The 115,343-nt window shown below is 39.7% G+C and carries 85 protein-coding genes, 5 pseudogenes and 1 other annotated feature (2 of these 91 running past the window's edge); of the genes and pseudogenes, 38 read left to right on the forward strand and 52 right to left on the reverse strand.

Going from position 1 to position 115,343, the window contains the following annotated elements; all coding sequences use genetic code 11:
• From PluTT01m_RS12410 to PluTT01m_RS12440, 7 genes are all read right to left on the reverse strand, one after another.
• On the reverse strand, positions 1 to 235 hold the beginning of the coding sequence (locus tag PluTT01m_RS12410) for a Fe(II)-2OG oxygenase family protein (RefSeq protein WP_011146639.1). The gene continues 530 nt to the left of window position 1, outside the view; the window shows 235 of its 765 coding nt (coding positions 1–235); its start codon is at positions 233 to 235; its stop codon lies beyond the left edge, outside the window.
• A complete protein-coding gene (locus tag PluTT01m_RS12415) occupies positions 228 to 1,298 on the reverse strand; it encodes a nucleotidyltransferase family protein (protein ID WP_011146640.1) in 1,071 nt (356 codons plus the stop codon). Before PluTT01m_RS12415 ends, PluTT01m_RS12410 begins: the two co-directional genes overlap by 8 nt.
• A gap of 300 nt (positions 1,299 to 1,598) precedes the next feature.
• Entirely contained in the window at positions 1,599 to 1,820 is a 222-nt protein-coding gene (locus PluTT01m_RS12420; protein ID WP_041380086.1) for a hypothetical protein, read from the reverse strand.
• The gene (locus PluTT01m_RS12425) at positions 1,799 to 3,184 is read right to left on the reverse strand and encodes an AMP-binding protein (RefSeq protein WP_011146642.1); all 1,386 of its coding nucleotides are present in this window, start codon (positions 3,182 to 3,184) and stop codon (positions 1,799 to 1,801) included. The genes PluTT01m_RS12420 and PluTT01m_RS12425 overlap by 22 nt, the downstream gene beginning before the upstream one ends.
• A complete protein-coding gene (locus PluTT01m_RS12430) occupies positions 3,169 to 4,038 on the reverse strand; it encodes a hypothetical protein (protein WP_125026235.1) in 870 nt (289 codons plus the stop codon). Before PluTT01m_RS12430 ends, PluTT01m_RS12425 begins: the two co-directional genes overlap by 16 nt.
• A 4-nt stretch (positions 4,039 to 4,042) precedes the next feature.
• Complete coding sequence (locus PluTT01m_RS12435; RefSeq protein WP_011146644.1) at positions 4,043 to 5,227, reverse strand: hypothetical protein; 1,185 nt, start codon at positions 5,225 to 5,227, stop codon at positions 4,043 to 4,045.
• 80 nt (positions 5,228 to 5,307) lie between these two features.
• Positions 5,308 to 6,087, reverse strand: a complete 780-nt coding sequence (locus tag PluTT01m_RS12440; protein ID WP_011146645.1) for a glycosyltransferase family 2 protein — start codon at positions 6,085 to 6,087, stop codon at positions 5,308 to 5,310.
• 876 nt (positions 6,088 to 6,963) lie between these two features.
• On the opposite strand from PluTT01m_RS12440, the gene PluTT01m_RS12450 reads away from it, so the two are divergent.
• Positions 6,964 to 8,031, forward strand: a complete 1,068-nt coding sequence (locus PluTT01m_RS12450; RefSeq protein ID WP_011146646.1) for a nucleotidyltransferase domain-containing protein — start codon at positions 6,964 to 6,966, stop codon at positions 8,029 to 8,031.
• Between the two features lie 34 nt (positions 8,032 to 8,065).
• The gene (locus tag PluTT01m_RS28250; protein WP_071824112.1) at positions 8,066 to 8,353 is read left to right on the forward strand and encodes an MATE family efflux transporter; all 288 of its coding nucleotides are present in this window, start codon (positions 8,066 to 8,068) and stop codon (positions 8,351 to 8,353) included.
• 20 nt (positions 8,354 to 8,373) lie between these two features.
• Here PluTT01m_RS28250 and PluTT01m_RS12460 read toward each other — a convergent pair whose 3' ends face one another.
• Positions 8,374 to 9,387 (reverse strand): IS630-like element ISPlu10 family transposase, encoded by a 1,014-nt coding sequence (locus PluTT01m_RS12460; RefSeq protein ID WP_011144774.1) that lies wholly within the window; start codon positions 9,385 to 9,387, stop codon positions 8,374 to 8,376.
• A gap of 87 nt (positions 9,388 to 9,474) precedes the next feature.
• Between PluTT01m_RS12460 and PluTT01m_RS12465 the strand changes: the two genes are divergently transcribed.
• The gene (locus tag PluTT01m_RS12465; RefSeq protein ID WP_071824113.1) at positions 9,475 to 10,542 is read left to right on the forward strand and encodes an MATE family efflux transporter; all 1,068 of its coding nucleotides are present in this window, start codon (positions 9,475 to 9,477) and stop codon (positions 10,540 to 10,542) included.
• On the opposite strand, the gene PluTT01m_RS27115 is transcribed toward PluTT01m_RS12465, so the two are convergent.
• On the reverse strand, positions 10,425 to 10,883 hold the full coding sequence (locus PluTT01m_RS27115) for a hypothetical protein (RefSeq protein WP_049789776.1): 459 nt from the start codon (positions 10,881 to 10,883) through the stop codon (positions 10,425 to 10,427). The genes PluTT01m_RS12465 and PluTT01m_RS27115 overlap by 118 nt on opposite strands.
• On the opposite strand from PluTT01m_RS27115, the pseudogene PluTT01m_RS12470 reads away from it, so the two are divergent.
• Positions 10,823 to 11,089, forward strand: a pseudogene (locus PluTT01m_RS12470) (Tn3 family transposase); the annotation flags it as partial. The gene PluTT01m_RS27115 and the pseudogene PluTT01m_RS12470 sit on opposite strands and share 61 nt — an antisense overlap.
• A 751-nt stretch (positions 11,090 to 11,840) precedes the next feature.
• Here the strand turns inward: PluTT01m_RS12470 and PluTT01m_RS12480 are convergent.
• Entirely contained in the window at positions 11,841 to 12,866 is a 1,026-nt protein-coding gene (locus PluTT01m_RS12480) for an IS630-like element ISPlu19 family transposase (protein ID WP_011144720.1), read from the reverse strand.
• Between the two features lie 275 nt (positions 12,867 to 13,141).
• Between PluTT01m_RS12480 and PluTT01m_RS12485 the strand changes: the two genes are divergently transcribed.
• Positions 13,142 to 18,052: a putative adhesin gene (locus PluTT01m_RS12485; RefSeq protein ID WP_011146648.1), complete on the forward strand. Its 4,911-nt coding sequence runs from the start codon at positions 13,142 to 13,144 to the stop codon at positions 18,050 to 18,052.
• Between the two features lie 87 nt (positions 18,053 to 18,139).
• Here PluTT01m_RS12485 and PluTT01m_RS12490 read toward each other — a convergent pair whose 3' ends face one another.
• On the reverse strand, positions 18,140 to 19,489 hold the full coding sequence (locus PluTT01m_RS12490) for a Fic family protein (protein WP_011146649.1): 1,350 nt from the start codon (positions 19,487 to 19,489) through the stop codon (positions 18,140 to 18,142).
• Between the two features lie 267 nt (positions 19,490 to 19,756).
• Here PluTT01m_RS12490 and PluTT01m_RS12495 point away from each other — a divergent pair, with 267 nt between their 5' ends.
• Positions 19,757 to 20,119, forward strand: a complete 363-nt coding sequence (locus tag PluTT01m_RS12495) for a DNA-binding protein (RefSeq protein ID WP_011146650.1) — start codon at positions 19,757 to 19,759, stop codon at positions 20,117 to 20,119.
• Positions 20,116 to 21,396 carry a type II toxin-antitoxin system HipA family toxin gene (locus PluTT01m_RS12500; RefSeq protein WP_011146651.1) on the forward strand — a complete coding sequence of 427 codons (1,281 nt, stop codon included), beginning with the start codon at positions 20,116 to 20,118 and terminating at the stop codon, positions 21,394 to 21,396. The genes PluTT01m_RS12495 and PluTT01m_RS12500 overlap by 4 nt, the downstream gene beginning before the upstream one ends.
• Before the next feature lie 99 nt (positions 21,397 to 21,495).
• On the opposite strand, the gene PluTT01m_RS12505 is transcribed toward PluTT01m_RS12500, so the two are convergent.
• The 7 genes from PluTT01m_RS12505 to PluTT01m_RS12535 form a co-directional block, all read right to left on the reverse strand.
• Positions 21,496 to 21,975 carry a nuclear transport factor 2 family protein gene (locus PluTT01m_RS12505; RefSeq protein WP_011146652.1) on the reverse strand — a complete coding sequence of 160 codons (480 nt, stop codon included), beginning with the start codon at positions 21,973 to 21,975 and terminating at the stop codon, positions 21,496 to 21,498.
• A 24-nt stretch (positions 21,976 to 21,999) separates the two neighbouring features.
• Positions 22,000 to 22,605, reverse strand: a complete 606-nt coding sequence (locus tag PluTT01m_RS12510) for a TetR/AcrR family transcriptional regulator (RefSeq protein ID WP_011146653.1) — start codon at positions 22,603 to 22,605, stop codon at positions 22,000 to 22,002.
• Between the two features lie 389 nt (positions 22,606 to 22,994).
• Positions 22,995 to 23,321 carry a stress response translation initiation inhibitor YciH gene (yciH, locus tag PluTT01m_RS12515; RefSeq protein WP_011146654.1) on the reverse strand — a complete coding sequence of 109 codons (327 nt, stop codon included), beginning with the start codon at positions 23,319 to 23,321 and terminating at the stop codon, positions 22,995 to 22,997.
• The gene (gene pyrF, locus PluTT01m_RS12520) at positions 23,311 to 24,057 is read right to left on the reverse strand and encodes an orotidine-5'-phosphate decarboxylase (protein ID WP_011146655.1); all 747 of its coding nucleotides are present in this window, start codon (positions 24,055 to 24,057) and stop codon (positions 23,311 to 23,313) included. Before pyrF ends, yciH begins: the two co-directional genes overlap by 11 nt.
• 44 nt (positions 24,058 to 24,101) lie before the next feature.
• A complete protein-coding gene (gene lapB, locus PluTT01m_RS12525; RefSeq protein ID WP_011146656.1) occupies positions 24,102 to 25,271 on the reverse strand; it encodes a lipopolysaccharide assembly protein LapB in 1,170 nt (389 codons plus the stop codon).
• 6 nt (positions 25,272 to 25,277) lie between these two features.
• Positions 25,278 to 25,589 carry a LapA family protein gene (locus PluTT01m_RS12530; protein WP_011146657.1) on the reverse strand — a complete coding sequence of 104 codons (312 nt, stop codon included), beginning with the start codon at positions 25,587 to 25,589 and terminating at the stop codon, positions 25,278 to 25,280.
• 160 nt (positions 25,590 to 25,749) lie between these two features.
• Entirely contained in the window at positions 25,750 to 25,881 is a 132-nt protein-coding gene (locus tag PluTT01m_RS12535; RefSeq protein WP_109791587.1) for a hypothetical protein, read from the reverse strand.
• A 225-nt stretch (positions 25,882 to 26,106) separates the two neighbouring features.
• Between PluTT01m_RS12535 and ribA the strand changes: the two genes are divergently transcribed.
• Positions 26,107 to 26,703, forward strand: a complete 597-nt coding sequence (gene ribA, locus PluTT01m_RS12540; protein ID WP_041380089.1) for a GTP cyclohydrolase II — start codon at positions 26,107 to 26,109, stop codon at positions 26,701 to 26,703.
• A 149-nt stretch (positions 26,704 to 26,852) separates the two neighbouring features.
• Here ribA and acnA read toward each other — a convergent pair whose 3' ends face one another.
• The gene (gene acnA / locus PluTT01m_RS12545) at positions 26,853 to 29,528 is read right to left on the reverse strand and encodes an aconitate hydratase AcnA (RefSeq protein ID WP_011146659.1); all 2,676 of its coding nucleotides are present in this window, start codon (positions 29,526 to 29,528) and stop codon (positions 26,853 to 26,855) included.
• 252 nt (positions 29,529 to 29,780) lie between these two features.
• On the opposite strand from acnA, the gene PluTT01m_RS12550 reads away from it, so the two are divergent.
• Positions 29,781 to 30,608: a hypothetical protein gene (locus PluTT01m_RS12550; protein ID WP_011146660.1), complete on the forward strand. Its 828-nt coding sequence runs from the start codon at positions 29,781 to 29,783 to the stop codon at positions 30,606 to 30,608.
• 175 nt (positions 30,609 to 30,783) lie between these two features.
• On the opposite strand, the gene cysB is transcribed toward PluTT01m_RS12550, so the two are convergent.
• Together cysB and topA are read right to left on the reverse strand one after the other, a co-directional pair.
• Entirely contained in the window at positions 30,784 to 31,758 is a 975-nt protein-coding gene (gene cysB / locus PluTT01m_RS12555; protein ID WP_011146661.1) for an HTH-type transcriptional regulator CysB, read from the reverse strand.
• 304 nt (positions 31,759 to 32,062) lie between these two features.
• The gene (topA, locus tag PluTT01m_RS12560) at positions 32,063 to 34,663 is read right to left on the reverse strand and encodes a type I DNA topoisomerase (RefSeq protein WP_011146662.1); all 2,601 of its coding nucleotides are present in this window, start codon (positions 34,661 to 34,663) and stop codon (positions 32,063 to 32,065) included.
• Between the two features lie 351 nt (positions 34,664 to 35,014).
• Between topA and PluTT01m_RS12565 the strand changes: the two are divergent.
• A pseudogene (locus PluTT01m_RS12565) lies at positions 35,015 to 35,214 on the forward strand (DUF2498 family protein); the annotation flags it as partial.
• 210 nt (positions 35,215 to 35,424) lie between these two features.
• On the opposite strand, the gene PluTT01m_RS12570 reads toward PluTT01m_RS12565, so the two are convergent.
• Positions 35,425 to 36,255, reverse strand: coding sequence for an alpha/beta fold hydrolase (locus PluTT01m_RS12570; RefSeq protein ID WP_011146664.1), 831 nt, complete (start codon positions 36,253 to 36,255; stop codon positions 35,425 to 35,427).
• Between the two features lie 58 nt (positions 36,256 to 36,313).
• On the opposite strand from PluTT01m_RS12570, the gene PluTT01m_RS12575 reads away from it, so the two are divergent.
• Positions 36,314 to 36,493, forward strand: a complete 180-nt coding sequence (locus PluTT01m_RS12575; protein WP_011146665.1) for a hypothetical protein — start codon at positions 36,314 to 36,316, stop codon at positions 36,491 to 36,493.
• Positions 36,494 to 36,783: 290 nt separating this feature from the next.
• On the opposite strand, the gene sohB is transcribed toward PluTT01m_RS12575, so the two are convergent.
• The gene (sohB, locus tag PluTT01m_RS12580) at positions 36,784 to 37,830 is read right to left on the reverse strand and encodes a protease SohB (RefSeq protein WP_011146666.1); all 1,047 of its coding nucleotides are present in this window, start codon (positions 37,828 to 37,830) and stop codon (positions 36,784 to 36,786) included.
• Positions 37,831 to 38,925: 1,095 nt separating this feature from the next.
• On the opposite strand from sohB, the pseudogene PluTT01m_RS12590 reads away from it, so the two are divergent.
• Positions 38,926 to 39,261: pseudogene (locus tag PluTT01m_RS12590) on the forward strand (ISKra4 family transposase); the annotation flags it as partial.
• Positions 39,262 to 39,798: 537 nt separating this feature from the next.
• Here the strand turns inward: PluTT01m_RS12590 and PluTT01m_RS12605 are convergent.
• The 3 genes from PluTT01m_RS12605 to PluTT01m_RS12615 form a co-directional block, all read right to left on the reverse strand.
• A complete protein-coding gene (locus tag PluTT01m_RS12605) occupies positions 39,799 to 45,090 on the reverse strand; it encodes an RHS repeat-associated core domain-containing protein (protein WP_041380092.1) in 5,292 nt (1,763 codons plus the stop codon).
• A 110-nt stretch (positions 45,091 to 45,200) separates the two neighbouring features.
• On the reverse strand, positions 45,201 to 45,728 hold the full coding sequence (locus PluTT01m_RS12610; protein WP_109791590.1) for an AidA/PixA family protein: 528 nt from the start codon (positions 45,726 to 45,728) through the stop codon (positions 45,201 to 45,203).
• A 377-nt stretch (positions 45,729 to 46,105) separates the two neighbouring features.
• Positions 46,106 to 46,711: a hypothetical protein gene (locus PluTT01m_RS12615; RefSeq protein WP_011146671.1), complete on the reverse strand. Its 606-nt coding sequence runs from the start codon at positions 46,709 to 46,711 to the stop codon at positions 46,106 to 46,108.
• A 592-nt stretch (positions 46,712 to 47,303) separates the two neighbouring features.
• On the opposite strand from PluTT01m_RS12615, the pseudogene PluTT01m_RS12620 reads away from it, so the two are divergent.
• Positions 47,304 to 48,313: pseudogene (locus tag PluTT01m_RS12620) on the forward strand (IS110 family RNA-guided transposase).
• Between the two features lie 541 nt (positions 48,314 to 48,854).
• On the opposite strand, the gene PluTT01m_RS12625 reads toward PluTT01m_RS12620, so the two are convergent.
• The 3 genes and pseudogenes from PluTT01m_RS12625 to catA form a co-directional block, all read right to left on the reverse strand.
• Positions 48,855 to 49,859: an IS110-like element ISPlu13 family transposase gene (locus PluTT01m_RS12625; protein WP_011145548.1), complete on the reverse strand. Its 1,005-nt coding sequence runs from the start codon at positions 49,857 to 49,859 to the stop codon at positions 48,855 to 48,857.
• Between the two features lie 84 nt (positions 49,860 to 49,943).
• A pseudogene (locus PluTT01m_RS12630) lies at positions 49,944 to 50,310 on the reverse strand (ISKra4 family transposase); the annotation flags it as partial.
• Between the two features lie 342 nt (positions 50,311 to 50,652).
• Positions 50,653 to 51,291: a type A chloramphenicol O-acetyltransferase gene (gene catA, locus PluTT01m_RS12635; RefSeq protein WP_011146673.1), complete on the reverse strand. Its 639-nt coding sequence runs from the start codon at positions 51,289 to 51,291 to the stop codon at positions 50,653 to 50,655.
• Positions 51,292 to 51,620: 329 nt separating this feature from the next.
• Here catA and PluTT01m_RS12640 point away from each other — a divergent pair, with 329 nt between their 5' ends.
• Together PluTT01m_RS12640 and cobO are read left to right on the forward strand one after the other, a co-directional pair.
• The gene (locus PluTT01m_RS12640; RefSeq protein ID WP_011146674.1) at positions 51,621 to 52,385 is read left to right on the forward strand and encodes a YciK family oxidoreductase; all 765 of its coding nucleotides are present in this window, start codon (positions 51,621 to 51,623) and stop codon (positions 52,383 to 52,385) included.
• Positions 52,385 to 52,981, forward strand: coding sequence for a cob(I)yrinic acid a,c-diamide adenosyltransferase (gene cobO / locus PluTT01m_RS12645; RefSeq protein WP_011146675.1), 597 nt, complete (start codon positions 52,385 to 52,387; stop codon positions 52,979 to 52,981). Before PluTT01m_RS12640 ends, cobO begins: the two co-directional genes overlap by 1 nt.
• 36 nt (positions 52,982 to 53,017) lie before the next feature.
• Here cobO and rluB read toward each other — a convergent pair whose 3' ends face one another.
• On the reverse strand, positions 53,018 to 53,950 hold the full coding sequence (gene rluB, locus PluTT01m_RS12650) for a 23S rRNA pseudouridine(2605) synthase RluB (protein ID WP_011146676.1): 933 nt from the start codon (positions 53,948 to 53,950) through the stop codon (positions 53,018 to 53,020).
• Between the two features lie 518 nt (positions 53,951 to 54,468).
• On the opposite strand from rluB, the gene PluTT01m_RS12655 reads away from it, so the two are divergent.
• Together PluTT01m_RS12655 and PluTT01m_RS12660 are read left to right on the forward strand one after the other, a co-directional pair.
• Positions 54,469 to 59,532 (forward strand): DUF637 domain-containing protein, encoded by a 5,064-nt coding sequence (locus PluTT01m_RS12655; protein ID WP_011146677.1) that lies wholly within the window; start codon positions 54,469 to 54,471, stop codon positions 59,530 to 59,532.
• Positions 59,519 to 59,788, forward strand: a complete 270-nt coding sequence (locus PluTT01m_RS12660) for a hypothetical protein (protein ID WP_011146678.1) — start codon at positions 59,519 to 59,521, stop codon at positions 59,786 to 59,788. Before PluTT01m_RS12655 ends, PluTT01m_RS12660 begins: the two co-directional genes overlap by 14 nt.
• 595 nt (positions 59,789 to 60,383) lie before the next feature.
• On the opposite strand, the gene PluTT01m_RS12665 is transcribed toward PluTT01m_RS12660, so the two are convergent.
• The 7 genes from PluTT01m_RS12665 to PluTT01m_RS12695 all read right to left on the reverse strand — a co-directional run bounded on the left by PluTT01m_RS12665 (position 60,384) and on the right by PluTT01m_RS12695 (position 74,855).
• Positions 60,384 to 61,532 carry a C2 family cysteine protease gene (locus PluTT01m_RS12665; protein WP_109791591.1) on the reverse strand — a complete coding sequence of 383 codons (1,149 nt, stop codon included), beginning with the start codon at positions 61,530 to 61,532 and terminating at the stop codon, positions 60,384 to 60,386.
• Positions 61,533 to 61,851: 319 nt separating this feature from the next.
• Positions 61,852 to 62,472 (reverse strand): L-threonylcarbamoyladenylate synthase, encoded by a 621-nt coding sequence (locus PluTT01m_RS12670; RefSeq protein ID WP_011146680.1) that lies wholly within the window; start codon positions 62,470 to 62,472, stop codon positions 61,852 to 61,854.
• A gap of 27 nt (positions 62,473 to 62,499) precedes the next feature.
• Positions 62,500 to 63,360, reverse strand: a complete 861-nt coding sequence (gene rnm, locus PluTT01m_RS12675) for an RNase RNM (protein WP_049789779.1) — start codon at positions 63,358 to 63,360, stop codon at positions 62,500 to 62,502.
• A 201-nt stretch (positions 63,361 to 63,561) separates the two neighbouring features.
• Positions 63,562 to 65,430: a glycoside hydrolase family 18 protein gene (locus tag PluTT01m_RS12680; protein ID WP_011146682.1), complete on the reverse strand. Its 1,869-nt coding sequence runs from the start codon at positions 65,428 to 65,430 to the stop codon at positions 63,562 to 63,564.
• Between the two features lie 127 nt (positions 65,431 to 65,557).
• A complete protein-coding gene (locus PluTT01m_RS12685; protein WP_011146683.1) occupies positions 65,558 to 69,646 on the reverse strand; it encodes a Tc toxin subunit A-related protein in 4,089 nt (1,362 codons plus the stop codon).
• The gene (locus PluTT01m_RS12690; RefSeq protein ID WP_011146684.1) at positions 69,639 to 73,160 is read right to left on the reverse strand and encodes a Tc toxin subunit A; all 3,522 of its coding nucleotides are present in this window, start codon (positions 73,158 to 73,160) and stop codon (positions 69,639 to 69,641) included. The genes PluTT01m_RS12685 and PluTT01m_RS12690 overlap by 8 nt, the downstream gene beginning before the upstream one ends.
• Before the next feature lie 96 nt (positions 73,161 to 73,256).
• A complete protein-coding gene (locus PluTT01m_RS12695; protein WP_232507857.1) occupies positions 73,257 to 74,855 on the reverse strand; it encodes a glycoside hydrolase family 18 protein in 1,599 nt (532 codons plus the stop codon).
• 763 nt (positions 74,856 to 75,618) lie between these two features.
• Positions 75,619 to 75,719 (forward strand) — a sequence feature (Trp leader region).
• Positions 75,720 to 75,747: 28 nt separating this feature from the next.
• Between PluTT01m_RS12695 and PluTT01m_RS12700 the strand changes: the two genes are divergently transcribed.
• From PluTT01m_RS12700 to PluTT01m_RS12750, 12 genes are all read left to right on the forward strand, one after another.
• A complete protein-coding gene (locus PluTT01m_RS12700) occupies positions 75,748 to 77,322 on the forward strand; it encodes an anthranilate synthase component 1 (protein ID WP_011146686.1) in 1,575 nt (524 codons plus the stop codon).
• Entirely contained in the window at positions 77,322 to 77,900 is a 579-nt protein-coding gene (locus tag PluTT01m_RS12705; protein WP_011146687.1) for a glutamine amidotransferase-related protein, read from the forward strand. The genes PluTT01m_RS12700 and PluTT01m_RS12705 overlap by 1 nt, the downstream gene beginning before the upstream one ends.
• A 13-nt stretch (positions 77,901 to 77,913) precedes the next feature.
• Positions 77,914 to 78,912, forward strand: coding sequence for an anthranilate phosphoribosyltransferase (gene trpD, locus PluTT01m_RS12710; RefSeq protein ID WP_011146688.1), 999 nt, complete (start codon positions 77,914 to 77,916; stop codon positions 78,910 to 78,912).
• Between the two features lie 2 nt (positions 78,913 to 78,914).
• Positions 78,915 to 80,279 (forward strand): bifunctional indole-3-glycerol-phosphate synthase TrpC/phosphoribosylanthranilate isomerase TrpF, encoded by a 1,365-nt coding sequence (gene trpCF, locus PluTT01m_RS12715; protein WP_011146689.1) that lies wholly within the window; start codon positions 78,915 to 78,917, stop codon positions 80,277 to 80,279.
• Positions 80,280 to 80,355: 76 nt separating this feature from the next.
• Positions 80,356 to 81,546, forward strand: coding sequence for a tryptophan synthase subunit beta (gene trpB / locus PluTT01m_RS12720; RefSeq protein ID WP_011146690.1), 1,191 nt, complete (start codon positions 80,356 to 80,358; stop codon positions 81,544 to 81,546).
• On the forward strand, positions 81,546 to 82,352 hold the full coding sequence (gene trpA, locus PluTT01m_RS12725; protein ID WP_011146691.1) for a tryptophan synthase subunit alpha: 807 nt from the start codon (positions 81,546 to 81,548) through the stop codon (positions 82,350 to 82,352). Before trpB ends, trpA begins: the two co-directional genes overlap by 1 nt.
• 706 nt (positions 82,353 to 83,058) lie before the next feature.
• A complete protein-coding gene (locus PluTT01m_RS26910; protein ID WP_157866902.1) occupies positions 83,059 to 83,199 on the forward strand; it encodes a hypothetical protein in 141 nt (46 codons plus the stop codon).
• On the forward strand, positions 83,190 to 84,836 hold the full coding sequence (locus tag PluTT01m_RS12730) for a hypothetical protein (RefSeq protein WP_011146692.1): 1,647 nt from the start codon (positions 83,190 to 83,192) through the stop codon (positions 84,834 to 84,836). Before PluTT01m_RS26910 ends, PluTT01m_RS12730 begins: the two co-directional genes overlap by 10 nt.
• A gap of 1 nt (position 84,837) precedes the next feature.
• Entirely contained in the window at positions 84,838 to 85,602 is a 765-nt protein-coding gene (locus PluTT01m_RS12735; RefSeq protein ID WP_011146693.1) for an ATP-binding cassette domain-containing protein, read from the forward strand.
• A complete protein-coding gene (locus PluTT01m_RS12740) occupies positions 85,592 to 86,344 on the forward strand; it encodes an ABC-2 family transporter protein (RefSeq protein ID WP_011146694.1) in 753 nt (250 codons plus the stop codon). The genes PluTT01m_RS12735 and PluTT01m_RS12740 overlap by 11 nt, the downstream gene beginning before the upstream one ends.
• Positions 86,337 to 87,107, forward strand: a complete 771-nt coding sequence (locus PluTT01m_RS12745) for an ABC-2 family transporter protein (RefSeq protein ID WP_011146695.1) — start codon at positions 86,337 to 86,339, stop codon at positions 87,105 to 87,107. Before PluTT01m_RS12740 ends, PluTT01m_RS12745 begins: the two co-directional genes overlap by 8 nt.
• Positions 87,108 to 87,116: 9 nt before the next feature.
• Positions 87,117 to 87,593: an NAD(P)H-dependent oxidoreductase gene (locus PluTT01m_RS12750; RefSeq protein WP_011146696.1), complete on the forward strand. Its 477-nt coding sequence runs from the start codon at positions 87,117 to 87,119 to the stop codon at positions 87,591 to 87,593.
• 4 nt (positions 87,594 to 87,597) lie between these two features.
• Here PluTT01m_RS12750 and PluTT01m_RS12755 read toward each other — a convergent pair whose 3' ends face one another.
• Positions 87,598 to 88,638, reverse strand: a complete 1,041-nt coding sequence (locus PluTT01m_RS12755; RefSeq protein ID WP_011146697.1) for an IS630-like element ISPlu16 family transposase — start codon at positions 88,636 to 88,638, stop codon at positions 87,598 to 87,600.
• 290 nt (positions 88,639 to 88,928) lie between these two features.
• Here PluTT01m_RS12755 and PluTT01m_RS12765 point away from each other — a divergent pair, with 290 nt between their 5' ends.
• The 3 genes from PluTT01m_RS12765 to PluTT01m_RS12775 are packed head-to-tail and all read left to right on the forward strand — an operon-like array spanning position 88,929 to position 92,244.
• Positions 88,929 to 89,525: a GTP cyclohydrolase II gene (locus PluTT01m_RS12765; RefSeq protein WP_011146698.1), complete on the forward strand. Its 597-nt coding sequence runs from the start codon at positions 88,929 to 88,931 to the stop codon at positions 89,523 to 89,525.
• Positions 89,526 to 89,537: 12 nt separating this feature from the next.
• The gene (locus tag PluTT01m_RS12770; RefSeq protein WP_011146699.1) at positions 89,538 to 91,223 is read left to right on the forward strand and encodes a WD40 repeat domain-containing protein; all 1,686 of its coding nucleotides are present in this window, start codon (positions 89,538 to 89,540) and stop codon (positions 91,221 to 91,223) included.
• Positions 91,216 to 92,244: a formylglycine-generating enzyme family protein gene (locus tag PluTT01m_RS12775; RefSeq protein ID WP_011146700.1), complete on the forward strand. Its 1,029-nt coding sequence runs from the start codon at positions 91,216 to 91,218 to the stop codon at positions 92,242 to 92,244. The genes PluTT01m_RS12770 and PluTT01m_RS12775 overlap by 8 nt, the downstream gene beginning before the upstream one ends.
• Before the next feature lie 544 nt (positions 92,245 to 92,788).
• On the opposite strand, the gene ompW is transcribed toward PluTT01m_RS12775, so the two are convergent.
• A complete protein-coding gene (ompW, locus tag PluTT01m_RS12780) occupies positions 92,789 to 93,430 on the reverse strand; it encodes an outer membrane protein OmpW (RefSeq protein ID WP_011146701.1) in 642 nt (213 codons plus the stop codon).
• A gap of 430 nt (positions 93,431 to 93,860) precedes the next feature.
• Here ompW and PluTT01m_RS12785 point away from each other — a divergent pair, with 430 nt between their 5' ends.
• The gene (locus PluTT01m_RS12785; protein ID WP_011146702.1) at positions 93,861 to 94,631 is read left to right on the forward strand and encodes a YciC family protein; all 771 of its coding nucleotides are present in this window, start codon (positions 93,861 to 93,863) and stop codon (positions 94,629 to 94,631) included.
• Positions 94,632 to 94,798: 167 nt separating this feature from the next.
• On the opposite strand, the gene PluTT01m_RS12790 is transcribed toward PluTT01m_RS12785, so the two are convergent.
• From PluTT01m_RS12790 to PluTT01m_RS12800, 3 genes are all read right to left on the reverse strand, one after another.
• Positions 94,799 to 95,326: an Ail/Lom family outer membrane beta-barrel protein gene (locus tag PluTT01m_RS12790; RefSeq protein ID WP_011146703.1), complete on the reverse strand. Its 528-nt coding sequence runs from the start codon at positions 95,324 to 95,326 to the stop codon at positions 94,799 to 94,801.
• Between the two features lie 516 nt (positions 95,327 to 95,842).
• Positions 95,843 to 96,388: an Ail/Lom family outer membrane beta-barrel protein gene (locus PluTT01m_RS12795; protein WP_011146704.1), complete on the reverse strand. Its 546-nt coding sequence runs from the start codon at positions 96,386 to 96,388 to the stop codon at positions 95,843 to 95,845.
• Positions 96,389 to 96,653: 265 nt separating this feature from the next.
• Positions 96,654 to 98,411 carry a SulP family inorganic anion transporter gene (locus PluTT01m_RS12800; protein ID WP_011146705.1) on the reverse strand — a complete coding sequence of 586 codons (1,758 nt, stop codon included), beginning with the start codon at positions 98,409 to 98,411 and terminating at the stop codon, positions 96,654 to 96,656.
• A gap of 213 nt (positions 98,412 to 98,624) precedes the next feature.
• On the opposite strand from PluTT01m_RS12800, the gene PluTT01m_RS12805 reads away from it, so the two are divergent.
• The gene (locus PluTT01m_RS12805; RefSeq protein ID WP_011146706.1) at positions 98,625 to 99,161 is read left to right on the forward strand and encodes a septation protein A; all 537 of its coding nucleotides are present in this window, start codon (positions 98,625 to 98,627) and stop codon (positions 99,159 to 99,161) included.
• Between the two features lie 77 nt (positions 99,162 to 99,238).
• Positions 99,239 to 99,670 (forward strand): acyl-CoA thioester hydrolase YciA, encoded by a 432-nt coding sequence (yciA, locus tag PluTT01m_RS12810; RefSeq protein ID WP_011146707.1) that lies wholly within the window; start codon positions 99,239 to 99,241, stop codon positions 99,668 to 99,670.
• A gap of 62 nt (positions 99,671 to 99,732) precedes the next feature.
• Here the strand turns inward: yciA and tonB are convergent, their stop codons facing one another.
• Together tonB and PluTT01m_RS12820 are read right to left on the reverse strand one after the other, a co-directional pair.
• The gene (tonB, locus tag PluTT01m_RS12815; protein ID WP_011146708.1) at positions 99,733 to 100,413 is read right to left on the reverse strand and encodes a TonB system transport protein TonB; all 681 of its coding nucleotides are present in this window, start codon (positions 100,411 to 100,413) and stop codon (positions 99,733 to 99,735) included.
• Between the two features lie 101 nt (positions 100,414 to 100,514).
• The gene (locus PluTT01m_RS12820; RefSeq protein ID WP_011146709.1) at positions 100,515 to 100,697 is read right to left on the reverse strand and encodes a YciY family protein; all 183 of its coding nucleotides are present in this window, start codon (positions 100,695 to 100,697) and stop codon (positions 100,515 to 100,517) included.
• Between the two features lie 371 nt (positions 100,698 to 101,068).
• On the opposite strand from PluTT01m_RS12820, the gene cls reads away from it, so the two are divergent.
• Both cls and PluTT01m_RS12830 read left to right on the forward strand, forming a co-directional pair.
• Positions 101,069 to 102,529 (forward strand): cardiolipin synthase, encoded by a 1,461-nt coding sequence (gene cls / locus PluTT01m_RS12825; RefSeq protein ID WP_041380093.1) that lies wholly within the window; start codon positions 101,069 to 101,071, stop codon positions 102,527 to 102,529.
• A 111-nt stretch (positions 102,530 to 102,640) separates the two neighbouring features.
• Positions 102,641 to 102,970, forward strand: a complete 330-nt coding sequence (locus PluTT01m_RS12830) for an HI1450 family dsDNA-mimic protein (RefSeq protein ID WP_011146711.1) — start codon at positions 102,641 to 102,643, stop codon at positions 102,968 to 102,970.
• A 128-nt stretch (positions 102,971 to 103,098) separates the two neighbouring features.
• On the opposite strand, the gene oppF is transcribed toward PluTT01m_RS12830, so the two are convergent.
• The 7 genes from oppF to PluTT01m_RS12865 form a co-directional block, all read right to left on the reverse strand.
• Positions 103,099 to 104,100 carry a murein tripeptide/oligopeptide ABC transporter ATP binding protein OppF gene (gene oppF / locus PluTT01m_RS12835; protein ID WP_011146712.1) on the reverse strand — a complete coding sequence of 334 codons (1,002 nt, stop codon included), beginning with the start codon at positions 104,098 to 104,100 and terminating at the stop codon, positions 103,099 to 103,101.
• The gene (oppD, locus tag PluTT01m_RS12840) at positions 104,097 to 105,095 is read right to left on the reverse strand and encodes an ABC transporter ATP-binding protein (protein WP_011146713.1); all 999 of its coding nucleotides are present in this window, start codon (positions 105,093 to 105,095) and stop codon (positions 104,097 to 104,099) included. Before oppD ends, oppF begins: the two co-directional genes overlap by 4 nt.
• Positions 105,096 to 105,104: 9 nt before the next feature.
• Positions 105,105 to 106,013 (reverse strand): oligopeptide ABC transporter permease OppC, encoded by a 909-nt coding sequence (oppC, locus tag PluTT01m_RS12845; RefSeq protein ID WP_011146714.1) that lies wholly within the window; start codon positions 106,011 to 106,013, stop codon positions 105,105 to 105,107.
• Between the two features lie 14 nt (positions 106,014 to 106,027).
• The gene (gene oppB, locus PluTT01m_RS12850) at positions 106,028 to 106,948 is read right to left on the reverse strand and encodes an oligopeptide ABC transporter permease OppB (protein ID WP_011146715.1); all 921 of its coding nucleotides are present in this window, start codon (positions 106,946 to 106,948) and stop codon (positions 106,028 to 106,030) included.
• Positions 106,949 to 107,032: 84 nt separating this feature from the next.
• Positions 107,033 to 108,673, reverse strand: a complete 1,641-nt coding sequence (gene oppA, locus PluTT01m_RS12855; protein ID WP_011146716.1) for an oligopeptide ABC transporter substrate-binding protein OppA — start codon at positions 108,671 to 108,673, stop codon at positions 107,033 to 107,035.
• Positions 108,674 to 108,811: 138 nt separating this feature from the next.
• Positions 108,812 to 110,449 carry an ABC transporter substrate-binding protein gene (locus tag PluTT01m_RS12860; protein ID WP_011146717.1) on the reverse strand — a complete coding sequence of 546 codons (1,638 nt, stop codon included), beginning with the start codon at positions 110,447 to 110,449 and terminating at the stop codon, positions 108,812 to 108,814.
• A gap of 554 nt (positions 110,450 to 111,003) precedes the next feature.
• A complete protein-coding gene (locus PluTT01m_RS12865; protein WP_011146718.1) occupies positions 111,004 to 111,648 on the reverse strand; it encodes a YchE family NAAT transporter in 645 nt (214 codons plus the stop codon).
• 411 nt (positions 111,649 to 112,059) lie between these two features.
• On the opposite strand from PluTT01m_RS12865, the gene adhE reads away from it, so the two are divergent.
• On the forward strand, positions 112,060 to 114,693 hold the full coding sequence (gene adhE, locus PluTT01m_RS12870) for a bifunctional acetaldehyde-CoA/alcohol dehydrogenase (RefSeq protein ID WP_011146719.1): 2,634 nt from the start codon (positions 112,060 to 112,062) through the stop codon (positions 114,691 to 114,693).
• 242 nt (positions 114,694 to 114,935) lie between these two features.
• Here the strand turns inward: adhE and PluTT01m_RS12875 are convergent, their stop codons facing one another.
• Positions 114,936 to 115,343, reverse strand: the 3' portion of a protein-coding gene (locus PluTT01m_RS12875; RefSeq protein ID WP_011146720.1) for a thymidine kinase. The gene runs 198 nt beyond the window's last position; only the last 408 of its 606 coding nucleotides appear in the window; its start codon lies off the right edge, out of view; its stop codon occupies positions 114,936 to 114,938.

A 115,343-nucleotide genomic window follows, 5' to 3' on the forward strand; every position in this document is an offset into this window, starting at 1 on the left:
AGCTTGCATCAGTGTGACCTCTTAACTTTTTTCTAGATTGAACAATACCTTCTTTAGGGGATAGGATAGACGCGACATCCCCTAGAATCTCAGACCGAAAGCCGAAGGTATGCATGCCTATAGTGTCTCGAATATAATTAGTGAACATATCATCACTGTGGCCAAGGTATGAAGGTGTATCAACACACACCCAACCTTTAGCACTTAATTCTGAGAGTATTTTGGTGTTATTCATAGACAACAAAATCTCCTGTTACTTGCCCGTAAAAACAACCAATATTTGTTTCCATTTTGAAGCTATTACTTTCGTCTACCTTCTCATTTTTAAACAAACGGTAGAATCTTGTAGGAGTGCCCCTATCAAACAGTTCCCGTGATTTGGCGGTTGGATCGTCTGATATTAATGCAACGCACTTTTTATCAAATTGAGGAACGTCCGGAGTACTAAGTTCCCATGAAACCATTTTGACTATGTCCGCACCACTTGGATACTTGCTAACGTCAATTTCATTAGCTTCAATATATTGACGAAGCTTTGCAATAGCAGGACCTAATCCATGCGAACTAATTAGTGTTCTCACTATGTGCTCACATGCTTTAAAATCGCTATTTTCAAGCAGAATGAGAAGATCCACAAAGTCCCTAATTGTTAGATAATCTTTGTTGTAAATTTGAATAAGTATTATCAATATAGAATTAAGATCACTAACTACATTGACATATGTCCCTCTCAAAATAGTGTTGTAGCAGCCAGAATATAACGACTGTAGTAATATTCTCGAACCATTATCATCGATTGGGTAGTGATCAACATGGATTTCAAATCCACGATCATCATCTTTCCCTTTCGTATATCGGAATGATTTATAAACTTTTTCTGTAACAACATCCTTTATCCAAATAGTACTGAAATATATATCGTATCCATGCTTAATCAACAAAGCATCAAGCAATGGTAAGTGATCTTCTAATACTACCAAATCTGCGTCAAAAGCGAATCGCGAGGCACTTTCATGGTAAAAGCGCTCTACAGATAACCCCTTCAAAACTAGAACAGAATTTTTTAGTTCTGAGGATTTAGCGATATCGTTAAGTACGATCGATTTTTCTCTCTTTTCATTTTCAATATGACAATACTCTTCGCTACTCTGGCCGGTTGCATATACAAACATTGATAGAATCTTCTCTTGGAAGGCAGACTCTTTGTTTAAGACCGATATGTACTTCTTACTTGCTTCAGGCAACCAACCATTTAGACAATAATTATAGTATGAATCAATTACTTTAGATTTTTTCATTGTTTCTTCTCCTCGAAGAAAAAGCCAAATAGAATGGAATAAAAACTAATGCAAATTGATACTTTGTTCACCTTCTCTTGTTACATATATTCTATTTCATAGAACCATTGAAATAAACAATATTATTAACGGATGTAATTATTACAATAATTTCATTGCACAATCTAAGCTTATTTACACCTGTTTATGAATTATAAAATCACATACAAAAACATTAACCTCATGCCCATTATATAGAGCTTTCCTTTATCATTAACCTTATCAATTCCTAACCAATTTATGATAAGTTGATAAAACACATTAAATAAGACATTTATTTACTAAGACAATAATTGAATTCATATCAGAAAAATCATCAAACGTAAGATCTTCATCTAGTAGGTTGATATCAAGCTCATTTTCCAAATTAATAATCAAAGAAACAATTTGAAATGAATCCAAGTCATCAAGTGATTTTATTTCATATTTCTTCATAAACTCAATTACTATTATTTCAATATCTAAATTTGATTTTTTGCCCATAATTCCAACTTTTTATAATTTACTTTTCCACTTATTAATGTAGGTACAGATTCGATACAAAAAATTCCTTTCACTTTAACATTCTTAATGAATCCGCAATCAAATATTTCGCCTTCGTTTTTAGGTTGATAAAAAATTGTAATTCCAGTATTGCAATCTATATTTTTGTCATAATAAAGAACAACAAAAACCAAAGGATTATTGTTCTTTACCCTTAATTGTTCTTCAAGACCTTGAAGATCAACTCTATGCCCCATAATCTTAGTCTGCCGATCTATTCTTCCCTCAAAATATACCTCACCATCTAATATAGTTACTAAATCTCCTGTATCGTAATACACTTTACCATCGATTTTCACAAAGCTATTCTTTGAAGTACCTATATATCCATTAAAAATTTGAGGTCCTGACAATAATAATTTGTATAGATTTCCAGATAAATGCTCAGTTTTGTATGACATATCCCCTAAAGCTCGGCCAAGACTAGGTGGGCCTTCAATACCCACATCACTTATCATACATGCGATTGTTGTTTCAGTTGGTCCATATAAATTAAATATCTTCTGGCAATTAGATATTTGTGCCCAAGAGGTTACGACGTGTTTTCTTAATAATTCTCCGCAAAACAAAGAAACTTTTAAACTAGACAGTTGATGTGATTTTGGTTTGAGAGAAATCAGCATCTGAGCGAGTGTAGGAACAGAAAACCAATAAGTGAGTTTATTATTTTCCACCTTATTTAGTAATTGTCCAATTTTTTTGGTTTCTACCGGAGTTATGGAGCTTGCACTCTTCCAACTTAGAAATAGATCATGATAAAAAAGATCAAAAGCTGGAGAAAATGTATTAGTTAATCGTTCGATGCCTTTTTCAATTTCCAATTCTTCATAGATATTATCAATATAATGTTTTAAGGCTAAATGTGTAATCGGAACTCCTTTAGGTAAACCGGTAGATCCTGATGTGAACAATATGTATGCAGTTTTTGCTGGTATAATAACTGAATCGTTTCTATCTACTTTATGTTTTATATGATATACACTAAGATCTTGATTGAGCCTGATATCAGCTTTAACTGCATTAATTATTCGTTCTTTATATTCATCATCCCAATCTGAAATCAAAGGAACTATCGTATTCTTGTTTTTCCACATTGCCGAAAAAACAGAATACATATTTATATCCTTTCTTTCAATATCAATAGCAACTACTTTCTCTATCACTTCAGAGAAGTAATCTGAAAAATAAACAACTTTGGAAAGGAACTCACCATATGTAATTTCAATGGGATGATCTCTATAAAAAATAGACTGAGAAAAATTATTTGATGAATAATACAAATATTCAATTACATTGAATGACATAGTTCCTCCATTACATGATTGAACATGGGATCAATCTCCAAGAATGAGAAGCTTTCAATATAGGAGAAAGCACTTGTTCCTATTTCATCAGTTATAAAGCCACCATTACCTATTACTTCAAATAACTTATATGGGCCAACTAAATGAATAGCTGAGAGAATACCACTTTCGGACACTTCAAAAGGAAACTTCTTTTCATTGTTTATATATTTCACTAAGTTAACCAAATCAAACTTCATACCTATAAGGTTACATAATTTATTAATCCCGCTAGCCCATATGGCATAAATAATAGTGGTCTGTTTATTTGGTTCATATAGATCTTGAAAATTATTAACACCAAGTTTTCCTGTAAAATCACCTTGCCATGTATTATATGATGTACATATGAATGATTCACCTTTAGGACAGTCAAATAGTTCGAATTTATTATTTCCTTTCCATGTATATTCAGGGTGAACAAAATCATAGTAAACCTTATAATTTCTGCCATTTATTTCCATATCTTTAGGGTTGTATACTCCTAAAGAGAACAAAGCAGACTCACCAATCTGTATGCCTACAAACCCCCAAGGATTAATCACTCTAAAACAATTCTTTTCTAGAGAATAATGACTCAAATCATCATAAGTAATATTAACTCCTAAACTATTAAAGTACTGCTCATATGACATGAATGTTAAAACAGGAGCTCCATTAATTGGATTTCTTATTAGTTCTCCGGGCTTCTTAACCAAGAAATACTTGACAGCATCTCTAGAATTAAAGCCTTTTTTATATATATCCAAATAATCAGGATTTATCCCAGATTCTTTGTAAAGAATATTCTTTAATAGATCGTATTTAGTGTTCATCATATTATTTAAAATTTATATTGTGTGAATTATTAAAATTTTCAATCAACAAATAAAATAACCCTCTAATATAATGCTCTTCGTAATCAAGAGAAGAGAAGTCTAGAGTTAAATCACAACATTCAGAGTCAATAATAAGTCCAATACCTATATGCATAATTCGACATGCTCCACGATCATTGACTAAAATTTTATGTTTGTACTGTGTGTTAATTTTTCCTGTAAACCATTTTTTATTTATTACATTTAGGCAAATTGATGGAAATTGTATACCAACCTCTCCATATTCAGTGTTACTAGCAAGCAGAGTATTAGTATCTCCACCATATAGAGTGCTCATTAGCACTCTGGATTTGATATCATTGACACAGTAACCATTTTCGCTCTTTTTTATTATCAACGGCCGTATCTCGTTCAACCATCCTAATGTATATCTAGGATCTATCGAATAAGTAGGTTCTCTTCCATGTTGATTTAACCCTATATATAGGTGTTCTCCTCCAAAGTACTCATCAAATGACGATGCTATGGCTTTAATTAAATGGGCTGTAATCATATTGTCTGATGTAGATCTTAAAACTTTATGACGAAGAACTGAAGTACTGGACTCTAATTTCATATCTCTAATTGGAAATCTTGATTTCTCGGAGTTATTAATTTTTAACTCACAGTATTCTTTTATAAAATCTAAATTATATTTATTATTTCTTGATTTCTTACCCAGTTTAGAAGATACAAAATTTTTAATATGGTTCTTCTCATATAAATCCCAGTTAGTATCCTCTCCAGATAACAGATTTGAAATCATTCCATTGGAAAGTGCATCAGATAAGAAATGATTTACGACAAAGAAAAAACTTAAGCCATTAGTAGTTTCTTTTAAAAATAAAGTAAGTGGTTTTATCAAGTTATAATCAGATAATATTTCATGCTCATAATCTTCATAAGCCATTATCTTTATTTTTACTTCACCTACAGGTTTAACACGCAAGTCAGTTGTTATCGTGTAGTGAATAAATAACTCAGGGCATATTTTTGACAGCCTAAATAAGTTAGAGTTGAGTTTTTCTTTTGCATCATCACCATATATATGAAATTCTGGTGTTGTTGATAGCCATTTGTAAAACTCAGAATTACGGCGGTCTATAAAAGTAACTCGATTTGATAGTCTATTTAAGTAGTAATCCATCACTCACTCCAAACGGGTTTATCATTAATAAATTATTGCACTAGAGTGCGAGTTGGTAATTAATACTTAATTAACTACCGTCAGTAGATAGAATACAACTCATTTTCCAACTTTAATATTTGTCTATTTAGCTGTGCCTTTGCTGTCGGAAATTTATCGAAGAAATCAGACTGTTCACAAAGTAATTTGTAACATTCTTTAATTCTTTTTTCATTGAATTTACTTGATGTTAATTGATTACTAGAATGCTTGTTGACCTCAATGTAAATCTGATTTATAGGTACCGGATGAATATTGTTCTTTAGCAATCGAACAACTAGTTCTGTATCTTCTATATATCTGTATTTTGGATTAAAGTATCCGATATCCTTAAGTACTTCTCTTGCGCAAGTAAGTCCATATCCAGTGCCAATCCTTAAAGCTGTCACTGCCAAATCTGAAAAACTATCATATTCAATAGGAAATTTTATATCGAATTGACTTACACATGATTCGGATACTCGATCTAAAACTTTCACGCTTGACCAATAAAAACAAGATTTATCAACGTTATTTAAAATTTCATCATGTAATCTTTCCAAATAACTAGGTAACATTATATCATCATCATCTAGGAAAGTTATATAATCTCCACTTGCATGTTTACATCCAATACTTCGACAAAAACCTGGGCCTTTACCTAAGTTACTTTCAATAACTGTCACATTAGGTAGATGTAAAAAAATGTTACCAATAGATTTTTCTGCATCATTAACTATTATTATTTCTTTATTCAAGAATTTCTGTGAATTAACGCTGTTAACTGCATTCAGTAGCATTGATGGCCTATTAATTGTTGGAATTATTACTGAAATTTTCATAATTTCTCCCTCATATAATTAAATTGGTGACACATATATGACACTAACTACCATTATATTTTTTACATTTCACTATCAATGCAGAGACACGATTCACAAAGTATGGAAAGTTATAGATTATAGTTATCTAACAATATTAACAATTAGAGATATAGTTAACCTTATAAATTTAATATTCCCATCAATATGAACCACTCCAATTTAACATGATTAACACTATTTTTAGTTTAGCACGACTTATTAAAGTCAAATCATAAGAAATAACAATAATGTGAAACCAGTCACATATATGATTTATTCTCTTTTCAATATCTTGCCCGTCTAAGTAATCTAAGAAACAATCTATTCCCAAGAGAATTGGTTGTGTAGCGCATATGAATTTGGCGACCTATATGCCTATATGATGGAGGTATTCGAATCTACTTCATAGATAAATAGGTGACGTTATGACAAGAGTATACTCGGCGTATTTAAACGTGAAATAAAAAAAGTAGCTCCAGAGGAACTCGGAAACATAAAAATAAGCCAGTACACCTCGGAGGGCAGAACGCCACTCTCTTGATGTTCGACTCACTGAACAATTCTCGATAATCGATAAAATTAGGCAGAGCTCTAAATGTAATAAATTTTTTGTGATTTATTCAGTTATCTATAGAAGAAGTTAAAAATTCTAGCATCGTCGATCTAAGCGGGCCCTACCCTAAGAGATGTCAGATATATATACCCAATAGATTTCAAGATGCATCGCGACGGCAAGGGAGTAAATCCCCGATAGCATAGATAACGATGTAGCCGGGGTGAACGAGCGCAGCCAACAAAGAGGCAACTTGAAAGATGACGGGTATACAGTAATTATTAAATAAAGAGGTATATGATATGAATACTATAGTTACAAATTCAAAAATTTTATACACATTAACTTCCTTATGTAGAACTGATTATGAAAATGTGAATAAAAGTCAATTGATTGATATTATGAATCATACGGAATTTCCTTGGGATCGGTTCCTTTCAGTAGTCAATAGGCAAAAAATTGTAGGCATCGTCTATAAGTCTCTGTCTGAAATGAAATTACTCCATCTAGTACCTTATAGAGTAGCAAGTGCTATAAAATATATTTATTTAGCAACAACCAAGAGAAATCAGGTGCTTATGGATGAATTGATTACTATTTTAACGGCATTTAAGGAGGAAGAAATTGATATAAGGCCTCTAAAAGGCTCTGTTTTGTTGGATTTGATATATACCGACTATGGTACACGAACACTAAACGACTTAGATTTTTTTGTTAGCAAAAATGACTTAAAAAGATTGCCAAAAATTATGAATAATTTAGGTTATATTCAAGGAGAGTATAATGTTAATGACAAAACGTTAACTGAACTTAGTCGTGAAGACAAATTAATGTGGAAAGTAAAGATGTTTAACCTTCCACCATTTTGTAAAATCCACCCAGAGCCCACTGTTGATATTATATCTATAGATTTTACTTTTGGACTGTCATTTTCTGACAATAAAGACATTAATGAAAAAATCCTATCAACTTATTCTATTCTAAATAACAAAAAAACATTATCCAATATTGATTTCTTTATCCATTTATGCACTCATTTATATAAAGAGGCTTCAAACGAAGCATGGGAAAATTTTGCTCAAGATATCAATTTAATAAAATTTTGTGATGTTAGAGAATATTACTATTTCTTGTCCCAAAAAATAGATAATGATGACATTATATCTAGAGTGAATGAGCTTGGTGTTGAAAAAGCATTCTCTTTCTCAATACTCTATTCGTCCATTTTATACAATGACAATAATTTAATTAAACTTCTGGAAAGAATAAATTATTCAAAATATAACTTCCAAGAAGTATACACTCAAAACAATGAGATAAATAAGATAAAGTTAAACTCAGTCAGTGAATCTATTCTACTTGTAAAATAGTGATAGACATACTCTAAGTTTATAGTATAAAACTATGAAGATTAGTGAAATATTAAGACTAGCCATCCCCATTTCAATTCAGAGTTTGGTTTTCTCTTGCTTAGGTTATATCGATATTTTTATGGTATCTAAGCTAGGGGAGGCCAATGTCGCCGCAATTGGAATTGCGGCTAAAGTAACATGGCTAAACATTACATTGCTCATATCGTTAACTGCCACTTTATCTATATTTTTATCGAATTATGTTGGTTCGGGAAATGTAAAAAGCCAAACTTCAATAATACAAATATCTCTATTGTTTTTATTAAATAACTTTTCATAATTATAATACACTCACTCTTTTTATTCTCTGCTATTCCTGTAGGGACATGAATTTAAAAACGTTTTCACTTTCTCAAGCAATTGCCACATATACTGACAGCCATGATTTCGTGTCACCGTTTCATGTAAGGATTGCCACAGACGCTCAATTTTATTCAGCCAGGGTGAATAAACAGGTAAAAACAACAGATTAAATTTAGGATGACAAGCCAGCCAATCTCTGACCCGTCGGCTTTTATGGATACTGTAATTATCCAAAATCAAAGTGAGGGTTTCAGCATGACAATACTGGCGTTCAAGTTCTTCCAATACATTGATAAATAAATGAGAATTCTTATTTAACCCGTCAGCATAAGTCACTTTTCCCGTTTGAACATTCAGGCAACCTGCAAAATAATGTTTTTGGTTTTTTCCTGGTGTCACTATACGTTTCTGTTGCCCTTTTAAATACCAGTCAGCCCCGATTTTTGGATTCAGCTCGATGTCGACTTCATCTTCATAAAAAACGGGATGTTTTTCTGAACACGTTGACAATGCCTCGGTAATTTTCGCCATTTTTTCATGGTACTCGGGATCGGGTAATTTAAGCGTCGGGGCTGCCCTTCGCCACACGATACCCATTTTATGTAAGTAACGATAGAAGGTACTGATGGATAATTTTATGTTTAATAATTCATTGATTTTAATTATAAAAAACTCAAGACTCCAGCGAGAACGCAGGCAGCCCAATTGCTGGGGAGAATATTGCAATAAAAAAGACAGTAAAGGATAAAGCGGGATTAAATTCCAGACAGCGGGTCTGCCCACAGGCAGGCTTTTGAGTCCTTCCAGACCATATAAAGTCAACCAGTTTATCCAGCGATAGACAGAAGAACGACTGGCGCAAAGGGTTTTGGCGACCAGAGAGACAGACTCGCCTCGATGCAGCATCAATATGGCCATGAGCCTGCGAGCATAATCTTTATCTCGGGTGTTCTGGATAATTTTTTTCATCTGGCGTCGTTCATTGCGGGGTATAGGTGCTATGATAGGCATAACTCAGTCCGTTTAGTGGTTTGGGATTATCTACAATTGATCAGATTGCAAAAATTGGACTGAGTTCCCTCCAAGTGTTCTACTATTTTGAAAAGTTATTTAACAGTATCTACAATACAGTCTATTATTCAGGCATTGTTTTCTTATCATGTATCTTCTATTTTTACCGATAATTTAGAAGTCTCGCTTCTTTGTTCAACTTATTTAAAATACACTTCACCTTTATATTTATTTAGTTCACTATCACTAATTATTGACACAATCAATAGGTGTCATAAAAAACCATCCATATCAACAAAAATAACCATTCTAGAGGTCATAATTGCGGTTTTCTTAAACTGGGTTATGATATATGGAAATTTATCATTCCCTGAGATGGGTATCATAGGTGCAGCTTTATCAACAACAATAGCTAGAATAATCAGAACAATTGTTGGTTCTTATATATTAGTAAAAATTTACACCTATAAGTATTTTATAAGCACAATATATTTAAATTCTTTTAAGCCACTAGTTGTTGATTATTTTTCAAAGTTTCTACCTATTTTATTAACCAATATAATATGGTCGCTTGGAATCGCTACGTATCAGTTTCTCATTGGAAAACTAGGAGTTGATTATATAGCTCTACACTCTGTTATTTCCTCCATAGAATCCGCATTCTTAGCAATATCTTGGGGAGTAGCCACTTCATCTGGGATATTAGTTGCCAGAAGACTAGGATATGGATATAGCATAGCTGAGCTAGATAGATATTTAAAAAAGCAGAAGTTATCAGTTTACTTATATTCATTGGTAACTAGCGTGACTTTCTTTATAGTGCTTTATTATTTTTCAATATATTATAATGTAAGATATGATTTTACATATCTATTGTTTTTCCCATTGATTTTTTTGCTAAAATGCATATCTGTATATTATCTAACTATACTTCAAAATTGCGGTGATACGAAAAATAACCTAAAATTGAATTTTATTTGCCAATGGTTAGTATCCATACCAATTTCAACTGTTCTTATAATACATCTAAACTGTACTTATATTTCAATTTTGGCTATGCTAACTGTTGAAGAATTACTCAAAGTTGTCTTTTTGCATGTTAGGTTGAAAAATTTGTCATGGATTGATGATGTTAAATTGGCTAGGGGCTGTTGACGTTTTGGCAGGGGATTTAAACAGCATGATGGCCTGGTATCATTATCGTTCTGGTCTGATCCCGGTAAAAAATCAATATTCATTAACGCATCAAGTCGTAACGGTGCTAAATAGGCTTCTTCAAGATCATCGGCGTACATCACCATGCCAAACTCATTTTCATCCATCGTCGCAAATCGGCGGCTACGCGTATTAAATAATACATAACCAACCACATCTGGATCTTTTTCAATGAGTCCTAGTTCTTTCTGTTGCTTATTAGAGAGTTTTGGCTGTTTACAAATGTATTCCCTACCAGGTCTTGAATGAGGTCTATGCGCAATATCTGCGTCTGTCTTCACTAAAAGCCCCCACCGATTGTATCAGTAACGCCATCAAAGAGTTATCTGTGTTTCCTTATTACTCTCTGGAGCTGGGCATATTGTATGCCGCCGTTGATGGACAAAAGTTCAGCGTTGAATACCCGATGATAAAGGCCCACGGTTCAAAAAAATATCTTGGTCGCGGAAAAGGCGTAGTAGCTTATACCTTGTTGTGTAACCATATAGACAGCATGAGCACAACACAGGCTCTGCCATGGAACGTGGGAACCTGTCGTCCCGATGTGAAGGGAGCGGCGTCAAGCAGAAAACCTGCAAGCGCCTGAGTACCGATGCGGGGCACAAGGGCAGATGGCTCCGTAGTAGTGATGAAACGTCTGAAATGAACGTGGAGCGAAGGGGCCAGTCGTTGGGGCTGTATTACAGGTCAACTGCACAAGTGGGAGGAACCGGTGAACCAGCCCAAACCGTTTGCGTTATCCAAACTGGCAGTATGGAGAGCGTACAAGAAGGTAAAAGCCAACAAAGGTAGCGCAGGAATCGATGGTCAATCGATTGAGGAATTTGAGAAGAGCCTCGTAGGAAACTTGTACAAACTCTGGAATCGAATGGCCTCGGGCAGCTATATGCCGCCGGTGGTTCGGCGTGTCGAGATACCAAAAACGACGGGTGGAGCGAGGCCACTGGGGATACCCACGGTAGCGGATCGCATCGCGCAGGGGGAAAGTCTCCTTGCCCGACCCGATAACCCCCGTATTAGCCACAGAGACCTTATCAGCCCACTCCTCAGCAGATACATTGTCCTAACCATAATTATAAAAAGCTATAAATAAATATTTATACCCGTCATCTTTCAAGTTGCTTCTTTGTTGGCTGCACTCTCTCACCCCGGTCACATAGTTATCTATGCTCCCGGGGATTCGTTCCCTTGCCGCCGCGATCCATCTTGAAATCCATTGGGTATATACCCAAGAAACTTCAAGATGCAGTTTTTAGCACCTGAAAATGGTCGTTAATTCTAGACATCAGCGAGTCCGCTATATCCGGTAGCGTTGTGGTGAAAAATTTGAAGACGTTGTCTCGAAATTCATGTTTATCCGCAAAATAACGGTTATTTCGAACCTGTTCATTCATGACCTTCCATAATCGCTCTATTGGGTTTAAATTTGGGCTATAGGGAGGAAGGTAATGTAACTCAATATTGCTAACATAAGCCCACTCCTTAACAAGATGAGCTTTGTTGTAACCCGCCCCATCCACAATAAGATGAATTTTTTGATGATAGTCAGGATAAGACTTTCTTATTTCATTGAAAAAACAGCAAATGTTGTAGTCATTGATGGTTTGATATTCCTGGAACACCGTACGACCAATGGCATTCAGGTTGAGCGCGCCCAATATATTCAGGCGAGTCCGGCTTCCTGTTGTTTTTACTGTTTTTTTCTCGCCTTTTCGCATCCAGCCATAACCGAGTTTGGTGCCTTGAGTCGGGTGAACAGCATCAAGAAAAAGGATGGGTTCGTCTTTCGCTGTGACTTTAAGATTCTCATAATATTCAATAAATTGTCGCTGTTTTTCTGCGTCGAATTTATGAGGGACGCCACAAGGTTTTTTATAAGAAAAACCCTGACGGTGTAGCCATTTATTCATGCCGGGAATGCTAAAGGTAATATTCCAGAGCTGAGCAACATAGGCCACGATTTCATGGGTGTGATGGAAAAGATGTTGAGATAAGTGATTGATTAAAAAATCAGTTTGTTCTTGAGAAAGCAAACTATCAGACCCCCCATTATCAGATTTAAGTTTACCTTGATTAAGGTAATCGCTGATATGACGGTTAACGGTCATTTCATGAAGACGCAGGGCCTGAGCGATCATCACTGAACTCCAGCCTTCAGAGGCCAGCAGGACCGCTTTGATGCGATCACACTCCCTCTTATCACGGCAGGTGTGATGGAGATGTTCAAGTTCGGCTTTTTGTTCATCGGTAATGAATATTTTCATAGCGAGGATAATGATCTCCATTTCGGATAAAATCAAGCATCTTCAATGATTACGGGTATATATAGTTATATATAGTTATACTAATTAATAATTTTACAATGTTATTAATTGATATTTTATATTAATTGAGATTAACTATAATCACCCTACCTTATGATTGTGACTTTAAAATCAAAAAATAATATTTTTATATGAACAATCATTTCTATAAATCAAATGGATATAGTAGCTATATAGCTAAATAAATAATAAATTTAATCAACTTGGAGGATTATATGTCACATTTTGAATATGATATCGAAAATAAAAACGACACCTATCAATTAAAAGAAAATGAATATACTGCGGTCAATGGAAAATATTGGGAGTATAAGCGAGATGAAAATGAAAATAAGCCATTTATTCACCTACTGAAAGGCAATCAAGACTATCCAACTTGGATAACCTCTGATATTAAAGAAATGGCTCTATATATTATAGAAAATTTACTTTCTTATAATAAATACTCAACTACATTACAACAGACTTTGAAACAAGCTGTGGACGCCGTTTTCAATGAATATTCCGAAATAAAATATTCTGAGCTACTGAATAACATTAATAATATATTTAACCTTTTCTTTATAAAAAATTATAACAGCTCTGATATCGATACAGCAATCAATATCTTAATATCAAAGATAGAAATTCATGAAAAATTAGCAAGCATAAATAAGGATAAAGTCGATTCAGATCAAACTAAAGTCGATATATGGCAGGATCTGGAGATTAACGCAGAAGAACCTTTGCTGAAAATATATCGTCAGGCATTCTCTACCGGAGATATCGATGATGAGGTCTATTCAGATGCATTGCTAACTTTTATGTCAGATGGCAATGTAGCATTAAATGATAAAGAAAAATCAGATTATAACCAACGAATCAAAGATAAAGAAGATCTTTTCAAATCCTATAAAGAAGGTATTGAAAAGGTGAATAGTTTAATTTCTGCTAATAATATTAATCCAGGCATTCCCATTATTCATCCAGAAATAAACCAAAGTATCAGCATTGGAGATGACATACTATTAGCTCTACTAGCCAAAGAAGAGGTAGCATTAAAAAAACAACATCGTACCGAGTATAGCCAGAAAGATATTCTTGACCTGCAAACTCTACAAGCTGCTAAGTATCATTTATTAGTCTTATCTTCATTAGGTGCCCTATTATATCAGATTGCTCCTAAAATCGGAAAAATGACTCAAGGTCATGGTGATTATCGCGATATAATTTTTGCCCAAGATCAAGCTGAATTATTATTTAAAAAAAATAATATTCACTATGATACGGATCATGTTCTTTATCAAGAATCAAAACATATTGAAATGGAAGGCTGTATTATTTTAACAGCCGCAATCATTTATCGAATGAGAAAAGAGAATGCCAATGTGGAACAAGCACTTAAGTATTCTACATTAGAAACAATAAAATTATTTGAAAATGACAAGCAAAAACTTAATCCTTTCAATAAAAACAACGTAAAGCCAGCAGGATACTTTTCTTTTATCGATTTTAAAAAGAGAGATAAATTTGATTCACAATATAATTTTAATGAGCAATTTAATGTTTATAAAAACAAATACAGTGATTATGAATCCATTTTACTTAGTAAATTAATACTTTCATCTCCGGCTGCGCAATTAACTACCGAAGAGATTGTTAATCCACCAGAAGAAGCTTTTCTCTATTCAGTCGAACAGGGTATGGGAAATGTCGCCATGATAAAAATGTATCAGGGTAATTGGTTGGTTGTCTCAACAATACAAGGAGGAGTGAAGGCAAGAAAATATTCCCAACAACAAGTTGATAGCCAGCCCACCTTACGTGCTATGTCTAGACCCAATGCACTATTTTTAATTGAGCAAAAAATAGAGATAGGCATGGGGATATTAATGGCAAATAGAATGGTTCGTACAGGAAAAAGACTTTTCCCGATTGGCTATGAACGGGCCAAAACCTTAAGCGGCTTCTCAGAAACAAGCCGATATAAATATTCTTATGACGCATTTTGGAATGATTATTATGGTATAACCTCAGGAATGAATGTCGGAATTAGTTTCACAGGCTCACCTAAATTTAATTTTTATAAAGAAGATAACTTACTTTCTGTTACCACAACGATAGTGCAGAAAGGCTTAAACGATATTGCAATAAAAAGTAAACAAGCTCTGGATATTACCTCTGGTTGGCATATCGCGGCAACCATTCTGATTCCTTTCTATAATGTTATCTATAAAGCAACAACCGATAGTGAATATACATTAACGGGAGAGGATGTCGGTTCAATTATCTTTGATACCGCGAATGTGCTGTTAGTTGTTGCTACCCTAGGTATGTCATTGACTGAATCAATGGCCGCTAAAGTCACACAAACTACATTACGCCTCAGACAAGCCGGTCTGACCGGAAGAGCTCTAATTACAGCGGTTATCCGAACATTACCAGAGCATGGCGTAATCACTTTACGCCAATCTTCCCGCATTCTGCTCGGTGGATTAATCGATTTAATCGAACCTTTGCCCATTAGATCAACATTGACCTTAACTTACCGAGGAGTCGTAAGCGCAGTAGGTGTGATAAAAAATAGCATTAAACTTGAGAAAAGTTTCGCCGATATTTTTAGCAAAAGCACCAGAGGGCTTGGTAAACTGAAAAATGAATGGCAAGTCAGCAATATTTCACTCAACCGAATGGTAGCTCATGCAAATGAGGGAATATATAAAGGGATCTATTCAATACGCCCTGCTAATGTGGAAACCGCAATTAAACAGAACTACTATATAAAGGAATCTGGTGCTAATTACCAAGTCAAATGGGATGAAACAAACCACACCTGGCGCGTAGCCAATCCAGCTTATCCGCAACAATTTAGTTACTGGCCTGCGGTGAAATTAGATAAAAATGGACATTGGATTACTCATACCGATGTATCTAATAAATTTCTTATCCTGGAGCAAAGTAAAAAAATAGATCAGGAACTTGAAGCAGCACGCAGTAATATTAATAACGATAAAATATTGGATGCATTTATTCATATCAATACCGCATTCAAAAATCATGAAAAGTATGATATCGATAAACTATCAGATATTACTGATACATTAACCCATTTCTTGGAAAAATCTTTAAAACTTGGAGATAAACAAGCCCTACTCAACACAGAGATAGTGAATATCCAACAAGCTTGGATACGTGAAGTCAACTTACCATTACAAAACAATCTATTACCAAAAAACCTAAGTATTTCGGCTGAAAAAATTAATGCCATCAAAACCGAACTACCTTATCTATTGAGGGAAATCTATCCTGTTGGAAATCAATTACCTAATGCATCGGCAATCAATAAAATGGCCCTAGCTATTGAAGAAATACCTAACACACCGATGCCAAAATACTCTTCGGGTAATATCCAAAAAACGATACAATACACATCCATAGAGAGTAACCGCGTAAATATTCCCCCTATCGGGATCACAATAACAGGTAATGATCTCTTTATTAATCAAGTCACTCACGTACTAGATGAAATAAGTGAAATCCCTTCCGGAAATATCGTTATTCAAGAGCTTGAAAAACAGGGTTTAAATATACAACCACCAACGATGGATGCCATTGTACGCGAGAAAAATGGTCAATTTTATGCCCATAATAGCGCCGGTAGCAGTATTGCCTTTGACCCAGAGAATCACTTGATTGGCACAGAAGAAAAACTTGTCGAGGAGCCTTGGCGTTCCCGTGAGCCTGCTATCGCTTTATATCATGAGATGCTACATATCTATTATAATCGTTACCCAACATGGTTTACTTCTATCGATAATAAAATAATTGATCAAAAAGTCAGTGGCGGTTTTTCTTTGCTGGAAGAATCACGCATTGTGGGAACAAAATATTACGCCAATGATAAAAATACGTTATTTGATTTCAGTAATTCTGGCTATTTATTAGAAAACAATTCGGCTTTATTGACTGAAAATAGATTCAGAGCAGAATATGCCATATTCAAAGGTGAAAGCGAGTATGTTATTCAACCTTATTATGGTAAAGGAGATAGTCAAATCCCATTAACAAGTACTAGAATAAGCACAAATGAATCATCCCGCAATGTCATGGGTGTGGGTAGTGGAAAACCTGAAAAAATGCCCGATGAATCAGCTACTGATTACCGTAACAGAGTGAAGGAATGGCGAAAAGCGAATAAAAAACCAGGGGCGGATATAGATATTGGATCAGGTGATATGAGAAAAAGAAAAGCACAATTCAGAATTGAGATTTTACAAAAAGAATATCCTCAACTTGAACCACAAAAAATTGAGCTTGGTGGTGCATTCGAATTATGGACAGTACCTAATGAACCGGCGAATAGATTAATGCTGAGTTCACATGGATATTTTTTCTCTGATAGTGCAATGACGCAAGTCCCTGCGGGAAAAACGATTCAATTTCTTGGTCCCCACGGTCAGACATTATTGGAATCACCGGAAAATCCATTAAATTCTCCCTTTGATGTTACATTAGGTAATAGCGGCTTGACTGTACAACCTTATGCAACAATTAAAGCAGGCAACACAGCAAGTCTGGCTAATGTAAGAATAGGTGATAAGACGTTTACCGTGAACGATATTCAGAATATGGCTACCAATGATATTGAAAATTATCTGCTAGCCACTGGAGTAGAAGCCAATACAGTTAATCATGGTAGGGTAAGAAATTACGGTATCAAATATTATGAGAAAATGCCTGATGAGGAAGTGAAAGCGGCAGTATGGAAAAATAGGACAGACAGTACGAATATCAATAAATATGACGCACTATTAGTCAGCCCGGAAGCGGGGAATCGTAAAAAATTGTCCGATATTTTTACGCTGCTGAAAACCAACGAAAGGATGGCAAAATATGATGAAATAACCTTTGTTGCCTGTCGTGAAGAATTGAACAGAATAAATATGAAATCAGTACATGATACCGGCCTTGGCGGTGGTTATGAACCCAAACTACAACCAACGGTGGTTCTTTCTCGTTCAAAACGTTCGGCGACTCTCACGCCCGACGGAGCAATAATTTATTCTGTTATTGCAGTAAATCTGCATTATAATCTCATAACAGAAAAAATTGTTGGTATCGCCCCTTTCCTACTTATGGATAATTAAAAGTTCTCTTTGTATTACTTGAAACACTAATAAATAAGGCGAGAAATATTTTCTCGCCTTATTTATTTTAAACTGCACTAATTCTGCCTACGATTTTGATATCTTATTTAGCCTACTACGTAGATCTGCGGGGGCAATATAATAAGTTGTTCGTCTTATTTTTATAGGAAAAAATATATTCATTGCCTCAAGCTCTCTAAGTAATTTTCTAGCTGTATTTTCACTAACATCATATACATTTTGAACCGATTTAACTTTAAACAATCTTCCAGGTTCTTTTACACCTTTTTTAATTAAATCTTTCTGAATGAAGGTTAGCTTACTTTTATACTTTGAATTTTCCAACACATCGACAATTTCATAAAATTCTTTTGTCTTTACTTTTAAATACTCTTGTAATTCATCAAATGCGTTTAGAATAATATTAACGTTAAAATCGATAAAATAAGTTAAATCTCCATAATCCTTCTGAACATAAAGATATGACATACCATACTCTTTAGCCTGCTCTTTGATAACCTTGCTTATTGAAATATATTCAAAAATATCATATCCATTCTTTAGCATATACCAATAAAATATTGCCCTTGCAGTTCTGCCATTCCCGTCTTTAAATGCGTGTTCATATCCCATCATAAAGTGAAGAATAATCGCTTTTATTACTGGTGGTATAAACCTCCTGCCATCCTCTCCATTATGATTTTCGTTAGCAAAAGTACATAATTCTTCTAACCTATTTTCTAACTCCTCATAGTTTGGCGGGTAAAATAATGGATTGTCATCATTTCCAATGTAGATATCATTACTGCATCTAAATTCCTCCGGTATATTTTCATTTTCAGATACACCATTAGTCGCTATTCTGTGAAATTCAAGCATTAGATCCCTTGTAAGGGGTTCTTGTTTTCTTTTATCCGCTAGCTTTAATAGCATATAATTATTCAGAATCATTCTCTCATCAGGAGTGCTGGGCGCTAATTCTTCCTCTAGCATTTTTTTTGCATCAGCTCGGGTAGTTGCTGCACCTTCCAATTGAGCGCTGGTGATGGCTTCTTCCATCAGTAAAGATGATACTAAGTAATTCTGTTGAATATTATCTGATGCTTGAGATCCTGCAAGTGCGGCGACTTTACCGGCACCAAGTTGTACAATTTTGTGCAACTTTGGTTCTAGTGAATCATGTATACAAAAACTAAATTCATTCCCACTTTTATCAAATAAGCCCGTACTTTTTTTCAACTGATCTCTACAGAACTTTACCGCATACCAGATGTGTTCAGCTTCTTTACCAGGAACTCGCCACTTAAGCTGGCTCCAATGAAGGTATCTTCCTTGTTTATCAACAATATTATATTCACTGAGGTATTCCCCGAATTTAACAAAATCTAAATTTGAGAAATCAAGTTTAGGTGATTGTTCTACCGGATGTTTTTCCATGTTACCTCACATTTTAAAATTTGATGTATAGGTAAGTATGACAGTAAATCCTTAAAGAAACCAACACGAATAAACCAGATTCATGAACTGTTTGAAACGGAAGATTTATTTTATAAAAGACTTATATAAAACTTTAAAGTATCTTAAATACCATTATAAGCTTCAAATAGAGCTCTTAAACTCTTCTACTTTCATATCAGATTTTGGTAAAATAAGAGGTATAATAAAGACTCTTAACTATAAAATTTAAACTTAATAGGTGTATTCATGGCTCTAATACTTTATACCGAATCGGAATTGCTAGCAGAACTTGGGCACCGCCTCCGTGAGCACCGGTTACGGCGTAACATGCTCCAAACAGAGCTAGCGCTCAGGAGCGGTATTTCCGTCTCTGCGCTCAAAAAACTTGAAGGCAGCGGGCGGGGCACGCTTGAGAATTTCATGAAGGTCGTCTTTGCTCTGCGGCTGGAGAACGCAATTAAGTCCCTGTTTATGCTACAACCGACTAGCATTGCACAGCTTGAAGCCATGAAAGCACCAGTTCGCCAGCGCGCCCGACGAACCCAACGTTCGTCTCGGAAACCCTCAGGCAATGGCCGCGCTCATCAATCAGGAGACGCAAAAAAATGACGACCCAAAACTTTCAATACCGGTCACTGGGCCGACTACAAGTGATCTACCGCGGGCGAGGAGAACAGTGGGTGTTAGGTCATCTGGCCGAAAGTACTGTGAGTGGCCGCTATTTATTTGAGTACACCCATGAAGCTCTTGATAATGGTATCGAATTCTCGCCCCTACAACTGCCACTTTCTACAGAGACTTACGCGAATTTTGAGCACTTTCAGGACTGGCTTCCTGGTTTCATCGCAGATTCCCTGCCGGATGGCTGGGGACGGCTGCTTATGGACCGGTTCCTGCGCCGTAATCATGTCGATCCCGGCCGGATTTCCGTCCTGGAACGCCTGGCATTGCTGAGCGATAACACGATGGGGGCTCTGACCTACCAACCTGTTCTGCCTTTACCGGAGGATCAGGAAGACAAATACAGTATTCTGAACTTGACTGGACTGGCTCAGCAGATCCGTCAGGAAGTCACCGGTCAGGATTCGGAGGCACTGCGTGAACTTTTCCTGCTTGGCGGCTCGCCTCACGGAGCCAGACCCAAAGCACAGGTAGAATACAATCCATCCACCGGCCAGATGAAAACAACTGCATTCCCAGAAAGTGAACCTTGGTTGGTCAAATTCCCCGCAGCAGAGGAGAATCCTTGGGTCTGTGCCCTTGAAGAAGCATATGCCTGTACTGCCAGAATAGCGGGCATTGATTTCCCCACAAGTCGCTATTTCCGCCTTGGAGGGGAGCTTGCTGCTTTCGGTGTCCAGCGTTTCGATCGTGAGAATGGAATGCGGGTGCCGGTACTGAGTATGGCCGGCGCCCTACATGCCGACTTTCGATTACCCTGTATGGATTACATAGATATCTTACGGGCGACGGGCTCCATCACGCGCTCTGTTGTTGCGCGAGAAACCCAGGTCCGGCGTATGGTGTTCAACGTGTTGATGCATAATCGTGATGATCATGTGAAGAATTTCTCCTTCATTTTGAATAAGAGCAATGAGTGGGTAGTGTCCCCCGCCTATGATCTAACCTTTGCGGATGGCCCCGGCGGACAGCATCAGACTTCGGTGACCGGCTACGGAACCGATATCACCCGCACCATGTTGTTGAAAGTTGCCAAAGATGCAGGCATCGCGCCGGCCAGAATGAACAATATCATTGATGAAGTAGCGGATGTCGCCGCCAACTTCGCTCATACTGCACGGGATGTCACTGATGATATTCCCACTAACGAACTTCATCAGGTCACGGACTGCATTAACCGAAATCTGTCCTACCTCAAACGATAAATTCAAAGTATGAGCCTTCTGAACTCTTCTGTTAATCAGAAGGCCCTCGGCAGGGAGTACAAGCGCATTGGCCGCGTCTCGACCAGCGCCTGAAAAGGATTACAACCCTAACTCAGATAATCCTGGATGATCATCAGGGCGGCGACCTAAAGGCCAATGAAATTTGCGCTCAGATTCTTTTATCGGAAGATCATTAATGCAGGCATAACGGTTGTACATCAAGCCATCTTCGTTAAATTCCCAATTCTCATTACCATATGAGCGAAACCAGTTACCGGAATCATCATGCCATTCATAAGCATAACGAACCGCTATTCTATTATCAGTAAACGCCCAAAGTTCTTTAATTAAGCGATATTCATGCTCTTTTGCCCATTTTCTGGTTAATAAATCCTGTGCTGCTTTACGGCTATGCACAAATTCAGCACGATTACGCCAATGGGTATCCAACGAATAGGCCAATGAAACCTTCTCAGGATCACGGCTATTCCATCCATCTTCCGCTAAACGGACTTTCTGAATAGCAGTTTCGCGGGTAAATGGTGGCACCGGCTGGCGAATTTCTTTTGTATTAGACATATTGTCTCCTAATTAAATTTTCCATTAATTCACATCGTATTTACTCAGCAATGCCTCGGCAATATTCATCGCCTCTAAAGCATAATGTGTATCATTCATCACATGCGCAGTTGTAATAGCGCCTTCTATTAAGAGCAGGAGCTTCCTCGCTAAATCCACTGATGAATCCGGCGATATTTCTTTACAAATAGACAGCACGTAAGTAAAAACTTTCTCTTTATGTTCCTTAGCAATTATTCTTACCGGATCATCAGGATTAGGGCGCTCACCGGATGTATTGATAAATGCACATCCTCTAAAATCATCACTCGCGAACCATCTTTGTAATACCAAAAAAATATTCAGCAATTTCTCTTTAGGTGTTTTATATTCAGCTATTGATGAGGTAAACCCCCGCATCCATCGTTCATCTCGCCGACGAAGAACTTCTTCAATCAACCCCTCTTTCGTACCAAAATAACGATAAATTGTCTTACGTGAAGAACCTGTCGTGCGCGTTATCAGATCGATACCCGTCGCCGCAATCCCCCTTGTGTAAATTAATTCCTCTACAACATCCAACATGTTTTCCCTGATGTTGGGCGCCTGCTCACCTTCCATGTTTTTCATGGTAGAACGATCATTCTCCATAGTCAACCTCTTTACTGAAAAAATAGATTTAAATTGTTATCTCTATGATTTAAAAAGTAATTATTAATGTTCATCGCCTTTATCATCAAAGTTGCTCATTCCCATACGAAAATGCCTTTTAATAATGATCTTATCAGAGAAATGAAGAAATAATATTAATTATATTACTATCCTTAAGAGGAAAAAATAATATCAAAATATTATTTTCATAGAATATTAACAATAATATATTTTATCTCTTTATTGTGAGTTATTTCTAATTAAAATGATTAAGAATATTATTAACAAATACCTTAAAATACTACCAATAATTAGACTCTGGAGTAAAATGAATGAAGGGCGAATATCCGCCCTTCTATACCCTATGGACTTGAAAGATAACGGGTATATCAACCACCAGCTAATTTAACTGTCATACCCTTGGCTTCGAGTAACTGTTTCAATAATTCTCTTTTATCGCCCTGAATTTCGATCTCACCCTCTTTCACTGAACCACCACAGCCACATTTTTTCTTCAACTCAGCCGCCAGCTTAGCTAACGTCTGATCATCAGCATCAATCCCGGTAATCACGCAAACCCCTTTTCCTTTACGGCCACTGGTTTGACGCTGAATACGAACAATGCCATCCCCTTTTGGACGCTGAGATTCAACCGTTTCTTCCTGAATACGCCCTCTGTCTGTGGAATAGACCAACCGCGAATTATTATCTTGCATTAATCACTCCCGCAATAGATTGATTAATTTGACGCAATGCGGCCGCAGGATCGGCGGCACGGGTAATCGGACGGCCAATGACCATATAATCAACGCCAGCCAATACCGCCTGTTCTGGCGTCATGATACGGCGCTGATCACCCACATCACTGCCCGTCGGGCGAATTCCGGGAGTAACTAATTGAAAATGCTGACCACAAACCTTTTTCAGTTGCTGAGCTTCATGTGCAGAACAAACCACACCATCCAGCCCACATGCCTGAGTCAGTTTTGCCAACCTTTCAGCCTGTTGCGCTGGTGTCATATCAATCCCAATACCTTGCAGATCCGATTGTTCCATGCTGGTTAATACCGTGACAGCAATTAACAATGGAGCATCATGACCATAAGGCAGCAGCGCCTCTTTCGCCGCTGTCATCATTCTGGTGCCGCCACTAGCATGTACGTTTACCATCCAAACCCCCATCTCAGCAGCGGCAGCTACCGCTCTGGCGGTGGTATTAGGAATATCATGGAATTTCAAATCTAGAAATACTTCAAAACCACGTTGGTGCAGCAACTTAACAAACTGCGGACCATGTAAGGTAAACATCTCTTTACCTACTTTCAGACGGCAATCCTGTGGATCAATTTTATCGGCAAAAGCCAGCGCCGTATCCTGATTGTCGTAATCTAAAGCAACAATGACAGGCGAGCTAATCTGTCTACCGAACGATGTTAAGGTATGAGATGTCATTTTTTAACCTTTTTGACTAACAAAGCAATATTATGGTGACACTGTCACTGACCATCTAATCCACGGATCGGTTTAATAGAATCCCACGAACGGCATGATGGACAGTGCCAGTAAAGCGAATGAGAAGTAAAGCCGCACTTATGGCAGCGATAATTAGGCTTGGTGCGAATTTGCTCACCAACCATGTCCCGTAGCAAGATAATACTTTCTTTCGCCCGACCCTCTTCTGCTTCGGCCAGGTGGTAATCCATCAAGCGATAAAATAGGCGCATGGTCGGATGACGCTCTAATCGATGATTGATGTAAGTTTGCGCGACTTCATGCCCTTTTTGCTGCTCGATAATATCAGCCAGCAAAAGCTCGGCCGTGGCTCCACAATCTTCCTCGACACAACGTTTCAGGAAATTTTCCCATTCATCAATCTGATTTTGATGCTGGTAACACTCTTGGAGAATAGGTAGCACCTCACTCACCAACTGTTTATCCTGCTCAAGAACAGATTTTAAAGCATCCGCCGCTTTATTGTACTCTTGCCGGGCCATAAACAAGCGCCCCAACATGATAGAAACTCTGGCGCAGTTTTTATCTGCCTGAACCGCTTTATTGAGATAACCGATAGCTTCATCAAGATCATCACCGCTCATCTCCTGTAAAGCGAGTTCACAATAAAAATGCGCAATTTTTTCCCGTAAATCATGCTTGCCGGATTTAACTAATTTCTCAGCAATATCAATGGCTTTTTTCCAATCACTGGTTGATTGATAAATAGTCAGCAGCGACTGAAACGCATTTTCCTGAAAATCTTTTTCATTCACCAATTGAGCAAACATATTTTCAGCACGATCATACAGACCCGCAGACATATAATCGCGGCCCAATTGTTGCGTCGCAAGCAAACGCTGATCAAATGTCAGAGAAGCGCTTTCCATGAGAGATTGATGAATGCGGATAGCCCGCTCTACTTCTCCTCTGGAACGGAATAGATTCCCCAAAGTCAAATGTGCTTCAAAAGCAGAACTGTCCTCTTTGAGCATTTCAAGAAACAGATCCACGGCTTTATCTTGCTGGTTTGAAAGGAGAAAGTTAACCCCGGCAACATATTCTCGTGATAAGCGATCAGCATTTTGTTGCTTATCCTGTTGAGCACTTCTGCGCCCCATATACCAGCCATAAGCAGCGGCCACAGGAAGCAACAGAAACAACAGCTCTAACATAGGAGTTTATTCCTTGCTAAGTGCAAGCGATGAATCAGTAACCGAAGGTTCAGCAGGTTGCTCCAGTTGCACTTCAAGTCGCTTAATCTTGCGTTCAGCTCTTCCTAATGACAAACGAACACGAAGATAAAATAATCCACAGATAACCCAACCTAACACGAAACCGCTAGCAAATAATACAGCTAAAAGTGTAGATATAGAGTAATTCCCTTTAGCAATCAGATAGTTAAATGTAACGACCTGATCGTTATTTGATCCAAGAGTCATCGAGATGACAAAGATCACCAATATCAGTAATAAAATCAGAAAATATTTCACATTTTTTCCTGTTATCTATTGTTGCTTGGACATTATGCTGGATAACGGCTCATTAAATTAGCATTTCCAGTCTGGATAAAGGAAGCAATTTATCATGATAAATGCGTCTTTCAGCTCTTTTACGATATCTTCCCATCGATTAAGTGTAAATAAGAAGCAATTACACCACCAAATCCTTTTTGTCGTTAATCAACCGCCATTTTTCTGTGAGATAACAGATAGCCATCACTAATACTGCACTAATTAACGTTGATGTGATAATGTCCTGCGACCAGTGCATACCTAATGCCATTCTGCTAATCAGACCATACCATCATACCATCACAATTGTAGATATAATTATTTGAAAGTTTTTGACAGATAATTTGCGGTAAATATGGCAAAATATAGCCACATTATAATCAGAGAAAATCTTTTACGCAGTGTCCGCTGATTTCCCAGACCGGTATTGTTTTTCACATCTATGCTTTGTAACGAATGTCTTGTAACGAGTCTGAATCAACATATGAACAATAAAATGCAATTAAAACGAGTCGCTGAGGCCAAGTTACCCACTCCTTGGGGTGATTTTTTAATGGTCGGCTTTGAAGAAATCGCCACAGGTCAAGATCATGTCGCATTAGTATACGGTACTATTTCTGGCAATGAACCTGTGCTTTCCAGGATCCATTCAGAATGTCTGACCGGTGACGCCCTGTTTAGTCTGCGTTGTGATTGCGGTTTTCAACTTGAAGCCGCCCTTGCTCAAATTGCTAAAGAAGGGCGAGGTGTATTACTTTACCATCGGCAAGAAGGTCGTAATATTGGCTTAATCAACAAAATTCGTGCTTACGCGTTACAGGATAACGGTATCGATACTGTAGAAGCTAACCATCAGTTAGGTTTTGCCGCCGATGAGCGTGATTTCACCTTATGTGCAGATATGTATAAATTACTCGGTATTCAAGCTATTCGTCTGCTGACAAATAATCCCAAAAAAGTGGAAATTATGACCGAAGCAGGGATTAATATCGTAGAACGTGTTCCATTAATTACCGGCCGAAATCCTAAGAATGCTTATTATTTGGATACTAAAGCCAGAAAAATGGGTCATTTGTTATCTGAGCAAAATTAGTTTTTCAGTAAGCTAGCTGAAAAGACGGCGCTCAAATAAATCAGCGCCGTCTTTAGTATGATGTATACCCTATGGATTTCAAGCTGCATCGCGACGGCAAGGGAGTGCAGCCAACAAAGAGACAACTTGAAAGATAACGGGGATAAAAATTATTTCAACATGTGACGAATAACATAGTGCAAGATACCACCGTGGTGGAAATAATCTAATTCAGTTTTGGTATCAATACGACACTGAGCATTAATGATCTCCTGATGCCCATCCGAATAAGTCATTTTCACCGGTACAATTTGTCCCGGCTTGAGGTTATTCATCCCTTCAATATCAATTGTCTCATCACCTTGCAGATTTAATGTCTTACGATTTACGCCTTGAGGAAATTCCAATGGTAATACGCCCATACCAATCAGGTTCGAACGGTGAATACGCTCAAATGATTCCGCAATCACCACTCTAACGCCCAATAACCGAGTCCCCTTCGCTGCCCAGTCGCGGCTCGAACCGGAACCATATTCTTTGCCCGCAATGATAGCCAATGGGGTTTTTTCTTCCTGATAACGCATAGCCGCATCATAAATCGCTAATTGTGTCTGTGACGGAATATGGCGGGTATATCCTCCTTCCACACCAGCAATCATCTCATTACGGATACGGATATTGGCAAACGTTCCACGCATCATGACTTCATGATTACCGCGCCTTGAACCGTAGGAGTTAAAATCTTTAGGTTCAACGCCATGTTCTTGAAGATAACGCCCTGCCGGACTGTCAGCTTTGATATTCCCCGCCGGAGAAATATGGTCTGTGGTGACAGAATCCCCAAGAATAGCCAATATATTCGCGCCGTGAATATCCGTTATCGCTTCTGGTTCTGCGGTCATCTCACTAAAGAATGGCGGGTGGCGAATATAAGTAGAATCAAGCTGGAAGTGATAAGTTGCAGAACTCGCAACATCCAGCGATTGCCATGTTTCATCACCATCAAAGACTTCCGCATACTCTTTGTGAAACATATCCGCCTTAATTTGCTCAACAGCTTTAGCAATTTCTTTGCTATCAGGCCATATATCCTTCAAATAGACATCATTGCCTTGTTGATCCTGACCAAGAGGATCTTTAGTCAAATCCTTTTTCATGTTGCCGGATAAAGCATATGCCACAACTAACGGCGGCGACGCTAGCCAGTTAGTTTTTATCAGAGGATGGATACGGCCTTCAAAGTTTCGGTTGCCAGAAAGGACGGCACCGACGGTAAGATCAGCTTGCTTAATCGCCGTTTCAATAGATTCAGGTAATGGCCCAGAGTTACCAATGCAAGTTGTGCAACCGTAACCCACCAGATTGAAGCCCAGTTCCTCCAGATAAGGCATCAAGCCCGCCAATTCAAGGTAATCTGTCACCACTTTCGAGCCGGGCGCCAGTGAGGTTTTCACCCACGGTTGGCGTTTAAGCCCCTTCTCAACCGCTTTTTTCGCCAACAACCCCGCAGCCATTAGTACGCTGGGATTAGATGTGTTGGTACAAGAAGTAATTGCAGCAATGACAACAGCCCCCTCTTCTAACTCATACTTCTGGTTATCCAGATTAACTGGCGCTGAGATGGCTTTCCCCTGGGATTTATTCATTTCTAGATCAACGGATGATTGAAATACTTGAGGTACTCGCGCTAAAGCCACCCTGTCTTGTGGACGTTTCGGTCCAGCGAGGCTCGCTTCCACCGTCGACATGTCCAGTTCAAGACTACTGGTAAATACCGGTTCATCACCGGGATTTCGCCATAATCCTTGGATCTTACAATAAGCTTCTACCAGCTCAATCTGCTGTTCTGTACGCCCTGTCAATCGCATATAGCTCAGGGTAATACCATCTGCCGGGAAGAAACCGCAAGTTGCACCATATTCCGGTGACATATTGGCAATGGTTGCCCTGTCTGCCAGCGGCAAATCAGCTAACCCATCTCCATAAAATTCAACAAATTTCCCGACCACACCATGGGCACGCAGCATCTGAGTCACTGTCAATACAAGGTCTGTTGCAGTAATTCCTTCGCGTAATTTACCGGTAAGTTTAAAACCCACCACATCAGGAATAAGCATGGAAACAGGTTGTCCTAACATGGCCGCTTCAGCTTCAATACCGCCCACACCCCATCCTAGAACACCGAGACCATTGATCATGGTGGTATGAGAATCGGTACCAACCAAGGTATCAGGATAAGCCAACTCTCGTCCGTTATGCATTTCATGCCAAACCGTTTTACCCAGGTATTCCAGGTTTACCTGATGGCAAATCCCGGTTCCGGGCGGGACAACACGAAAACGGTTAAAAGCTTTTTGCCCCCAACGCAGAAAGAGATAACGCTCGTAATTACGTTCCATTTCTAATTGAACATTTTGTTCAAAGGCTTTTTCCGTGCCAAATTTATCCACCATAACTGAATGGTCAATAACCAAATCAACGGGTGATAGTGGATTAACTTGTTCAACATTACCACCAAGGCGCTGAACCGCTTCTCTCATGGCCGCTAAATCAACAACGGCAGGCACCCCGGTGAAATCCTGCATTAATACACGTGCTGGCCGGTAAGCAATTTCTCTGTCTGCATGACCAGTATTTTGCCAATCAACAATTGCTTTCAAATCATCAACAACAACAGAATTGCCATCGATATTGCGAAGAAGATTTTCCAGAAGAACTTTCAGTGATTTGGGCAAACGGGAAATATCACCCAAATGTTTAGCAACCAGTGGTAAGCTGTAATAATCATATTGTTTACTTGCAGCGGAAAGTGTTGAAACACAAACTTTTTTTAAATCAAACGACATAACTCCTCCTTCTTCTTATACTGGCATAACTCAAAACCACCTTAATGATAATGGCACAAATTAAACATAACATATAAGCAAATATTTTTTTCTCATCACCGCACAATGCGTCAATTCAGTGTATCTATCAGAATTTCAGTAATAAATTTTGATAATTTAGCCGGGTAAACAATCGAATGATAATCAGCTAGAATTAACTCGCTAACAATTCAATTGGATTCAAATTATCAATAAAAAAACAAGGACAAAATAATGGATATAAAAAACACAATTACGAATAATCAGAAACATATCGCAAAAATCAATGAAGCTAATACGTTCTTTCACATCGACGATGCTTATTTTAGTATAGAAAATACCAATAAATACAATGAAAAAGATGGTTTAGTTCAGTTCATTATAGCCAAACAATTATCTGATAAACCAGAAGTTATAGACAAAACTAATAGCTTAAGTCAAACATTAATTGCACTCTCCTCCATCGCAACCAATTATGTCAATAAATACGCGGAAAAGTATGGAGAGCAATATAAAACAGATATGGACTTTTGGACTAAAGTCGTTAACAAACTACCTCTAATGGGTACTAGCAAAGTTGAATCTAAAAATTACACCGATTCATTAAATGGTTTAAGCATTTCAAAAAGTTTCCTTAATTTCATTATGAATGTGGTTGTATTCGAAAATACAGATATGCTGCCAGATTTCGCTAAGTTTCTGACCAAGCAAGGGGAAACGATTCGTTTAGGTATTCGGAAAAATAAAGGCTTCTATTCTACTGTGACACTAACGATTGCTATCGATACCTTGATTGTAGGAGAGAAGACCGTATATATTCCAAAACTAAAACTCTATCGAGTTAACTTTGATAGCACTAATTCAAACTTTTTATCAAGCTGTGCTTCTAATGAAAATATCAATATTGATTTTGAGTATTCATCCTTAATATCGGTTTTAGACTATGAGGCGCTCGAAAATCCTGAGATTAAAGCCAGTTTTGATAATTTCATCAACAAACAAAGAAAAACATCAATAGAAGAGTCTGATGATTTCTTCAGTGGTGAATTTGACCCCATCTGATAAGCAAAATTAGGGAGCCAATGGCAATCATTAGCTCCCTAATTATATCCGTTATCTTTCAAGTTGCCTCTTTGTTGGCGGCACTCGCTCACCCCGGTCACAGAGTTACCTATGCTCCCGGGGATTCACTCCCTTGCCGTCGCGATCCATCTTGAAATCCATTGGGTATATTTCATTATACGATTGGTAATTTGATATCTTTGAACATGACTTCGATATCTTCATTTGAGCGTAAAGCAACTGCCTGATCAATAACATCACGCGTCAGGTGAGGCGCAAAACGCCACATAAAATCATACATGTAGCTGCGCAAGAAACTACTGCGACGAAAACCAATCTTAGTTGTGCTGTAGCTAAATTTATCACGCATATCAATGCAAACCAGGTCGTTATCCTGCACCGGATCAACCGCCATGTTGGCAATAACCCCTACACCTAATCCTAACCGGACATAAGTTTTAATAACATCAGCATCCGTCGCAGTGAAAACAATTTTAGGCTTTAAGCCCACTTTATCGAATGCGACATCTAACTCAGAACGACCGGTAAAGCCAAACGTATAAGTGACCAGTTGATATTCAGCCAATTCTTCAATTGAAACACTCTCTTTACCTGCCAGCGGGTGATCCGACGTCACCACCAGCGTCCTGTTCCAATGGTAACAAGGCAACATTATCAAATCTTCATATAAATGCAGTGCCTCAGTTGCAATAGCAAAATCAGCACTACCTTTACTCACAGCTTCAGCAATTTGCGTTGGCGACCCCTGATGCATGTGTAAAGAGACCTGCGGATAACGTTCAATAAAACCTTTAATCACAGGAGGTAATGCATAACGGGCCTGTGTGTGGGTAGTAGCAATATATAGCGAACCACGATTCGGATAAGTATGTTCACTAGCAACTGACCGTATTGCATCAACCTTAGATAATACTTCACGAGAAATTCGGACAACCTCTTCACCTGCGGGAGTAACATGCGTCAGGTGTTTACCACTACGGGAAAAAATCTGAATGCCTAATTCATCTTCAAGCATTCTAACCTGCTTACTGATCCCGGGTTGAGATGTATACAGTCCTTCTGCCGTAGATGAAACATTAAGGTTGTGGTTTACCACCTCCACGATGTAACGAAGCTGTTGCAATTTCATATAAACACCATCCCAAAATAAACGCTGTGAACAATTATGGCTTAGAAACCTGGACTGATATTGCTGTTTGCTATTTATTATAACGAATAGAAATAATATTGTTGTCGCATATAACCACTATAACACGATTACATATTTATATAACGAATAATTAAAAATTCATAATGAATGTTTAACCGGATTCTAATTCATATATTTTAAGATAATGCCAATAGGCGAAAAAAGCCAACCTATAAGGTTGGCTTAATAGAAGAAAATAATCCCTTTTCTGAGAAAAAGAGAGTGTTGATTCTGTCAGAAATTGTTACTTTTTGTCTTTCTCAACCCATTTTCCATCAACATAAAACACACTCCACCCCGTTGCTTTGCCATTTTTCTCTGAAGAAGCATATTGCTGTTTAGTCTTACGGCTAAAACGAATAACTGTTTTATTACCTTCAGCATCCACCACAGGCGCATCAGCCAGATAGCGTAATTTCTCCGGCAAACGCTCTTTAAAACGAGCTAACTCTTCTACCAACGGCGCTCTGGTTTCTCTTGATTTAGGGAAAGTGTTTGCTGCTAAAAATACACCGGCTGCACCATCACGCAATACAAAATAGGCATCAGATTTTTCACAAGGAAGCTCTGGTAGCGGAACCGGATCCTCTTTTGGCGGCGCGACTTCCCCACTACGCAAGATTTTGCGGGTATTTTTACAAGTTTCATTGGTGCAGCCCATGTATTTACCGAAACGCCCCATTTTCAGGTGCATTTCAGCGCCACATTTATCACATTCGATAACTGGGCCGTCATATCCCTTAATGCGAAATTCGCCCTCTTCCACTTCGTAGCTATCACAAGCCGGGTTATTACCACAAACATGTAACTTACGTTGGCTATCAATAAGGTAACTGTCCATCGCTGTACCACATTTTTTACAGCGACGACGGGCGCGCAATGCATTTGTTTCCGCCTCATCCCCTTCCAAGACATTAAGAATTTCATTTTCAGGAATAAGGTTTATCGTCTGCTTACAACGCTCTTTAGGTGATAACGCATAACCAGAACAACCCAAGAAAACGCCGGTGGTTGCCGTTCGAATGCCCATAGAGCGCTGACATGTCGGGCACTCAATAGAGGTAATAACCATCGGATTAGGCCGCATGCCGCCCTCTTCCGGCTCTTTATTGGCGACGTCTAGCTGTTCACTAAAATCCGTGAAAAACTCATCCAGAACCCCTTTCCATTCGACTTTGTTACTTGCAACCTGATCAAGCTGATCTTCCATTCGCGCAGTAAAATCATAACTCATCAGCTCGTTGAAATTTTCTTCCAGACGATCAGTAACAATCTCTCCCATTTTCTCCGAGTAGAAACGGCGGCTCTCTACGCGAACATAACCACGCTCCTGAATCGTGGAGATAATGGAAGCATAAGTGGATGGGCGACCAATACTGCGTTTCTCCAGCTCCTTAACCAAGGATGCCTCACTGTAACGTGCCGGTGGTTTGGTGAAGTGCTGGCTTGGGATCAGTTGTTGCAAATCAAGTTCTGTACCAATTTCAACAACCGGCAACGTGTGGTCTTCATCACCTTTGCGCAACACAGGCATCACTTTTGTCCAGCCATCAAAACGCAATGTACGACCTTTGGCCCGCAACTCAAAATCACCCGCCTGTACCGTCAATGTTGTGGAATCGTATTTCGCCGGTGTCATCTGACAAGCCACAAACTGACGCCAGATTAGCTGATACAGCTTCTGTGCATCCACATCCATATCTTTCAGTTGCTCTGCCACGATATCAACACTGGAAGGACGAATCGCTTCATGCGCTTCCTGTGAATTCTCTTTGCTGCTGTAAGTATTGGCTGCTTCTGGCAGGTATTTATCGCCAAAATTATCACTGATATAATCACGAACCATATCCAGCGCATCCTGACTCAAGTTAGTTGAATCAGTACGCATATAAGTAATATATCCAGCCTCATACAAACGCTGAGCCATCATCATGGTCTTTTTAACACCAAACCCTAAACGCGTGCTGGCTGCCTGTTGCAATGTAGATGTGATAAACGGCGCACTCGGTTTACTGGATGTTGGGCGATCTTCACGATCAAGCACTTTGTAACGGGCTTTTTCCAGTAAAGAGACGGCGGCTTGAGTTTGTTCACTATTAACCGGCTTAAATGGTTTACCCTGCTGATGGGTCACTTCCATATGCAGCGAGATTTCGCCTTTCGCCAGCAAATCAGCATGTAATTGCCAATATTCTACCGGTACAAACGCTTTAATTTCACGCTCTCTTTCTACCACAAGGCGTACCGCCACTGATTGCACACGGCCGGCAGAGAGCCCTCTGGCAACCTTTTTCCACAGTAGCGGAGAAACCATATACCCCACAACTCGATCCATAAAACGGCGAGCTTGTTGAGCATTTATCCGGTGAATATTTAATTCACCCGGATTATCAAATGCCTGTTTGATGGCATTTTTAGTGATTTCATTAAAAACAACCCGGCTAAAACGATCGCCATCACCACCAATCACTTCCCGCAAGTGCCATGCAATGGCTTCTCCCTCGCGGTCAAGATCCGTTGCGAGATAAACATGATCAACTTTTTCAGCCAGTGATTTCAGCTCTGCCACGACCTTCTCTTTGCCCGGCAAAATCTGATAATTCGCTTCCCAACCACGGTATGGATCAACCCCCATGCGGTTGACTAATACAGCTTTCTCATCTTTTTTAACCTTCTTCTTAGACTTATCGGTAGATGAGCTCGAACTCTTTTGGCTGGCTGAGCCACTGGTCGGCAAATCACGGATATGACCAACGCTGGATTTCACCACGTAGTCACTTCCCAAATACTTGTTGATTGTTTTGGCCTTTGCCGGGGACTCCACTATTACAAGAGCTTTACCCATAGTTATCTTTACCTAATTATCTTTTCAGATGGTGGAATTCACTGCGCCATATCACGGTATTTAAAACCTCTTTTTATATTGCGATAGATTCTCAATATATCAACTTATTTTTATTCAGTTGATTCCGCCAAACTCGAAACATATTGAATTATCTAAGGTATTTTAGATACCGCCCATGATCTACGCAAATGAATGAAGTGATCACCGTAAACAAAATCTTCCATCTGCATGATGAAAAGTTCACACTCTACCTGATAAAAAATGATGCGCAACAAATTATTTTTGATTAAGGATAGAAATAGTAGAAACAGAACAACACTGATTAAAGGTGAACAATGACTAAAAAGAGCTAGTGATATTATCCGCCAACGTGAAAGTTTTATTCATGGCATGTATATAAGTAGCGTAGAACAAAAAGGAGATGTATTAGTATTAATGGTGAATTTTCTCTAAGGGAAAATGATTTACCCACAGTAAAAAGTACGGCTATTTTCAATATGTTCAAACACCTGACGCCTATCCTACCGAAACAATATTATCTCGAAAATTAATAACAAAAATTTATTGAGCAACGAATAGGCAGATATATGAAAACAATATATACCTTCATAGATTTCAAGATGCATCGCGACGGCAAGGGAGTGAATCCCCGGGAGCATAGATAACTATGTGACCGGGGTGAGCGAGCGCAGCCAACAAAGAGGCAACTTGAAAGATGACGGGTATAAAAATATATCTGCCGGTATAACTACAAGTATTAATTACACTTCTAAGGTGAGATCAGAGAAAAAACCCGCCATCAAACGGTTAAACAGCTCTGGCGCTTCCCAGAATGGCCCATGTCCCAAGTTGAGCAAGTTATACACCTGACCAGTCCAGAGATTTTTGTAGGTTATCCCGTTAATATAATCAATATTAACGAATAAATCTTCTACACCATTGACGATAGCCAGTGGTGTTGGGTTTGTTTCAACCAATAACCGTTGGTCCATAACGTCTGGTGAAACCGATGCTTCAGACATATATTGCCGGGCCAAACCATCGGTCCGCGCCACTGCGGCTCTCAAAAATGGCTCACAAAGCGCGTTTTCACCATACAACGCCAAGGTATAATCCGTAATCTCCTCTTCTGTCAGCGAAGCCTTACCCGATATTGCCATAAACCGGCTTGGTTTAAATCCAAGGCTGACATTTTCTGCACCTGGGCTAACCGGCGGCGTGCCACAAATCATTAGCCCAACAATCCCTGGGAATCTTGGGATCAGCTCTAAACCGATATGTCCCCCCAGTGACCATCCGAAAACAGCAACTTTATCGATGGCTAATTTTTCCAGTACTTCGATGATGCAAAGGGCATAGCCAGATATCGAATAGGTCCGGCGAGGATCCACTGCATTTGATGAAGCACCGTGTCCGGGTAAATCAATAGCTAAAATCCGATATTCGTCACCAAAACAGTTAATTTGATGGCGAAAAACTTCTTTACAACTTGAATTACCGTGTATAAGGAGGACCGGTAACCCATCACCTCCCGTATCAGCAACAGAGATAACAGCATGACTGGTATGAATATCGTATTGTGAAATAGCCATAATACTTTATTTCCTTATGAATATTATTGTAAGTTGCCGTTCTTCGAGGATTTGCATAATGCGTTTAAAAACGCCAATAGCGCTGTGCAAAAGTGACTTGGATTTGTTTGAAGATCAGCTAAGCAGAACAGATAAACGCAAAGCCAGAGTATCAACTATTGGTGTAGAAAAGCCTGCGGCTCATCACAAGCAGGAAGAGGGATGTAAAGCAAATTATGTAACACCTGTAATATTTTAACAGGGCCAAAATAGCAGGTTTTTCAGTGGAATAACATCATGAGAATAAGCGTTGCTCTGTTCAATTAGCACATCACAATTAAGCAATATATCGAGGCGTCCCTGAGCGTCGAAATAGAACGCCTTAGGATATACCCGTCATCTTTCAAGTTGCCTCTTTGTTGGCTGCACTCCCTCACCCCGGTCACATAGTTATCTATGCTCCCGGGGATTCGCTCCCTTGCCGCCGCGAAGCATCTTGAAATCAATAGGGTATACGCCAAGATAATTGATCCAAAATAGCGGATTTAATTAAAGCAGAGGCTTCTCCCCTCTTTGCCACCAGCGCAATAACAGTTTATCAATACTTTCCATTGCATTGCCGGTGAAACGCTCTACCATGCGTTTACGGCGTGTATAACTGACACCAATAACTTCACAGTTATCTATTTGAGCAATCAACAGATCATCGCTGACACCAATTTCGTCAATCAATCCCTTCTCTTTCGCCTGTGAGCCGTACCAATATTCGCCCGTCGCCACACTTTCCACGTCAAGTGATGGGCGATGTGTATGAATAAACGATTTGAATAGTTCGTGAGTCTGATTCAGATCTTCCTGAAACTTTTTCCGGCCCTGCTCTGTATTTTCTCCCAACACAGTCAGTGTACGTTTATATTCACCAGCCGTATGGAGTTCCACATCAATATCATTTTTCTTCAATAGCTTATGAATGTTCGGAATCTGAGCGACCACGCCAATAGAACCAATAATGGCAAAAGGTGCAGCAACTACACGATCAGCAACACAAGCCATCATATAGCCCCCACTGGCAGCAACTTTATCTACGACGATAGTCAAGCGAATACCTTTCTGACGCAAACGGGCAAGCTGAGAGGCCGCCAATCCATAGCCATGCACCATGCCACCTGGACTTTCCAGACGTAACAACACTTCATCTTTTGCATCTGCCACGGCCAGAATCGCGCTAATCTCTTCACGTAATGAATCGACTTCGTGTGCATCCATACTCCCTTTAAAATCCAGTACATAAAGACAAGGTTTCTGTAACCCTTTATGACCTGTCTTAGCGTCACTCTTCTTCTGCTTGGATTCGAGCTTTTGTTGCTTATTAAACTCTTTCTGCCAGATTTTCCCTTCCGCTTCTGTCATGCGCGCCCGCTGCATTTGACGCTGTTTATCCCGATATGACTCACCGAGATCGACGAGTTTCAATTCTCCTTTTAGCGAAGATTTCCGCATTCCTATGCCGATACCCAATATTGCCAGAGCAATAATCGCCAACACCAGCGTAACTACTTTGGCTAAAAACAACCCGTAAAGAGATAAGTATTCCACAAAATCCACCTTTTGTTTCTTAAACATTTACCAAATAAATGTATTTGATTTTTTTCACTTAAAAACAATATATTATAATTAATTCGTATTCAATAAATACGAATATGTACAAATAAAAACGTCCAGTATATCGGTCTCAGTAGCTAATTCTACACCATTAAGATGGAGAAATGGGGGACTAGTTCAAAAATGAGCAATTAGATTGCAGAATCACAAAAACCCGGCGTTTCAACCAAGCATTCTGACTGTTATAACTGCCTGATCGCTACCACTATCTGAAAGAAAAGAGAGAAATTATTGAACAATGGAAAAGTAAACTGCTATCGCTGTGAGTAAAGAATAAGGGCCAAACAGTCCCCATCATTATGCTGCCCTTACAATACAGTTAGATCGCTATCCCTATTATATAATAATTTAATGGGTAGTCGTTATTTTGTAATTATCAATGAAAATTTTAACAACAGACTCAATGTGTTTCATAATGAAGCTAATATTATCGCCAAATTCTGGATATTGATTTTCAGGAGAAACAAGGTATTTCACTCTTTCCCTTCTGACAACCCATTCAGCAAATGGCACAATATATACCCTATGGATTTCAAGATGCATCGCGACGGCAAGGGAGTGAATCCCCGGGAGCATAGGTAACTATGTGACCGAGGTGAGCGAGTGCAGCCAACAAAGAGGCAACTTGAAGGATAACGGGTATAGAAATCATCACTCTTGTTATCATCTTTAAGAGTTACAATAAACAATTGCCTGTTAGCATCCCGCCTTTCACTAAGACAAGACGAAGAACGCAAAAAAATTTATCTGTGCTCTTATCTTTGAAGGAGTCAATAACTTCTGTTGAGTGGCTAATGGTCTGTATAGACCTAGTATGGAGACCATAAAAATCTGTGGGGCACTTATGCGGCCAAACAGTTAAAGAAGTTTCACCTGGCAGCCTAAAGCGTCGCCAAACCAGAGGGTTGACTGGAGGAGAGCCACTTAACGGTATAAGTATTCATAGGTCATAATCCGGTTGAATTATCTATTTTACAGCCAAACAACTCAAGTGCCCCACACATTTTTATGCTCTCTGAGGACATCTCGCATTATGATAATAAGAAATCCTTGTCAAAACATGTCGATGAGATGTACACCTATATCGAAAATAACAGCATGATGATCCCGAATTACGGTGAAATGTACTGCTATGGTGAACCCATTTCCACTTCATTTGTTGAATCGACGATCAATGAAGTGATTGCTAAACGGATGGTGAAAAAGCAGCAGATGCAATGGAGTCAGCAAAGTGCGCATTATTTAATCCAGACCCGTACAGCCGTACTGAATGATGATTTGAAAACCCAATTTGAGCATTGGTACCCGGGCATAAAATTAGGTGACGAAACGGAGCATTCTTGGACAGAAAAGATTGCTGCATAAATGTCCCACGGTTTTTTATGCTCTCAGCAAAATTTTTATTGATAGATTTATGTCATTCTATAGCAAAAAAACTGAAGAGAAGAATATAATGAAAGCTATGGATATGTTTAGAGTAATAAATAAAAAGAATTTAGAGTTCGGTGAATTAATAAAGCGTAGCAATGTTCCTGCATTGAAAAAACTATGAATAATAAAGAGGAATGATTATGACTACCGAAAGATATTCAGTTTCACAAGCATCTCTACATGCTGAAAATTGGTGTAAAAAGCATCCTGCATGGATTAGTATTTGTGATATGCCTGATGGTTATTGCGATACACTTTACGTTCAATGGAACTCATTGGGGCGCAGGCATCCTTGCCTATAGTGACGCCGGATAGATTTAAGCAAGCCAACCATACATCAAAATGAGTGTTGCAAAAACGAGGGCGACCATAGATTTTTATGGTCTCCTTCCGCATCACTCAACTTAGGTGGAAGTCCCCGGCTTCTGAATCGCATGCCTTGCTGCAACTCTGCTAAAATCGCGTTACAAGTTAATTGTGTATATAACTCGTAACCGACAGTAAATTTCTATGATATCTTAATGCTTGGTCATTTCGTCCATAACAGTACCCCAAAATAATATGACTATTTCCATTATTTAATAAAGTACCAAAATCAATTTCACTCATTGTCGCAAGATTTCTTACATGAACCGTTCGTCCCTTCCACGATCCTCCATACACCGTCATATCCGATTTAAAGAATGGAAAATGAAGTAAACTACCTCTACGTGATCCATTGATGAGCCAATTATCTCCATTTTGCACACCATGGCTACCCGACAAAAGAACTATATCACCATTACTCGGTCTTCTTGATATTTGTTCTAAAGGATATTTTATATCCAATCCTCGTATCTTCGTATCAGACCCCCAAATAGTTCTGCCATTGAGACCGACCTCTGAGTGCCAATTTTCGCCAGAGTTTAAACTTCTACGTGCGTTTACCCAATCAGAACTCTTTCTAGACAGATTTACTTCTCCTAAACTTGTGGGATAATGATAAGGTGTCCTAAAACTGTTTGTTAACCTAACATTAACCCATTGTGCTAAAGAATAACCCCCTATCACCATACTAGGTAGTCCCAATCCTAGCGACATCCATCCTAGTCTTCTCGATGTTTCTGGATTTTTATTTTCCAACGCTCCTGAAGCAATTGCAGTTACACCACTAGCTGCGTCTAATGCAGTTAACCCCCGTGCTGCATTAACTCCCAGCCCTAATTCTAATGATCCTCCATATGTGAACGGAGCCAACAAGAGACCAATCCCACCAGTAATAATATTTGCCCATCCCCACCCGCTAATATGTCCACTTGGGTCATTCAGATTAACCGGATCGCCCCCGCAATAGGCGTAGGCATTGATTCCCCCGGCCCCAAAGGGACTCCAGCTATCTGGGGCGGTAAACCGCATGAGGTCGGGGCGGTAGGCCCGGTAGCCGTTGCCCAGCAAGTAACTGGCGCTGGCGGTATCCCACTGTTCACCGTTAAATCGAGGCTCTTCGATCGCCGTGTTGTGCGGCGGCTGTTGACCAGCCGTAACCATTGCCTGCTCGGTTGTCACCCCCCAAGGCGAATAGGCAATATGCTGTACGTCTTCGCCCTGAAACGTCGCGATGACGCTGCCCTTGCCGTCCGTGGCAGTTTCTGTATAGCGACTAGCAACGGAGGTTGGGGTTTGATGGCAGGGGGTTTGTGAAAACCCTAAACAAATCCCACCTACTTTATTGTATTTGCGGTCTGCTGCATTGTCTCTTTTTTCACCATAGAAATAATTATCGTGTACCAAGCTATTTGAACAATAACTCAAATCATGATGATAAGGTGTACCATTTTTTTCAGATCTTTTGATAATGAGTCTATTCGTAGCATCAAATAAATAGCGGGTTTCAACCTTATGAAGGGCATCAACCGTAGTGTCGATACGCCCAAGGCTGTCATAAGTCCATGTGCGGATCTTCGTGTTATTTTCGTCATTTTCGCACACTAACGCCCCCCTTTGGTTATATGTAAACCGCAAGGAAGAACTTGAATTGTTACCGGTACAGGTGCTGACGTCTATTAACTGACAGGGATCTTGGATATTGCCATTTCCGTATGTATAGGTCGAAGTGATGGTCTTGCCCTCCGTGGTTATGGAGTGTTGTGTTATATTTCCAAGGTGATCATATTTATAATCAGAGCATTGCGTTATCTCTCTTTCTCCCACCAGCTCCATCAAGGTATACGTTTCCAGTCCGCCCCGTTTGTGGTATGTATAGACTTCCTTACTGATTTGTTTTGTACCGTGCAATAGTTCTTTGTTTGTAATTTTGTCCTGTTCATTGAATGTCTGACTTATGTGAATATCCGTTATTCCTTTATTATTTTTTAAACCATTATGTCTTCTTATAGTCCGTTTTGTTTCCCGACCAAAATCATCTAATGTCAGAGATGTCGTGATTTTGTTATTGATAGTATCAAATAGGTACTCTGTTGACTGACAAACATGGCGACTCAGTTTATCGTACTTAAGATTGATCTCTATGTCATTATTGCGTACCGTTTCCAGCCTGCCCTGATTATCATAGGAGTATTTATTTATGATATATCGTGGACCATTAATTGTTGATTTTATCGCGGTTGGTCTATTGGCAAAAGAAAAGGAATAGCATGTTTTAAAATGCATATACGCTCTATTATTTTTGTTATAACTAACCAGCTTCTCGCTGGCTAATTGTCCCGACAGTGTATAGTCAAAAATGAGCTTGGAGCTAATCATTTCATCGTTTTTATTTTTGTATTCTTCAATGGCTTCTGTCAACAAACCCGTTTTGGGATCATACTTAAAGGTTTGGTCCACATCGTCCTGTCCTGCGGTGATTTTGGTGACGGCATTATTCAATTTTGGCTCGTATTCATAATGAAGGACGATATCTTTATCACCAGAGGTTGGTCCCTTAACATAAGTGACTGTATCAGGAACCGGAGAAGCGCCCTCATAATCTAGCTTTATTTTACGACCGCCACTCTCCATATCAATGACCCGTCCCAAACCATCAAGGATCTGTGTTCCGAGGATTACTGGTGTTTGATTGATTCCCAGCGGGGTGGCGGACATTCTGACTGACACCCCATTTTCGTATGCCATACTGATTGTCGTGCCATCGGCGAACGTCTGTTTAATCACACGATCAAATGCGTCGTACGCTAATAATGTGGTATTCCCGTTTGCGTTGATGGAAACCAGTCGCCCCAGTTCGTCTCTTAAATAGTGCCAACACCCTTGTTGAATCCTGCTTGTTGTCAATCGCTCCGTCGCTGTTATCTGGCCAAACTGGTTGTATGTCGTGCGGATGATACCGGAAGATTGGCTTTCATCGTTCGACACCCGCTGATGCTCACTGGTCATCTTTATCGGATCAAACGTATTTTTTACTGACGTGCCATCACTGTACCGCAGGCGACTGTTATGCCCCCAATCATCGTATTCTAGTGATACCGTCATGCTGCTACATTTTTTCTCGGACTTATTTTCAAAAAGCATGTGATCGCAGGAAATGGCCTGGCATAATTGTCCCAGCGGATTGTATTGGTATCTTTCCATATCAAACTGTTTACCCTGGTATCCTGCGGGGGAATAACTTTTCTTCAGGGGACGACCCAGGCCGTCCATCTCGGTGATATACCGGTTCTCATGGATATCCGTCTGCGTCACCGTAACCCTTTTATTTGAATAGGACCAAGCGTATTTCACGGTCTTTTCGTAGGCAGTGTCCGCATTAATGGTGCTTGAGATGAGATGGCCGATGGTATCGTATTGAAATACCGTATTGTTGTCCTGAGCATCTTTTTGGAAAATCAGGCGACCGGTGGACCTGCTCCAGTATTGTTCGTGGGATACCGGGGGGGTACCGCATTTCCCTGAGCCTGTTGTTTTACACTTAATACAAGATGCTCCATTCTTATTCTCATTGCTCCAGCTATAATCTTCTGTATAACTACGGGTCTGGTTACCGTTTTCAAACAGGTAGCTGTTTCTTTGTTCCACCCTGCCGTTTAAAAATGCGTTTTGAGTATTTTCATAAAAGGAAACGGTATTAATTTTTACTTTTTCGAGATGGTCGGCGCAACAATCCCTGCGACTATAATGAGTTTCTGATAGCGGCAAGACCATTGATTTGACAACCGAGGCTTGGTTGTTTTTTGGGGGGGAATATGTATCATACGATTTATAGTTATATGTTACCTTTCTTAGTATGGTTATTTTAGTTTTCGTTAGTGGCGACGGGGCTTCCACTGCTATTTCTTTTATAAACCTCTCAAAACCGTTTGGCTCGGCAGGGCAATGAGTATCTGTTGTCTCCTCTCCATCGGGCGCATAATAGGTAGTTTTTGTCGTGGTATTATCTGGTAAAGTCATTGAGATTAAATTACACTGTGCGTTATATTCCCATTGGGTTGTTTCTTTTCTGCGTTGTGTTGTAGATGCCGATGACTCAGGATTGTGCCATATCGTCTCAACTGTGTTTGGCATCAGGAATTGAGGGGGTTGCTTATTATCATCAAATGACTTACCCACATCTGCATAATATTTTATAATTGTTTCTTTTAACTTTTGAGGTCTTGAGGGTGTTACTTCGACCGTTTCCGTTTCGGATACCAGCAGATGAAATTTATTGTATTCTCTGTGGATGCAATAGCGCTTTTCGTTGTACTCTCGCACCTCTGTTGATGTATATTTATACTCACTGTTAGCCAGATAGGCATTGTCTTGCTGGGGAAGGGGGATCGGGTCTTTCATGTTCTTATTCTTCTGTCCTAGGAAATTCTCCGGTGAAAATACATAGCGAATGACCTGATCGGGGGAGCCGCTGCCCGCGATGATATGATGTTGGGTAACATAAGGGAAATGTTCAACTGTAGCAGTCGTAGAGGACTTAGGATCTTGCCGAATAATGCCGGGCCCCCAAGCATTAGGGTAGTACTGAATGCACTTAGGGGTGGGCAGTGTGTGGCCCGTTTCATGATACACCACCTTTTCGATTAATCCGGACGGTGTGGTAACTTTGGTCAGAATGTTCTTATGTGCCCCCTCTGTTTCATATTCCAGGTGCCAAGTTAACTCTGATGCGCTGATGACGGTTTGAAGCAGATCATTAGTCATGTTCAGCGTCACGGTGTAGCTTTCAGGTGACCCTGGCCATACAGTAAACTCAATCTTTTCCGTTGTCGCTAAGTCTGCTTTTAGCAAGGTCTCCATGGCGTCACAGACTTCCATCAATTGCCAGTAGTTGTAGTTGTGGTTGACAAAACTATTCCATTTTACGCACAGTTTGTGGCCTGAAGGCGCATAGATTTCACTGACCACGGCCACTGGGTTTGCCCTATCTAGCTGGGTTAACTTTTCCCGGCTACCCGTTTTATACAGTACCCAGAAAGCGTCTTTCTCTTTTTTAACCTTGAAGTGTGCGGGTTTGGCATGGTGAAAGGTCCATGCCTGCCCGTCGACGACTTCGTTTGCCTTTTCCACTCGATGATAGATCTCGCCGGTCGCCAGGGTTAACACTTGAGTTTGAGTATCATAACGGGTGAAATTGTCGGAAAAGCCCAGCCCGTACCCTGTGTTGAGATAAGTTAAGGGATTGTACGTCAGGGTGATGGCCAGGTCGGGACCCCAAAGATCGTTGCCACCTAGCTGGGTAATCGGGATCTGGGGAGTAAACAGGCCAGTGCGCGGATCGACTCCGCCCATCATGGCTCCGGTAAAATTCGTGGCCTGAGAGTGATGTAATAATTCCATTGAGGACCTCCGCCGTGGTAATAATATGAAAATCATGATGAGAGAAAGTCGCGCGGCTTGAGCGTTAGGTTATTCCGGGTCACCACACGCGATGACCCGACACCGTAAACCTAGTCGGTGGTTGTGATGAACAGAGAAAACTTATAGTACGACATAAGTTGCTCTTTATCATATAAGGCAAACATAATTATATAATCCGTATTTTCCGTCTCATGTAGTGTCGAGACCCATTGGTATTCCGGTATTAAAGTTGGGGTAAATTCCGCAGGGCAGATTTCTTTGTCAGAACTAGAGTCAGAAGTGCTTTTGTTGAGCGTCGGTCTTTTATTGTCGTATCTATGAGCATAAACATTTTTCATAGGCTCTTTAGGCCCGTGTTTTTGAAACCCACACATGACCACCGAATAGTGTGATTCAGGGCCGGCCAATGATATTGTAACCCAGTTTAAAATTTCTCCCTTACTTTTACTAAAAGTCAGGGTTTCTTTATTTCCTTCAATAAAAGTATCATCATTCCTTAACAATATGTGTATATGATCTTTATCTAAGGAAGCTGGTTCATTTTTCTTTTTACTGTATTTTCTCTCTTTTTTTATTTTATCAACATCTAATAATAAGAATATATCAATAGTGCTCATGGTTATTTCCTCATTGTTGAATAATATTAATTATCGGTGTCATGCCATGACGATATTCTGCACCCACATGTCGCATCTTATTAAAATGTGTCAGGTGGTTATCGTTACTCATCTGTTTATCCTATACCCGCTTAACTTGAAGATGCAGGATTCATAACCTGGAAGTTGTCATTAATACGGCACGACAGGTTCTCGGCAAGTTGTTTCGCTGTCTATAATGCCCTTAAGATCCAGGAAAAAGAAAATATTTACAGTCATGGTGGTGTCCTCATTGTGGGATGGCATTTCTCATCCGGGTGATGTCCGGCCGTGGCCTTCCTCACCAGGACGAATTCGGGTTGATTACGATATATTGCCGGGCGTCCAGTCGTCACGGCTCAGGGAAGCAGCTGACGGCGGATATCATCAAATAGGCTCCATCCGATGGCATCAAAATTGGGATCGAATTTGTGGTTAGGGAGGCTGGCCCCCAGCAAGGGTAACAATTCTTTAATTTTGTAGTGCATGAGCACGAACGTTCCCGCCAGGGCTTTATAGCGTGCGAGTATCCATGCACTGTCTCCGGGATATCGCTCCCCCAACTCTTTCAGGGTGAGGGCCAGACCAGCCAATTGATCTGCTGCATGCTCCCGGAGTTGAAGGGTGAGCGTCTCAGCCTCGCGGTCCCACGTATCCAGCGTGTCGTCACGGTGAAGATGGTCGTGGTGGCGGTGATAAAATGTTTCTGCCCAGGCGGTGAGCGCTTTCTGGGCATGCCAGGCATGATCGTGCTGCCCCGCTCTGACGGCCACGGTGACGTGCTCAATCACCTTGGCCCGTTCTGCCGAGAGTTTCTGCTTATCGTGATAAACGTCAAAAAAGGCCGTCGCGACATAATGTGCTAGCTGCCGCGGGTACTCCACGTCAATCAAGGCCAGGTTTCTTAATCCGTCGGTTTCCGCCTGAATTAATTTATCGATGACCTCTTTAAACTGCTTGTCCATGCTGTGCTCCTGTTATAGATGGCATTACATTAGTTGGAAGCTATCGGCCTCGTTCCTGAACTGCCGGGTTACCCCCGAAAAATAGAACTGATGGGTACGTGTAATCTTAATCCAGCCGCAGTATCCCAGTGGTTACTTATGCGAAAACTTGATCGCGCCACTGTTTTGTCACGCTTTCAAACGCCAGAGTGACCCCGTTGAACCGTTTATCCCGCGTTTCATTCAAATACGTCATGGCGTTATTTTCGTTCATCCGTGGTACCGGTAAAATTGCGTATTAAATTAATCATTATCCTAACCATAGATCCTAGATTTCCGGTTGGCAAGGAATAAACATAAAATAAATTTGCTGGGATTTGTATCTATTGAATGGGTATTTATCCCACTAAAACTAGTTCGCATGATATTAAATTATTTGTATTAATCTATTGCTGGTATCTGTATTAGGAGAATGTAATGAACGCATCCCAACCACTTAGCCTTTGGCATTGTGCTGGAATTGAGAGATGAGATGTGGATCCTCACAGATTTCCGGCCTTATAGTGCCTAAAAACGGGAGACTATTGCTCCCTGATGACTGGAGGATCCACCCATGAAATTTACTCCTTTTGGCGTCGATATTGCAAAACATTTGATGCAAATTCATTTTGTCGATGAATACACCGGTGAACTTACTGATAAGCAACTGAGGAGGCCGGATTTTTTAACGTTCTTCAGTAACCGCGAACCTTGTCTGATTGGCATGGAAGCCTGTGGCGGTGCGCATTATTGGGCTCGGGAGCTGAGGAAGCTGGGGCATGACGTGCGTTTGCTTCAGGCTAAATTTGTTAAAGCGTTCCGGATGGGAAATAAAAACGATGTTCAGGATGCCCGGGCCATTTGGCTGGCGGTTCAGCAACCCGGCAAATCGCTCGCGATTAAAAATGAAGAGCAACAGGCCATTCTGTCATTACACCGAATGCGCCACCAATTAGTCAAATTCAGAACCGCACAAATCAATGCGCTGCATGGTTTGCTACTGGAATTTGGTGAAACCGTGCATAAAGGCAGGGCTTCTCTGGATAAGGCCATGCTGAGCGACTCAGAAAAAAACTGGCTCCGTTCCTGCTTGCTCTGCTTGAAGAGCAATATCATCGTTTGACCGAAATCGACGAACAAATTGAACAAATGGAAAACCAACTAACGGCGTGGGCAAAGCAGAATGCCGATTGTCAGCGGATTATGAAAATTCCCGGTGTCGGTGTCCTGATTGCGACCGCCGCCATCGCGACGATGGGCGATCCCAGCGCATTTCGGTCGGGCAGGGAATTTTCGGCCTATCTGGGCCTGGTACCGAAACAAACGGGAACGGGAGGCCGGGTCAAATTACTGGGCATCAGTAAACGGGGAGATACCTACCTGAGAACCCTGTTTATTCACGGTGCAAGAGTGACCACCTTACTGACGAAAACCCCGCTGCCGTGGGTGACGGCGCTAAAAAAACGCCGTCCGGTCTGTGTGGCGATTGTGGGGATGGCCAATAAGCTGGCTCGCACCGTTTGGGCATTGGTCGCCCATCAGCAGGAATACCAAAAAGATTACGTCAGTGTCAGACCTTACTGAGGTGTTTCACCGATCAACTTTCACTTTTAATGACAAGGATGAATGCAGAAAGATTGCTAAGGCAATGATAATGATGACAAAGACAGGTAAGACCGTGACTTGCTAAACCTGATTTATGCTCTGAGCTTAAAGCTCGTTAGGAGAGTGAGGAGCCAGTCAGCGGATTACATCGAGGCCCGCAGCTCTGGCTGCAATAAGGCCGGATATAGAGCTGCAACCTACCGTCGATGCCAGAGTAATTTTTGTCTTGCAAACGGGATGCGTTCATATAGAGCATAAAAAATCTATGGTTCCCCTCGTTTTTGCAACACTCATTTTGATGAATTTTTGGCTTGCTTAAATCTATCCGGCGTCACTGTAGGCAAGGAGCCTGCGCCTCGATGAGTTCCGCGCCTGATGAACCTTAAAACCTTGTCGGCTTGAAAGAGCCATTTTTTATGTTAGGTTTCTCATCAGGCCGGTAGGCCGTTCATGTCATCAATAATCAGTCTTCGCAAAACCAGTGGGGTAACATTTAAATAGGTTCACAATGACGCCAGCTTTAGGCGACAAATACCGTGTGTTGTGTCGTAATGGCCCACGCTATCCGGGCGAGTTTATTAGCCAATGCACAGGCCACGATATTAGAGTGCTTTCGTTCAAGCTGCTGCTTAACCCAGTCAGCCAGTTTTCCCTGCCGGTGTTCAATCTGTTGCATGAATGACCGGGCGCAGAGTACCAACAGTTGCCGGAGCGTCTTATTACCCCGTTTACTGATACCCAATAAGGTCGTCCTTCCCCCGGTGCTGTACTGGCGGGGAACCAAACCCGTCGAGGCCGCAAAATCCCGGCTGCGAGAATATTGTTTTCCATCACCCAGTTGTGAGGAAAGCACACTCGCCGTGATGGGACCAATACCGGGGATCGTCATCAGCCGTTGTCCGGTATCATCCTGAATGATTTCCTGTGACAGTGCGGTCTCAATCTCGGTGATTTGCCCAACCAGATAGTGATAATGCGCCTGTAACCGTAGTAATATTTGCGCCAAATAAGGTGGAAGAGGATGTTCGGCCAAAACAGTGGAGAGTCGTTTTATCACGGCAATCCCCTTGGGCATACTGATGCCAAACTCAAGCAGGAAAGCTTGCATCTGATTGGTGGTTTTGACTTTATCCCGGACCAGTGATTCCCGGACACGATGCAACGCTCGCATGGCTTGTTGGGCTTCCGTTCTGGGCTGAACAAAACGCATTGAAGGTCGTGAGGCGGCTTCACAGATGGCTTCCGCGTCAATAAAATCATTCTTGTTACTTTTGACAAAAGGACGGACAAACTGCGGTGAAATCAGCTTAGCCTCATGCCCCAAATCAGCGATCCGCCTTGCCATGAAATGCGCGCCAGCACAGGCTTCCATCACAACCGTTGCCGGAGAGCAATCGGCTAAGAATTCCATCAATTTAGTTCGGGTGAATTTTTTACGTAGCAGAGCTTTTCCCGATGGCTCCTGACAATGGACATGAAAAGAATGTTTGCCGAGATCGATGCCAATCAGTGCGATAGTGTTCATGATGGTAGCCTCTTATCAAAGATAATCACTCTGCTAATATACTGCCGTTAGAGTGAGGGGAACCATCTCATTACCTTGGGGCATTTATGCAGCAATCTTTTCTGTCCAAGAATGCTCCGTTTCGTCACCTAATTTTATGCCCGGGTACCAATGCTCAAATTGGGTTTTCAAATCATCATTCAGTACGGCTGTACGGGTCTGGATTAAATAATGCGCACCTTGCTGACTCCATTGCATCTGCTGCTTTTTCACCATCCGTTTAGCAATCACTTCATTGATCGTCGATTCAACAAATGAAGTGGAAATGGATTCACCATAGCAGTACATTTCACCGTAATTCGGGATCATCATGCTGTTATTTTCGATAATAGGTGTACATCTCATCGACATGTTTTGACAAGGATTTCTTATTATCATAATGCGAGATGTCCTCATCACACACATCGCAGCACAATCAGAGACCATCAAAATCTGTGGGGCACTTATGCGGCCAAACAGTTAAAGAAGTTTCACCTGGCAACCTAAAGCGTCGCCAAACCAGAGGGTTGACTGGAGGAGAGCCACTTAACGGTATAAGTATTCATGGGTCATAATCCGGTTGAATTATCTATTTTACAGCCAAACAACTCAAGTGCCCCACACATTTTTATGCTCTCTAGTCCAATCGCAATCATGATCCCGACCAACTTCAATCGTGAAAACCACCAGTGTTAACTGATGGCTATTAACATATTTCCGATACAACCTTATATTGAAGCCATAAATAATTCAGGTTAGCTTTATAAGGCTTGAACTAAATAAAATCGTTACATAGCTCTTGTAAGTTATTAATAACACGTCCCACATGGAAGCCGTCACAAGTAGCATGATGCACCTGAATTGCCAAAGGCAACTGAGTTTGATTTCCATTCTGGTAAAATTTTCCCATGGTAAATATGGGGGGAAAATAATCCATAACACTCGCCATGTTCAAGTTAAACCCATCAAAACTTACCCACGGCACTGACGATATGTGAAAGTGGTTTTCAGGTAGTTCTGGTTTAGAAAAAAAGCAAAGATCATCTTTGTAGGTTTCATAATCAGCAGAATAATTTTTCATAAACTCTGCCAGATCAGAATTGAACTCAGTCCAAATTGCTGAGAATGTTTCGGTTTCCTTATGAAAGATTGTATATGCAGGATTTACACCATCCCATACAATTAATTCTTCATCTTTTATAGCCATTCTGAATTCAGAGTAAGAGTTTACAACTGTAGATATTAAATAAATCATGGTTGGATAGAATTTATATTGCTTTTCCACCAACGAAGATAACAAATGGGTAATATCAATTTTTGCTGTTAGACTAAATCCGCATTGCACAACATTACGGTAATGCAAGAAATGCTCTTTCCTATCCCAGAGATCTATATCAACCTTTGAGTAATTCATGTTTTCCCCTTCTAATGTAAAATTTAACAAATTGATTAAATTAGAAGGGCTGCTCTTTCTGTTTGTATTGAAATCATCATCACTCCGGTGTGAAATTGGATTAAATACCCAGTCTCTGACGAAAAGAATTATACATTAGCTAAAGACAAATAACTACCAACACAGCACTGCGCCACTAACATTCACTCACACAGCCCGCAATGTTTCTCCGTTTATCTCCTGAGCAATCAGCCTTGGCAAATTTGACTCAATATATCACTTTCTGTTTTGATAGCCTGAACGGCCTCCGACGGTAACAAATCGCGCCGTCAATAACAGGAAATTTTCAAATGTTACATTACCAACCAAAACATGACCTCCTACAACAACGTATTATTTTAGTGACAGGCGCTGGAGAGGGTATTGGCCGTGAAGCGGCTTTGACCTATGCCCGTTACGGTGCACAAGTGATCTTACTTGGCAGAACAACACACAAACTGGAAGCTGTGCAAAAAGAGATTAAACAAGCAGGTGGTGCCCCTGCAACTGTTTACACTATGGATCTGCTTACCGCCACAGCCGAAGAGTGTCAGGCATTCGCTGGCGATTTAGCGCAATATTATCCGCATCTGGATGGCGTATTGCATAATGCCGGATTACTGGGAGCTGTCGCACCAATGGCAGAGCAACCCGTGCAATTATGGCATGATGTTATGCAAGTCAACGTCAATGCGACCTTTATGTTAACGCAAGCCTTATTGCCGCTATTATTGAAGTCACCTGACGGATCATTAATCTTTACCAGTTCGAGCGTTGGCCGCGAAGGTCGTTGTGGTTGGGGAGCCTATTCTGCCTCTAAATTTGCCACTGAAGGCATGATGCAAGTTTTAGCAGCAGAATATAAACACACTTCTCTACGCGTTAATTGTATTAATCCCGGCGGTACACGCACAAATATGCGCACCCGCGCATTCCCTAACGAAAATTCTGCTAAACTGAAAACACCGGCAGATATTATGCCACTGTATCTTTATCTTATGGGCAGCGATAGTCTGCATAAAACAGGCATCAGTTTTGATGCCCAACCCGGACGCAAAGCAGGACCAGCCGAATAATGACAATCAATGACAGCCAACATCAAAAAAGGCAACAACGCCTAAAAGAAAAAGTGGATTTCCGTATTGAAGCCGCCCAGTTAGAACGGGGTATTCTGATCGTTTTTACCGGCAATGGTAAAGGCAAAACCACTGCGGCATTTGGCACCGTGACCCGAGCGATAGGTCATGGATTTCGTGCCGGTGTGATCCAGTTTATCAAAGGTAAATGGGAGAATGGCGAGAAAAATCTGCTGGAACAGCATGGAGTGAATTTCCATGTGATGGCAACAGGTTTTACCTGGGAAACTCAAAGCCGGGAAACCGATACTGTAGCCTGCCAGCAGGTATGGCACCATGCGTTAGAGATGTTATCTGATCCCGATTTGGATTTAATTGTTTTAGATGAACTGACTTATATGGTGAGTTATGGCTATCTTCCTCTGGAAGAAGTTATTACTGCGCTCAACCACCGACCGGAGCACCAATCCGTTATTATCACCGGCCGCGGTTGTCATCGTGAATTATTGGAAATGGCAGATACCGTGACAGAGATGCGTCCGGTAAAACATGCCTTTGACGCCGGCATCAAAGCACAAAAAGGGATCGATTGGTAAAAAAGGCCCCGTTATAACACACGAGACCCAGAAAACTTAACGGCCTTTTGGTGCGGTTGTTCGCCCCGCCTTCTGGCGTGAACTGCCCGGACGTTTTCCTGCCGATGGACGCGATGCGACTTGAGCATGGCGTTTAACCGCTCGGCGGATTTGGTTAGCTTTAAGACGGCGCTGATCACGCCCAACGGCCACTTTGGAAACCGTCTCCTCATTCAAATCCACTAATTGGCGTAAATAGTTAGTCTGCTCCAGACCCAGTTCCGTCCATCCCCCGCGTGGTAAGCCTTTTGGCAAACCAATATCCCCATAACGCACACGAATAAGACGGCTCACCTGTACACCAACCGCTTCCCAAAGACGACGAACTTCACGGTTACGTCCTTCTGTCAGCGTGACGTTATACCATTGATTCATCCCCTCACCGCCTTTAAACGCGATAGTGCGGAATGAGGCGGGACCCTCTTCCAGTTGAATGCCCTTAGCCAGTTGTTTCAATTTAGCATCATCAACTTCACCAAAGACACGAACAGCATATTCGCGTTCAACTTCACGGCTTGGATGCATCAAACGATTAGCCAGCTCACCATCCGTGGTAAATAGCAACAAACCACAAGTATTCACATCCAGACGCCCAACAGCTATCCAGCGGGAACCTAGCAATTTAGGCAGGCGATCAAAAACCGTTGGCCGCCCTTCTGGATCATGACGAGTACAAAGCTCACCCTCTGGTTTGTAATAAGCCAAAACACGGCAAACCGTTTTTTGTGATTCTTTGATATTTAATATCCGACCATCGAGACGGATTTTCGTGGCGGGCTGAACTTCAAGGCGATCACCTAAAGTCGCAATCTTACCGTCAACACTGACGCGCCCTTGTTGAATATAACCTTCTATTTCGCGGCGGGAACCGTGGCCGGAACGCGCGAGAATTTTCTGTAACTTTTCAGATTTCTGTATCTTACCGCTCATTGAGCAACCTCTGTTGTCGCCTTCACAGGCGTCGTGTTATATATCAATCAATACGTTAATAGTGAAATTCAATCATAACAAACTGATTTTAATGCATTTTATAGCATAGAATGCTAGAAAATAGCTCATACATTCTAACTCCGTGGCCGAGCATTCTACACTAATTTCAGACACAATGATTCTAATCCAGCAATTCCCATCACGCTAAAACTGAAAACATCATGGCTGGCGTAAGGGAACAACATCTCCATCCTTATCGCGATTTACCGACATTTAATATGACGGATTCCCCATTATCAGAATTAAAAAACCCAGTACCGATCACATTTCATACTACCCATTCTGACGGTCAATTAATTACACATTAAAATGGTTCAATAATGTAACTATTAAATAATCAATATTCTCTGTGGTAAATGGTCATTTTATACCCGAAGCCTGACCGCAGATGCTCAGGTCACTTATTGGTTAGCATCACTGACTTTTTAACACTTAAATTAAACAAAAGGGATAGTACGATGAGTAAACGCAACAACTCGGTGGCGAGAGGCACGAGTTATCTTTTAATTTACCTGACGGCAATTCAGCCGCTACACCCGGCGATTGCTGCGGGGATCACACCGGACAATAACCATACGCAGGTACAAAACCAAAGCAACGTTCCGGTTGTCAATATTGCCACGCCGAATGACGCGGGGATATCCCACAACACCTATAAAGCGTTCAATGTCGATACTCAAGGCGCTGTACTCAATAACGCCACGCAAGCGGCTCAATCACAACTGGCGGGGCAACTTAACGCTAACCCTAATCTGCATGGAAAAGCGGCGGAACTGATTATTAATGAAGTGACCGGCAGCGGACAATCTAACCTGCAAGGCCAATTGGAGATTTTCGGCAATAAAGCCAATGTAATGATTGCCAACCCCAACGGCATTACTTGTGATGGCTGTGGCTTTATTAATACTTCGAGTGCAACACTGACCACGGGTAAACCGCAATTTGATAAACAGGGTGCGTTGGAAGCATTGGAAGTTAAAACAGGCCAAATCACCATTGGCGGTAAAGGGTTAGATGGCAAGGCGACGGATTATGTCGATATTATCAGCCGGGCAACGGAATTAAATGGAAAAATTCAGGCCAATAACCTGTCTCTGACACAAGGCGCTAACCGAATCAGTTTAAAAGACGGCACAGTTAAACCTGTCGCTGGTGAAGGCGCTAAACCCCAATTAGCCGTTGATACCAAAGCATTAGGTGGCATGTATGCCAATAAAATCCGACTGGTTGCCACTGAAGAGGGCGTTGGTGTTAATCTGAAAAATTTAATCAGTGACCAGCGTGATATTACTTTAAACGCCAATGGCAAAATTGAACTGGGCAATATTAAGGCTAAAACGGACCTGAATGTTATTGGCAAAGAAACCCATATTGCGCCCAATATTAACGTGCAGGCGGGACGGGATATTATTCTGGAAAATACCACGCTGGATAATAAAGGAAGCGTGACTGCTGGCCGGGATATGCGGATATTTGTCAATACTGTGCGTAATAGCGGTAATAAAGCCTTACTACAAGCCAACGATAATATGTGGATACAGAAAAATGCACAAGGAGATAAAAGTCATCTTATTGAAAATAGATCTGCTACCATAAAGACTAATAAAGGCGATTTAGTTGCCAGATCTCATAAGATGCTCAATATAAGAGATCTTTATCTCCTTTCTAATATTAAACCTGAAAAAAACGATTTTCTTGACTTTAGTAATGTTGATGATCTCAGTGACATGAGCAATTGGTTCTTTATAGAAAATTATGATAGCAGTTTGATTTCCTCCGGAGGAAATTTATATATAAATAGTGATAGTTTATTAAATATAAACAGTGAAATACATGGAAAAGGCGATGTATTTTTGACCGGAAATCATTTTACAAGCACTAAATTTATAAATACTGAAAATCTATATAATGGAAATACTTATCCACATTTTATAATAAATAGTTCACATCCTGTATTTAATAATCCATACTATAAATACAGAAATAGGCAGGAAAACGACAGAGAAATACATGTATTAGATAGAAATAACGCAGATATAAAACAGCAAGATTGGAATCTTCTTCGAAATAATCCTTCTAATGAAACAAAAATTGACTCATTCACAAATAAGACAATGCTATCTTCTGGAAGGAATTTAGTTATTGATTTTCTTGGCGAAGTTAAAATTACGTCAAATAAGGAACTTATTAATGAAAATGAGTTGAATACGCCTGACTGGAAAGAAAAAACATTAAATTTATTAAATTCAGAAACTGATGATATCAAAGTTAAAAATAATCTTATATTAAATGCAAATGGATTTACATTAAAATCAGCACGATTAAATGCTGAAAAAGATATCAACATTATCTCATCAGATGCTAACTTTGTCGAACTTACCGATTCTAAAATCATATCTAAATCAGGTGATTTATCTATACTTTCAACCTATTATAAAGCACCATATGAATTTTTTGATAAACTATTATTTCCCTCTGCCATTAATGTTTTATCAACGGTATTAAAAGGACATAATGTTTCATTAATAAGCAAAAATTCAGGAATATCCGCCTATAAATCTACAAAAATTAGTTTTGGACCGGAGATTGATGATCGAAGTAATATAATAAACGCCTCAGGAGATTTAACCTTTTATTCAGGAACAAACTTAAATTTAAATTTCATCAATTATTTCACAAAAAACAAAAATACTAATTTAACTGCAATCAGAGATATTAAAATAAACATAAGTAAAACCAGTATAGACTCATCCGAGTCCATATCCATTAATGGTGGTATAAATCTAGATATTGGTGATGTAAAACTCACCGCAGGAAAAGAGGTTATATTGAACTCTGCTCAAGACTCTAAATTATGGGGAGTTCCTATTACCGCTAATAGTATCTCTATATCGGCGGGGAAAGATTTGAATGTCACCAACTCTGCATTGAATGCAACAGAAAATATATTGATGAATTCTGGTGGAGATCTAAATTTATCTGTTGCTTATTATAATGTAGGCGCTATGATAAAAGAAGGAAGAATAAGCCAAATTACTTCTGTTAATGCAGGGAATGAATTAACTTTAATAGCTAATGATAATATAAAGTTAGAAGGTTCAAGTTTAATTTCTAAAGGTGATATGACCCTCACTTCTGGTGGGTACACATACCTTAAATCCGCAGTAGATACTGAAAACACGAACTCCAGATCATCTATTACCCATAAAGAAGTCAGACTAGATAGCGATAAGAATTTAACCATTCTTACCGGAGAAGGTCTTTTATTTCAAGCAACTAAACTTTTAGCTAAAGGTGTAATAGATATTGCTGCTAAAGGGGGTTATCTTTATGCACAAGCACAAGAAGATGTGACTGAATATACCACCTCCAGTACTAAACGTAAGTGGTATGGTAAAAAGAAGACTTCAACTACCACGCACCATTCAGTCACCAATAAAGTGACTGAATTTATTGCTGATGGAGATATTAATTTACTCAGCCGAGATGACAGTACTTATGAAGCCAGCAAAATTGAAACAAATAAAAATGCCAGACTGACCAGTACACATGGAAAAATAAACTTTAAAGCAGTTAAAGATAGTTCTTTTGAACAAACCATTAGCCAGTCTAAAGGATTTTTCATTAAGAACAGAGATAGTGGTCATCGTGCAGAAACATGGGTGCTGCCTTCAGTTCACATTGGTGGAAAATTAACGATTGAGGCCGCAAATGGAATCAGTGCTGATATCAAAACACAGAAAGGACAATCCTTACAGGCGGTATTGGCTGCTCTTGGTAACACTTCTGAAACAGCCTGGTTAAAACAGTTAAGCCAACGTCAAGATGTAAACTGGAATGAAGTTCAGGATGCTTATGAGAATTGGGATCATAAGAGCCAGCATTTAAATCCTGTCGTTTCTGCTGTTATCGCTATCACCGTTGCTGTAGTCACGGCTGGGGCCGGGGTAACTGTAGCGGCTGCCAATGGTGCCGCGGGTGCAGCCAGTGGTGCTGCTACCGCAGCCGGAGCCAGTGCTGCAACAGCAGCAACAGTGAATACCGCCACATACGGCGCAGTTTCTGCGGGTATCTCATCTCTAGCTTCTACGGCAGCAGTTAAGCTTATTAATAATAAAGGAAACCTATCGAAAACCCTTAAGGATATGGGAAGCAGCGATACCGTTAAATCAACTATCACATCAATGGCGATGGGTGGCGCACTGGCGGGTTTTGATAACGTCATGGGATGGGATAAAGCCGCCAATGGCGCTCAAATTGACCCGGCAAAAGCGACATTACCTAAACTGAGCAATGGCGACTGGAGCAAAGTGGCTCAACGGATCGCCGGTCAATCCATTATCAGTTCCAGCCTTGGTACAGCCATCAATGGCGGTAGTTTTAAGGACAATTTTACCACCGCATTACTTGCCAATATTGGCAGCCAGATTAACGCCGAAGGTGCCGGGTTGATTGGGGCTAACGGTCAGGTGTTAGATTTACCCGGAAAAGCCATTAGCCATGCGGCGGTTTCTGCCCTTGCTGCGGAAATTGGCGGCGGTGATGCCAAAGGGGCGGCGGCTGGAGCATTAGCCGCAGAATTGGCCGCGATAACATTGGATAAAACATTCAATGATCCAATGAAAATTCAGGCGGGTGGCAAAATCATCGGCAGCGTCGCAGGGGCCATTGCGACCAACAGCGCCAAAGGGGCTAACAGTGGGGCTAATGCCGGGGAAATTGTTATTCTCTTTAACCACCTGAACTCCATGAATGCCTACAATCTGGCTAGAGAGCTCCAGGAAGCCAATAAGCAAGGAACCCCTACCGAAGCAATCTGGAACAAATACAACAAACTGGGCGCTACACAACGGGCAGAAATGTTGTCTCACTGTGCCGGGAACGGTGGGTTATGCACACTGACCTATCAGGCTGAAATGGAAGGTGGGATAAAAACAGCGGATGCCATCAGTGGTCTGAGATGGATGTTTGGCTTATCGGCTGAAGATACTCATCGTCTCAGCCAGTTTGTGACGACAGAAAACCAGAACGATTTAGGGCTGTTGTATAACTCGTTGCCAGCTTGGGAAAAAGGTGCACTGATAGCCAAAGAGGCGGTAGAATCTGCCGGTATTGGTGGTGCTATCGGCGGTAAAGCTTCGGTTGCTTCGATTGTTGGGAAGAGTCGTCATGTTGGCAACACAATAGGCTCAAGCAAAACGAAAGAAACTCAGATATGGACAGAAACGAAGAAAAAAGAGCCTGTAGCAAATGCTTACGGCCACTGGGATAAACATAAAAGTGAATTCCCTGAATATCAGAATTCAAAACAATATGTCGAAGCCACCCATAATTTTATTAAAAATCCTCCAAAAGGAACTTTAGTCAAAACCCGAGCTAATGGTGATACCTTGTATTACAATCCAAAAACAAATATTTTTGCAGTAAAAAATGTGGATAATGTCCCGAAAACAATGTTTAAACCAAATCCAGTAGATCATGGATATGAAACAAATTTGGATTACTTCAATGCACAAAAATAATAGATTATATGTATGCCGTGTGTGTGGTGCAGAACAGTTAGATCCTCCGTGGGGTGAAGATGGTAACTCACCAACATTTGATATCTGTGATTGTTGTGGGGTAGAGTTTGGCTATGAAGACGCTATTTTAGCAGCATTAAAGAATTATAGATCCAAATGGTTGGATAAAGGCGCAAAATGGAACTCTGAAAAATCCAAGCCAAAAAATTGGTCGCTAGAGGAGCAACTATCAAATATACCTAAAGAATATTTGTAAAATTTAAGAGTATGCAAATGGATTTGGGTGATCTCTTGTTAATAAAATGACCACTCTCCCTGTGTTAGCAATACGCTAACACAGGGAATTTATAGCCCATCATATCAGCCAGTAAACTGGGTGATATAATCAAGAAAGGCGATCAACTGTATTTGGACAGTTCTCATAAAAACCCTCGAAAGGAACTTTAATCAAAACCCAGGCTAATGGAAATTCTTTATATTACAATTCAGCATATTTGTTTATTACTCAACACTAAAATTCATTGGAAAAACACTGAAATATTAGTACATAAACCGAGCTAAAACACGATTGGCCAAATATATGAGCAATTATAATTATTTAAAAGACCACCTCCCGATATAATAAACTACCAATACCCATAAATAGTTAATTTTCTACAATTGACTTATCCACACATTCTTTCAATAGTAAAATTAATTAATAAATATAATTTTTAATAATATAAAAGTGGCCATGAATTATAAAATTTCAGGCCACGTTTCATCAAGCTTTTATTTAGCTTGCCATTCATATCAGGCACTAATATTAAATTAATGACCTACAAATCAATCCTGGCAAATCCTATATCCTATTACTCTTGAATTGGAGAGGGATTTGCAATACTTTTCAGTGAATCAGGAATAATTTTACTGAGATACATATCACTAATTTTTGGCAAATTTTTAACATAGAGATCATATGGCATCCAGAATGACTTCCCCTCAAATCGATTATTCTGGAATATATCATTCTGCACGTCTGCTGGAATATTTTCCCATTCAGCAGCATCAGGCGAATATGGACCTTTATATTTAACAACATTCCACGGATTATGCAGTCGTACTAACTTAATATCATTCCATTGCTGAGCATCTAATATTAAATAAGCATGACCTGATACTAAATCCGTTGATGAACCGGTTCCTTGATAAGTCACATGATGTTTTATTTTGAAGATATCGATAAATTTCTCATCCCAAATACGATCCTGATTACCCTGATTAATACTGGTATTTGCTGTCGATTCTATACCAAAATAGATTTCATTACCGCCGCCTAAATTCTCATAGCTTCCATGCAATTTCGCAAATGCTTTTTCAATCAGGTAATACCAAAACTCATTTTTATCTTCCATAGCAGAAAAACTCACTCGTGGCAGATCATCGTCAATCAATAAATAACCAACCGTCGATTGATTGATGATTCTGATCGAATAAATGCCCGTTGGGTTATAAACCGGTGGATAGATAGCAGAAAATAACAAATTATGCCCTTCAGGATGGGATGCAATTGCCCCAATGGTGCTAACAAAGCCGCAATTACCAAGATAAAGCTGACCCATATCGATCATCTCTATCCCTTTAATAAACATACCCGGAGATTCAATAAAATCTTTAATACGGTTATGCTTATCAACTCCCCCACTCTGCCATTGCTTAGGAGGATATGAATCATCGACTAAATAGGCACTCTTCTCTGATAACGCTTTAATTAAGGCCAAGACAGGATCTTTTGCATATAAAGTGACGCCTTTAAAGTTAAAAGGTTCACAGGCAGCCAGAATATCATTTAATTCACTTAATTTTACCGCTTTATCAGGATCTCCGTTCAATGCTTCTTGCACTGTTTTTTCAGCATATGCGTCACGTCCACATGCGATTAAATCCCTATCTGGTGATTTCGGCCATGTATGAACATTAGCGCCATCAACTGGTTTATCGGAGAAATTAACAACTGACATTTTCAATATCCCTTGATTTTATAATGAATGGATAACCTTACGCTGTAATTTATATTAAATAGCCAGCCCAAAGGTTTTATACCTAATAATATGATTAAATAATCAGCGAATAAACTTACCTTAGGTGAGGTAAATATTTCCTTATCACACTATTAAAATCAACTTAATTATTAAATAGATGATGGTCTTATTTTATTGAGTTAGTATTAATAATTCGAAATAACAATAACCATTTCGATTCAATTAAAAAATCAAAAATATAAAGCCTGCGTATAATACACAGGCTTTATATAGATTCTGAAAATAATTACTGCGTAACTTATAAGAATGGCGTGATATTGCCAGCCCCTTCCCGTATTACAACCGGCGTATCCTCAGTTAAATCAATTACGGTGGTAGGCTGTTGCCCTAAATAACCCCCATGAATAATCAGATCAACCTGTTTTCCCAAATTATCTTTAATTTCTTCAGGATCAGATTCAGCAAAATCATTGCCTGGCAAAATCAGGCTCGTGGACATCAATGGCTCACCCACTTGTTCAAGAAGCGCCAAGGCAATTGGATTGGATGGAACACGTAACCCGATAGTTTTCCGCTTATCATTCATCAAACGGCGAGGGACTTCTTTCGTCGCACGCAAAATAAACGTGTAATTGCCCGGCGTATTATTTTTAATCAGCCGAAAAGCTGAATTATCAACATAAGCATAGGTCGATATTTCTGACAAATCCCGACACATTAAGGTGAAATTATGATGACTATCTAACTGGCGGATACGGCATATCCGAGTCATCGAATCTTTATCTTCCAGATGGCAACCAATCGCATAACCGGAATCAGTGGGGTAAATAACCACCCCACCTTTTTTCAACATATCCACACTTTGCCCTATTAAGCGGGGCTGCGGATTATCTGGATGAATATAAAAAAACTGGCTCATAAATTACCTCTTAATTTTATGCAGCCCCTACAGTGACCAGTTACGCCATATTGGTACCACATCACCGGGTAACCACAATTTACGCCCTAATTCTATCCATGAACAAGGCTGGTGAAAATCAGAACCTAACGAAGCCATCAAATCATATTCCCGTGACAATTGACCGAGATATTTCCGCTCGTTAGGTGCCTGCTGGCACTGTGCAACTTCCATTGCATCACCACCATGTTGTTTAAACCAGACAATCAGACGCTTCAACCATTTGGTCGATAAATCATATCGTCCCGGATGCGCAATGACTGCTTGACCACCTGATTGATGAATGGCATCAATAGCTTGTTCAATTGTACACCATTGCGGTGGAACGTATCCGATTTTTCCCTTTGCCAGATACTTTTTAAATATTTTCGCCACTGTTGGCTCTCTGCCTATTTCAATTAAATAACGGGCAAAATGGCCTCGTGTTACTTGTCCACCATTCGCTAATCGGCTCGCGCCTGCCCAAGCATCGGGAATACCCACCTTTGCCAGCTTGCGACCTATTTCAATTCCTCGTTCTTTCCTGAGTTCAGATTGTTTATTAAGTAATTCAATTATTGCATTTGACTGAATATCAATGTTCAGACCAACAATATGAATCTCCATATTTTGCCACAAGGTGGATATCTCAACCCCTGATATGAGCTTTAATGGCAAATCATGTTGGTTGATATATTCATGGGCTGGCAAAATAGCATCCGTTGTATCATGATCAGTCACGGCCAATACATTAACGCCCATTGCCACCGCTCGTTCGACCAATTCTGCTGGTGAAAGTAAACCATCCGATGCAGTCGTATGGCTATGCAGATCGTAAATTGTTACTAACTCAGTGGCTGAATTTGTCATTATCTCTTTCTCTGCCCGAATAGCTTAAAACGCTTGATGGGATAGCTTAACGGTAAATGGTCGCGTTTTACAGAAATAATCATGTTCAGCCCTGGAATATCGGGCTAAACATGATTATTTTAAGAATGGAAAAACGGACAGATAAGAAAAGCGATATCCCTTTTTATTGGCAAAGAAGAATTAACCGGCGTTTTTCTTCACCTAACCGATAGATTTCAAATAATAGGGCTTACCCGGATTATAGAGTGGCCCCATGTCGATAGTTTCATCATTAGATTTGGCAATATAGCCCATCCCTTCTCTGGCCGCATTTGCCAACAAGCCACAATCCTGATCGCCTGACCAAGAAAATATACCGCCCAGTTTATTCGTAGCAACATATTCCGCTTTCTGTTTCACCGTGCGTGGCGTATCTAATGAGATAAAATGTCCTTCTGTTTCACTAAACAAGAAATCGGCATCAGCATTGGTATCTGTCATTAACACAAAGCCATTTTTCCCGGTAGCGAGAGTATGTTCGCTATCCAGATAATTATTAACAATATCAAAGAATTCAGGTGAACCTTTTTCCATTGTTCCTAACGCCTCACCCGTTTTATTATATTCACGCGTTTCAAGATTTGCCCCTTTGCCTGCACGACCATAGTTAGCATAGCCTAAATGAATTTTCTCCAAAGGTATGCCAAGTTCCTGATGCAAATAATTGATAGCAACTTCCGCAGATAAATCAGATGCGCCTGATGGATCAGGATCTTTTGGTGAATAGAGATTAGTATGATGGCCGATATAAGGTGCCCAACCAGTACCAAAATAGTCGTAACTCATTAAGTAAATATTATCCAGACCATTTTTGACTAATTCGGCAATATTGGATGTTGCTAATTTCGTTTTTACACCACTACAAGCAATGGAGATCTCTTTTCTATCCTCTCGACCAAATCGACTATCCAAAGACTCACGTAATTCTTTAATTAACAGAGCGTAGTGTTCTCCATCTTTCGGATCGTAAACATTGCCATCCTCACCTGGGCTTCCGGGATATTCCCAGTCAATATCGACACAACTGAACATAGGAAAGCGCGCAAAAAAATCAACAATACTGTCAACAAAAACGCCACGTTTTGTTTCATCAGCCGCCATCACGGAAAAATAACCGGACATACTCCAGCCACCAATACTAAAAGCCAGTTCAAGTTTATGACCCGCTAAACGCGCCGTTTTTTGTAATTCGCGTAATCCACCTAATAAACCGGACGCTTTCTTTTGTTGATAAAAAGGCAGAAATGTTCCTGCATTAATATTAGTGTTAGCACTTTCCTTAGGTAATCCCACATTACGGGCAGTCCCTAAATCGCCATAAGGATCAAGAGGAACAATATGGCCTTCAGTAATTTTTATTTCACTCTGGCTATTCCAACCATCGGCAACTTCTTTGATCTTATCCCCTTTTACACCAGTATCACCGTAAATACCCAAAAAGCTGAATATTAATTTATCATAGGCAGCCACATTGATAGTGCTTAAATCAAATCCTCTTCCCCGCTGATCAGCGTCTTCATTTTTACCATCTAAGCGCGCATCATATTGGCACCAATCAGTAATATAAGCAGAAAGTTTTGGTCTGGATTTATCGCTTTCATATTCATTATACATCGGGCGACAAACACGCGACGCAGTATAAGAAAGATTACCCGCTGAACCATCAGGTTTAAAATTAACATCCGGCCGTTGATAGGTTTGTTCTGTAATAGCATCCGGTTGTAAAACTGGTGAAGGAATATCTTCGGTTGGATCAATACGCCCATCGGTAGGATTTCCGTGCTGTTTTATCTCATCTTCCGTCGCTGGACGAATATATTTCCAAGCATTATGCGGTGTTCCCTCTTTAGCCGTAGGATCGGGAATATGCCAGCGCTCAACCCAATAGGTATTGGTATAAACACCACTATTAAAAATAACATTATAAACTTGGCCGCCTGCCTGATTATTCCATGCAGTTAATGGTTCACCAACAATATCACTGATGTCGGACATGGATTTCGATGAGGTATAAGTATATTTATTTACCATTTATAAACTCCAATGCGATTTATATTTAGCCTCCACATCATTAGAAGAGGCTAATTTGAATGTTAAAGATAATGAGTAAGCATTTTAAATTCAGGTGACTGATTCATTTAATGCTTAATTCTCGTTATCACAAATCTGGGTTTTCCTTACTCAATAATGCCTTAACAGCCGAGCCAAATGATGCAGATCCTTCTTGTGCGGTATATCGAATTTGAAGAATAACATCGGTTAAGCTTTCTAAATCCTGTGAGGTATTGGTAAATTGGAAATTCCAACTCGATCCTACCCCTACCCCCTCAAAGGGTAAGAAACGTTCATCATCGAAATTAAGTGTGAACATTCCACTGTCATTAATCCCCGTAGATAAAGCGATTTGTTGATTAGGCTGGATGCTGCGCACCGTATAAGGTGTTTCCGCACGAGTTCCCTCTTTTAACATCTTTTCAACGGTTTTGAGATCCGCTTTTGTCGTATAGCTACTCACACCCGACAAACTTAATTTGGCACAAATATCTTCATAAGGCCCAATTAACATCGGTAGCGTCACTGAAACTGATTTAATCCGCCGATTAAATAAGCCCGTATAATCTGGAACAAAATGTTTGGTTTCATCCAAATTAAACGTAATTTGGTTATGCGATTTCAAGGTTTGAAGTTTTGTCTCCCACTCCTCACCCAATAAAGATTTAAGCGAAATCGTTTTGATAATTTCCAATTTACGTGAATTTTGCTCAACATAAGTGCGTTCCATACGTTGCAACGCCAATTTCAGATTTTCACCAACCAACAGCCCTTGATAGAGATCATTCCAACTCGCACCATCAATAAAATTCTGCTCGCCTAGCCCAAGCTCATACTGTAAAGAGGCCTGTGCAGATAAACACAATGATGAAACAGCATCATAAACCTGTAAATAGAGGCCTGAGATCTGACTAATCATCCAAGTATATAAACTTTCATTGGTAAAACGGCTGGAGAAATAAGCCAACAGTGCCTGAGATTGTTGTTGTTGCGCTTCAACTTGCACCAAACGTTTACGCGCGGCACTGACCTGCAACTGCTGAATATTAATTTGTTGATCAATAGACTTTGTTTCCCATTCAGCTTGTTTATATTGCAGTTCCCACTCCTGCCGGCGACGGCGATAAGATTCAGAAACACTGAGGCTTTCAGCTTTAGTATTATCAGACTGATATTTCAAAGTTGCTATTTCAGCAACAGCATTTAAAGCGGCACCCCAACGTGACCCCCCAACGGCCAATCCATAAATATTGGGAACTAAATCCAGTGCTGCTGCCGCTGTTCTTGATACTTGTGAAGCTAATAGAGCAGAAGATGCCTGAGCCTGTAATTCAATAACCTGCTGCTCCGTTGACGAAATATTTTCATCATAAAGACTTTTATAATGTTCGTACCGCTCCTGAGCAGATTGTTTGCTCACTTGCAATGCATCAAGACTGGCCTGATTAATATTGATGTCTTGTTGCTGGAGGTCAACCGCAAAACGGTAGAGATCATTATTCTGAACCATCTGGAATGATTCAAAACTCAAATTATCTTTCCGTTCTAACAGGCTTAACAACGTACTACCAAATTGTATCAACGTATCAACACCCGATTTAGCCCGCGCCAACATCGGTTCAAAACGATAATTTGGTACTCTGAAATTCATTCTGCTAGCATTTCTGGCAGCAACAACCTTCTGATAACGCTGATTCATTAATCCACGAGGAGAAATCTTTGAATCATAAAGATCCATGGAAATTTCTTTACCATCCAGCGTTAAATTATGCCGTAAATTGTAAATCCGGTTTTCTATTTTATCCCACAGGGCCGTTAACTCTTCATTAATCGGTTTCATAAAGAGATCATTATCCAGCGCACGAATTGTTTTATCATGAACCACCGGGGCATAAGGCAAAGGATAACTGATCATCTCCAATGCACGTACTGCGCTATTTTTCTTATATGATGCATCCTCAAGGGTTATTGGCTGCCAGGAACTGGCTAATTGGAGATCAGGACGCGCACCTAATAATGAACTTGCCGTTGCATAGCTCAGACGTGCCAGCGTTCTGGCAGTAGGCTGTAACTTGCGATATTCCATATCACCTTGATCAATAACATTCTTAACGTAGAAGTTAAAAATAGCCTTACGATAATGAATAGGTTCACTGGCAGAAATTGCATCAGGATCAGTCGGTTCTATCAGACTGCGTAATCTTTTGGGCTCGTCAATGATCGGGCGACTATTCCAATAACGTGGTTTATCTTGTTCCAGCGCCGGTTCGTCATTACTTTCAAAAGGATTAAAAATAAACTTAATCCAGCGGCTAGCTTCCTCATAACGCTGTTCGACATTAAACCGCCAGGCCACCATAAATGGCATATGGAAGAATAATTCCCAGAAATAAATACCATTTGCCCCTTTAAGGTCAATAGGTTTTGAAACATTGCCAGTAATCGGCTCTTCATGAATATTTTGAGTTTCCCAACTGAGAACTTTGTCCAGTTTTTGACTCGCCTTACTAATTAACTCTTTTGCAAACAGGGTATTTAAACGAATCGCTTTGTCAGAATACCAACTTTCTCGTTGCTCCTCTGGCTGCTCTTCTTTTGGAAATTGCAAATACTGAGTTTGTTTAGTCTGTTTAATTTGTATCTTGCCACGAAGCAATTTACCTACACTGAGCTTAGTTTTAATTTTACCCGCAACATCTCCAGTTTCTGATGGCAAACTAAAACCCGTAACAACCGTTACATCATTTCTATCACAACGGTTCAATGTGACACTCAGCTTTGGATCATAATCTTCTGGAGTCAGTATCTTATAATCAAGCCAACAGCGTTCACCCTTGCTATCTTCTAGCCAAATACAATAGAGGATATTTTTGCTTCTGCTAAAATCATATACATACGTTGAAGTGGACGTAAGATACATATTCAATGTCCCGTCAACATAAGTTGCATCTAGCTTGAAATCATTTACTGTACCCAATTGTCCTTCAAATATTGGTGGTTCGGCAATCGGCCATTTCATATTATTATTAACGGGATAGAGCACCAATTGCTTATATTCTTCCGGTCCACCATTTAAGGGTTCCCGGAAATAGAACCAGACTAAAGCAGCACCATATGCATCAAGGTCAGATAATGTTGACGTGGATTTGGGCAAATCCGTTGCTTCCATTAATAGGTTGTCACAAACATAAGTGAAGACTTCATCATAATCGTACGGTGTTCCCTGATCCGAACCTTTCAAGCGTACAAATGCCACCAACGCTAAACGTTCAGCGTCTCCGGTACGATCGAGAACCGCAATCAACTCTTTCATTGAGTGGTCGAGTAAATCCTCACGAACCGTTGTCCCGGTACTCCAGGTCCCATCAAACGCTAAATGAGCCAAATTAAGTTTGGTGCGATATTTAATACTATTATCTTTATCTTGTTTTTCTTCAGAAACTTCAAACCAACTAATATACAATCGACTATTTAGAATAATTGGGCGAATAATACCATTATAGGCATTTTCTAAAGGAACATTAATCAGCTTCCACTCACCCCAAGCGGTAGGATTGAGTTCGTCAGTCTGATTATTACGCTGTTTGGCATCTAGTGTTCGCCAAAAATAACGGTAAGGTTGAGTTCGTGTTTTAGCAATGAAATAGATCTTATCATCGGCAATATCAATACCATCTTCGTAGCCAGCAATAATCTCTAAATTACTGACCTCTTCAAAATTATTCAGGTATCCCAATATTGCTTTCTGAGCAACATCATCCGTGAGCTTACCTTGATTAAGTGCGCTTTCAAGTTGGAAAAAGAATTCCGTTTTGGTTAAACGTAATGTGGGATCAACATAGACTTCCGGGTAAATAGCCAGTTGTTGATTTGCCGACCAATAACCATAACGATTAGCAAACTCCTGCCAATTATCTGCCTCTTCCTGAGTCATCGATAAACCTGACTCTAAATTCAAAACAATACGGTTAATATATTGTTGTACCGATTGGGTAACATGTGCGACACGGGCTGTTTTTACTTTGGAAGAAACCTGAGTGTCTAACAATAGAAAATCATACAAGTCATCAACGTTTTTAATTCCTTCACGCTGAGATTGAAAATCGATATCATGCGGGACAATCTGACCAAGATAATAGTCAACTAATGCATCACGCAAATTTTCCTGTAATTTTGCTTCAATTAAATTAGACATTCTCATCATCTCCTTGCGCTTTTAATGCAGCCATTACCGCTTCACCGATGCTTTGGAAAGCTTCAAAATCTGAATTAACATCAAGTGCAGCAGCACCTAATAAAGGCTCAACAGATAAATGGGTTTTCACAGAAAATTGTTGTAGCCGTCGTATCCAATCTATTTGGGATAAGGTTATCGCACGTTTTCTTTCTAATCCTCCTTTATCGCAAGCAAGATAAATTTCATCAGGACTCCAATCTAAAATTTCAGCCAGTAATTGCGCACATTTATAATTATTATCATCCTCTTCTGTCTTTGGTAAAATTTCACTGTTAGCAAAAGTAAAGTATTCCTGAACCTTATCTTCATTTTGTTTCGCATTTTCCAGTAAATCTTGATAGCGATTCAACAGGAAAATTTCATCTAATGACAATGCTATTTCTGTTGTTTCATCTATATTTAGCCCAAGCCATTTCGGATTTGTCAGGCGTAATAACAATAGATTATTACCTATGCTCAACGCATTAATTAATTGGGTATAAACTAACAGACTATAGGTCAAGTCCAGAAACTCTGTTTTAATATCTTCAACTTTTTCTGGTGTATTATCTAACACCATTTTCAATACTGAATAAACACTACTTCCTAACCAACGCAATTGTAGTGGCACAATATCTCTTGATACCCCATATTCACCCGCAATAGCGCTAGATAATAGACTCTCTTGTGCGGTTTTAGCTTGCAATATAATCTGTACGACAATATTAATTTGATTATCATCTGGGCTTATATTCGTTACAATATCTTCTATTTCTTTCCTCAGAGATTCCTCATCTGTTTTTCCCCATATCAATGGAATATCTTTGATTAATCCATTTTCCTTATCAAAAATGCCATTTTCACCTGACAGAACAGTCCACCAATCTATATTATTTATTTCTTGCCGATTAAAATCAGATTCTTGTAAGCATACATTATCAGTCAAACCCTCAGAAATTCCCTTATAAAAGGTTAACATACCACTTGTTGGCACGACCGGAAGCTGAGTTTTACCTAATAATAAGGAAAGTTTGATCGGTGTCAGTTTTGTTTTAGTCAACCAAGAAGTCAAAACTTCCATTTGAGCAATAATACTGAGGATGTCATCTTTCTCTCCTAAAGCCGGTATATTTGCCAGATATTCGCTTTTATCGGTTAAAATATCCGCCAGAATTAATCCATCTTCCGCAGAAAAACCAAATAATCGTGGAATAGTCACCAAGCGATAAAGTCTGGATACGACATCAAGATTACGCACCAATTTGCCAGAAGAGAGCTTCAATGCGTTCTCAACAATAGGCGCAATCACTTGAAATGTGGATAAAGAAATGGCTAACCCAGCACACAATTGTTTAACTGTTTTTGCTCCATCACCTTGATTTTCTGTATAATTAAATTCTTTCCCATCCAGAATTAAAGGCTGATCAAAAAGTTTAGACTGATTAAACAGTTGATCAAAAAACGGAATATTATTGCTGATAGCAAATGGCGTAATTCGATATATCCATCCGGCAAACGCCTCCGGTAATACTTTATATTGTGTCGATAAATGGCGGAATAAGCCTAATGATCTTAATGTATTATTAGAGATAGCCAAATCGGTATTATTGGACTCCGCTTTTATTGCTGAAATTACCAATAAATCAAGCTGATGATAAGGTAACGCTAACCAACGCTGTAAACGAATAAAGCGGTTCATTCGATCATAACGAAAATCGGAAACTGCATCTATTTCCCGTCCAGAGTCGGTTCTCACAATGCTTAATGCGTCTAATTGCCCCGCATTGATATAAATTCCACCATAGTGATAAGGTGCAGGAAAGTGTTCTGATGTTTGCCCACTATCGAAGATAGGATTAGAAAATACCACATTTGGCGAAACTAAAGGCCGGAAATCACCACTATTAAACAAGTGTTCGAGATCTGTTACTTTCGAGCCTGTTTGTTGACCAAAAGATAAAATCTCTTTTAATTTCACACTTTCATCCGCAGAAACACCATAGTTATCTTGGAAAAATTGTTCAGCTTCTGGCAATAATTCTGATTGTGCCGTCCCTTGTTTCGCAATAGCAAAACGGTAAGTCATGGTCAGGAAATTAATGCCTTCAATATTTACCGAAGAATTATTTGTGTTCTCTCCTGGTATCGCAGCATAAACTGTCATTTCACCAAAGAAAGGACCATTATCTAAATTACCGATATCACTATTATCACTTTCTACATAAGTCAATTTTAACTGTCGACTAAATGGTGATGAGTTATCAAAAGGCTCCATCCTCGCTTTTATGCGATTGTAGGTCAGAACATTTTCACCACGAAGTTTAACTTTGATCGTCTCTTTAGCTTTATTTTCACAGGTAACAACAATTTCATCATAGGCTTTATCAACATTATCACTCAATAATGTCGGGCCAGTGACATTTTCATCAGCATGAATAATATAAGCATGTTTTACAACATCATGTTCAGGCAATACTTCTGTTGTACTTGTGCTGAAATAGCTATTAATAAGTTGTTCGCGTGATAAAAAGTTTTGTGCAAATGGGCTTTTCTCTGTCAGTAAAGTCATTTGCTCCTTACTTAATTGAGTATAAGCAAGCAGAGCCTGATCTCGTTTTTCCGTTAAGATATGCCAAGGAAATTGTTGATTCACTTGCTGAATAATTGTACCTAATTCAGTCTCTTGTTCGGCCAAACCTTTATTGATCTGTTGAGAGGGTAAACTATAGGGTAATGTAAAGGGAAAACGCGTCTCTCCCAAAACCTGATTAACCGGTTTTTCCGCCTGACCTGTTTGATCAATATATTCCCTGGCACTCTTCGACAAAACATCATTCACAATAGATATTGCCGTAATCTCTTTGTAAAGATTATCACTATTCAGTAATAAGTCAGGAATATCAGCACGCCTTTGTTCCAATCCCACGGCATTATTAGAGCCATCTAACTCTATTTGTTGTACAAACTTATAAAGATCAAGCAGGTAATTTACCGGACTGTCGAGGGACTCAATAGCGTTTGGCTGACAAAAGCTATCCCAAGGCTCAGGAAATAAACTACTATAATCAGGTAATTTTTCTTTATCATTTACATCATTATTACTATAAGAAGAATATCTTGCCTGATGGCTTGCTTTTGTTAATAATGCGCCATCGTAATCCCTCAATTGTCTTTGCCGATAACTTTGTACCAATTGATTAGCCGCACTCACTGCTTTATCAAAAATTACCTCTGCATGACCTGATAAAGATTCATTATGGCGTTTAATAAATCTCTGCTTTGATACTTCTGCAATATCAAAAATTGAGCGATAACCCAGACGCTGGAGTGTATTAACCAGCGTGATAGTGGAATTATCTTCTTTCTCTACTGCGTTTAATAACCTATAACCTGATGGCAATTTTGATGATTTGACTTCTGCCACCGCAGCTAATAATGGTGATACTTGTGTTATATCCTGTTTTTCACGAGAAATGCTTTTATATTTATCCATTATATTATTCCCAACCTAATTAATCGGAAACACCTGAACAGAATAGTTATAGAGACTATAACCACTTTAAGTAGTGAGATTTTTTAAAGCATAAATTCAATTCAATTTACATGCTTCACACTGTTTCTCTTTCGGTTTATCGTAAGAAGGAAGTTCACCTTCGAAATAAAATGGCTCCATTTCTACGACTTTTTTAACTGCTTTACGGCCTAACCCTTCATGAGCCGCATTCGTTAATAAGCCATTATCCTGATCGCCGGTCCAAATAAATAAACCACCAAGCCCTTTTTCTTTAACATAGCGGCCTTTATCTCTTACTGAGCGGGGCGTATCTAACGACATAAATACTTTGAGATCTTTATTGTAAAGATAATCAGCTTTAGCAACCGGATCATGAATAACCGCAAAGCCATTACGACCTATTTGATTTTCATAATCAACATAGTTATAGATAATATCTGTCCATTCAATTACGCTGTATTCAAAACTCCCTACCGTGGATGTTCCATCAGTATATTTACCAACTAGCTGTTCATTATCCTTACTCTCTAACTCCGCAGTTCTGGCATTACGCGTATAACCCGAATAACCAATATAGATAAATTTCTTATTAATACCTAAAGAGATAAGATAGTTAACTGCATCATCGACTGAATATTTAGAATACTGGTCATCCTTATTACGATAAAGATTAGTATGATGAGAAAGTTTCCCATCGCCCAATGTAAAGAAATCATAAGTCATTAAGTTGATTTCATTGACACCGGCAGCGATCAATTCTGGAATATGTGCGGCTTTAATTTTTTCTACATCAGCAGAAGCTGCAATACTAATTCCTTTCAAATTACTGATATTTGAGTTTTTTAAATCCTTAATAAGCTCAGCAAAATACTTATAATCATCTTCATCAAATTGATTACTTTCCCCCGCAGAACCAGGATATTCCCAATCAAGATCAATGTGAGTAAACATCGGGAATTTGGTGTATAAATCTTTAACCCCCTCAACAAACCGTTGGCGCAGTTTCTCATCACGACAAACTTTATAAAAAGCACCGCTCATTGACCAACCGCCAACACTGACAGAAATTTCCAGATCTGGATTTTCCTCCTTGAGTAAACGTAAACCGCCTAATACTCCCTGTGCTTTAGCTTGTTCATATAAATCCCAAACATCCCCCTTCCACCCAGTAAAGCCACAATTAAGATAAGCGCCAACATCAGCCCAGGGATCAATTGGAATAGGTTTGCCTTCGTGATTCTCAAGAATATCTTGTTCGTCCTCCCCCATTTTCCATCCATTTTTACCCGCAGCAGCAATGATAGTTGCTTTCTTCTCTCCGGGATCACCAATAATACCTGCAAAGCTAAAGATAATTCGCTGAAACGGTTTTCCCTTGTCTTTATCACCCTTAAAGCGCATTAAGTCAGAGCTTCTGCCACCATTCTTTTTAAAATCATCTTCGCTTGCTGTGTCAATAAAACGCGCATCATAGATTGACCAATCAGTTAAATAACAGAAAACGCCAAAATCATCCTTCTGCTCATAAATATTAAAAACCGTTTTAGCGAGTCTTGTTGGGGTATAGGATAATGCCCCATCGGTTGTCTTAGGATCAAAACCATTTAACCGATAAGTTTTTTGCGCCGCGCCTTCTTCCGAATTCTTAACCTTATATGGATCAGTTTCATACACCAATTGGCTATCTGCTTTGGGTTCATTTTCACTCATATCTTACTCCACTAATAGTACAATTATTTTAAACATCAGAGAGTTAAATCATGGCGACCGATGCCAGAATTAAGTAGAGATCTATAAGTATTCAGATTAAAAAATCGTTCATCTGACATACCTATAACGTATTAAATACAAATAATTACATAGTTTTAACTTATAAAGATCTAAATTTTAAATAACACGATATGTTAGAGTTATGAATACTACTTCTCACAGTAATATCGGTTAAACCTCTTTTTTTCATATTAAGATATAAAATTTGATTATCTATTTTCCCCGTTTGCCTATTGACTCAAACAAAATCCAGCCAATCCTGCTCTTTAACCAATTTTTACTATCGCTAAATTCTTTTTTTTCATGAAACATGATTTACATACTTAATATTATTAAATATATATCATAGCTATACCATAAAATAATAATATGAGTTATTTGTGACAATAAAATAATAATTTTATTAAAATTAAGTACCCTATATTATCTTATCTCTAACTACTGACTATTTTATGTTACACCGTAATAAAATGTCGCCAAATTAACCCTCAATTTTATCTAGTTATTAAAATAGGGTTATCTCTTGAATAGATTCGGTGGGAAATGCACTACTTGTAACGTTTTAATAAACGTACCAAAAAATACTTGACACACCAATTTCGTTCCAGTTTACTAGTACAAGAGTGATAATGAAGAGGCACTGAAAATGGCTGTATTGATGACGTCTATCCGTTGGTGGCATAACTTCCCAGTAAGGGCGGTATGGTCACGCACATAAATCAACAGTGCCAAATTACCAAAACCCGCCTAATCAGCGGGTTTTTTTATATGCATAGCTTATTAACAGGACGACAAAATGACGGATAAACAACCAAAAATCACAGTAATCGAGCAGGAAGCTGCTTACCAACCCGATCCTACGCAGCTATTCAACCAGCTCTGCGGTGAGCGACCAGCAACTTTATTGCTAGAATCTGCGGAAATTAACAGCAAAAAAAACTTAAAAAGTCTGCTAATTATCGATAGTGCCTTGCGCATCAGTGCCAACGGCAATCAGGTTACTTTTGACGCGTTAACAGAAAATGGGCGAAATTTATTACCCATTTTGGCCAACAAATTTTCCAGCGACGTTCAATCTGAAATAACACACAATGCTCTTCAAGTGATTTTCCCACCCATCAATCACAATATAGATGAAGATAATCGTCTGAAAGCGGTATCCGTATTTGATGCACTGCGTGCCCTGCTCTCTCTGGCGGAAGAGCCGTCACCATATAATTCGTCAAGCGCAGAAGCGATATTCGTTGGCGGCCTTTTTTCCTACGATCTGGTGGCCGGATTTGAGCCGTTACCGGCAGTAAAAACCGTTCAACGCTGCCCAGATTTCTGTTTTTATCTCGCAGAAACGTTATTGGTGATCAACCACCAGAATAAAAATGCACGCTTGCAAATCTCTCTTTTCAGTGATTCTCAAGCAGAAGAGCAACGCCTTAAACAACGATTGAAAACATTAGTGGCACTCATTACCGAGCCCATTGAGCCAGTACAACAAATCTCTCTGCCAACCATGAAAGTTTCATACAATCGGGATGACAAGAGCTATGCAGAAATGGTGGCACAGTTGCAACAATACATCCGCCAAGGGGATATTTTTCAAGTAGTGCCATCAAGACGCTTCTTTTTACCCTGCCCGGCACCACTTCATGCTTATCAAAAACTTAAGTACCACAATCCAAGTCCCTACATGTTTTTCATGCAGGACAAAGATTTCTGTCTGTTTGGCGCGTCTCCTGAAAGCGCGCTTAAATATGATGCATCCAATCGCCAAATTGAAATCTACCCAATCGCCGGCACCCGCCCCCGTGGGCGCAATGCGGCCGGCGAGCTGGATGCGGATCTTGATAGCCGGACCGAACTGGAAATGCGAACAGATCATAAGGAGCTAGCTGAGCACTTAATGTTAGTTGATTTGGCGCGTAATGACCTGGCCCGCATTTGTGAACCGGGCAGTCGCTATGTCGCGGATCTGACAAAAGTTGATCGCTACTCTTTTGTTATGCATCTGGTCTCCCGCGTCGTGGGGACATTACGCCATGATTTAGACACCTTTCATGCCTATCAAGCTTGTATGAATATGGGTACCCTTACCGGCGCACCGAAAGTACGCGCAATGCAACTTATCGCTCACTATGAAAGTGAACGCCGTGGTAGTTACGGTGGGGCTGTCGGTTATTTCACCGGCAAAGGGGATATGGATAATTGTATCGTTATTCGCTCTGCTTACGTGGAAGATGGCATGGCGACGATTCAGGTTGGCGCAGGTATCGTACTGGATTCCGAACCTTTAGCCGAATCCGAAGAGACTCGTAACAAAGCAAGAGCCGTCATTCGGGCAATTATTGAGGCTCATCAGGCAGAGGAGACTTTCTAATGGCAAATATTCTTCTGCTCGACAATGTGGATTCATTCACCTATAACCTCGTCGATCAATTACGTAATCATGGTCATCAGGTTGTTATCTATCGCAATACTGTGGCAACTGAAATGATTATGCAGCAATTAAGAATGCTCTCCTCTCCGCTATTGATGCTTTCACCGGGACCGGGTAAACCATCTGACTCAGGTTGTATGCCTCAATTACTCCAACAAATTATCGGCAAAATCCCAGTGATCGGCATCTGTCTTGGGCATCAAGCCATTATTGAAGCTTATGGTGGAAAAATTTCTGCTGCTGATGAAATCCTACACGGCAAAGCTTCTCTGGCAAAACACGATAATCAAGCTATGTTCGCTAATCTGGAAAACCCGCTACCCGTTGCCCGTTATCACTCTCTCACAGGTAGCCGAATTCCATCTGAACTGACTATTTCTGCCCGTTGTGGCGACACCGTGATGGCAGTTCGCCACGATAAACATAAAGTTTGTGGATTTCAATTTCACCCAGAATCGATTCTCACAACTCATGGCGCTAAATTGCTTGAACAAACTCTGGTTTGGGCACTAAATTAAAAGGGAGATGAAAATGCAAGCTATTTTCAACAAATTGTTTAATGCGCAAACACTGACACAACAAGAAAGCCAGCAACTATTTGCCGCCATTATTCAAGGAGAATTAAGTGAACCACAACTCGCTGCTGTACTTATCAGCATGAAATTACGAGGTGAACAACCACAGGAGATTGCCGGTGCAGCCCAAGCATTATTGGCAAATGCACTGCCATTCCCACGGCCAGATTACACTTTCTGCGATATCGTTGGAACGGGCGGTGATGGTGCGAACAGTATCAATATTTCAACCGCCAGTGCCTTTGTCGCCTCGGCTTGCCAGATTAAAATTGCCAAACATGGTAACCGCAGCGTTTCCAGCCAATCAGGTTCTTCTGATTTGCTGGCAGCGTTTGGTATCGCCCTTGACATCAGCGCGGAATGTGCCCGTAGTGCACTGGATGAAATCGGCATCTGTTTCCTGTTTGCGCCACATTATCATCTGGGATTCTGTCATGCGATGCCGGTACGTCAACAACTGAAAACCCGGACTATATTTAATATATTAGGTCCTTTGATTAACCCGGCACGTCCGCCATTAGCATTAATTGGCGTCTACAGCCCGGAGCTCGTTGAACCGATTGCCCGCACCTTACTGGTTCTTGGCTATCAACGGGCAGCGGTTGTACACAGCGGAGGCATGGATGAAGTCGCCCTGCATGCACCAACGAAAGTGGCAGAAATTAACGATGGAGAAATTATCCATTATCAATTAAATGCTGAAGATTTTGGTTTACAACGTCATCCAATGTCAGCATTAAAAGGAGGTTCACCCGTGGATAATCATGAAATGCTCAGTTTATTGTTACAAGGACGGGGTAAGAAAGCCCATGCTGATGCCGTTGCGGCTAACGTTGCTCTGTTAATGAAAATTCATGGACAGGAAGATTTACGTCATAACACCCAACAAGCTCTCGAAACCATTCACAGTGGCCGAGCTTATGAACGAGTTATAGCACTTGCAACAAGGAGTTAATCATGCAAGCTACCATTTTACAGAAAATTGTTAATGATAAAGCCGAATATCTTATTCATCGTAAACAGCAACAACCATTGGAAAGTTTTATTAATGCTGTTGTTGCCAGCAACCGTCATTTTTATCAGGCACTAAACAGTGAACAGACCGTTTTTATTCTGGAATGTAAAAAGGCATCTCCTTCTAAAGGCGTTATTCGCCAAGATTTTGATCCAATTCAAATAGCGAAAATTTATCAGCCCTATGCAACCGCCATCTCTGTATTAACCGATGAAAAATATTTTCAAGGCAACTATGAATTTCTTCGTTTAGTCAGTGATGCCGTTCACCAGCCGGTATTGTGCAAAGATTTTATTATCGATCCTTATCAGGTTTATCTTGCCCGCTATTATCAAGCCGATGCGATTTTGCTGATGCTTTCTGTTCTTGATGATCAGCAATATATTACGCTGTCTGAACTTGCGCATAGCCTGAATATGGGCGTCCTGACTGAAATCAGCTCAGAAGAAGAGCGAGCCAGAGCGGTTGCACTAAAAGCTAAAGTAATAGGTATCAATAACCGTGATCTGAGAGATCTTTCTATCGATTTAAACCGTACCAAACAACTTGCGCCACAGTTACCGGAAGAAACTATTGTTATTAGCGAATCGGGTATCCACCAGCATCAACAAATTCGTGAGCTTAGCCATTATGCTAATGGCTTTCTCATTGGCAGTGCTTTGATGGCTCAACCCAATCTGGATTTAGCATTACGTCAACTGATTCTGGGTGAAAATAAAGTCTGTGGATTAACTCGGCCACAAGATGCGAAAGTGGCATTACAGGCAGGTGCTGTTTATGGTGGTTTGATATTTGCTGAACATTCACCGCGTAAAATTAATATCCAACAGGCCCAACAAATTATCAATGCAGCAAATCTCAAATATGTCGGGGTATTTCAAAATCAATCATCTGCATTCATCAGTCATACCGCCCGTATCCTTTCTCTGGCTGCGGTGCAATTACATGGTGCCGAAGGCGAAGTTTATATTGAGGAATTGCGAAAAATATTGCCTGAAAATTGTCAAATCTGGAAAGCAATTGATATGTCGAAAGATGAATTTCACACCAAAGCCGGAAATGTTGACCGTTATTTACTTGATAACGGCAAAGGTGGAACCGGCCAAAGTTTCGATTGGCAATTACTTGAAAAACAATCACTCGCCAACATCATGCTCGCCGGTGGATTAAATGAAGAAAATTGCCAACAAGCCGCAAAATATGGCTGTTGCGGACTTGATTTTAACTCTGGCGTCGAAAACGCACCTGGCATTAAAAGCAGTCATAAACTAAATAAGGTGTTTCAACTGTTACGCTGTTACCAATAAACAGCAATTTTTCGATTAATTACTGTTTTCTGATTAATTACTATATTTCAATTAATTACAATGGAAAAATAGAATAATGAGTAAGCTTAACCCCTATTTTGGTGATTTCGGTGGGCAATTTGTACCGCAGATCCTTATTCCCGCCCTTGAACAATTAGAAGCCGCATTTATTGCCGCTCAGCAAGATCCCGAATTCCAGCAAGAATTTCAAGATTTACTGAAAAATTATGCAGGCAGGCCAACGGCATTAACGTTATGCCGTAATCTGACAAAAGGCACCAAAACGCGCCTTTATCTGAAACGAGAAGATCTATTACACGGCGGTGCTCATAAAACCAATCAGGTACTTGGTCAGGCTCTATTAGCGAAACGCATGGGCAAAAACGAAATTATTGCAGAAACCGGTGCCGGTCAACATGGTGTAGCCACCGCCCTTACCTGCGCACTTTTAAATATGAAATGCCGCATTTATATGGGTGCTAAAGATGTGGAGCGCCAATCCCCTAATGTTTTCCGCATGCGCCTGATGGGAGCCGAAGTTATTCCGGTTCACAGCGGTTCTGCCACCTTAAAAGATGCCTGCAATGAAGCGTTACGTGATTGGTCTGGTAGCTATGATAAAGCCCACTATTTATTAGGGACTGCCGCCGGACCACACCCTTATCCAACGATGGTCCGAGAGTTCCAGCGTATGATCGGCGAAGAAGCCAAATCCCAGATTCTGGCAAGAGAGGGACGCCTGCCCGATGCCGTGTTGGCCTGTGTTGGCGGGGGCTCCAATGCCATTGGCATGTTTGCCGAATTTATTCCTGAAACATCGGTCCGCCTGATTGGTATTGAACCTGCCGGGCTCGGTATCGAAACCGGTAAACATGGCGCTCCATTGAAACATGGTAAATTGGGTATCTATTTTGGTATGAAATCGCCGATGATGCAGACAGATGAAGGCCAGATTGAAGAATCTTATTCTATTTCCGCCGGTCTGGATTTCCCTTCCGTTGGCCCTCAACATGCCTATCTGAACAGCATTGGACGGGCTGACTATGTTTCCATCACCGATGATGAAGCATTAGAAGCATTCAAAACCCTTTCCCGTGAGGAAGGTATTATTCCAGCCCTCGAATCCTCTCATGCGCTGGCTTATGCTTTGAAAATGATCCATCAAGCTCCTGATAAAGAGCAATTACTGATCGTTAACCTATCTGGTCGCGGTGATAAAGACATATTTACTGTCCACGATATTTTAAAATCTAGGGGGGAAATCTAATGGAACGTTACGAGCAGCTATTTAAGCAACTGGAAAGTCGTAAACAAGGTGCTTTTGTCCCCTTTGTCACACTCGGTGATCCAACCCCAGAATTATCATTGAAAATTATTGATGCACTGATTACCGGTGGTGCTGATGCTCTTGAGTTAAGTATTCCTTTTTCCGATCCGCTGGCTGACGGCCCGACAATTCAGAATGCTAATCTACGCGCTTTCTCCTCAAATGTAACTCCCACGCTCTGTTTTGAACTATTAACAAAAATTCGGGCAAAATATCCTGATATTCCTATTGGTTTATTAATGTATGCCAACCTGGTTTTTCATCATGGAATAGATGAGTTCTACCGCCGTTGCAAAGATACAGATATCGATTCGGTATTAGTTGCAGATGTTCCTATGTCAGAATCACGGCCATTCCGTACCGCAGCCATGAAACATGGGATTGCCCCCATTTTTATTTGTCCCCCCGACGCGGAAGATGAACTATTACGTGAAATTGCTTCTTATGGCCGCGGATATACCTACTTATTATCAAGAGCAGGAGTAACCGGTATAGAAAGACGAGGTGAAAAACCATTAAATCATCTAGTCAATAAACTACGAGAATATCATGCTGCACCACCGTTACAGGGATTTGGTATTTCAGAACCTAAGCAGGTAAAAGAAACATTAGCGAGTGGCGCAGCAGGAGCCATTTCAGGTTCTGCCATCGTTAAAATTATCGAAGAAAATCTTTCTCAGCCAGAAATAATGCTGAAAGAACTGACTGAATTTGTATCAAAAATGAAGTCTGCCACGCAACTGTAGTATAAAAATATAGTGTATCGAGTAGGGTGAGGCGTTGCCGCCTCACCCTTCAGCCTGACGGCTTTGCCAGCTTCGGTGGACAAATAAAAAAGCATCCAGAGGACGAAAAAACAAACGCGCCCGTTGTCGTATCTTGCGTAAAAATAATCAATTACTGGTTTCTGTAAGAAGAGTATTTATTGTTTTTTCTCCAAACGACACATAAGTATCTACATCAAACAGAGAAAACGATTCTATCTGGCCTATCGGTAATATATGTCGAAATTGATATACTGATAATGGCTCAAAACTTAACGTTATGACTTTTTGATTATAAATATCTACATAGTAATTCGATTTTGAAAGACAAACTATCTTTATCTCGAAGCCGGTGGTTTTAGCCTTTTACATAAAAGAGTAAGTATAGCATCTAATAATGATTCCTCTCTGTGACGTGATTCAAAATTCTTGTTAACAAACGTGTTTTATAATTTGACAACAAATGTTAGTTTTACTATAAATTATTCAACGGGTAATTAACATTATGTTATCCTGTGCCTTACAAATAAACTTATCTAAATTGGAGATAAAATATGAAAATGCAAAAGCAAGTACGTAATAATGTTCCTCGTCCTTTAAAATCGCACAGCGATAAGTAATATCTAGAGATGTGAAGGCTGTTATAGCCTTCACATTAAAAGAATAAAAATAATATGGATATGAAAAAATGAAACATTATAATGCAACAAAGGTATTTTGTGATAAAATACTCGCAGGAACAAAAACTGGAGAAATAGTACTTTTTGATTTTAGCGATTTAGATTATTTGGATGAAAAAAAATATCTAATGGAACCATTATGGCAATAGACATAAAGAATGGAGTTTTTGCGGCTTTATCACAAAATTATGATGTAATTATAGGTGAAATTTTATCTGAAAAGATAAAAATAAATGGTGTATTTAGTGGTCTGAATAACATAGTCGAAGATGGACATGAGGTTTCTAGAGGTGAAAGCCAAGGGATATCCCTTAATTCTGATAGTACAAAGGTTGCCTTCAGATCTCCTAATTCAACATGCATGATAGCTGATTTATCAGACATGAAAAATATAATATCAAATTTCAGATTTGACGTATTATATGATATTGTTACGTTATGTTGGACAGAGGATGATAATATTCTGGTTGGTTTTGGTAATGGGATGGTTGGGAAAATAGATATTAAAGATAATTCCACAAGAACTATTAAATTAGATAATATCAACGAATCTGTACACTGGTTTGAAAAAGTTAATGATTCCGAATACATTGTAGCAACAGATGCTAGATGTGTTGTACGATTAGATGAGCATAATTTAAATTATAAAATTGGGCCAAAGTTTGCTAATGATGATTTTGAACATATAACATATGATTATATAAATAAAGTTGCTTATGGAACATCTTTTGATAGAAAAGTATATAAAATTGATGTTAAAAGTCTAGAGAAAATTGAAGTAATTTACGAGGCTAGATTCAAAATAAGGTGGTCAGATATAATATATAAAGATAATATTCCATATTTGATATTACAGATCAGAGATGGAAGTATAGTTAAATTCAATTTATCAACAAAAAAGGTTGAGAAATTAAGAAAAGAGACTCCACCGGCTTTTTGGACATATGTAAATTATTTAGATAAGGATCTATTTTTTGGAGAGGATGGTGGTTATTTATTTTCATCGAATAACCAAAAAGAGCCTTTTGATTATAGGATAAAAAAAGAATACGAGGGATATTATATAAAACGAGCCATTTCAAATGAAAACTTATTAGTGCTAGGTGGAACTAATGGTAAGATCATGATTAAAAATCATGATGATGATTTTAAAATAATTAATATTAAATCTCCTGTCCGTGATTTATGTTTTGGTTTTAATAGTATATATATTGCTTCGGAATCAGGATGTGTATGCAAAATAGAAGGAGATAATGTTAGGGTTATATATAAAAGTAAGTCTGAGCCAGTATGGTCTATATCATTTAATTTTGATTTATGTATGTTAGCCATTGGAGAGAGAGTTGGAAGTGTAAAAATACTTGATAGTTTAAATGAATATCATGCAGTAGCATATACAGACAGTAAAATCCCTAAAAGAATGAAATGGATTGATAAAAATAAATTAGCAGTAGTTAATTCCAGTAATATAGACTTAATTACATATGATGCAAAAAATAAGTCATGGGAGCATATATCTGAATTTTATAAAGGTGGTTTAAATACCATTGAGGATTTTATTACTTACAACGACAGCATTATTATAGGGATAAGTTACAGTCGCTATATTTTAAGTTGGCATTTAGAAACTGGTGAAGTATTAGGTAAGTTATTTTGGGATCAAGATTATGCGAAAGGAATAATGAATATAGATAAAGAAAAATTTATTGTTTATGGTAGAAACAGTAAAGTAAAAGAATATATCATGCATGACAATGACATATTACTTACAAAAATAGTGAATTGAAATGATAAAAATTACTGATTTATGCTTTAGTTATAAAAGTAGAGAAATTAAAAAAAATATTTTTAAAAATATATTTTCATTAAATGAAATCGAAGTGGTTTTATTTGAAAATATAAATATTGAAATATTTGACGATAACAATATTATAGGATTACTGGGGAAGAATGGTGCCGGAAAAACAACTTTAATAAAGCTGATTTCCGGTATTTTAACTCCAAACTCTGGAAATATTACTGTTTTTGGTATTGATTCAAATGGAAGACCTTTTAATCTTTTATCTAATCTTGGTATCGTTTTTGGAAATAAATCAATGCTTTGGGAGGAATTATCTCTCTATGAAAATATTGAGCTTTTTTCTAAGATATATAAACGTAATTATGATAAAAATAGTGTTGAGAATATGATAGAAATGTTGAACCTTAGAAGTATAGCAAAAAAACCTGCAAAAACGTGTTCTTTAGGTCAATCAGTGAAATCTAACTTATTAATACACTTTCTTAATAGACCAAAATTACTGATATTGGATGAACCAACAATTGGATTAGATATAGAGTCACAAATTCTATTACGAAATATATTAAAAGATTATGCTCAAAATAATGAAAGTAAAATACTAATTACCTCACATAATATGATAGATATTGCGGACATTTGCAAAGACATTATCTTCTTGAAGGATGGTGAAATATCAAAAATAAATCTAAATAAAAATAATTCGAAAGAAAAGAATGCTCTATATCTAGAGGGACTTTTCTGTGATAACTAAATTTTCTTTTATTGAGACCATTAGGGCGAAGAATATAATATTTGGTTACTTATTTATAATTGTAACATTATATGCGGTTGAACTATCTTTTTGGGATACCATGACAAAATCAAATGGTTTTGTTAACTATACGCATGATGAGATGATAGTTTATATATTATGGTCTGTTATTATATTTCAATTAACAAGTATCACCGGATTTCCAGAAAATTTATCGTTCCATATTGAAGATGGTAGTACAGATAGACTAATTATAATGCCAAAATCAATACTATTATATTATTCAGAATATGCTTTGGGACAAGTATTAGCCAGATTGTTTATAATGTCTCCATTAATTTTATTTATAATTATATACCAAAAGGACATTCCTAATTTTATATATCTATTTATTTCGTTATGTATAGGATTGTTTATCAATTTGTACTTAACAATGATATTGTCATGTATGGCATTCAAATTTAGAGGCTCGTACTCTTTTATAATTATTAAGGATACTTTGTCATGGGTCCTTTCAGGTGCGTTAATTCCATTAGATGTGTTTGGTGATTCTTTAAAATCAATATTTAATTATATTCCATTTCAATACATTACCTATATTCCAGTTAAAATTGCAACGAACTCAATATCTATTTATTTTATATTTAATGGGTTTTTAGTCATGATGTGTTTAATGATGATTTTTAATTTTATTTGGAATTATATGTTAAAATACAATCAAGGATATAATGGTAATGCTTAGAGTTATATTGATTGGCTTTAAAAGTGGATTGTCAGAAGCAAAAAAAAGTCCATTAAATTTATGGTTATCCGCTTTTGTTAATTTTAGTTACTATATAGCACAAGCTTTTTTTTGGTATGCTATTTTAAACTCACAATCTTCAGGTTATATTTTATCTGATGGTTTTATTATTATATTTTTTACTACGGTATGTTTAGTCGATAATCTTTATCTTTTTTTATTTGGTAGAGGAAGCCTCTTGCTGGTTAAAAAAGTCAAGTCATTAAAGTTAGAACCTCATTTAACGCTACCTATAAACACTCAATTTTTATATGTCACTACAAATATTGCATTTGAGCATTTTTTATTATCATTCCTATCTTTAGTATTATTTTTTACTGTACATATTTACTTTGGCACTAATATTTTGTTGGTTTTTTTACATTTTATCATGGTATTAGAAGGAGTCTTAATACTTACTTCAATTACATGGATCATAAGAACAACAATATTTTGGACAACGTCATTAGTTAGTATTAAGAACTCAAATCCTTGTTTTAAAGTATTGGTGAGACCTGAACAATCTTTTCATGGTGTAGTTCGTTTTATTTTAATGTTCATACTTCCGTGTCTATTTATAACGGGTGTTCCAGCTTCAGTAGTAAGTGGAATAATGAGTATGAAATGGTTTTTTATTCAGACTCTGGTCACATTAATTTTAATTTTTATAGCGAAATTGGTTTTTGATATTGGTGTTAAAAGGTATTCAAAATATATAACGTGAGGAAATGAAATGAAATTGGGAATTATTTCAGGAAGTCATAGATCGCATTCTAATTCAGGTAAAGTTGGTGATTTCTTAGATTCACTTGAAATAACCAAAAAAACATTTAAACATACTGAGCATTTCCATCTGGGAAATTTAAACATACCAATATGGGATGAGTCAATTTGGAATGAAGTAAAAGATCCTAAATGGCATGAATGGGGTTTAATATCACAATCTTTGATGAATTCTGATGCTTTTGTTATTGTAGTTCCTGAATGGGGGGGAATGGTTCCACCAAAACTAAAAAATTTACTTTTATTATGTAGTGATAACGAATTAGTGCATAAGCCAGCATTGTTAGTGTCAATATCCTCTGGAAATGGTGGCGCTTTTTGTATTTCTGAATTAAGGTCATCTGGATATAAAAATAATAAAATCTGTTTTATACCCGAACATTTGGTGTTGCGTAATATAGAAAAAGAGGGCGATATAGATAAATAAGATTTCATAATTGTGCTACACCCATTTTTTGTCTTCCTGGCTTTTGCTGTGATGAAAACGATGCCAAAAAGGCATCAACATAATTCAGTAACTGCCACATAAATTGACAACAATGATTTCGCGTTATTGTCTCATGGAGCGATTGCCATAACCGTTCTATTTTATTTAGCCACGGTGAATAGACCGGTAAAAACAACAGGGTAAATTTTGGATGTCGTGCCAGCCAGTCCTTTACCTTCTGACTTTTATGAATACAGTAGTTATCTAAGATTAATGTGAGGGTTTCCGCATGGGGATATTGATGATTCAGTTCATCTAACATTTTGATAAATAAATCAGAATTCTTTTTTATTCCTTTAACATAGGTGATTTGCTCTGTTTGGGCATTAAGGCAGCCCGCAAGGTAATGTTTTTCGTTTTTTCCCGGGGTGATAACCCGTTTTTGTTGTCCTTTGAAGCACCAGTCCGCGCCGATTTTCGGGTTTAGATCAATATCCACCTCATCTTCATAAAAAACGGGATGTTTTTCTGAAATGTTCGCTTTGGCTTCCGCGATCTTTGCCATTTTCTCATCGTATTCGGGATCAGGTTGTTTCACTGTGGGTGCCGCTCTACGCCAGACAATCCCCACCTGAGCAAAGTAACGATAAAGGACATTTTGCGTCAGAGAGAGGTTGAGTAATTCATTGAGGGTATGAGTCATGAGTTCAAGGCTCCAGCGAGAGCGGAGATAGCCTAACTTTTGGGGGGATTGCTGTAATAAGAAAAGTAAGAGGTTATAGAGTGGGGAGAGATCCCAGACAACAGGTCGGCCAACGGGTAAACTTTCGAGTCCTTCCAGCCCATATAATGTAAACCACTGAACCCAACGATTGACGGAAGAGCGTGCGGCATGAAGGGTCTTGGCGACATAAGTCACTGTCAATCCTTCATTGAGCATCAATAACGCGGTTAATCGACGGGAATAGTTCTTATCACGGGTTTTATGGATAAGTTTTCTCATTTTCTGGCATTCATCTTGAGGTATAGGTGCTATGATAGGCATCACTCAGTCCGTGTTGGGGTTTGGGATTTTTCGCAATTGATCAGATCGCAAAAATCGGACTGAGTTCCCTCCAAGTGATCTATTATTTTGAAAAGTTATTTATACCGTCACAATTATTAAATAGAATAGAATATTGTATAAAGGTATTGCATGGATATGCTTATTATCTAAAGGAGTTTAGAGCTAAATATCCTATAAATTTACGTGATTTTAAATATGGTATGTCCTAATAGATTTATACCTATGATATCTATATTTATTTTCTATAATGTCAATGTGAATATCTTAATATGAATAATATATCAATTAGAAATAGTACTTTTATACCGTTGAAATCTATTAACAATGAATCTGAATTTATATCATTTAATGGATTTACCCAGGATAAAGAGCATTTAGCTATACGTATAGGAAAATGGTCAGAGAAACACATACCTTTGGTTAGGATCCATTCTGAATGTGTGACAGGAGAAATATTTCACTCTCTTTTATGTGACTGTGGTGAGCAGTTAAATGAATCTTTAAAAGAAATTGATATTCATGGAGGAGTCTTAATTTATTTACGCCAGGAAGGCCGTGGAATTGGATTATATAATAAAATAGATGCATATAAGCTACAGCGCAATGGGTTAGATACATACCAAGCTAATCAAGCTCTTGGTTTCTTAGATGATTATCGTGATTTTTCTCTCGCGGCTAAAATGTTACTGGCCATGAATATTTCAAAAATTCGTTTGATAACTAATAATCCAGATAAAATACATCAAATTACTCAGAATGGAATTGAAATATATGAAGTTATTAATACCAAGACATTCTTAAATGAAAAAAATAAAAATTATTTGACTGCTAAAAAAATAAAAACCTTTCATGCTCTTGAACTATAAAGGATATATTCTATGCATAAACATACCTCTCCTATCAGTGGTGTTGCCACTTATGGTAATAAATTTGTTTTAAGTGCTGGATATGATAATAAAGTCATTTTATGGGATGCTTATAATAAGAAACCAATTAGACGAGTATATCATGACCATTTGGTAAATCAGTGCGCTTTCAGCCCATGTGGTAATTATATAGCAACAGTAAGTAGTGATTATACTTGTCGTATTTGGCTATTGCCAGATATGACATTATATGGAATTATCAATTCGCATACTGATGATGTGGAATCAGTATCATTCCACCCAAATAAAAATATTGTGGCAACATGTTCTAGAGATAAAACCATTATTGTTTCTGATTATAAAGGAAACGTCATAGCTCAGTTAAAAGGGCATGTAGAGGACGTAATCTCTGTGGAATGGAGTTCATCTGGAAACTTAATAAGTTCCAGCGATGACGGTACAATCCGGATTTGGGATGTAGATTATCAGAAAGAAATAGAATGTATAGATCTTGATAATATAGAAACTGATACTATTTCTATTACGCCTGATGGGGTTATTTATGCTGGAAATGACAATGGCGAAATCATAACTATAATTAATGGTAAATTAAAAATAACATCTGCACATGAAGCGGGTATTAAGCGTCTGGTTTATGACTTCCCTCAAAAAATTATGGTAAGCTTGAGTTATGATAGAAAAATGAAACTTTGGAAAGAAAAAGATAATAATCTTGAAAGTTATCATATAGCCGAGCTTCCTCCAATTGTTTGGCCAAGATCTTGTGCATTTCTTGATAGTGATAATTTAGTTTTTGCGTCATTTGGTGATAGTTATGTTCAATATACCATTTCCACTCAAGCATGGCATCAAGATCATGTTAGACCAACATACGGTTCCAATGCTGTATACGTTTCAGGCAAAGACATTTGGAGTGTTGGTGATGCTGGTATAGTTTTCTGTAATAATAGGCCATTTGCCGAAATGGGAAGTCTGTGTAACTTTATTATCGAATTTGAAAATGTGCTTATTACCGGTGGACAAATGGGAAAAATATTTAATGCTCGTACTGGTGATATTATATATGAACATCATTCCCCTCTAAATTGCGCTGCTGTTTCATGGGAAGATAATCAATTTTGTCTTGTTGGTACATACACTGGAGAAGGTATTGTTTTAAGAAAAATAGCTGGTGATATTGTTGTTGATAATATAGTTTCATTACATAAAAATGCAATAAAAGGAGTTTTTATATCTAAAGAATTTGTTTTTTCTGTATGTGCCAATGCAGCAGTTGCATTACATAGCATTGAGGACTTTTCATGTTATGCATATATTCCTAAAGCTCATGAAAAGATTGCTAATGGATGTGATGGCAGTAAAGAAGGGTTGTTTGTAAGTGTTAGTCGAGATTTAACCCTCCGAATTTGGAGAAATGAAAATTATGAAATAATAAAAACACCAAGTTCTCATTCAATAAAATGTGTAGCATTTGATGCTAAAAATAATCATATATCTATAGGAAATTATACTGGCTGGATTGGTGTATATGATTTAAATGAAAACAAATGGATATTATGGGAAAAACGTTCATTTTATGGTATATCAAGTATAAGATACATACAACATGACTTTATTTACTCAACATATGATGGAATAAATGAATTTGTTTTTAATTATGGGGTAAAATATGATTGAAAAGGAATTAAGCCTAACTGGCATTAAAACTCAACATATAAATATTGAGAATAAAGACATTAATTCTTTAACCATAAAAGAAGCGATGGGTTTGCCTGATAAAACAAACCAAACTTTAATGGGGGAATTATTTAAAATATATGATGAGCACTCAAAACTAGATAGTTGTACTTTACAATCCATCATTAGAGATTTTAATGAATGTTTTTCTCATAGATATGTGGCTGGTAATTTACTTGCTATTCGAGGGGATTCTAGAATTTCTATATTTGAACCTGATGTCATCATTATTCCTGGTGGAAAAGTACGTCTAGGTTTATCTCCTGATAATGTAGATGAAATTGTTTCAATGTATTCTCAATATGGAGTATTAAAAGAATGGATTTTAAAGGAAATACCGTCTTATGAAATTACTCTTAGTTCTTTTGGTTTGGCTAGATATTGCGTAACCAACTATGAATATTACCTATTTTTAGGTGATACTGGCTATCAGGAGATTCCTGATAGTTGGGCATGGGGTATGTATCCTCATCAACGTTCTAATTATCCAGTTTATTCTGTATCTTATGAAGCTGCAATGTCTTATGCACTTTGGCTAAGTGAAAAGACAGGTAGGAATTTCCATATTCCTAGTGAAGCCCAATGGGAATATGCAGCTACTGGGGGTAATGGGCGTGAGTTTCCGTGGGGAAATGAGTTTCTGCCAGACCATTGTAATAGTATTGAAAGTGGTATTGTTGATGCCACTCCAGTAGGCATATTTCCTTTAGGCATGGGGCCTTTTGGTCATTTAGATTTAGCTGGAAATGTTGAAGAGTATACTTCTGATAGTTATCTACCCTATCAGTCAGGTACTGCTGTATATGATGATTTAATGCTTACTGAAGGTAGCCACTATAAAGTTGCTAGAGGAGGTAGTTTTACCCGGTTTCGTGATCTATGTAGAACAAGAAGACGGCATGGAAGATATCATTCTCCTTTGTATATCATGGGATTCAGGCTTGCGGAAAATCTAGTTTGATAGGTATTCAGCAGTAACAAATATTTAAGGGTAATGGACGATTCCACTTTCAAGTGCAACGCTACCTATGCTGCCTGTCGTAGTTCGTCAAAAACCACTTTAGTCTGCCCGTAAAGCTCTGCAATAGATCATGGAGAGGCTGCTTTAGTACTGAGGAATTCCCAGAAAAAATGAGACGGGCATAACGTTATGTGATCTACTCATTGCGCCAACAATTTCAGTGAGATCACTGCTATGCCTGTTCATTAAGTATGTCATAATTTCTTTCGGGATGACTTAGCGCCTTTCATCAATACCGACAAAACGCCCTGAATGATGCCTCCGTCGCATAAACAACAAGATCCACAGATACAGAAGGCGTTTTTGAACACTCTGGCCGAAACGGTTAATCCGAAAGCGAAAGTTATCCTTGTCACTAATTCTGGTTTCCAGAGTGCCTAGTTTAATCATGTTAAATCACTGGGATAGGATTTTATCGGTTGTATCCGGGGACGTGTCTAGTTCCGGTTACAAAAAATGGGGCAAAATCTGCCCCATTTTTTTATTAAAAGTGATAACCAACCCCAAACATAAATACCCACGGATCAAGCCGGGTATCAATTTTATATTGCTGGTCACCTGCTTTAAATTTCACATCTGTTTCAATGTTTACCCACCACACAGAGGCGTTCAACATCCAATTCTGATCTAACTCATAATCCAGACCAACCTGCCCCGCAACACCCCAGGAATCTTTCAAGTCCAGACTATGTAAGTTATTATCTTTAACAGCCGAATTACCATTGAATTTTTCGTTAAAGAAAGTAGTATAGTTAAGACCAACACCAACATAAGGGCGGAAACTACTTTCTTTAGAGCCGAAATAGTATTGCGCCATTAATGTCGGCGGTAGATGTTTTACTTTAGCAATATCACCAACACCCGGTAAACTTACCCGATGCTGGAAGGGTGTCCCTGCCAGTAATTCAAAACCAATATTATCGGTCATCATATAACTGAAAGTTAAACCCATCTGGGTATTATTATCCGCACTAAAAGAACCCACCCCCAATACATTATCAGAACCTGTATTAGGTCTTACTGTTGCAGTGCCTGTGCGGAAAATAAAATCACCCGCTTCATGAGCAAAAGCGAATGAGGGTACTAAAGTTGCCGCTGCTAATACAAATGCAGAAATTTTTTTCATTATTCATCCCATTCCTGTGATTTAAAGTCAATCAAAATATACTCATATATTAGAAATTATGATCCAAGACAGATCACATCTTTCAAAGAATTTCAGTAAAACCGCATATCTATAATATTATTATTTCAATTAGGAATTATTTTAACTTGATCCAAATCAAAGTTTATTTATTATTAATCAGTTAGTCATCTTTTTACCATTCCGATGTTTTATCTTTCCTCTCATTATATTTCCATTATGTTTTAATAAGGTTAATTTTATGTTTATTTTTATCTTAAGAATATAATGTGAAGAATTTTTTTCTGTCATCAACAATCACAGCTAACCATTAATTTATCCGTATCATCTTGTTTCTACTATCCACGTTTCCCCATAACAAGGTACAATCATCCCCTATGTATTGTTGTTTAACCTGATAGGAGCTGTCTTCATGCCAATCACGGCGAATACCCTGTACCGTGACAGTTTTAACTTTTTCAAGAATCAACTGTTAAGTACCCTGACCCTGGCCGTTCTGGCGGCTCTGGTTACCACCTTATTGGGGCACCTGTTTATTCCTGACAGCGAACAGATGAAGTTGCTGACAGAAGCAGAATTCACGTTTGCCACCTCAGGCAAGGCCGGTATTCAAGAGCTGGTGTCTCAAATGACTCCAGAGCAACAATCAATGATCATGCGTGCGGGAATCGGAACCATTTTCTCAAGCATGATTGGTAGCGTGTTACTAGTTGGTGGTGTATTGACACTGGTTGCGGCAGTTTCAGCGGGAAATCGTATCTCTTCATTACAGGCAATTGGTTTATCAGCAAGCCAGTTACCGAAACTGTTCCTGTTACTGCTTATCTGCACTCTGTTGATTCAATTTGGCTTAATGCTGATGCTGGTACCAGGCATTATTTTGTCGATCGCGCTGGCGTTATCACCCGTGATTATGACTGCCGAGCGTCGCGGCGTTTTTGCTTCTATGAAAATAAGCTGGAAACTGGCATTTGCCAATATTCGCTTGCTGGTTCCGGCAATTCTTTTATGGCTGACCGCGAGGCTCTTGCTGGTGTTTATTATTGACCGCCTAACATTCATTCACAGCGAGATGGCAGGGATTATTCTCGGTGTGTTTAATAACCTCATTTCAGCTATTTTGCTGATTTATCTATACCGGTTGTATATGCTGATTGCCTCTCCACAACAAAAATCAATATAACAAACAAAGCCCCATAGTGATAAAACTATGGGGTAAACAGAATAAGCTAGTGATAACTGGGTGAGCACATCGTTGCTATTGATATAAACACAAAAAACTCCCTGTCATATAACAGGGAATTTCTGTAGAAAAGTTAGCTAAATTAAGTACAAATTAGCAAATTTCTATTAAAACCGATAACCAACACCAACTACCCAAGTGCCTACTTTAAGGTCACCCAATCTGGCGTCATTAAATTTTGCGTATTCATAGGATGTATCAATAGTCCAGTTTGGAACAGGGTTAAACTGTAATCCCAGTCCGTAACTAACAGATGATTTACCCTCGGTATATGACCCATTCAAAACAGGAACTTCAAACTCTCCACGTGCAGCACCAATCATACCATATGCACTAACATAGTCATTAAAACGATATGCAGGGCCCGCCATCAAGGAATAATAATTCACATCAAATTTATCGAAACCCTTGTGGGTATATGTTAATGAACTAATAACACCAAAATTATTATCCAACTCGTAGCGGTATTTCAGGTTGAAACCCTTTCCCTTTGGATTACCATCAATCTTTTCACCATTAAACTTCACATGACTTTGAGCATAACCACCCGAAATCGTACTTTCACCGGCATTTGCCGCAAATGCAAATACAGATAAACCTACCGCTACCACTGAAGCCACTAATGTTCTTTTCATTGAAAATCCCTAATATTATATAAAATTATAGAAAAGATTAATTACGAGGCGCGATTATTTATCAACAATCAATAGAAAACAACTCAATCTCGTTTATTGTTAATTTCCCGTTTAACTAAGAAACTAGTGACTGCTCCGCTGTATCATGGAAATCTTCCCACTGCAATCGACTATTGTTCGTACTTATTAGTTCTTTATTACTATTGGAATAAACGCAAAAAAATTCCCTGTTTTACCACAGGGAATTTTGTATAGAATAGATAGTGATAACTAATAAAGGAATAATCTTCAGATTACATGGCTAAACCTGGATACCCGCTTTCAATAATCCCTGATGAAAATATGTTCTCTCTATTTTCATTATTTCGATAGACTTAATAGATAAACTATCTAACAAGCTAACAGAGAGTTGGTTCTAACATTCATTTATTATCTTCAGTCACTTAATGTGATTGCACAGATCACAAAAGTTGGACTGAATTCCCTTTAAAGGAACGACTACATTGGAAACACTATTTAAAATCGATAACCAGCACCAATTACCCAAGTGCCAACTTTGAAATCACCCAGTTTTGAATATTCATAAGATGCATCAATAACCCAATTTGGCATAGGGTTAAATTGCAATCCTAGACCATAAGCAGCAGAGGTCTTACTCTCTTTATATTCAAAGTCATAGCCATAGGCAGAAAATTCACCCTTTACCTTTCTATGTGCAGCACCCACCAGACCGTATACACTCACGTACTCATTAAAGCGATATGTAGGACCAGCCATCAGAGAATAATAATCTAAATCACCAGTACCAATCTTGCTACTACCATAATAGTAATCATAACCCTGATGTGTCAGCGTAAATGAACCAATAACACCAAAATTATTATCCAGCTCGTAGCGATATTTCAGGTTAAAGCCTTTTGGGTTTTCATCAAGCTTTTCACCATCAACTTTCACATGACTCTGAGCATATCCACCAGAAATCGTATGTTCACCAGCATTTGCTGCAAATGCGAATACAGATAAACCCACTGCCACTGCTGAGGCTATCAATGCCTTTTTCATTGGAACGTCCTAAATAGTTATTGTACAAGTAATCATGATTTTGCTTTGTTAAAATATACTTATCGAAAAACAAAATGTAACGTGGTAGTAAATACTTAATATTCCAATCATATTGTTTTTTAACAAGAAATTTTTAAATAAAGCAGGTATTCAGGATCTGATATCTCAGATAATAGAAGAGCAGCAGTCAATAATCATACGTTCGGGAATTAAGAACTATTTTTCTCGATTATAATCATCAATGTTATTATTTTATTTATCGTATTCATTGGTTGATTTCAATAACGCTATTATATCTTTTAGCGTAATTAGAGTACCATTCAGGCTTACTTTGAATCATTCGGACCGCAAAATAGAGATCGGGCACCACAATCAGATCGTCATCACTACTTCGCAGTTTATTCTGTTTTATCCAACGGGTAAGTTCTGTCCGACGACCGGCGAGCACCAAGGTGATATCTCTTACTTTCAATTCACTAATCAACTCATCAATAGCAGCAAAGACACTGACATCATCATGGGTAAAACTAACAGCCGCATCGACAACCAGCCAACCCGGACGTTTTTGCGTTTTGTTAATTTTTTGAATTCTGTCGACATGCTGTAGTACCCGTTTTTTAAAATAGCTAACATTGAAATAAGTCAATGGCGAGTTAAATCGGTACATCATCACACCATCTATTGGTTTAATATCATTGCCATGATTAATTGAATGAATCATTCCTTGGTCATTCACTCCCAAGAGTTGATCTGTCGGGCGGAATATAATTCGCAAAAACTGTAATAAACCCAGCAGAACGGCGAAACCAACACCGTTAATCAAACCAACCACCAGCACGGCAATGAATGTAAATAGTGATAAAGTAAATGCCTGATGATTTCGTTTCCTCAGTGACCAAATCTGCCGTAAGCCTAACAATGACGATGCCGAATAAATCAGCACCACACCAAGAGATGACAATGGGATATAAGCCAGAAAACGAGTCATAAATAACAAAACCAGCAAAATAATGGTCGCTGCAATAACAGAGACCAATTGCGTTTTCCCACCAATCGTATCATTAACCGCAGTACGACTGCTGGCAGCACTGACAGCAAATCCTTGTGATAAAGCAGAAGCAATGTTCGCAATGCCTAAGGCCCTAAGTTCACAATCTGCATCAATCTGATAACCGTTTTTACTGGCGAAGCTACGGGCCGTCATCATAAAACTGACAAAACTGATAACAGCAAGGTTCAAAGATGGGATAACTAGCTCACGCATAATGCCAGGCTGAAAATCGGGCATTGGCACAACAGGTAATCCCCCACCGCTGACACTGCCAACAATCTGAACGCCATATTTTTCCAGATCAAATTGCCAGCTTATATAAGTCGCTAATACCATTGCTAACAAAGGCCCCGGCCAAGTCGGGCGCAAGAAACGAACAGTGAGCAAAATCAATACCATAGCAACAGACATTGCTAACGTCGGTAAATGTGTACTCATGAGCTTGGCAGGTAATGCGATCACCCGTTCAATCAATCCCATCGGAACGCCAGCAAAACCAAAGACTTTAGCTAGCTGATCCACAATGATTGTCAATGCAACACCATTCATTAATCCTTTCAGGATCGGTTTGGAAAGAAAATCAGCAAACGCGCCTAATCGGAAGTGACTGGCGAGAACACACCATATCCCGGTCATTAAGGTCATTACGATCGTGAGCTGCCAGCGTACATCTTCATTACCAAAAACCAATGGCGCGACAGCCGCTGCAATAACGGCACACGTTGCGGCATCTGGCCCGACAATCAACTGTCTTGAAGTACCAAATAGTGCATAAGCGAACATGGGTAAAATGCATGCATAAAGACCGATAATTGCACTTATTCCCATCAATTCGGCGTAAGCAATAGCAACTGGCAGAGCAACTGCGGCAACAGAAAGCCCAGCTCTTAAATCATGACTAAACCATTCCTTGCGATAATGAGAAAAATTGCCCAACCCTGGCATCCAACGCTGTAGTTTTTTCCACTGCATCTGGTTTATGCCCTCTTATTTTTCAACGGGTTTTCGTTATAATGCTGCCTTATATGTTCACTGACAACCGGAAGTTAATTACGCCGCTCTTTATGGTAAAATTGTGCGAAACCGATCGATAAAAACCTTTTTTATTGAAAGATAAAACCATACTGTTGCTGCTAGTCCATTATCGGATGATAATCAGATGCCGGAATTACAATAGGTTCAAATATGAAACAACTTTTAGACTTTCTACCTCTAGTCGTCTTTTTTGTCGTATACAAGATGTATGACATTTTCTACGCTTCCGGGGCGTTGATCGCCGCTACCGGTTTAGCTGTCGCGATGACTTATTTCATCTACCGGAAAGTAGAGAAAGCCTCCCTGATCACGTTTATCATGGTTGCTGTTTTCGGTACGTTAACTTTAGCTTTCCACAGTGATCTATTTATCAAATGGAAAGTCACTGTAATTTATGCATTATTCGCATTAGCTTTGCTAGGCAGCCAGTGGTTTATGAAAAAACCACTTATTCAGAAAATGCTAGGAAAAGAGTTAATTTTACCCGATCTTGTCTGGAATAAACTCAATATGGCATGGGCGCTGTTTTTTACAGCCTGCGCGCTGGCTAATATTTATGTCGCATTCTGGTTACCACAAGATGTCTGGGTTAATTTTAAAGTATTTGGTCTGACTGCCCTGACTCTGGTTTTCACCGTGCTCAGTGTAGTATATATTTACCGTCACCTGCCACGCGAACAGAAGTAACCCTATTCAAATGGATACCTGCCTGCTATCGTCTGTAGGCAGGTATTGTTTTTTCATCAAATAAAGTAAAGTTTTCAATGACACAACAACAATTACCTAACGGAGAGTTAGTCCTCCGCACACTGGCTATGCCCGCTGATACCAACGCCAATGGAGATATTTTTGGTGGATGGTTAATGTCACAAATGGATATTGGTGGTGCAATTCTGGCAAAAGAAATTGCGGAAGGCCGTGTTGTCACTGTCAGAGTAGATGGTATTACTTTCTTGAAACCTGTTGCCGTTGGTGATGTCGTCTGCTGCTATGCACATTGCCTCAAAACCGGTAACAGTTCGATTACCATCAACATTGAAGTCTGGGTGAAGAAAGTCGCCTCTGAACCTGTCGGCCAACGCTATCGTGCAACCGAAGCGGTATTCACTTATGTTGCGGTAAATGAAGATAATACTTCACGTCGGTTACCAGAAGGTAAAACCCACTTTCAACTCGCTAGCAGTACTAGCGAATAAACATTAATCGAAAAAGGAGCGTGTTAATAATGCTCCTTTTTTATTTTGCATTTCCCCGACAATCAGGATTGAGATATACCCGTAATTTTAAATTCGACGGTTGTGATATAACCAAGCGCGGGTATTTTTTCAAAGCGCCATTTTCTCATCGCTTTTTTCACCTCCCGTTCAAAAACATTAGGTGGATTAGCCCCAATCACTTCTATATTTTTTACCCGTCCGTCTTCATCAATATCATATTTGACTTTCACATAACCTTCGGTGCCCAAGGCTGACGCTCTGGATGGATAGACAGGTAACGCTTTACTTAATGCTCTTGGCCCATTCTGCGGTTTAACCACCGGTTTATTCTGATTATTATCAGTACGGTTAGCTAATGCATTCTGATTAAACAACGGCTTTTCCGGTTGCTCAGCCCTCTTTTCAACGGGTTCAGATTGCTTTTTAACAATCTTTTTCTTCACTTCCGGTTTTAGCTTCTTCACCTCTGGTTTTGGAATTACCGGCTCTGGAACAGGTTCCGGCTCCTCTGGCTCTGATTCAGGTTCTGGTGCTGCCGGTTCTGAAACAGGCGCTTCTTCGGCAGCTAACTGAATCATAGCAACAGACATAAGTGCAGCATCAGGCTGCTTTTCCGGTATTGCAGAACAAAAAAGTGCGGCAGCAACAGAAACGTGTAAACAAACTGACAACAATATTGGCCAATGTATCCAGCGCATAAGGGAATTCTTGATTAGCAGCATAAAGTCAATCCTCGAATGACTGCTAGTTTAAATGCAAATAGCAATCATATTCAATAAAGATTGTAGGTGAGCGTGAATATAAGGCCAAAAATATTATTTTTTCAATGTATCCATTCGCCATGCTGAACAAACAATAAAGCTCGACGCTGTTTATAACCATCTAATTTACGTAGTGAATAAATACGCAAATTACGTCTTGATTGCCCTTCCAACCAACGGCGACGGCGGTTGAGATTCTGGCGTAACATCCGCCACCGCCCTACTTCATTCCGACTACGTTTCATAAAACCTACCTATAAAAACATCACGCTCATTATAAGCCTTTAAAAAAGATATCCAAGGCGTATCTGGATAGTACTTTTTGTATCAATAATGCGAAATGACCAATATCAAGTATGATGCTTGCAGTATATTTGCCGATTTTTTGGTAAATTCACCAAGTTAATTAGATCGTTTATATACCCTATGGATTTCAAGATGCATCGCGACGGCAAGGGAGCGAATCCCCGGGAGCATAGATAACGATGTGACCGGGGTGAGAGAGTGTAGCCAACAAAGAGGCAACTTGAAAGATAACAGGTATATCCCGAGTCTTGAGGAAACCGCGTTAAACGCCACCAAAGATGTCTGAACAAAACAGGATTGATTGCCGAATATGACAACCTTTTATTCCGTCCTAAGTTGGCTTGCTATTTTCTTTTATTGGCTGATTGTTGCCAGTATCACTTTACGCATTCTGATAAAACGCCGGCCGGTCACTTCTGCTATGACCTGGCTGCTGATTATCTATATCCTACCCTTAGTTGGAATCATCGCTTACCTGTCATTTGGTGAGCTGCATTTGGGAAAACGCAGAGTTGAACAAGCAAAAGCCATGTGGCCTTCAACAACCGTATGGCTTGAAGAATTGCGCAAATCTCGCCATATCTTCGCGACAGAAAATAGCGAAGTCGCGACACCACTATTCCAGCTTTGCGAACGACGGCAAGGGCTGGCGGGTGTTAAAGGTAACAAGATCCAACTACTGAAAACCTATGACCATTCACTAAAAACCATTATCAAAGATATTGAGAATGCCAAACACAGTATTGATATGGTGTTTTACATCTGGCAAACCGGCGGCTTGGTTGAGCAAGTGACGGATGCTCTTATGGCCGCAGCACACCGAGGAGTCAGATGCCGTATTATGGTGGATTCAGCCGGTAGCTGGTTATATTGCCGTAGCCAATACCCGGATATCATGCGCCAGGCGGGAATTGAATTTGTTGAAGCTTTGCAAGTCAATATATTCCGTCTATTTCTACGCCGTATGGATCTGCGCCAGCATCGTAAAATTATCTTGATAGACGATTATATCTCTTATGCCGGCAGTATGAATATGGTCGATCCACGCTTTTTTAAACAAGATGCCGGTGTTGGGCAATGGATCGATATCATGGTACGAATGGAAGGACCGGTTACTACAACCATGGGGGTTATTTACGCTTGTGACTGGGAAATGGAAACAGGTCAACGTATCTTTCCGCCATCACCAGATAACAATATCATGCCATTTGAACAGGCCAGTGGACACACAACTCAGGTTATTGCATCCGGCCCCGGATTCCCTGAGGAGTTGATTCAACAATCTTTAATGACGGCTATTTTCTCTGCCCGTAAGCAACTGATTTTAACTACCCCTTATTTTGTTCCCAGTGATGACCTGACAAATGCTATTTGCACCGCCGCTTTACGAGGGGTTGAGGTTATTATTATCGTTCCACGCAGAAATAATTTCTTTTTAGTTCGTTGGGCAAGCCGGGCATTTTTTGCTGAACTATTAAACGCCGGTGTTAAGATTTATCAATTTGAAGATGGATTGCTACATACTAAAAGCGTTTTAGTTGATGGCCAACTCAGCATGGTGGGTTCCGTTAATCTCGATATGCGTAGCCTGTGGCTAAATTTCGAAATTACCGTGGTGATTGATGATGAAAACTTTGGTAATGATCTGACGCTGGTGCAATACGATTATATCGCCCATTCTACATTGCTGGAAACTCATGAGTGGGAACAACGCCCTTTGTGGCATCGGATTATTGAGCGTATTTGTTACTTCTTTAGCCCGCTACTGTGACCAATACCCTCGTCTTGTAAAGACGGGGGTACCAATCAACGCTTCAACATGCTTTAATTCTTCATCATGACCTACGAATAAATCAATATGGACAACAGATCTCCACAAGCTATGGATTTAGACCTCAATAACCGCATGACAGAAGATGAAACCCTTGAGAAAGCCTATGACATCTTTCTCGAACTGGCTTCGTTCAACCTTGACCCCGCTGATATTCTGCTATTTAGCTTACAATTCGAAATACGTGGCGGCGCAGAATTACTGCCCCCTTCTGATGGGTGGCTTAAACACGTGGATTTCAATCCAAACCCTGATTTCTTTGCCGAAGTCATTATCGGGCTAGCAGAATCTGAGGATGCTGAGATCAACGATGTTTTTGCCCGCATCCTTATTTGTCGAGAAAAATCTCACCCGATTTACCATATTTTGTGGAAAGAGTGAAAAATTAAAGTCAGTTATTTTGATCTGCTCTTTTTTATGCAAAAAGTGAGAGCTACCCGTTTTAAGGCAGGTCTGAATCCTGATATAAAACCCCAAAAGTAACTCTCACATTGAGTGTCCCTCAATAACTACAATGGATCAACCTTCAAACAAGACACGGCATGGCGGAAACTCCCCTCCATCAATGGTCGGGTTTTAGCACATTCAGGATCTGCCATCGGGCAACGTGTACGGAAAACACATCCTGATGGCGGGTTGATAGGTGACGGTAATTCCCCTTCCAACAATTCAATGTGTTTATTTCGTTCTTTATCTGGATCAGGCACCGGTACCGCCGACATCAACGCCTTGGTATAAGGGTGCTGTGGATTATGGTAAACCTCATCATAAGTACCCAACTCCACTGCATGCCCAAGGTACATCACCAGTACACGGTCAGATATGTGCTTAACCACCGCCAGATCATGAGCGATAAAAATTAGCGACAGCCCCATTTCTCGTTGTAATTTTTGCAACAAGTTAACGACCTGAGCCTGAATGGATACATCAAGTGCAGATACCGGCTCATCACAAATCACCAATTTAGGTTCAAGGATAAGTGCACGGGCAATTCCAATACGTTGACATTGACCACCAGAGAATTCGTGCGGATAACGGTTAATCAAATTCGGTAATAACCCAACCTTCATCATCATGGCTTTTACCCGCTCTTTAATTTCCAGCCCTTTCATCTTCGGATGATAAGTGCGCAGTGGCTCAGCGATAATATCGCCAATCGTCATTCGCGGGTTTAAGGATGCTAATGGATCCTGGAATATCATCTGGATATCACTACGAATATCCCGCCACTGTTTATCATCCATATCCAGCAGGCTTTTTCCCAACCACGTTACCGAACCACCGGAAGACTTAACCAATCCGATAATTGCACGCGCAAAAGTCGATTTACCACAACCGGATTCACCAACCACACCAAGGGTTTCCCCTTCGTATAATCTTAATGTGACACCATCAACCGCTTTCAAGGTTTTTGTTGGTTGCCAAAACCATTGTTTGCCATCTTTGATATCAAAGTGAACTTTCAGATCTGCTACTTCCAGCAGCACACGTCTTTCTTCAATCGGACTCATACCAATTCCCCCGGTGCTTTAAAACAAGCTCGCAAACGCCCGTTGCCAAATGTCTCTAACCCTGGATCACAATTTACACAACGATCTACTGAAAACTGGCAGCGTGGCTGGAACGGACACCCTTTCGGCAACCGTAATAAGTTAGGTGGATTTCCGGGAATGGTCGTCAACGATGCTTCATCACCATCAAGACGTGGAACAGCATTAAGCAGGCCAATAGAATAAGGATGGGTTGGTTGATAAAACACTTCACGGGCCGAACCATATTCCATCGTTCTCCCCGCATACATCACCAACACTTTGTCACAAATACCAGCAACCACCCCCAAATCGTGAGTAATCATAATAATCGCGGTATTAAATTCCCGTTTCAGCTCATTCAGTAAAGTCATAATCTGAGCCTGAACCGTGACATCAAGTGCGGTTGTCGGTTCGTCAGCAATCAACAATTTTGGTCGACATAACAACGCCATCGCGATCATCACACGCTGACGCATCCCACCAGAAAATTCATGAGGATACATCCGCATTCGCTTAAGTGCTTCTGGCATTTTGACGGCATCCAGCATCCGTATCGATTCAAGGTATGCTTCACTTTTACTCATATGCTTATGCAACATCAATACTTCTGTAAGCTGATCGCCGATACGCATATAGGGATTGAGAGATGTCATTGGGTCCTGAAATATCATTGATATCTCTTCTGCTCTCATGCGGTTAAGCGCTTTCTCTTCAAGGTTAAGAATTTCCCTGCCATTAAAAATAGCGGAACCGCCAATTTTGCCGTTTCTGGCCAGTAGCCCCATCAAAGCAAAAGCGGTTTGTGATTTGCCAGAACCAGATTCACCCACAATTCCCAGCGTTTCCCCCGCTCGTAAATCAAAATTCAGCTTGTTCACCGCGGTAACATCCCCGTCAGGGGTGCTAAAAGTCACGTCCAACTCTTTAACAATTAACAACGGCTCAGAACTTTTCTGGTTTTTAACGCTGTCCATGTTACCTCCTTAACGATCTTTCGGATCGAGGGCATCACGCAAGCCATCGCCGATAAAGTTAAAACAAAACAGTGTCACCACCAGAAAACCGGCAGGAAACATCAGCAACCACGGGGAAACTTCCATCGAATTCGCACCATCACTTAACAATGCGCCCCAACTGCTTAACGGCTCTTGAGTTCCCAATCCCAGAAAACTAAGAAATGATTCAAACAGAATCATGCTTGGCACCAATAAAGAGGCATAAACCACCACCACTCCCAACACATTAGGGACAATATGGCGCAGCACAATATGACGGGTTGGCACACCACACACCAACGCCGCCTCAATAAACTCCTTACGTTTCAAGCTCAGTGTCTGACCGCGGACAATACGCGCCATATCCAACCATGACACCATACCGATGGCGATAAATATCAGAAAAATATTCTGTCCGAAGAAGGTCACCAGCAGGATCACAAAGAACATAAATGGAAATGAGTTCAAAATTTCCAACATACGCATCATGACTGAATCTATTTTTCCGCCCATATAGCCGGATAATGATCCATATAAGGTCCCGACGACGACCGCAACCAAAGCGGCTGCCACCCCAACCATTAATGAAATGCGCCCCCCAATGGCAACACGCACCAGTAAATCACGGCCGGAAGAATCGGTACCAAAATAGTGACCAGATTCAAAATCAGGTCGCATCGACATCATGGCCCAGTCAGTATCGTCATAAGTGAATTGAGCTAACATCGGTGCCAAGATCACAAACAAAGTAATCAAAGATAGCAGACACAAACTGGCAATCGCTGCCCGGTTGTGAATAAAACGACGTCGTGCATCCTGCCACAAACTACGGCCTTCAATTTCTAATTGCTCAGAGAAATTTTCCAGAGCTTCGCTATTTTGTTTATTAACTATCATTGCGTGCTCCAGTCTTAATAACGAATCTTCGGATCGATAACAGCGTACAATACATCAACAATCGCATTGAACAGAATCGTTAAGCTACCAACTAAAATAGTCAGACTTAACACCAACGAATAGTCACGGTTCAATGCGCCATTAACAAACAACTGCCCTATTCCCGGTAACCCGAAGATCGTTTCAATCACCATTGAGCCGGTAAGAATGCCGACAAAAGCAGGCCCCATATAAGAGATAACCGGTAATAATGCGGGCTTTAAAGCATGGCGGAAAATAATGATGCGCAATGGCAACCCTTTAGCTCGCGCAGTACGAATAAAGTTAGAGTGCAGCACTTCTATCATCGAACTCCGGGTAATACGGGAGATACTGGCGATATAAGCCAAAGACAATGCCACCATCGGCAAAATCATATATTTAGGCGCACCGCCATTCCAGCCTCCTCCCGGTAGCCATTTAAGATGAATAGCGAACCCCAGCACCAGTAACGGTGCCACGACAAACCCCGGGATAACAACCCCCGTCATGGCGAACCCCATAACCGTATAATCCCATTTGGTATTTTGATTAAGTGCCGCAATAACCCCGGCGCTGACCCCCAAGACAACCGCCATGATAAATGCCGAGACGCCTAATTTAGCCGATACTGGAAACGCTGTTGCCACAAGATCGTTAACAGAGTAGTCCTTATATTTAAAAGAGGGCCCAAAATCTCCTTTAGTGAGTTGAATTAAGTAATCAAAATATTGTTTATAAATTGGATCATTCAGATGATATTTCGCTTCAATATTTGCCAGCACTTCTGGTGGCAATTTCCGTTCACCGGTAAATGGGCTGCCCGGCGCTAACCGCATCATGAAAAACGAAATAGTGATAAGGATAAAAAGTGTCGGGATCGCCTCTAAACAACGGCGTAAAATAAATTTAAGCATCGCCCGTTCCTATGTGTTGGCCCTCAACCCTGGCCTTAAAATAATTTGACCCTAAAGCAGCCCTCTCCGGGCTGCTTTACAACGTTAGTGTTTGATAATATAAAAATCTTTGGTGTGTAAATTATCCAAAGGATCTTTCCCTGTATAGCCACCAACATAGGGCTTCACTAACCGGGTATTCACATAGTAATAGAGAGGGACAATAGCCGAATCTTTATCTAACTGCGCTTCTGCTTGCTGGTAAACAGCAGCACGTTCATCATCTGTTGCCACTTTCAGAGATTGTTTCATCAGTTTATCAAACTCATCACTCTTATAATGAGCCGTGTTATTACTACTGTAAGAAAGCATTGAATTCAGGAATGAAGAAGGTTCGTTGTAATCGGCACACCAGCCAGCACGGGCCACGTCATAATTCCCCTGATGTCGTGTATCAAGGAAAGTTTTCCACTCTTGGTTTTCTAAACGAACATCAGCACCTAAATTTTTCTTCCAAATAGAAGCTACCGCGATTGCAATTTTTTTATGTAGATCAGATGTGTTATAAAGCAAATTAAATTTCAATGGATTATCTTTATTATAACCGGCTTCAGCCAGTAATTTTTTGGCTTCCTGGTTGCGCTGTTCCTGACTCCAACCAGTAAACCACACCGGTTTCATCTCTTTCATACCATCAGTCACTGGCGGTGTATAACCGGAAGCCGGGATATCACCCTGTGCTTTTACTTTATTGGTCACAATGTCGCGGTCCATAGCCAATTTCAGTGCAGTACGAACGCGGGGATCATTAAATGGAGGTTTTTCGTTATTAATTTCGTAATAATAAGTACATAATTGTGGGTTAATGTGCAACTCGTTCGGGATCTCTTTTTTCAGCTTCTGGAATAGCTCAATCGGCAAATTGGTATAAGTCATATCAATTTCACCACTGCGATAACGATTGACATCCGTGACCTCTGACGAAATTGGCAAGAAAGTAACCTGATCAATAACGGTATTTTTGTTATCCCAATATGTTGGGCTGCGCTCCATCACAATACGTTCGTTAACTACCCAATTTTTCAGTTTATAAGCCCCATTACCGACAAAATTCTGCGACTGAGTCCATTTTTCGCCATATTTTTCTACCGTCGCTTTATGCACCGGTGACATTGAAGAGTGAGCCAAAAGCCTTGGTAGATAAGGAACCGCTTCGCTCAATGTAAGCTGCAATGTATAGTCATCCAGCGCCTTTACTCCCAGAGCATCTGGTTTCTTTTTACCACTGATGATGTCATCAATATTGGTGATATGGGCATACTGGAGGTAACTTTCATAGGGAGAAGCGGTATTAGGATCAGCCAGACGCTGCCAACTGTAAACAAAATCATGCGCAGTGACAGGATCACCATTAGACCACTTAGCATCTTTACGCATATGGAATGTCCAGACGGTGAAGTCTTTATTTTCCCAATTGGTCGCAGAACCTGGTAAAATTTCGCCATTCGGACCAACGATGACGACCCCTTCAAACAGATCGCGGGCCAAATGTGATTCTGGTACTCCTTCAATCTTATGCGGGTCTAACGATTGCGGTTCAGAACCGTTATTACGGACTAAAACCTGTTTATCCGCTAATTGAACGCCATCAGGCACTTTTGCCGCAAAGACCTGACTTGCCATTATCATACTCAGTGCAGCGCTGATGCTGACAGTAAGTAGTCTCTTTTTCGTTGTGTTTATCATCTTTTTCTACTCCAATTTTACATCGTCAGACTTTTTATCAGCCGACGGCCCAGAAATAAGGGGTGGATTACCACCTGCATACAAAAGGAACGATTTTGTTTGCAGGGTCTCAGTAACTCTTTTGAATAAAGCTACTGTCTAATTTTTTATCCTATACAGTCGCTTAATATCCATATAATCCAATGGGTCTTTCCCTGAAAACCCTCCCACTGATGGGCTAACAAGCCGTACACTCACCCGGTAATAAACGGGAATCAGCACCGAGTCTTTATCCAGTTGAAACTCGGCTTGTTGATATAATTTCTTACGCTCAATAGCATCCTTAGCGATTAACGCCTGTTCCAGATAGCTATCAAAATTTTTATTCTGATAGAAAGTGGTGTTATTGCTGCTGTCTGACAACAACATGTTTAAAAATGCTGTAGGTTCATTGTAATCGGCACACCAGGTTGCTCTGGTCACCTCATAATTCCCTTGATGGCGGCTTTCAAGAGAGGTTTTCCATTCCTGATTCTGCAAAATCACATCCGCTCCCAGATTCTTTTTCCACATGGAAGCGGCAGCAATAGCTTGTTGTTTATTTTGCTCAGAGGTGTTGTACAACAAGGTGAACTTCAATGGATTCGCCTGATTGAAACCGGCTTGGGCTAACAATTCTTTGGCGCGTTTATTGCGCTGCTCCTGTGTCCAATTAGCCCATTCTGGCTTAACAAAATCGCCACCACCGATAAATGTTGGCGTGAAACCATAAGCCGGGATTTGCCCCTGCCCCATAATTTTTCCAGCGATAATATCCCGGTCGAGACTTAATTTGACAGCTTCGCGGACTCTAACATCAGTAAATGGCGGTTTTTTGTTGTTAATTTCGTAATAAAACGTACAAAGATATGGACTGACACGAACCTGTTCAGGGAGCTCCTTTTTCATTTTCTGATACAGAGTCGGCGGAATGGCGCTATTGGTGATATTTACCTCTCCACTACGATAGCGGTTAATATCACTGGTTTCGGATTGAAGGGGTAAAAGAGTCGCTTGATCAATAACTGTTTTTGCATTGTTCCAATATCGCGGGTTGCGTTCGATCACTATCCGCTCATTGACCACCCACTCTTTTAACAGATACGCCCCATTACCCACATAGTTTTCTGGTAGCGTCCATTTATTACCTAACTTTTCGACCACATCCTTTTTGACGGGTTTCATTGCCGTATGGCTGAGCATACTGACGAAATAAGGCACGGGGTGCGTCAGAGTCACCTGCAAACGATGATCATCCAGCGCTTTTACCCCCAACTGATCAGGCAATTTTTTACCCTTCAGAACATCACTAATATTTTCAACGTAAGCATATTGAAGATAGCTGGCATAAGGTGAACCCACTTTTGGGTCAGCTAACCGTTGCCAGCTATAGACAAAATCGTGGGCAGTGACAGGCGTTCCATCACTCCATTTAGCATTATCACGCAAATAAAAAGTCCATACCTTGTAATCCTGATTTTCCCAATGGGTCGCAACGCCTGGCACAACTTCTCCCTCAGAACCCGTCCTCACTAACCCTTCCAGGAGATTAAGAATAATGTTGCTTTCTGGTACACCTTCGACTTTATGTGGATCAAGCGAGGCAACTTCTGCGCCATTATTAATAATAATCTGCTGTTTATCCGCAAGTTTCACACCATCTGGAAGTTCAGCGGCAGACACGGCTGTAACAGAAAACGCCGATAATAAAAATATACAGGAAATAAACTTATGTAATTTTAATCGTTTGATCTTCATTTTTTACCTCCAGTTTGATGGACCGGTTCATTCCACATATCCCATCAAGGCCGGTATCTTCACATTATTTAACCCAAAGTAACGGATTAAATATTAAAGGCAACTTATCATATCAATTGTTAAAATATCGCTCTCATATTGCAAAAATCATCCTTACAAACAACTTAGTACGACTTATTACATTAATTGATAAAATACCCCAAAATTCATTATAACTAATTGATGTATATAGCATTATCAACTTAACACTTAAATAAAATAGTAAACAAAGCTAGACTAAAGATGAAAATAAACATAATTTTAACAAATTGCAATCAATGCAAATTAAAAACCTACATTCATCACAAAACAGTGGTGGAAGCAACCAGTTACACATTGAACTAACAGGAAAGAATAATTTAGAAAAATATTGGGTTATTTGTATAAAATTCAGGAAGTACCGATAAAAGAAGGGAGAAAAGCCTATGAAATAGGCTTTATAATAAAAATGATAAGAATATTATAATTTGTAATTTCACTAGAAAGGAAGCTAGCACCTTTTATCGTAAATCATATCAAAGCAACCCTGGGAATAGCGCTCTGATCCCTGTCACAATCAGTTCAATCCCCAAAGACATCAATAGCAGTCCCATAATTCGGGTGATAACGTTAATGCCTGTTTGCCCAAGATATTTGACGACTAAAGGTGCAGATCGAAACAATAACCAACAGCAAAAAGCAAACAACGCGCTGGTAAGCATCAACCCAATAAAATTCTGCCATCCCTGATAACGAGAACTCCAGACAATACAAGAACTGATTGCACCGGGACCTGCCATTAACGGCAATGCCAACGGCACCACACCCACACTTTCTCTAACGGCTGTTTCTGATTTTTCCTGCTTATTCTGTTTGTCCTCTCCAAGTTTACCGTTAATCATCGACATCGCGATGGTCACAACCAAAATCCCACCGGCAATGCGAAAAGAGTCAATGGAAATGCCAAACATACGCAGTATCAAGTCACCTAACAGCAAAGCTGTCCATAAAATGATGGCAACAGAAATATTGGCAATAAAGTTAGTTCTATTACGCGCCGATTGGGCTTGGTAGTGAGTCATACTGATAAAAACCGGCAAAATACCAACAGGATTGACCAGTGCAAATAGCCCAACAAAAAACTTAATGTAACCTGGCAGATCCAGCAGTAAGTCACCCACGAAGAACCTCTATTGAGTTACGCTGTGTTGTTAAAAACATTCTCATGATTGCTCTCCCAAAGATCATATAAAACTTAATTTTTTCTTCACTTTATACTGGAGAAGTTCCCTTTTCCATCAACCACAACGCTTTTTTTAATTTAAAATATCTTATATAACAAGTTGTTAACCCGATATTTTTATTAGATTAAAAATTCAACCTTTTAACGCTATTTACAACCCAATCAATAATAATTATCACTGACCCAAGCTGAAAGGAATCAGCTTGGGAATTTATGTGATTAAGATCAATATATATTTAATACCAAATGGTAACCTGTAGTTACCAAAAAATCACCCAATTAAATGGTCTAAAAAATACTTATTCATTGATATTAAAGGGTTTTTAATATTTTCCAGGAGTACTTCTTTATGACTGTAACTCATGTTACTGAACTGAACGAACTCGTTGCTCGGGTAAAAAAAGCACAACGTGAATTTGCTAACTTTTCTCAGGAGCAAGTTGACAAAATCTTCCGCGCAGCAGCCCTTGCAGCGGCAGATGCACGTATCCCTTTAGCAAAATTAGCCGTAGCAGAATCCGGTATGGGCATTGTCGAAGACAAAGTAATCAAAAACCACTTTGCTTCCGAATATATCTATAACGCTTATAAAGATGAGAAAACCTGCGGCATTTTGTCTGAGGATAAAACATTCGGCACCATCACTATCGCCGAACCTATTGGCTTAATCTGCGGTATCGTGCCAACCACTAACCCAACATCTACCGCTATTTTTAAGGCCCTCATCAGCCTAAAAACCCGTAACGGCATTATTCTCTCACCCCACCCACGCGCCAAAAAAGCAACAACCAAAGCAGCAGAATTGGTTCTATCCGCTGCGGTTGCCGCGGGTGCGCCAAAAGATATTATTGGCTGGATTGATGAACCCTCCGTTGAACTTTCCAATGCATTGATGCACCACCAAGACATCAATCTCATCCTGGCAACCGGAGGCCCAGGTATGGTAAAAGCGGCATACAGCTCTGGTAAGCCCGCAATCGGCGTCGGTGCCGGTAACACCCCGGTTGTCATTGATGAATCAGCTGATATTAAACGCGCTGTTGCATCTATTCTGATGTCTAAAACCTTTGACAACGGCGTCATCTGCGCTTCAGAACAATCCGTTATCGTGGTGGATGAAATTTATGATCAGGTGCGTAAACGTTTCTTTACTCATGGCGGTTATCTGTTACAAGGCAAGGAACTGAAAGCTGTTCAAGATATCATTCTGAAAAACGGTAGTCTAAATGCGGAAATCGTTGGTCAATCTGCAACAAAAATTGCCGAAATGGCAGGCATTAATGTTCCTGAAAAGACCAAGATCTTGATTGGAGAAGTGAGCTTAACTGATGAAGCAGAACCCTTTGCTCACGAAAAATTGTCTCCACTGCTCGCTATGTATCGTGGTAATAGCTTTGAAGATGCCGTAGAAAAGGCAGAAAAATTGGTTGAAATGGGCGGAATTGGTCACACTTCTTGCTTGTATACCGATCAGGACAATCAAGCCGCACGAATCAAGTATTTTGGCGATAAAATGAAAACAGCTCGTATTCTCGTGAATACTCCTGCTTCTCAGGGCGGTATCGGTGATCTCTATAACTTCAAGCTTGCCCCCTCTCTGACACTAGGCTGCGGCTCTTGGGGAGGAAATTCCATCTCTGAAAATGTAGGGCCCAAACATCTCATCAATACCAAAACCGTGGCGAAAAGAGCAGAAAATATGCTGTGGCATAAACTTCCGAAATCCATTTACTTCCGTCGCGGCTCCCTGCCTGTGGCATTAGAAGAAGTTGCAACCGACGGTGCAAAACGCGCTTTTATCGTAACAGACCGTTTCTTATTTAATCATGGTTATGCTGATCAAGTCACTGATGTGCTGAAATCCCACGGGATAGAAACAGAAGTTTTCTTTGAAGTTGAAGCAGACCCTACCCTAAGCACTGTTCGTAAGGGTGCGGAACAAATGCACTCATTCAAACCGGACATCATTATTGCTCTGGGGGGAGGGTCCCCAATGGATGCGGCCAAAATTATGTGGGTGATGTATGAACACCCTGAAACGCATTTCGAAGAGCTAGCTCTACGGTTTATGGATATCCGTAAACGCATCTATAGATTCCCCAAAATGGGGGTTAAAGCGAAAATGGTCGCCATTACCACAACTTCCGGCACAGGTTCTGAAGTGACACCATTTGCGGTTGTCACTGATGATGCAACCGGCCAGAAATATCCACTGGCTGATTATGAATTGACGCCTAATATAGCTATTGTTGATGCCAATCTAGTCATGGATATGCCGAAATCACTCTGTGCTTTTGGTGGGCTGGATGCAATCACTCACGCTTTAGAAGCTTATGTATCAGTCTTAGCAAACGAATACTCTGACGGACAAGCACTGCAAGCGCTAAAACTACTGAAAGAGTTCCTCCCAACCAGCTATCATGAAGGGGCCACGAACCCAGTTGCCCGTGAACGGGTTCATAATGCAGCAACTATTGCAGGGATTGCATTTGCTAATGCCTTCTTGGGGGTATGCCACTCTATGGCGCATAAACTGGGTTCTGAGTTCCATATCCCGCATGGCTTGGCTAACGCATTGCTGATTTGTAACGTTATCCGCTATAACGCTAACGATAACCCAACCAAACAGACTGCATTCAGTCAATATGATCGCCCACAGGCCCGCCGTCGTTACGCTGAAATTGCCGATCATCTTGGTTTATCGGCTACGGGTGACCATACTGTCACAAAAATTGAAAAACTGTTAGCCTGGCTGAAAGAGCTCAAGTCTGAGCTAGGTATCCCGACATCTATCCGTGAAGCGGGCGTTCAAGAAGCTGACTTTCTGGCAAAAATTGATAAGTTATCTGAAGATGCCTTCGACGACCAATGTACCGGTGCTAACCCACGCTACCCGCTGATTTCTGAGCTAAAACAATTGCTGTTGGATTCATACTATGGACGAGAATTCACAGAAACCGTTGCAACAGAAAAAAGCCAATAAGAACAAATTTATTAACTGATTAAATACTACTTAAGGGTGCTGATATCAGCATCCTTTAACTTACGCTGCTCTATATCCGTTATCTTTCAAGTTGCCTCTTTGTTGGCTGCCCGGTCACATCGTTATCTATGCTCCCGGAGATTCACTCCCTTGCCGTCGCGATCCATCTTGAAATCCATTGGGTATATTCTTAATACAAACTCTCAAACAGAACATCCAATCGCTTCACAGAAATCTATCCATTACACGCTGTCTTTTCTGTTTTTCCTCGCCTCATTAATAGCCTCCATATAGTGCTTACGGCAAACAGACACATATTTTTCATTACCACCGATATCAACTTGCTCGCCATCATAAATGGCCGCACCTTCGCTATCAAAACGTAATACACGGTTCGCTTTGCGTCCACAATAGCAAATAGTTTTCAATTCAACTAACTTATCAGCCCATGCTAGAAGATACTGGCTACCACTGAAAAGCTCGCCTCTGAAATCAGTTCTCAGCCCATAACAAAGAACCGGAATATCATCATAATCAGTCACCTTACATATCTGTTCAATCTGTGCTTTCGTGAGAAAATGGCACTCATCAATAAGCACACAATGCACTTTTGCCTGCTTATTTTCATTTCTGATCAACTCACCAATATC

The sequence above is a fragment of the Photorhabdus laumondii subsp. laumondii genome (assembly GCF_003343245.1).
Lineage (GTDB): Bacteria > Pseudomonadota > Gammaproteobacteria > Enterobacterales > Enterobacteriaceae > Photorhabdus > Photorhabdus laumondii.

Coding starts and splice junctions, on each gene's coding strand:
- PluTT01m_RS12440 (WP_011146645.1), bottom strand. CDS start 6,087: ATGAAAATTTCAGTAATAATTCCAACAATTAATAGGCCATCAATGCTA.
- PluTT01m_RS12425 (WP_011146642.1), bottom strand. CDS start 3,184: ATGTCATTCAATGTAATTGAATATTTGTATTATTCATCAAATAATTTT.
- PluTT01m_RS12755 (WP_011146697.1), bottom strand. CDS start 88,638: ATGCCTATCATAGCACCTATACCTCAAGATGAATGCCAGAAAATGAGA.
- PluTT01m_RS12640 (WP_011146674.1), top strand. CDS start 51,621: ATGTTACATTACCAACCAAAACATGACCTCCTACAACAACGTATTATT.
- PluTT01m_RS12680 (WP_011146682.1), bottom strand. CDS start 65,430: ATGGTAAATAAATATACTTATACCTCATCGAAATCCATGTCCGACATC.
- trpA (WP_011146691.1), top strand. CDS start 81,546: ATGGAACGTTACGAGCAGCTATTTAAGCAACTGGAAAGTCGTAAACAA.
- PluTT01m_RS12860 (WP_011146717.1), bottom strand. CDS start 110,449: ATGAAGATCAAACGATTAAAATTACATAAGTTTATTTCCTGTATATTT.
- PluTT01m_RS12460 (WP_011144774.1), bottom strand. CDS start 9,387: ATGCCTATCATAGCACCTATACCCCGCAATGAACGACGCCAGATGAAA.
- PluTT01m_RS12770 (WP_011146699.1), top strand. CDS start 89,538: ATGCATAAACATACCTCTCCTATCAGTGGTGTTGCCACTTATGGTAAT.
- PluTT01m_RS12690 (WP_011146684.1), bottom strand. CDS start 73,160: ATGGATAAATATAAAAGCATTTCTCGTGAAAAACAGGATATAACACAA.
- PluTT01m_RS12510 (WP_011146653.1), bottom strand. CDS start 22,605: ATGGAGAATGATCGTTCTACCATGAAAAACATGGAAGGTGAGCAGGCG.
- PluTT01m_RS12615 (WP_011146671.1), bottom strand. CDS start 46,711: ATGGACAAGCAGTTTAAAGAGGTCATCGATAAATTAATTCAGGCGGAA.
- yciA (WP_011146707.1), top strand. CDS start 99,239: ATGACACAACAACAATTACCTAACGGAGAGTTAGTCCTCCGCACACTG.
- cysB (WP_011146661.1), bottom strand. CDS start 31,758: ATGAAATTGCAACAGCTTCGTTACATCGTGGAGGTGGTAAACCACAAC.
- topA (WP_011146662.1), bottom strand. CDS start 34,663: ATGGGTAAAGCTCTTGTAATAGTGGAGTCCCCGGCAAAGGCCAAAACA.
- yciH (WP_011146654.1), bottom strand. CDS start 23,321: ATGCAAGATAATAATTCGCGGTTGGTCTATTCCACAGACAGAGGGCGT.
- PluTT01m_RS12550 (WP_011146660.1), top strand. CDS start 29,781: ATGGATATAAAAAACACAATTACGAATAATCAGAAACATATCGCAAAA.
- PluTT01m_RS12790 (WP_011146703.1), bottom strand. CDS start 95,326: ATGAAAAGAACATTAGTGGCTTCAGTGGTAGCGGTAGGTTTATCTGTA.
- PluTT01m_RS12495 (WP_011146650.1), top strand. CDS start 19,757: ATGGCTCTAATACTTTATACCGAATCGGAATTGCTAGCAGAACTTGGG.
- PluTT01m_RS12735 (WP_011146693.1), top strand. CDS start 84,838: ATGATAAAAATTACTGATTTATGCTTTAGTTATAAAAGTAGAGAAATT.
- PluTT01m_RS12485 (WP_011146648.1), top strand. CDS start 13,142: ATGTCACATTTTGAATATGATATCGAAAATAAAAACGACACCTATCAA.
- acnA (WP_011146659.1), bottom strand. CDS start 29,528: ATGTCGTTTGATTTAAAAAAAGTTTGTGTTTCAACACTTTCCGCTGCA.
- PluTT01m_RS12605 (WP_041380092.1), bottom strand. CDS start 45,090: ATGGAATTATTACATCACTCTCAGGCCACGAATTTTACCGGAGCCATG.
- PluTT01m_RS12570 (WP_011146664.1), bottom strand. CDS start 36,255: ATGGCTATTTCACAATACGATATTCATACCAGTCATGCTGTTATCTCT.
- pyrF (WP_011146655.1), bottom strand. CDS start 24,057: ATGACATCTCATACCTTAACATCGTTCGGTAGACAGATTAGCTCGCCT.
- tonB (WP_011146708.1), bottom strand. CDS start 100,413: ATGCTGCTAATCAAGAATTCCCTTATGCGCTGGATACATTGGCCAATA.
- PluTT01m_RS12795 (WP_011146704.1), bottom strand. CDS start 96,388: ATGAAAAAGGCATTGATAGCCTCAGCAGTGGCAGTGGGTTTATCTGTA.
- PluTT01m_RS26910 (WP_157866902.1), top strand. CDS start 83,059: ATGAAACATTATAATGCAACAAAGGTATTTTGTGATAAAATACTCGCA.
- oppB (WP_011146715.1), bottom strand. CDS start 106,948: ATGCTTAAATTTATTTTACGCCGTTGTTTAGAGGCGATCCCGACACTT.
- PluTT01m_RS12800 (WP_011146705.1), bottom strand. CDS start 98,411: ATGCAGTGGAAAAAACTACAGCGTTGGATGCCAGGGTTGGGCAATTTT.
- trpB (WP_011146690.1), top strand. CDS start 80,356: ATGAGTAAGCTTAACCCCTATTTTGGTGATTTCGGTGGGCAATTTGTA.
- PluTT01m_RS12665 (WP_109791591.1), bottom strand. CDS start 61,532: ATGTCAGTTGTTAATTTCTCCGATAAACCAGTTGATGGCGCTAATGTT.
- PluTT01m_RS12745 (WP_011146695.1), top strand. CDS start 86,337: ATGCTTAGAGTTATATTGATTGGCTTTAAAAGTGGATTGTCAGAAGCA.
- PluTT01m_RS12830 (WP_011146711.1), top strand. CDS start 102,641: ATGGATTTAGACCTCAATAACCGCATGACAGAAGATGAAACCCTTGAG.
- PluTT01m_RS12705 (WP_011146687.1), top strand. CDS start 77,322: ATGGCAAATATTCTTCTGCTCGACAATGTGGATTCATTCACCTATAAC.
- PluTT01m_RS12505 (WP_011146652.1), bottom strand. CDS start 21,975: ATGTCTAATACAAAAGAAATTCGCCAGCCGGTGCCACCATTTACCCGC.
- PluTT01m_RS12700 (WP_011146686.1), top strand. CDS start 75,748: ATGACGGATAAACAACCAAAAATCACAGTAATCGAGCAGGAAGCTGCT.
- rluB (WP_011146676.1), bottom strand. CDS start 53,950: ATGAGCGGTAAGATACAGAAATCTGAAAAGTTACAGAAAATTCTCGCG.
- PluTT01m_RS12420 (WP_041380086.1), bottom strand. CDS start 1,820: ATGGGCAAAAAATCAAATTTAGATATTGAAATAATAGTAATTGAGTTT.
- PluTT01m_RS12535 (WP_109791587.1), bottom strand. CDS start 25,881: ATGGCATTAGGTATGCACTGGTCGCAGGACATTATCACATCAACGTTA.
- PluTT01m_RS12625 (WP_011145548.1), bottom strand. CDS start 49,859: ATGAACACTATCGCACTGATTGGCATCGATCTCGGCAAACATTCTTTT.
- PluTT01m_RS12805 (WP_011146706.1), top strand. CDS start 98,625: ATGAAACAACTTTTAGACTTTCTACCTCTAGTCGTCTTTTTTGTCGTA.
- cls (WP_041380093.1), top strand. CDS start 101,069: ATGACAACCTTTTATTCCGTCCTAAGTTGGCTTGCTATTTTCTTTTAT.
- PluTT01m_RS12660 (WP_011146678.1), top strand. CDS start 59,519: ATGCACAAAAATAATAGATTATATGTATGCCGTGTGTGTGGTGCAGAA.
- adhE (WP_011146719.1), top strand. CDS start 112,060: ATGACTGTAACTCATGTTACTGAACTGAACGAACTCGTTGCTCGGGTA.
- oppC (WP_011146714.1), bottom strand. CDS start 106,013: ATGATAGTTAATAAACAAAATAGCGAAGCTCTGGAAAATTTCTCTGAG.
- oppD (WP_011146713.1), bottom strand. CDS start 105,095: ATGGACAGCGTTAAAAACCAGAAAAGTTCTGAGCCGTTGTTAATTGTT.
- PluTT01m_RS12765 (WP_011146698.1), top strand. CDS start 88,929: ATGAATAATATATCAATTAGAAATAGTACTTTTATACCGTTGAAATCT.
- PluTT01m_RS28250 (WP_071824112.1), top strand. CDS start 8,066: ATGAAGATTAGTGAAATATTAAGACTAGCCATCCCCATTTCAATTCAG.
- PluTT01m_RS12450 (WP_011146646.1), top strand. CDS start 6,964: ATGAATACTATAGTTACAAATTCAAAAATTTTATACACATTAACTTCC.
- oppA (WP_011146716.1), bottom strand. CDS start 108,673: ATGATAAACACAACGAAAAAGAGACTACTTACTGTCAGCATCAGCGCT.
- PluTT01m_RS12820 (WP_011146709.1), bottom strand. CDS start 100,697: ATGAAACGTAGTCGGAATGAAGTAGGGCGGTGGCGGATGTTACGCCAG.
- ompW (WP_011146701.1), bottom strand. CDS start 93,430: ATGAAAAAAATTTCTGCATTTGTATTAGCAGCGGCAACTTTAGTACCC.
- oppF (WP_011146712.1), bottom strand. CDS start 104,100: ATGAGTCCGATTGAAGAAAGACGTGTGCTGCTGGAAGTAGCAGATCTG.
- PluTT01m_RS12480 (WP_011144720.1), bottom strand. CDS start 12,866: ATGAAAATATTCATTACCGATGAACAAAAAGCCGAACTTGAACATCTC.
- PluTT01m_RS12490 (WP_011146649.1), bottom strand. CDS start 19,489: ATGGAAAAACATCCGGTAGAACAATCACCTAAACTTGATTTCTCAAAT.
- PluTT01m_RS12415 (WP_011146640.1), bottom strand. CDS start 1,298: ATGAAAAAATCTAAAGTAATTGATTCATACTATAATTATTGTCTAAAT.
- cobO (WP_011146675.1), top strand. CDS start 52,385: ATGACAATCAATGACAGCCAACATCAAAAAAGGCAACAACGCCTAAAA.
- PluTT01m_RS12750 (WP_011146696.1), top strand. CDS start 87,117: ATGAAATTGGGAATTATTTCAGGAAGTCATAGATCGCATTCTAATTCA.
- rnm (WP_049789779.1), bottom strand. CDS start 63,360: ATGACAAATTCAGCCACTGAGTTAGTAACAATTTACGATCTGCATAGC.
- trpD (WP_011146688.1), top strand. CDS start 77,914: ATGCAAGCTATTTTCAACAAATTGTTTAATGCGCAAACACTGACACAA.
- PluTT01m_RS12775 (WP_011146700.1), top strand. CDS start 91,216: ATGATTGAAAAGGAATTAAGCCTAACTGGCATTAAAACTCAACATATA.
- PluTT01m_RS12435 (WP_011146644.1), bottom strand. CDS start 5,227: ATGGATTACTACTTAAATAGACTATCAAATCGAGTTACTTTTATAGAC.
- PluTT01m_RS12730 (WP_011146692.1), top strand. CDS start 83,190: ATGGCAATAGACATAAAGAATGGAGTTTTTGCGGCTTTATCACAAAAT.
- trpCF (WP_011146689.1), top strand. CDS start 78,915: ATGCAAGCTACCATTTTACAGAAAATTGTTAATGATAAAGCCGAATAT.
- PluTT01m_RS12670 (WP_011146680.1), bottom strand. CDS start 62,472: ATGAGCCAGTTTTTTTATATTCATCCAGATAATCCGCAGCCCCGCTTA.
- PluTT01m_RS12610 (WP_109791590.1), bottom strand. CDS start 45,728: ATGAGCACTATTGATATATTCTTATTATTAGATGTTGATAAAATAAAA.
- PluTT01m_RS12500 (WP_011146651.1), top strand. CDS start 20,116: ATGACGACCCAAAACTTTCAATACCGGTCACTGGGCCGACTACAAGTG.
- ribA (WP_041380089.1), top strand. CDS start 26,107: ATGCAATTAAAACGAGTCGCTGAGGCCAAGTTACCCACTCCTTGGGGT.
- PluTT01m_RS12685 (WP_011146683.1), bottom strand. CDS start 69,646: ATGTCTAATTTAATTGAAGCAAAATTACAGGAAAATTTGCGTGATGCA.
- lapB (WP_011146656.1), bottom strand. CDS start 25,271: ATGTTAGAGCTGTTGTTTCTGTTGCTTCCTGTGGCCGCTGCTTATGGC.
- PluTT01m_RS12430 (WP_125026235.1), bottom strand. CDS start 4,038: ATGAACACTAAATACGATCTATTAAAGAATATTCTTTACAAAGAATCT.
- PluTT01m_RS12655 (WP_011146677.1), top strand. CDS start 54,469: ATGAGTAAACGCAACAACTCGGTGGCGAGAGGCACGAGTTATCTTTTA.
- PluTT01m_RS12785 (WP_011146702.1), top strand. CDS start 93,861: ATGCCAATCACGGCGAATACCCTGTACCGTGACAGTTTTAACTTTTTC.
- catA (WP_011146673.1), bottom strand. CDS start 51,291: ATGAATTACTCAAAGGTTGATATAGATCTCTGGGATAGGAAAGAGCAT.
- PluTT01m_RS12575 (WP_011146665.1), top strand. CDS start 36,314: ATGCGTTTAAAAACGCCAATAGCGCTGTGCAAAAGTGACTTGGATTTG.